Origin of the sequence: Enterobacter sp. 120016, from assembly GCF_018383635.1 — a bacterium.
GTDB lineage: Bacteria > Pseudomonadota > Gammaproteobacteria > Enterobacterales > Enterobacteriaceae > Enterobacter > Enterobacter asburiae_D.
Genome location: NZ_JAHAWC010000003.1, coordinates 1 through 114,123 on the forward strand (window position 1 = coordinate 1; position 114,123 = coordinate 114,123).

114 protein-coding genes and 2 tRNA genes (1 of these 116 only partly in view) are annotated in these 114,123 nt (G+C 56.0%); 47 read left to right on the forward strand and 69 right to left on the reverse strand.

The genetic code is table 11. The features are described from left to right. Positions 1–158: 158 nt before the first annotated feature. Entirely contained in the window at positions 159–650 is a 492-nt protein-coding gene (locus KIF87_RS06300; RefSeq protein ID WP_213328235.1) for an REP-associated tyrosine transposase, read from the reverse strand. A gap of 96 nt (positions 651–746) precedes the next feature. Then, the gene (gene pepT / locus KIF87_RS06305; protein WP_121425914.1) at positions 747–1,970 is read right to left on the reverse strand and encodes a peptidase T; all 1,224 of its coding nucleotides are present in this window, start codon (positions 1,968–1,970) and stop codon (positions 747–749) included. A gap of 237 nt (positions 1,971–2,207) precedes the next feature. Between pepT and potA the strand changes: the two genes are divergently transcribed. The 4 genes from potA to potD are packed head-to-tail and all read left to right on the forward strand — an operon-like array spanning position 2,208 to position 6,016. Continuing rightward, on the forward strand, positions 2,208–3,356 hold the full coding sequence (gene potA / locus KIF87_RS06310; RefSeq protein WP_201283091.1) for a spermidine/putrescine ABC transporter ATP-binding protein PotA: 1,149 nt from the start codon (positions 2,208–2,210) through the stop codon (positions 3,354–3,356). After that, on the forward strand, positions 3,340–4,197 hold the full coding sequence (gene potB, locus KIF87_RS06315; protein WP_213328236.1) for a spermidine/putrescine ABC transporter permease PotB: 858 nt from the start codon (positions 3,340–3,342) through the stop codon (positions 4,195–4,197). Before potA ends, potB begins: the two co-directional genes overlap by 17 nt. Next, entirely contained in the window at positions 4,194–4,985 is a 792-nt protein-coding gene (gene potC / locus KIF87_RS06320; RefSeq protein WP_213328237.1) for a spermidine/putrescine ABC transporter permease PotC, read from the forward strand. Before potB ends, potC begins: the two co-directional genes overlap by 4 nt. Beyond that, positions 4,982–6,016, forward strand: coding sequence for a spermidine/putrescine ABC transporter substrate-binding protein PotD (potD, locus tag KIF87_RS06325; RefSeq protein ID WP_213328238.1), 1,035 nt, complete (start codon positions 4,982–4,984; stop codon positions 6,014–6,016). The genes potC and potD overlap by 4 nt, the downstream gene beginning before the upstream one ends. A 47-nt stretch (positions 6,017–6,063) precedes the next feature. Here the strand turns inward: potD and KIF87_RS06330 are convergent, their stop codons facing one another. Next, entirely contained in the window at positions 6,064–7,293 is a 1,230-nt protein-coding gene (locus KIF87_RS06330) for an EAL and HDOD domain-containing protein (RefSeq protein WP_213328239.1), read from the reverse strand. A gap of 238 nt (positions 7,294–7,531) precedes the next feature. On the opposite strand from KIF87_RS06330, the gene KIF87_RS06335 reads away from it, so the two are divergent. Further along, complete coding sequence (locus KIF87_RS06335) at positions 7,532–9,463, forward strand: methyl-accepting chemotaxis protein (RefSeq protein ID WP_213328240.1); 1,932 nt, start codon at positions 7,532–7,534, stop codon at positions 9,461–9,463. Between the two features lie 45 nt (positions 9,464–9,508). On the opposite strand, the gene cobB is transcribed toward KIF87_RS06335, so the two are convergent. The 5 genes from cobB to lolC are packed head-to-tail and all read right to left on the reverse strand — an operon-like array spanning position 9,509 to position 14,449. Then, complete coding sequence (cobB, locus tag KIF87_RS06340) at positions 9,509–10,330, reverse strand: Sir2 family NAD+-dependent deacetylase (RefSeq protein ID WP_121425907.1); 822 nt, start codon at positions 10,328–10,330, stop codon at positions 9,509–9,511. 14 nt (positions 10,331–10,344) lie between these two features. Continuing rightward, the gene (gene nagK, locus KIF87_RS06345; RefSeq protein WP_213328241.1) at positions 10,345–11,256 is read right to left on the reverse strand and encodes an N-acetylglucosamine kinase; all 912 of its coding nucleotides are present in this window, start codon (positions 11,254–11,256) and stop codon (positions 10,345–10,347) included. Positions 11,257–11,311: 55 nt separating this feature from the next. Further along, positions 11,312–12,556, reverse strand: coding sequence for a lipoprotein-releasing ABC transporter permease subunit LolE (lolE, locus tag KIF87_RS06350; RefSeq protein WP_193939993.1), 1,245 nt, complete (start codon positions 12,554–12,556; stop codon positions 11,312–11,314). Beyond that, positions 12,556–13,257 (reverse strand): lipoprotein-releasing ABC transporter ATP-binding protein LolD, encoded by a 702-nt coding sequence (gene lolD / locus KIF87_RS06355; RefSeq protein WP_010429765.1) that lies wholly within the window; start codon positions 13,255–13,257, stop codon positions 12,556–12,558. Before lolD ends, lolE begins: the two co-directional genes overlap by 1 nt. Beyond that, entirely contained in the window at positions 13,250–14,449 is a 1,200-nt protein-coding gene (gene lolC, locus KIF87_RS06360) for a lipoprotein-releasing ABC transporter permease subunit LolC (protein WP_213328242.1), read from the reverse strand. The genes lolD and lolC overlap by 8 nt, the downstream gene beginning before the upstream one ends. 256 nt (positions 14,450–14,705) lie before the next feature. Here lolC and KIF87_RS06365 point away from each other — a divergent pair, with 256 nt between their 5' ends. From KIF87_RS06365 to ldtC, 3 genes are all read left to right on the forward strand, one after another. Further along, a complete protein-coding gene (locus tag KIF87_RS06365) occupies positions 14,706–15,779 on the forward strand; it encodes an acyltransferase family protein (protein ID WP_213328243.1) in 1,074 nt (357 codons plus the stop codon). Positions 15,780–15,928: 149 nt separating this feature from the next. Beyond that, the gene (gene mfd / locus KIF87_RS06370; protein ID WP_213328244.1) at positions 15,929–19,375 is read left to right on the forward strand and encodes a transcription-repair coupling factor; all 3,447 of its coding nucleotides are present in this window, start codon (positions 15,929–15,931) and stop codon (positions 19,373–19,375) included. Positions 19,376–19,523: 148 nt separating this feature from the next. Then, positions 19,524–20,489, forward strand: a complete 966-nt coding sequence (gene ldtC / locus KIF87_RS06375) for a L,D-transpeptidase LdtC (protein WP_202774403.1) — start codon at positions 19,524–19,526, stop codon at positions 20,487–20,489. A 75-nt stretch (positions 20,490–20,564) separates the two neighbouring features. Here the strand turns inward: ldtC and bhsA are convergent, their stop codons facing one another. Next, the gene (bhsA, locus tag KIF87_RS06380; RefSeq protein WP_008500777.1) at positions 20,565–20,822 is read right to left on the reverse strand and encodes a multiple stress resistance protein BhsA; all 258 of its coding nucleotides are present in this window, start codon (positions 20,820–20,822) and stop codon (positions 20,565–20,567) included. Between the two features lie 244 nt (positions 20,823–21,066). Between bhsA and KIF87_RS06385 the strand changes: the two genes are divergently transcribed. Further along, the gene (locus KIF87_RS06385; RefSeq protein WP_029739866.1) at positions 21,067–21,702 is read left to right on the forward strand and encodes a TetR/AcrR family transcriptional regulator; all 636 of its coding nucleotides are present in this window, start codon (positions 21,067–21,069) and stop codon (positions 21,700–21,702) included. A 59-nt stretch (positions 21,703–21,761) separates the two neighbouring features. Here KIF87_RS06385 and KIF87_RS06390 read toward each other — a convergent pair whose 3' ends face one another. The 8 genes from KIF87_RS06390 to hinT form a co-directional block, all read right to left on the reverse strand. Continuing rightward, positions 21,762–22,301 carry a glycine zipper 2TM domain-containing protein gene (locus KIF87_RS06390; RefSeq protein WP_008500779.1) on the reverse strand — a complete coding sequence of 180 codons (540 nt, stop codon included), beginning with the start codon at positions 22,299–22,301 and terminating at the stop codon, positions 21,762–21,764. 193 nt (positions 22,302–22,494) lie between these two features. Next, the gene (locus KIF87_RS06395; RefSeq protein WP_213328245.1) at positions 22,495–23,799 is read right to left on the reverse strand and encodes an NAD(P)/FAD-dependent oxidoreductase; all 1,305 of its coding nucleotides are present in this window, start codon (positions 23,797–23,799) and stop codon (positions 22,495–22,497) included. A gap of 238 nt (positions 23,800–24,037) precedes the next feature. Further along, positions 24,038–24,580, reverse strand: coding sequence for an alpha/beta hydrolase YcfP (gene ycfP, locus KIF87_RS06400; protein ID WP_047650880.1), 543 nt, complete (start codon positions 24,578–24,580; stop codon positions 24,038–24,040). A 34-nt stretch (positions 24,581–24,614) separates the two neighbouring features. Next, positions 24,615–25,640: a beta-N-acetylhexosaminidase gene (gene nagZ, locus KIF87_RS06405; RefSeq protein WP_213328422.1), complete on the reverse strand. Its 1,026-nt coding sequence runs from the start codon at positions 25,638–25,640 to the stop codon at positions 24,615–24,617. An 11-nt stretch (positions 25,641–25,651) separates the two neighbouring features. Further along, a complete protein-coding gene (gene thiK / locus KIF87_RS06410) occupies positions 25,652–26,476 on the reverse strand; it encodes a thiamine kinase (RefSeq protein ID WP_213328246.1) in 825 nt (274 codons plus the stop codon). After that, complete coding sequence (lpoB, locus tag KIF87_RS06415; protein ID WP_103791505.1) at positions 26,457–27,101, reverse strand: penicillin-binding protein activator LpoB; 645 nt, start codon at positions 27,099–27,101, stop codon at positions 26,457–26,459. Before lpoB ends, thiK begins: the two co-directional genes overlap by 20 nt. Before the next feature lie 13 nt (positions 27,102–27,114). After that, on the reverse strand, positions 27,115–27,489 hold the full coding sequence (locus KIF87_RS06420) for a YcfL family putative periplasmic lipoprotein (RefSeq protein ID WP_063144624.1): 375 nt from the start codon (positions 27,487–27,489) through the stop codon (positions 27,115–27,117). 1 nt (position 27,490) lies between these two features. Beyond that, positions 27,491–27,850, reverse strand: coding sequence for a purine nucleoside phosphoramidase (hinT, locus tag KIF87_RS06425; protein WP_006809243.1), 360 nt, complete (start codon positions 27,848–27,850; stop codon positions 27,491–27,493). A 350-nt stretch (positions 27,851–28,200) separates the two neighbouring features. Here hinT and fhuE point away from each other — a divergent pair, with 350 nt between their 5' ends. After that, positions 28,201–30,390: a ferric-rhodotorulic acid/ferric-coprogen receptor FhuE gene (fhuE, locus tag KIF87_RS06430; RefSeq protein WP_213328247.1), complete on the forward strand. Its 2,190-nt coding sequence runs from the start codon at positions 28,201–28,203 to the stop codon at positions 30,388–30,390. Positions 30,391–30,531: 141 nt separating this feature from the next. Here the strand turns inward: fhuE and ptsG are convergent, their stop codons facing one another. The 14 genes from ptsG to yceD all read right to left on the reverse strand — a co-directional run bounded on the left by ptsG (position 30,532) and on the right by yceD (position 42,857). After that, a complete protein-coding gene (ptsG, locus tag KIF87_RS06435; RefSeq protein ID WP_029739869.1) occupies positions 30,532–31,965 on the reverse strand; it encodes a PTS glucose transporter subunit IIBC in 1,434 nt (477 codons plus the stop codon). 297 nt (positions 31,966–32,262) lie between these two features. Next, positions 32,263–33,057, reverse strand: coding sequence for a metal-dependent hydrolase (locus KIF87_RS06440; RefSeq protein WP_029739870.1), 795 nt, complete (start codon positions 33,055–33,057; stop codon positions 32,263–32,265). 10 nt (positions 33,058–33,067) lie between these two features. Next, complete coding sequence (gene holB, locus KIF87_RS06445) at positions 33,068–34,072, reverse strand: DNA polymerase III subunit delta' (RefSeq protein ID WP_213328248.1); 1,005 nt, start codon at positions 34,070–34,072, stop codon at positions 33,068–33,070. Next, the gene (tmk, locus tag KIF87_RS06450) at positions 34,069–34,710 is read right to left on the reverse strand and encodes a dTMP kinase (RefSeq protein WP_213328249.1); all 642 of its coding nucleotides are present in this window, start codon (positions 34,708–34,710) and stop codon (positions 34,069–34,071) included. The genes holB and tmk overlap by 4 nt, the downstream gene beginning before the upstream one ends. Beyond that, positions 34,700–35,722 (reverse strand): cell division protein YceG, encoded by a 1,023-nt coding sequence (yceG, locus tag KIF87_RS06455; protein ID WP_213328250.1) that lies wholly within the window; start codon positions 35,720–35,722, stop codon positions 34,700–34,702. The genes tmk and yceG overlap by 11 nt, the downstream gene beginning before the upstream one ends. 2 nt (positions 35,723–35,724) lie before the next feature. Continuing rightward, entirely contained in the window at positions 35,725–36,534 is an 810-nt protein-coding gene (gene pabC, locus KIF87_RS06460) for an aminodeoxychorismate lyase (protein ID WP_213328251.1), read from the reverse strand. Between the two features lie 120 nt (positions 36,535–36,654). Beyond that, entirely contained in the window at positions 36,655–37,896 is a 1,242-nt protein-coding gene (fabF, locus tag KIF87_RS06465; protein ID WP_023335279.1) for a beta-ketoacyl-ACP synthase II, read from the reverse strand. Positions 37,897–37,987: 91 nt separating this feature from the next. Continuing rightward, positions 37,988–38,224 (reverse strand): acyl carrier protein, encoded by a 237-nt coding sequence (gene acpP, locus KIF87_RS06470; RefSeq protein WP_003857954.1) that lies wholly within the window; start codon positions 38,222–38,224, stop codon positions 37,988–37,990. Between the two features lie 154 nt (positions 38,225–38,378). After that, the gene (gene fabG / locus KIF87_RS06475; protein WP_008500795.1) at positions 38,379–39,113 is read right to left on the reverse strand and encodes a 3-oxoacyl-ACP reductase FabG; all 735 of its coding nucleotides are present in this window, start codon (positions 39,111–39,113) and stop codon (positions 38,379–38,381) included. A 12-nt stretch (positions 39,114–39,125) separates the two neighbouring features. Continuing rightward, positions 39,126–40,055, reverse strand: coding sequence for an ACP S-malonyltransferase (fabD, locus tag KIF87_RS06480; protein WP_213328252.1), 930 nt, complete (start codon positions 40,053–40,055; stop codon positions 39,126–39,128). 15 nt (positions 40,056–40,070) lie between these two features. Continuing rightward, positions 40,071–41,024 carry a beta-ketoacyl-ACP synthase III gene (locus KIF87_RS06485; protein WP_032658014.1) on the reverse strand — a complete coding sequence of 318 codons (954 nt, stop codon included), beginning with the start codon at positions 41,022–41,024 and terminating at the stop codon, positions 40,071–40,073. Between the two features lie 6 nt (positions 41,025–41,030). Further along, positions 41,031–42,065 carry a phosphate acyltransferase PlsX gene (gene plsX / locus KIF87_RS06490; RefSeq protein ID WP_213328253.1) on the reverse strand — a complete coding sequence of 345 codons (1,035 nt, stop codon included), beginning with the start codon at positions 42,063–42,065 and terminating at the stop codon, positions 41,031–41,033. Positions 42,066–42,145: 80 nt separating this feature from the next. Next, entirely contained in the window at positions 42,146–42,319 is a 174-nt protein-coding gene (rpmF, locus tag KIF87_RS06495) for a 50S ribosomal protein L32 (protein ID WP_003857964.1), read from the reverse strand. A gap of 16 nt (positions 42,320–42,335) precedes the next feature. Then, positions 42,336–42,857, reverse strand: coding sequence for a 23S rRNA accumulation protein YceD (yceD, locus tag KIF87_RS06500; RefSeq protein WP_014883375.1), 522 nt, complete (start codon positions 42,855–42,857; stop codon positions 42,336–42,338). Between the two features lie 140 nt (positions 42,858–42,997). On the opposite strand from yceD, the gene KIF87_RS06505 reads away from it, so the two are divergent. Continuing rightward, positions 42,998–43,582 (forward strand): Maf family protein, encoded by a 585-nt coding sequence (locus tag KIF87_RS06505; protein WP_193940001.1) that lies wholly within the window; start codon positions 42,998–43,000, stop codon positions 43,580–43,582. A gap of 66 nt (positions 43,583–43,648) precedes the next feature. Here KIF87_RS06505 and rluC read toward each other — a convergent pair whose 3' ends face one another. After that, positions 43,649–44,596 (reverse strand): 23S rRNA pseudouridine(955/2504/2580) synthase RluC, encoded by a 948-nt coding sequence (gene rluC / locus KIF87_RS06510; RefSeq protein WP_024909023.1) that lies wholly within the window; start codon positions 44,594–44,596, stop codon positions 43,649–43,651. 572 nt (positions 44,597–45,168) lie between these two features. On the opposite strand from rluC, the gene rne reads away from it, so the two are divergent. Continuing rightward, positions 45,169–48,297, forward strand: coding sequence for a ribonuclease E (gene rne / locus KIF87_RS06515; RefSeq protein ID WP_213328254.1), 3,129 nt, complete (start codon positions 45,169–45,171; stop codon positions 48,295–48,297). 41 nt (positions 48,298–48,338) lie between these two features. Here rne and KIF87_RS06520 read toward each other — a convergent pair whose 3' ends face one another. Continuing rightward, the gene (locus tag KIF87_RS06520; RefSeq protein ID WP_407601102.1) at positions 48,339–49,241 is read right to left on the reverse strand and encodes a LysR substrate-binding domain-containing protein; all 903 of its coding nucleotides are present in this window, start codon (positions 49,239–49,241) and stop codon (positions 48,339–48,341) included. A gap of 145 nt (positions 49,242–49,386) precedes the next feature. Between KIF87_RS06520 and KIF87_RS06525 the strand changes: the two genes are divergently transcribed. Continuing rightward, positions 49,387–50,601: an MFS transporter gene (locus KIF87_RS06525; protein ID WP_213328256.1), complete on the forward strand. Its 1,215-nt coding sequence runs from the start codon at positions 49,387–49,389 to the stop codon at positions 50,599–50,601. 75 nt (positions 50,602–50,676) lie between these two features. Here the strand turns inward: KIF87_RS06525 and flgL are convergent, their stop codons facing one another. From flgL to flgB, 11 genes are all read right to left on the reverse strand, one after another. After that, a complete protein-coding gene (flgL, locus tag KIF87_RS06530; RefSeq protein ID WP_213328257.1) occupies positions 50,677–51,630 on the reverse strand; it encodes a flagellar hook-associated protein FlgL in 954 nt (317 codons plus the stop codon). Positions 51,631–51,644: 14 nt separating this feature from the next. Then, entirely contained in the window at positions 51,645–53,285 is a 1,641-nt protein-coding gene (flgK, locus tag KIF87_RS06535; RefSeq protein ID WP_213328258.1) for a flagellar hook-associated protein FlgK, read from the reverse strand. Between the two features lie 75 nt (positions 53,286–53,360). Next, a complete protein-coding gene (flgJ, locus tag KIF87_RS06540; RefSeq protein ID WP_213328259.1) occupies positions 53,361–54,314 on the reverse strand; it encodes a flagellar assembly peptidoglycan hydrolase FlgJ in 954 nt (317 codons plus the stop codon). After that, complete coding sequence (locus KIF87_RS06545; RefSeq protein WP_148243241.1) at positions 54,314–55,411, reverse strand: flagellar basal body P-ring protein FlgI; 1,098 nt, start codon at positions 55,409–55,411, stop codon at positions 54,314–54,316. Before KIF87_RS06545 ends, flgJ begins: the two co-directional genes overlap by 1 nt. Before the next feature lie 12 nt (positions 55,412–55,423). Further along, the gene (flgH, locus tag KIF87_RS06550; RefSeq protein ID WP_024909015.1) at positions 55,424–56,122 is read right to left on the reverse strand and encodes a flagellar basal body L-ring protein FlgH; all 699 of its coding nucleotides are present in this window, start codon (positions 56,120–56,122) and stop codon (positions 55,424–55,426) included. A gap of 57 nt (positions 56,123–56,179) precedes the next feature. Next, a complete protein-coding gene (flgG, locus tag KIF87_RS06555) occupies positions 56,180–56,962 on the reverse strand; it encodes a flagellar basal-body rod protein FlgG (RefSeq protein ID WP_008500810.1) in 783 nt (260 codons plus the stop codon). 11 nt (positions 56,963–56,973) lie between these two features. Next, positions 56,974–57,729, reverse strand: coding sequence for a flagellar basal body rod protein FlgF (locus tag KIF87_RS06560; protein ID WP_029740347.1), 756 nt, complete (start codon positions 57,727–57,729; stop codon positions 56,974–56,976). A 20-nt stretch (positions 57,730–57,749) separates the two neighbouring features. Beyond that, positions 57,750–59,000 carry a flagellar hook protein FlgE gene (flgE, locus tag KIF87_RS06565; protein WP_029740348.1) on the reverse strand — a complete coding sequence of 417 codons (1,251 nt, stop codon included), beginning with the start codon at positions 58,998–59,000 and terminating at the stop codon, positions 57,750–57,752. A gap of 26 nt (positions 59,001–59,026) precedes the next feature. Next, positions 59,027–59,737 carry a flagellar hook assembly protein FlgD gene (gene flgD, locus KIF87_RS06570; RefSeq protein WP_213328260.1) on the reverse strand — a complete coding sequence of 237 codons (711 nt, stop codon included), beginning with the start codon at positions 59,735–59,737 and terminating at the stop codon, positions 59,027–59,029. A gap of 11 nt (positions 59,738–59,748) precedes the next feature. After that, on the reverse strand, positions 59,749–60,153 hold the full coding sequence (gene flgC / locus KIF87_RS06575; protein ID WP_008500814.1) for a flagellar basal body rod protein FlgC: 405 nt from the start codon (positions 60,151–60,153) through the stop codon (positions 59,749–59,751). A 3-nt stretch (positions 60,154–60,156) separates the two neighbouring features. Continuing rightward, positions 60,157–60,573: a flagellar basal body rod protein FlgB gene (flgB, locus tag KIF87_RS06580; RefSeq protein WP_023311135.1), complete on the reverse strand. Its 417-nt coding sequence runs from the start codon at positions 60,571–60,573 to the stop codon at positions 60,157–60,159. A 157-nt stretch (positions 60,574–60,730) separates the two neighbouring features. Between flgB and flgA the strand changes: the two genes are divergently transcribed. From flgA to flgN, 3 genes are all read left to right on the forward strand, one after another. Continuing rightward, positions 60,731–61,390 (forward strand): flagellar basal body P-ring formation chaperone FlgA, encoded by a 660-nt coding sequence (flgA, locus tag KIF87_RS06585; protein WP_213328261.1) that lies wholly within the window; start codon positions 60,731–60,733, stop codon positions 61,388–61,390. Between the two features lie 93 nt (positions 61,391–61,483). Continuing rightward, a complete protein-coding gene (gene flgM, locus KIF87_RS06590; protein WP_023335261.1) occupies positions 61,484–61,777 on the forward strand; it encodes a flagellar biosynthesis anti-sigma factor FlgM in 294 nt (97 codons plus the stop codon). Between the two features lie 4 nt (positions 61,778–61,781). Continuing rightward, positions 61,782–62,207, forward strand: a complete 426-nt coding sequence (gene flgN, locus KIF87_RS06595) for a flagella biosynthesis chaperone FlgN (protein WP_025755834.1) — start codon at positions 61,782–61,784, stop codon at positions 62,205–62,207. Positions 62,208–62,266: 59 nt separating this feature from the next. Here flgN and murJ read toward each other — a convergent pair whose 3' ends face one another. The 4 genes from murJ to rimJ all read right to left on the reverse strand — a co-directional run bounded on the left by murJ (position 62,267) and on the right by rimJ (position 66,108). Continuing rightward, positions 62,267–63,802 carry a murein biosynthesis integral membrane protein MurJ gene (murJ, locus tag KIF87_RS06600; RefSeq protein WP_213328262.1) on the reverse strand — a complete coding sequence of 512 codons (1,536 nt, stop codon included), beginning with the start codon at positions 63,800–63,802 and terminating at the stop codon, positions 62,267–62,269. Between the two features lie 129 nt (positions 63,803–63,931). Continuing rightward, the gene (locus KIF87_RS06605; protein WP_213328263.1) at positions 63,932–64,855 is read right to left on the reverse strand and encodes a Gfo/Idh/MocA family protein; all 924 of its coding nucleotides are present in this window, start codon (positions 64,853–64,855) and stop codon (positions 63,932–63,934) included. A 2-nt stretch (positions 64,856–64,857) separates the two neighbouring features. Further along, positions 64,858–65,514 carry a YceH family protein gene (locus KIF87_RS06610; RefSeq protein ID WP_213328264.1) on the reverse strand — a complete coding sequence of 219 codons (657 nt, stop codon included), beginning with the start codon at positions 65,512–65,514 and terminating at the stop codon, positions 64,858–64,860. Positions 65,515–65,523: 9 nt separating this feature from the next. Next, positions 65,524–66,108, reverse strand: coding sequence for a ribosomal protein S5-alanine N-acetyltransferase (gene rimJ / locus KIF87_RS06615; RefSeq protein WP_008500822.1), 585 nt, complete (start codon positions 66,106–66,108; stop codon positions 65,524–65,526). Between the two features lie 236 nt (positions 66,109–66,344). On the opposite strand from rimJ, the gene mdtH reads away from it, so the two are divergent. From mdtH to KIF87_RS06660, 9 genes are all read left to right on the forward strand, one after another. Continuing rightward, the gene (gene mdtH / locus KIF87_RS06620; protein ID WP_213328265.1) at positions 66,345–67,553 is read left to right on the forward strand and encodes a multidrug efflux MFS transporter MdtH; all 1,209 of its coding nucleotides are present in this window, start codon (positions 66,345–66,347) and stop codon (positions 67,551–67,553) included. A 123-nt stretch (positions 67,554–67,676) separates the two neighbouring features. Next, positions 67,677–68,237, forward strand: coding sequence for a lipoprotein (locus KIF87_RS06625; protein ID WP_023311126.1), 561 nt, complete (start codon positions 67,677–67,679; stop codon positions 68,235–68,237). Positions 68,238–68,363: 126 nt separating this feature from the next. Further along, positions 68,364–69,410 (forward strand): dihydroorotase, encoded by a 1,047-nt coding sequence (gene pyrC, locus KIF87_RS06630; RefSeq protein ID WP_213328266.1) that lies wholly within the window; start codon positions 68,364–68,366, stop codon positions 69,408–69,410. Positions 69,411–69,484: 74 nt separating this feature from the next. Then, the gene (dinI, locus tag KIF87_RS06635) at positions 69,485–69,730 is read left to right on the forward strand and encodes a DNA damage-inducible protein I (protein WP_008500826.1); all 246 of its coding nucleotides are present in this window, start codon (positions 69,485–69,487) and stop codon (positions 69,728–69,730) included. Between the two features lie 273 nt (positions 69,731–70,003). Beyond that, the gene (gene bssS / locus KIF87_RS06640) at positions 70,004–70,258 is read left to right on the forward strand and encodes a biofilm formation regulator BssS (protein WP_008500827.1); all 255 of its coding nucleotides are present in this window, start codon (positions 70,004–70,006) and stop codon (positions 70,256–70,258) included. Between the two features lie 116 nt (positions 70,259–70,374). Further along, entirely contained in the window at positions 70,375–71,493 is a 1,119-nt protein-coding gene (solA, locus tag KIF87_RS06645) for an N-methyl-L-tryptophan oxidase (protein WP_213328267.1), read from the forward strand. A 59-nt stretch (positions 71,494–71,552) separates the two neighbouring features. Beyond that, on the forward strand, positions 71,553–71,666 hold the full coding sequence (locus KIF87_RS06650) for a YceO family protein (protein ID WP_032638658.1): 114 nt from the start codon (positions 71,553–71,555) through the stop codon (positions 71,664–71,666). A 208-nt stretch (positions 71,667–71,874) separates the two neighbouring features. Further along, complete coding sequence (locus KIF87_RS06655) at positions 71,875–72,441, forward strand: cytochrome b (protein ID WP_063145757.1); 567 nt, start codon at positions 71,875–71,877, stop codon at positions 72,439–72,441. Between the two features lies 1 nt (position 72,442). After that, positions 72,443–73,021, forward strand: a complete 579-nt coding sequence (locus KIF87_RS06660; RefSeq protein ID WP_024909002.1) for a YceI family protein — start codon at positions 72,443–72,445, stop codon at positions 73,019–73,021. Between the two features lie 41 nt (positions 73,022–73,062). On the opposite strand, the gene trhO is transcribed toward KIF87_RS06660, so the two are convergent. After that, positions 73,063–74,112 (reverse strand): oxygen-dependent tRNA uridine(34) hydroxylase TrhO, encoded by a 1,050-nt coding sequence (gene trhO / locus KIF87_RS06665; RefSeq protein ID WP_213328268.1) that lies wholly within the window; start codon positions 74,110–74,112, stop codon positions 73,063–73,065. 221 nt (positions 74,113–74,333) lie between these two features. Between trhO and KIF87_RS06670 the strand changes: the two genes are divergently transcribed. The 3 genes from KIF87_RS06670 (at position 74,334) to KIF87_RS06680 (ending at position 77,090) form a co-directional block, all read left to right on the forward strand. Next, positions 74,334–75,260: a Kdo(2)-lipid IV(A) acyltransferase gene (locus KIF87_RS06670; protein WP_029740361.1), complete on the forward strand. Its 927-nt coding sequence runs from the start codon at positions 74,334–74,336 to the stop codon at positions 75,258–75,260. Positions 75,261–75,400: 140 nt separating this feature from the next. Continuing rightward, positions 75,401–76,618 (forward strand): multidrug efflux MFS transporter MdtG, encoded by a 1,218-nt coding sequence (gene mdtG, locus KIF87_RS06675; RefSeq protein WP_193940013.1) that lies wholly within the window; start codon positions 75,401–75,403, stop codon positions 76,616–76,618. Between the two features lie 97 nt (positions 76,619–76,715). Continuing rightward, on the forward strand, positions 76,716–77,090 hold the full coding sequence (locus KIF87_RS06680) for a MysB family protein (RefSeq protein ID WP_023311118.1): 375 nt from the start codon (positions 76,716–76,718) through the stop codon (positions 77,088–77,090). A 6-nt stretch (positions 77,091–77,096) separates the two neighbouring features. Here the strand turns inward: KIF87_RS06680 and KIF87_RS06685 are convergent, their stop codons facing one another. The 3 genes from KIF87_RS06685 to mdoG form a co-directional block, all read right to left on the reverse strand. Then, complete coding sequence (locus tag KIF87_RS06685) at positions 77,097–77,324, reverse strand: YceK/YidQ family lipoprotein (RefSeq protein ID WP_008500835.1); 228 nt, start codon at positions 77,322–77,324, stop codon at positions 77,097–77,099. 84 nt (positions 77,325–77,408) lie between these two features. Continuing rightward, positions 77,409–79,937 (reverse strand): glucans biosynthesis glucosyltransferase MdoH, encoded by a 2,529-nt coding sequence (gene mdoH / locus KIF87_RS06690; protein ID WP_213328269.1) that lies wholly within the window; start codon positions 79,935–79,937, stop codon positions 77,409–77,411. Beyond that, on the reverse strand, positions 79,930–81,483 hold the full coding sequence (mdoG, locus tag KIF87_RS06695; RefSeq protein WP_213328270.1) for a glucans biosynthesis protein MdoG: 1,554 nt from the start codon (positions 81,481–81,483) through the stop codon (positions 79,930–79,932). The genes mdoH and mdoG overlap by 8 nt, the downstream gene beginning before the upstream one ends. A 254-nt stretch (positions 81,484–81,737) precedes the next feature. On the opposite strand from mdoG, the gene mdoC reads away from it, so the two are divergent. Beyond that, positions 81,738–82,877, forward strand: a complete 1,140-nt coding sequence (mdoC, locus tag KIF87_RS06700; RefSeq protein WP_213328271.1) for a glucans biosynthesis protein MdoC — start codon at positions 81,738–81,740, stop codon at positions 82,875–82,877. A 33-nt stretch (positions 82,878–82,910) separates the two neighbouring features. Here mdoC and ymdB read toward each other — a convergent pair whose 3' ends face one another. From ymdB to csgB, 5 genes are all read right to left on the reverse strand, one after another. Continuing rightward, positions 82,911–83,453 (reverse strand): O-acetyl-ADP-ribose deacetylase, encoded by a 543-nt coding sequence (gene ymdB, locus KIF87_RS06705; RefSeq protein WP_213328272.1) that lies wholly within the window; start codon positions 83,451–83,453, stop codon positions 82,911–82,913. A 106-nt stretch (positions 83,454–83,559) separates the two neighbouring features. After that, positions 83,560–83,880 carry a YmdA family protein gene (locus KIF87_RS06710; RefSeq protein WP_121425867.1) on the reverse strand — a complete coding sequence of 107 codons (321 nt, stop codon included), beginning with the start codon at positions 83,878–83,880 and terminating at the stop codon, positions 83,560–83,562. Positions 83,881–84,044: 164 nt separating this feature from the next. Further along, the gene (csgC, locus tag KIF87_RS06715; protein WP_032658052.1) at positions 84,045–84,377 is read right to left on the reverse strand and encodes a curli assembly chaperone CsgC; all 333 of its coding nucleotides are present in this window, start codon (positions 84,375–84,377) and stop codon (positions 84,045–84,047) included. A 61-nt stretch (positions 84,378–84,438) separates the two neighbouring features. Further along, positions 84,439–84,891, reverse strand: coding sequence for a curli major subunit CsgA (gene csgA, locus KIF87_RS06720; protein WP_213328273.1), 453 nt, complete (start codon positions 84,889–84,891; stop codon positions 84,439–84,441). Between the two features lie 41 nt (positions 84,892–84,932). Continuing rightward, a complete protein-coding gene (gene csgB, locus KIF87_RS06725) occupies positions 84,933–85,388 on the reverse strand; it encodes a curli minor subunit CsgB (RefSeq protein WP_213328274.1) in 456 nt (151 codons plus the stop codon). Positions 85,389–86,131: 743 nt separating this feature from the next. Between csgB and csgD the strand changes: the two genes are divergently transcribed. The 4 genes from csgD to csgG are packed head-to-tail and all read left to right on the forward strand — an operon-like array spanning position 86,132 to position 88,473. Next, the gene (gene csgD, locus KIF87_RS06730; protein WP_021240790.1) at positions 86,132–86,782 is read left to right on the forward strand and encodes a biofilm master transcriptional regulator CsgD; all 651 of its coding nucleotides are present in this window, start codon (positions 86,132–86,134) and stop codon (positions 86,780–86,782) included. 4 nt (positions 86,783–86,786) lie between these two features. Continuing rightward, positions 86,787–87,176, forward strand: a complete 390-nt coding sequence (gene csgE / locus KIF87_RS06735; RefSeq protein ID WP_213328275.1) for a curli production assembly/transport protein CsgE — start codon at positions 86,787–86,789, stop codon at positions 87,174–87,176. A 23-nt stretch (positions 87,177–87,199) separates the two neighbouring features. Next, complete coding sequence (gene csgF, locus KIF87_RS06740; RefSeq protein ID WP_213328276.1) at positions 87,200–87,613, forward strand: curli production assembly/transport protein CsgF; 414 nt, start codon at positions 87,200–87,202, stop codon at positions 87,611–87,613. Between the two features lie 26 nt (positions 87,614–87,639). After that, positions 87,640–88,473 (forward strand): curli production assembly/transport protein CsgG, encoded by an 834-nt coding sequence (csgG, locus tag KIF87_RS06745; protein ID WP_148243268.1) that lies wholly within the window; start codon positions 87,640–87,642, stop codon positions 88,471–88,473. Positions 88,474–88,516: 43 nt separating this feature from the next. Here the strand turns inward: csgG and KIF87_RS06750 are convergent, their stop codons facing one another. The 4 genes from KIF87_RS06750 to ghrA all read right to left on the reverse strand — a co-directional run bounded on the left by KIF87_RS06750 (position 88,517) and on the right by ghrA (position 91,431). Continuing rightward, positions 88,517–88,999 carry a DUF1097 domain-containing protein gene (locus KIF87_RS06750; protein WP_073961616.1) on the reverse strand — a complete coding sequence of 161 codons (483 nt, stop codon included), beginning with the start codon at positions 88,997–88,999 and terminating at the stop codon, positions 88,517–88,519. 96 nt (positions 89,000–89,095) lie between these two features. Beyond that, on the reverse strand, positions 89,096–89,650 hold the full coding sequence (locus KIF87_RS06755) for a TorD/DmsD family molecular chaperone (RefSeq protein ID WP_213328277.1): 555 nt from the start codon (positions 89,648–89,650) through the stop codon (positions 89,096–89,098). A 20-nt stretch (positions 89,651–89,670) separates the two neighbouring features. Beyond that, positions 89,671–90,408: a phosphatase gene (locus KIF87_RS06760; RefSeq protein ID WP_213328278.1), complete on the reverse strand. Its 738-nt coding sequence runs from the start codon at positions 90,406–90,408 to the stop codon at positions 89,671–89,673. An 84-nt stretch (positions 90,409–90,492) separates the two neighbouring features. Next, complete coding sequence (ghrA, locus tag KIF87_RS06765) at positions 90,493–91,431, reverse strand: glyoxylate/hydroxypyruvate reductase GhrA (protein ID WP_213328279.1); 939 nt, start codon at positions 91,429–91,431, stop codon at positions 90,493–90,495. A 232-nt stretch (positions 91,432–91,663) separates the two neighbouring features. Between ghrA and KIF87_RS06770 the strand changes: the two genes are divergently transcribed. After that, a tRNA-Ser gene (locus KIF87_RS06770) sits at positions 91,664–91,751 on the forward strand. 241 nt (positions 91,752–91,992) lie between these two features. Here KIF87_RS06770 and KIF87_RS06775 read toward each other — a convergent pair. Further along, positions 91,993–92,898, reverse strand: a complete 906-nt coding sequence (locus KIF87_RS06775; protein ID WP_213328280.1) for a LysR family transcriptional regulator — start codon at positions 92,896–92,898, stop codon at positions 91,993–91,995. 109 nt (positions 92,899–93,007) lie between these two features. Between KIF87_RS06775 and KIF87_RS06780 the strand changes: the two genes are divergently transcribed. From KIF87_RS06780 to KIF87_RS06790, 3 genes are all read left to right on the forward strand, one after another. Further along, positions 93,008–93,868 carry a pirin family protein gene (locus KIF87_RS06780; protein ID WP_213328281.1) on the forward strand — a complete coding sequence of 287 codons (861 nt, stop codon included), beginning with the start codon at positions 93,008–93,010 and terminating at the stop codon, positions 93,866–93,868. A gap of 20 nt (positions 93,869–93,888) precedes the next feature. After that, positions 93,889–94,566, forward strand: a complete 678-nt coding sequence (locus KIF87_RS06785; RefSeq protein ID WP_032638688.1) for an isochorismatase family protein — start codon at positions 93,889–93,891, stop codon at positions 94,564–94,566. 137 nt (positions 94,567–94,703) lie between these two features. After that, positions 94,704–94,791, forward strand: a tRNA-Ser gene (locus tag KIF87_RS06790). A 294-nt stretch (positions 94,792–95,085) separates the two neighbouring features. Here the strand turns inward: KIF87_RS06790 and phoH are convergent. The 4 genes from phoH to efeU form a co-directional block, all read right to left on the reverse strand. Next, positions 95,086–95,874 carry a phosphate starvation-inducible protein PhoH gene (phoH, locus tag KIF87_RS06795; RefSeq protein ID WP_008503509.1) on the reverse strand — a complete coding sequence of 263 codons (789 nt, stop codon included), beginning with the start codon at positions 95,872–95,874 and terminating at the stop codon, positions 95,086–95,088. A gap of 500 nt (positions 95,875–96,374) precedes the next feature. Then, positions 96,375–97,658 carry an iron uptake transporter deferrochelatase/peroxidase subunit gene (gene efeB, locus KIF87_RS06800; protein WP_213328282.1) on the reverse strand — a complete coding sequence of 428 codons (1,284 nt, stop codon included), beginning with the start codon at positions 97,656–97,658 and terminating at the stop codon, positions 96,375–96,377. 5 nt (positions 97,659–97,663) lie between these two features. Next, complete coding sequence (efeO, locus tag KIF87_RS06805; RefSeq protein ID WP_213328283.1) at positions 97,664–98,791, reverse strand: iron uptake system protein EfeO; 1,128 nt, start codon at positions 98,789–98,791, stop codon at positions 97,664–97,666. 40 nt (positions 98,792–98,831) lie between these two features. Continuing rightward, a complete protein-coding gene (gene efeU / locus KIF87_RS06810; RefSeq protein WP_213328284.1) occupies positions 98,832–99,665 on the reverse strand; it encodes an iron uptake transporter permease EfeU in 834 nt (277 codons plus the stop codon). A gap of 251 nt (positions 99,666–99,916) precedes the next feature. Between efeU and KIF87_RS06815 the strand changes: the two genes are divergently transcribed. Continuing rightward, a complete protein-coding gene (locus KIF87_RS06815) occupies positions 99,917–101,101 on the forward strand; it encodes a NupC/NupG family nucleoside CNT transporter (protein WP_121425851.1) in 1,185 nt (394 codons plus the stop codon). Between the two features lie 81 nt (positions 101,102–101,182). Here the strand turns inward: KIF87_RS06815 and KIF87_RS06820 are convergent, their stop codons facing one another. Both KIF87_RS06820 and putP read right to left on the reverse strand, forming a co-directional pair. After that, positions 101,183–101,602: a DUF3574 domain-containing protein gene (locus KIF87_RS06820; RefSeq protein WP_213328285.1), complete on the reverse strand. Its 420-nt coding sequence runs from the start codon at positions 101,600–101,602 to the stop codon at positions 101,183–101,185. A gap of 116 nt (positions 101,603–101,718) precedes the next feature. Further along, the gene (putP, locus tag KIF87_RS06825) at positions 101,719–103,227 is read right to left on the reverse strand and encodes a sodium/proline symporter PutP (protein WP_213328286.1); all 1,509 of its coding nucleotides are present in this window, start codon (positions 103,225–103,227) and stop codon (positions 101,719–101,721) included. A 423-nt stretch (positions 103,228–103,650) separates the two neighbouring features. Here putP and putA point away from each other — a divergent pair, with 423 nt between their 5' ends. Both putA and KIF87_RS06835 read left to right on the forward strand, forming a co-directional pair. Next, entirely contained in the window at positions 103,651–107,613 is a 3,963-nt protein-coding gene (putA, locus tag KIF87_RS06830) for a trifunctional transcriptional regulator/proline dehydrogenase/L-glutamate gamma-semialdehyde dehydrogenase (RefSeq protein ID WP_213328287.1), read from the forward strand. 101 nt (positions 107,614–107,714) lie between these two features. After that, positions 107,715–108,110 (forward strand): lysozyme inhibitor LprI family protein, encoded by a 396-nt coding sequence (locus tag KIF87_RS06835; RefSeq protein ID WP_159515613.1) that lies wholly within the window; start codon positions 107,715–107,717, stop codon positions 108,108–108,110. On the opposite strand, the gene rutR is transcribed toward KIF87_RS06835, so the two are convergent. Further along, entirely contained in the window at positions 108,107–108,745 is a 639-nt protein-coding gene (rutR, locus tag KIF87_RS06840; RefSeq protein WP_213328288.1) for an HTH-type transcriptional regulator RutR, read from the reverse strand. The two genes, KIF87_RS06835 and rutR, sit on opposite strands and share 4 nt — an antisense overlap. Positions 108,746–108,990: 245 nt before the next feature. Here rutR and rutA point away from each other — a divergent pair, with 245 nt between their 5' ends. The 7 genes in view from rutA to rutG are tightly spaced (at most 21 nt apart) and all read left to right on the forward strand, a layout consistent with a single transcriptional unit that may run on beyond the window. Then, entirely contained in the window at positions 108,991–110,082 is a 1,092-nt protein-coding gene (gene rutA, locus KIF87_RS06845; protein WP_100167076.1) for a pyrimidine utilization protein A, read from the forward strand. Next, positions 110,082–110,771, forward strand: a complete 690-nt coding sequence (rutB, locus tag KIF87_RS06850) for a pyrimidine utilization protein B (protein WP_213328289.1) — start codon at positions 110,082–110,084, stop codon at positions 110,769–110,771. Before rutA ends, rutB begins: the two co-directional genes overlap by 1 nt. Positions 110,772–110,782: 11 nt before the next feature. Then, entirely contained in the window at positions 110,783–111,169 is a 387-nt protein-coding gene (gene rutC, locus KIF87_RS06855) for a pyrimidine utilization protein C (protein ID WP_010429508.1), read from the forward strand. A gap of 7 nt (positions 111,170–111,176) precedes the next feature. Beyond that, entirely contained in the window at positions 111,177–111,977 is an 801-nt protein-coding gene (rutD, locus tag KIF87_RS06860) for a pyrimidine utilization protein D (protein ID WP_213328290.1), read from the forward strand. A 9-nt stretch (positions 111,978–111,986) separates the two neighbouring features. After that, positions 111,987–112,577: a malonic semialdehyde reductase gene (locus KIF87_RS06865; RefSeq protein WP_213328291.1), complete on the forward strand. Its 591-nt coding sequence runs from the start codon at positions 111,987–111,989 to the stop codon at positions 112,575–112,577. 9 nt (positions 112,578–112,586) lie between these two features. Further along, positions 112,587–113,081 (forward strand): NADH-dependent FMN reductase RutF, encoded by a 495-nt coding sequence (rutF, locus tag KIF87_RS06870; RefSeq protein WP_213328292.1) that lies wholly within the window; start codon positions 112,587–112,589, stop codon positions 113,079–113,081. 21 nt (positions 113,082–113,102) lie between these two features. After that, on the forward strand, positions 113,103–114,123 hold the 5' portion of the coding sequence (gene rutG, locus KIF87_RS06875) for a pyrimidine utilization transport protein G (protein ID WP_213328293.1). The gene runs 302 nt beyond the window's last position; only the first 1,021 of its 1,323 coding nucleotides appear in the window; it begins with the start codon at positions 113,103–113,105; the stop codon falls past the right edge of the window.

Consider the following 114,123-nt stretch of genomic DNA (forward strand, 5'->3'; position numbering starts at 1 on the left):
CAGTCCAGGGCATAGCGAGTCTCCTCTTCTATGCCAGTTATAACTGTTACCCATGTATCCGGTCTAAAGTGTTACCCATGTTTCCGGTTCATACCCTTCGCTTACCGGGCCTACGATCCGAATGTAGGCCGGGTAAGGCGTAGCCGCCACCCGGCTTTTTACTTCCGCTCCCCCGCTGCAAAATCCTCGATCTCTCCCGCCCAATCCACCGGATACAACCCCTCCCGTACATCGCGATGAAACGTTGAATACGGCCAGTCGCTGACTTTGCTGACATAGCCATGCTTCACCGGATTGATGTAGACGTAATCCATATGCCGCCGGTAGTCCTCTTCGTTACGGACGGTGTGCTCCCAGAAGCGTGGCTGCCAGATATGGCGCATTTCGATGTTGCGGCTAAATGTCTTTTTGATGTCGCGCCAGCGGGCCGAAAAGTCACTGTCGCCTTCCAGTAAGGTCCAGATACAGTGCATATGTTCAGGAAGGATTACCCATGCGTTGATAGTAAATGGCTTTGCATGTTTAACCGTTGAGGTGGCAGCACGCAGGCTGTCGATATGACGGGTAAGCAAATCGCTCTGGCGGTTTTGCAGATTGACGGTGAAGAACCAGGTTCCACCCGGGACGTAGTGGCGACGATAATTTGACATGGGCATTCCTTGCCTTAATGCCGGGTGGCGGCTACGCCTTACCCGGCCTACGATCCGAATGTAGGCCCGGTAAGCGAAGCGCCACCGGGCGTTTTCTCAGCGTTTTGCCGTCAGTTCAGCTATCCGCACAATCACCTTCACCGCTTTTTCCATCCCTTCCAGCGTCACAAACTCATGCTTGCCATGATAGTTATAGCCACCGGTAAACAGGTTCGGGCACGGCAGCCCCATAAACGACAGCTGAGAACCGTCGGTGCCGCCGCGGATCGGCTTAAGCTGCGGTTCAATATCACAGTCGCGCATCGCCTGCTGGGCGATATCGAGAATGTGCGGATGCGCCATCACCTTCTCGCGCATGTTGTAATAGCTGTCCTCTATGATCAGCTCAATATAGCAATCAGGGTGTAACCCTTTACCGACCTTCTTGGCGATCTCCATCATCTTACGCTTGCGCGCCTCAAAGGCTTTGCGGTCGAAATCGCGGATGATGTAGTGCATCTGCGCGCTGTCCACGGTGCCTTTGATGCTGGTCAGGTGATAGAACCCTTCATACCCGTCGGTCTGTTCAGGGCTCTCTTCCGCCGGGACTTCCGCATGAATGCGTGACGCCAGCGACAGCGCGTTCACCATGACGCCTTTCGCCGAACCGGGGTGAACGTTGTTGCCGACAATTTTGATCGTGACGGACGCGGCGTTGAAGTTTTCATACTCCAGTTCACCGACGCCGCCGCCGTCAACGGTATAGGCCCACTGCGCGTTAAAGGCTTCCACGTCGAAGTGCTTCGCGCCCTTGCCGACCTCTTCGTCCGGCGTAAAGGCCACGCGGATATCCCCATGCGGGATATTTTTCTCTTTCAGCACCGCCAGCGCGGTCATGATCTCCGCAATGCCCGCCTTGTCATCCGCCCCCAGCAGCGTTTTGCCGTCGGTGGTGATCAGCGTCTGGCCCAGCAGCTGGTGCAGCACCGGGAACATCACGGGCGAGAGCACTTCGTCGCCAATACCCAGCGCAATGTCGCCGCCGCGGTAGTTTTCCACAATCTGCGGGTTCACATGTTTACCGCTAAAATCCGGAGAGGTGTCGACATGGGAGATAAAGCCAATCGCCGGAATATCACCCTGAACATTCGCCGGCAGCGTTCCCATCACAGTGCCTTTCTCGCTTAACGTGACGTTGACCAGCCCCATGGCGTCAAGCTGCTCTTTGAGCAGGTTTAACAACTTCCACTGGCCTTCGGTGCTCGGCACCTGGCGAACACCCGGCTTAGATTGGGTATCCAGCGAAACGTACTGTAAAAAACGCTCAAGTAATTTATCCATGCAGTCACCCTCACTTTTTGTGACAACATTATCAATAAGCATCAAAACGCAAATATTGCGTCAGGTCACTTTTATCCCGCAAACGAGAATATTTTCCGTTTATATCGTTATGCGTTAATAAATGTAGCTTATGAATCAGTGACAAGGATTGGCGATTGCGGGGGATTGCCGTAGAATGTCCGCCCTCATTACGAGTCACCAAGGTGGTTACACACAAACCCCGCTTCAGTCTGCTGCCTGAGGCGTCTATATGGGACAGCGCAAAAATTGAATACACAATCCCGTTCACGTTCACCGCTGGTGCAACTGGAACGAATTCGTAAAAGTTTTGATGGCAAAGATGTTATTTCCGACCTCACTCTCACCATCAATGACGGTGAGTTTCTGACGCTGCTTGGCCCCTCTGGCTGCGGCAAAACAACCGTACTGCGCCTTATCGCCGGGCTGGAAAGCGTCGATAACGGCCATATCCATCTTGAGAACCAGGACATCACCCGGGTTCCCGCCGAAGATCGCCACGTCAATACCGTCTTTCAGAGCTATGCCCTGTTCCCGCACATGACCGTGTTTGAAAACGTGGCGTTTGGTCTGCGGATGCAAAAAACCCCGGCGAGCGAGATCGAACCGCGCGTCACCGACGCCCTGCGCATGGTGCAGCTTGAGACGTTTGCCCAGCGTAAACCCCATCAGCTTTCCGGCGGCCAGCAGCAGCGCGTTGCCATCGCCCGCGCCGTCGTCAACAAGCCTCGCCTGCTCCTGCTGGATGAATCCCTCTCGGCGCTGGATTACAAGCTGCGCAAGCAGATGCAGAACGAGCTCAAAGCCCTGCAGCGCAAGCTCGGCATTACCTTTGTCTTCGTCACCCACGATCAGGAAGAGGCCCTGACCATGTCTGACCGCATCGTGGTGATGCGCGACGGCAAAATCGAGCAGGACGGCACGCCTCGCGAAATCTACGAAGAGCCGAAGAATCTGTTTGTTGCCAGCTTCATTGGCGAGATCAATATCTTCGACGCCACGGTGATTGAGCGTCTGGACGACCAGCGCGTGCGCGCCAGCGTCGAAGGACGCGAGTGCAACATCACGGTGACTTTCCCCGTCGAAAAGGGACAAAAGCTCAACGTTCTGCTGCGCCCGGAAGATCTGCGCGTCGATGAAATTCACGGCAATACCGAGGCCGAAGGGTTAATCGGCTATATCCGCGAGCGCAACTACAAAGGGATGACGCTGGAGTCCGTTGTCGAGTTGGAGAACGGCAAAATGGTGATGGTCAGCGAATTCTTTAACGAAGACGACCCTGACTTCGACCACTCTCTCGACCAGAAAATGGTTATCAACTGGGTAGAAAGCTGGGAGGTTGTGCTGGCTGATGAAGAACACAAGTAAATTCCAGAATGTGGTGATCGCCACGATCGTCGGTTGGCTTGTGCTGTTTGTCTTTTTACCCAACCTGATGATCGTTGCCACCAGCTTCCTGACCCGCGACGACGCTAGCTTCGTTTCGCTGGTCTTTACGCTGGACAACTACGCGCGCCTGCTCGATCCGCTCTATTTTGACGTGCTGCTGCACTCGCTCAATATGGCGCTGATTGCCACCCTTGCCTGTCTGGTGCTGGGTTATCCCTTCGCATGGTTCCTCGCGGGCCTGCCGCAAAAGGTGCGGCCTCTACTGCTGTTTTTACTGATCGTTCCCTTCTGGACGAACTCGCTCATCCGTATTTATGGCCTGAAGATCTTCCTCAGCACAAAGGGCTATCTCAATGAGTTTCTGCTGTGGCTGGGGGTGATTGATACGCCGATCCGCATCATGTTTACCCCGAGCGCGGTCATTATCGGCCTGGTCTACATCCTGCTGCCGTTTATGGTGATGCCGCTCTACTCCAGCATTGAGAAGCTGGATAAACCGCTGCTGGAAGCGGCAAAAGATCTGGGTGCCAACAGGCTGCAAACCTTTCTTCGCATCATTATTCCGCTGACGATGCCCGGCATTATCGCGGGCTGTCTGCTGGTGATGCTCCCGGCGATGGGCTTGTTCTATGTGTCGGATCTGATGGGCGGCGCGAAAAACCTGCTGATCGGTAACGTCATCAAGAGCCAGTTCCTCAACATCCGCGACTGGCCGTTCGGCTCGGCCACCAGCATTACGCTGACGGTGGTAATGGGCCTGATGCTGCTGGTCTACTGGCGCGCCTCACGCCTGCTGAACAAAAAGGTGGAACTCGAATGATCGGTCGACTGCTTCGCGGCGGTTTTATGACCGCCATCTATGCCTATCTCTATATCCCGATCGTTATTCTGATCGTGAACTCGTTTAACAGCTCGCGGTTCGGGATTAACTGGCAAGGGTTTACGACCAGCTGGTACAGCCTGCTGATGAACAATGACAGCCTGCTGCAGGCCGCTCAGCACTCGCTGACGATGGCGATCGTCTCCGCCACCTTCGCGACGCTCATTGGCTCGCTCACCGCCGTAGCGCTGTACCGCTATCGCTTTCGCGGCAAACCGTTCGTCAGCGGCATGCTGTTTGTGGTGATGATGTCACCGGACATCGTGATGGCCATTTCGCTGCTTGTGCTGTTTATGCTGCTGGGCGTACAGCTTGGCTTCTGGTCGCTGCTGTTTTCCCATATCACCTTTTGCCTGCCGTTTGTGGTGGTGACCGTCTTCGCGCGTCTAAAAGGGTTCGACGTGCGCATGCTGGAGGCGGCGAAAGATCTGGGCGCCAGCGAGATGACCATCCTGCGTAAAATTATCCTGCCGCTGGCGATGCCTGCCGTGGCGGCCGGATGGCTGCTTAGCTTCACCCTGTCGATGGATGACGTGGTCGTGTCCTCTTTCGTCACCGGTCCGAGCTATGAAATTCTGCCGTTGAAGATCTATTCAATGGTGAAAGTCGGCGTCTCACCGGAGGTGAACGCGCTGGCGACCATTCTGCTGGTATTGTCGCTGGTTCTGGTGATCGCCAGCCAGGTTATTGCTCGTGATAAAACAAAATCTCAGGGGACAATGAAATGAAAAAAATGCTCGCCGCTGCGGCGCTGGTGCTTGGCATGGGTGCCGCGCACGCTGATGACGGTAAAACGCTCTACTTCTACAACTGGACCGAATACGTGCCGCCGGGCCTGCTGGAACAGTTCACGAAGGAGACGGGCATCAAGGTGATCTACTCGACCTACGAGTCGAATGAAACCATGTACGCCAAGCTGAAAACCTACAAAGACGGCGCGTACGATCTGGTCGTTCCTTCCACCTACTTTGTCGACAAAATGCGCAAAGAGGGCATGATCCAGAAGATCGATAAAACGAAGCTGACCCATTTTTCAAACCTCGATCCGGAGATGCTCAACAAGCCGTTCGACCCGAATAACGACTACTCCATTCCGTATATCTGGGGTGCGACCGCGATTGGCGTTAACAGCGAGGCCGTCGATCCGAAAACGGTGACGAGCTGGGCCGACCTGTGGAAGCCGGAATACAAAGGAAGCCTGCTGTTAACCGACGACGCGCGTGAAGTGTTCCAGGTGGCGCTGCGCAAGCTGGGCTATTCGGGCAACACGACGGATCCGAAAGAGATTGAAGCCGCGTATAACGAGCTGAAAAAGCTGATGCCTAACGTGGCGGCGTTCAACTCTGATAACCCGGCTAACCCGTATATGGAAGGCGAAGTGAATCTGGGGATGGTGTGGAACGGCTCCGCGTACGTGGCCCGCCAGGCCGGTACGCCGCTTGAGGTGGTCTGGCCGAAAGAAGGCGGGATCTTCTGGATGGATAGTCTGTCGATTCCGGCCAACGCGAAAAACGTGGATGGCGCGCTTAAGCTGATTAACTTCCTGCTGCGCCCTGACGTGGCGAAACAGGTTGCCGAGACGATAGGCTACCCCACGCCAAACCTCGCCGCACGCAAGCTGCTGAAGCCTGAGGTAGCTAACGATAAATCGCTCTATCCGGATGCCGAAACCATCAGCAAGGGTGAATGGCAGAACGATGTCGGTGACGCCAGCCGCCTCTACGAAGAGTATTATCAGAAATTGAAAGCGGGCCGATAAACGGTATCGCGTTCTTCCTCGCGCCGCCCGTACGGCGTGAGGAAGGATTAACTGACCGCATTCTCCCCGGCCCAGACCGTCGCCTTTCTCATCGCCTCAACCACCTCCTCATCCGACAGACCCAGCGCCTGACGAACTCTGGTCGCCTCGTCCCACTGCTGCTGCTCATAGTAACGGCAAAGGCTCACCATATCGGCTAACCGTCCCTCCTGGTGGCACAGCGCGTTGCTCACGCTCTGCGGCACCGCAATTTGCTTCATCAACTCGGCCATCGGCAGCTCAAGGAGGGTATCGAGCAGAGAAAACAGGCCACACATGAAGGCATTCTCAGCCAGCGCCGGTTCTTTCATCGTCTCAGCTATCAGCTCACAGAACTTGCCGCGCATCATACTCAACGGGTAAAGCTCGCTGACGGTGTCATTGCCCGCACTGGCGAGGACCACGACCGCAACAAACCGCCTCAGCTGGTTTTCCCCGAGGTATCTGAGCACTTCGCTCAGGGTTAACTTACTGAAATTACAGGCCCCGATATGTTTAAATGCGGTGTGCTTCATGTAGCGCATGATTTTATAGGACAGCGTGAGGTCGGTTTTAATCAACGACTCGACGATCCGAAAATCAGGCTTATTGCGCCCAACCTCCATTTGCAGCCGAAAAATCGCCAGCTGATTTTGCGATAGCCGTTTATATTTAATGACCTCCGGACGGCAGAAAAAATAGCCCTGAAACAGCGAGAATCCCTCTTCCCTGTATTGGTTGAATTCCTCTTTAGTCTCAATTTTTTCAGCGAGATATTTAATATGCCCGGTCAGATGTTTACGCTCTTTCAGATACGCTTTAATTTGCGCTAAGGAATAATTCCTGACGTCGAATTTCAGTATAGAAATATAGGGTAAAAAAGCATCCCATTCAGGTGCAAGGGTGAAATCATCAAGCGCAAACTGATAGCCGTGCGCATTCATCTCCCTGACCGCCTGCAGCAGTTCAGCCCCTGGCACAGCATCTTCAAGGATCTCAATGACCACGCTCTCTTTATCCAGCGCTTCTCCGCTGCGGTCAATGACCATTCGCGAAGGGAAATTAATAAACGACGTATGCGCCCCGGCGATGCGCTGGGACGGCACGCATAAAAACTGATCTGATATCATTCTGGAGGTGGCATATTCCGCCGACACGTCCGGAAAACGGTTTGTCATCCCATCTCTGAAGAGCAGTTCATAGGCCACCGTATTCATTTCAGGGTTAAAAATGGGTTGTCGCGCAATAAATCCGTACATATCCCATCCTCCTCTACAACTTTATTATTTATTAGCATCCTCTTTCTACACGACGATAACGAGCATTATCGAGCACTATTTTGATTGAATGCACAAAATAAAAGCATCCACACTAATTAACGGGATTTATATGTTCAGGATTTAAATTAAATATACCTGGCGATCTACAGAAAGAGGAAAAAATATCCGATAAGGAATATGTGCCTGCCCGACATGCACAATATTACGGGAGAAGAGAATGAAAGACGCCATGGTCCGAAGACAAAAAATAAGAGTCAAGACGTTGATGCTATTGTCCATTTTCCTCACCGTGACGGTGGGCTTTACGGCAACAATCGGGTTTATGATGTGGCAGTGGATAGCGCAGCAGGAGGTTCTGGCCAAAAAACATATCCGCCAGATTGCCGAGGTGCAATCGTTGCAGGTCAGCAAACAGCTTGATTCTGCCCTGACTGCCGCCCGGGACATGGGCAACAGCGCCCTGGCGCTGCGCGAGGCGGGCGTATCCGATCGCCAGAGCCTGAACCAGCTGCTCATTCACTATCTGTCGGCTCATCCACAGTTTCTCTCTATGTCGATGGCCTTTGAGCCCAACGCGTTCGACGATAAAGATGCCGCCTGGGCCGGTCAGAGCGGTGAAGATCCTGCCGGGCGCTACGCCCGCTACGTTGACCGGGACGCCACCGGCAAACCGGCATTACACCTGCTGACGGACATCGAAACCCCCGGCAGCGGTGATTACTATCTGCTGCCGAAACAACGGCATAAAGATGTGATCATCGAGCCCTATATTTATCCCTACAACGGCGTGGACGTGATGCTCACCTCGATTGCCGCCCCCATCATGCGCGACGGTCAGTTTCTGGGATCGGTCACCTCTGACTTCTCCCTCGCCACGCTGCAATCGACCATTGGAGCGATTAAACCGTGGAACGGCACAGGCTACGCCCTGCTCCTCTCCGCGGGTAATAACGTAGTATCCAGCCCGGACAAGCGCGCGGCAGGCAAGCCTTACGCCGGTCAGATTACCGGTCATGACGTCACCCGGGTAAACGATCCGCTGCTGAAGGAGGACGTGTTTATCACCTGGCAGGACATCGCCGTCGGTAATAGCCAGACGCCGTGGAAACTCGCCATTATCACCCCGGTCAGCGAAGTGATGGCCGAAGCGCGCGCATTTTTACTGAAAGCCATCGTCCTGATGGTGTTAAGCATCGTGGCGGTTAGCCTGGTGATGGCGCAGATCTTTACCCGCAAAGTAGACCGTCCGGTGGGGGGTGAACCTTCGGAAGCCGCCGGGATCGCCCTGGCCGTTGCCCGGGGGGATCTGAACAACACCATCCCGGTGCGTTCCGGGGATACCCACAGCATTTTTTATGCCCTACACACCATGCAGATGCAGCTCAAGCGCATCGTCGACAATATCAGCGAAGCCAGCCATTCCGTGCACGGCGGCACCAGCGAAATTTCGGCGGGCAACCTTGACCTCGCCTCGCGAACCGAAGAACAGGCGGCTGCAATTGTTGAAACGGCAGCCAGCATGGAAGAGATTTCGGTCACGGTGAAAAATAACGCCGACAACGCCCATAAGGCGACAATGCTGACCGATCGCGCCGCGAGCCTCGCCGGGCATGGCGAAACGCTGGTAAACGACGTGGTCGTGGTGATTGGGGAGATTGACGAGAGCGCGCGTAAGATCGGTGAGATTAACAGCATTGTCGATGGCATCGCCTTCCAGACCAATATCCTGGCGCTGAATGCTGCCGTTGAAGCGGCGCGGGCTGGCGAACAGGGGCGCGGCTTCGCGGTTGTCGCAGGGGAAGTGCGCAATCTTGCCCAGCGAAGCGCCAACGCGGCAAAAGAGATCTCTCAGCTGATTGCCGAGTCCTCAGGCCGCGTAAGCAAAGGCGTTGAGCTGGTCAATGAAACCGGGGTGATGATGAAACAGGTGATTGAAGCGGTATCGCATGTGCATCTGGTCATTAACGATATCGTTCAGGCGCTGGACGAGCAGAATCGGGGAATTAGCCAGGTGAGCACTGCCGTTAACCAGATGGACAGTACAACCCAGCAGAACGCCTCTCTGGTTCAGCAGATCTCCGCGGCAGCACTCTCGCTGGATGAGCAGGCTAAATCGCTGGAGAAGACGCTGGCGTTCTTCCATTCATAACTAAACGGGCACCCGCTTGACGGGTGCCTGTTTTCTTTCTTACCGCTACAGCCCTTTCAGCAGCTTGTCGACAAACTCCGGGACGACCGTGCTTGCCAGGCCGTAGTGTTTCTCTTCAAACTCGCTGCCTACCTGGCTTGGCTCAAGGTTCAGTTCAACCGTATGCGCACCGTGCAGTCGCGCTTCGTGGACAAACCCCGCCGCCGGGTAAACATGACCGGATGTGCCGATGGCAATAAACACGTCTGCCATCGCCAGGGCGCTGTAGATCTCATCCATTCCCAGCGGCATTTCGCCGAACCAGACCACGTGCGGACGCAGGCGCGACGGGAACTGGCAGCAGTGACACTTATCCTCTGGCAGCACGTCTTCTTTCCAGTCCAGCACCTGGCCGCTCCAGGCGCAGCGAACCTTGAGCAGCTCGCCGTGCATGTGGATGATGTTCTTGTTACCGGCCCGCTCGTGCAGGTTGTCGATATTCTGCGTTACCAGCAGAAAACGATCGCCGAGCTCCTCTTCCAGCTTTGCCAGCGCCAGATGCGCCGCATTCGGCGCAACTTCAGGCTGCTGAAGCTGACGACGGCGGGCGTTGTAAAACGCCTGCACGAGATCCGGGTCGCGGGCAAAGCCTTCCGGCGTAGCCACATCCTCCACGCGGTGCTCTTCCCACAGCCCGTCCGCCGCGCGGAAGGTTCGAATTCCTGACTCGGCGGAGATCCCCGCCCCGGTCAGCACCACCACTCTGGGTTTATCCATCGCTTCTGGCATCATTCTGTCTCTGAAAAAGATCCGCTGGCGCAAGCGCTCACGTAAGCGGCGTTTGTTTTTGCGAAAACGGCTGAGTCGACCCTGGCGACGCGACAGCATAGAAACCTCGTAAACTAATCGGTGAGATGAAGGAATGCGGCTCCGCGCATGCCTCCTGCGTCCCCGTGTCGCGCGCGTTCAATACGCGGCACGCGGGCAACCGGCAATAAATGACGGGGCAAACGCCCGGACAACCGTTCCGTAATCGCGGTAAAGTTTGAAAGCCCTCCCCCGATCACCAGCAGATCCGGGTCGACGATGGTGAGAATATTTCCCAGACACACCGCCAGCAGATCCAGATAGCGCTCGACGTGCTCACTCGCCTGCGCATCCCCTTGCTCCCACAGGGTAATGATTTGAGGGGCCTCAAGTTTCTGATGATAGAAGTGTTCGTAAAGCCATGCAAATCCGCGCCCTGAGAGGTAGTTCTCAATACAGCCGTGCTGGCCGCAGCCGCAGCGGGTCAGCGGAAAATCACGCCCCACAACCGCCAGCGCGTCCACCGGCAGACGGATATGGCCAAACTCTCCGGTGATGTAGCTGCGCCCGGTAATGGGCTTACCGTTGATGACAATCCCCCCGCCGACGCCGGTACCGAGGATCAGCCCCATCACCAGCGGATAGTGGCGGAATTCATCATCCCAGGCTTCGGAGAGCGCAAAGCAGTTGGCATCGTTGTCTAAACGCACGTCGCGTTCAAGGAGGGCAGAGAGATCGGCGCGGAGAGGTTTACCGCTGGCGGCAGGCACGTTGGCTGCATACAGCGTGCCGTCGTCGGTTTCGGGCATCCCAGGAATGCCGATGCCGACGCTGCCTTTCACGCCAAAGCGTTCATCGGCTTGCGCCACCAGCGCGGCAATCGCGGTTAAAAATTCGTCGTAGCTTTCGCGCGGCGTGGGAACGCGGGTTTCACACTGCAGCTTGAGGTCTTTATCAAACACGCCGAGCGCAATCTTGGTGCCGCCAATATCAAATCCATAATACATAAACGCATTCCTCTTTCTGACATAGCGGCCTCAGGACCGCTACACCATGACGTAATTACTGGCCACTTAATACCCTCGCCGGATCAATTCGGCTTGCGCGACGCGCCGGATACCAGCTTGCCAGCAGACTCAGTAAAAGTGCTGTAACCAGCACATAAAAAACATCCAGCCAGTGCAGTTCAGACGGCAGGAAGTCAATAAAATAGATATCACCCGACAGGAACTGGTGGCCGATAAGCTTTTCGATCCCGTTGATAATTGGGGTCAGCTGCAGGGAAACCACCACGCCAATCACCACGCCGCACAGGCTGCCAAACAGCCCTGCCAGCAAACCGTACCAGACGAAGATGGCGCGAATAAGACCGTCTTTCGCCCCCAGCGTACGCAGCACGGCGATGTCGCCGCTCTTGTCCTTGACCGCCATCACCAGCGTCGAGACGATATTAAAGCACGCCACACCAATCACCAGCACCATCGCCAGATACATAATGGCGCGGATCATCTGGATATCACGGTACATATACCCGTAAGTGCCGATCCAGCTTTTGATGTAGACATAGTTATTGGTCACGCTGCCCGCGTCGCGGACCAGCCTGTTGGCGTTAAAGACGTCGTTCACCTTAATGGCAATACCCGTCACGCTGTCGCCCATATCGAGATACTGGCGCGCATCTTCCATCGGCACCATGGCGAAGCTGTGATCGAGCTGACCGCTCAGCTGAAGAATACCGGTGACGTGCAGGCGCACGCGCTTAGGCTGCTGCAGCTTGTGGTCGGCGCTGGCGTTCGGGATCATGATTGACACCCAGTCGCCCTGCTTCACCTTCAGGGCATCGGCAACGCCTTTACCCATGATGATCTGCTGCTCACCGGCCTTAAAGTTGGCCCACGCGCCGTTCTGCACATAGTTTGGCAGCGCGCTGAGACGCGCTTCCTGGACGGGGTTGACCCCTTTCACCTGAATGGCGCGCAGGTTTACCCCGCTCTCCACCAGCCCGGTAAAGTTGATGTAGGGCGCGGCCGCGGCAATGCCCGGCACTTTTTCAACTTTGTTGAGCGCATCGCTCCAGTTCGTCCACGGCTGGTTAACCGGCTCGATCTCCCCGTGCGGCACCACTGCCAGAATGCGGTTATTCAGCTCGCGTTCAAAGCCGTTCATGGCGCTTAAGCCCACAATCAGCACCGCCACGCCCAGCGCAATACCGATGGTCGAGATGACGGAGATCAGCGACACCATGCCGCCGCGACGGCGGCCGCGGCTAAAACGTAAACCGATGAGTAACGATAACGGTGACGCCATTACTCTGCTCCCATCAGGGTCAGTTCCGCGTTCAGATGGCCGTCGCGCATCTCAAGCTGACGCCCCATGCGTTTTGCCAGCTGCAGATCGTGGGTCACGACCAAAAACGCGGTACCCTGCGAAGCGTTCAGCTCGCCCAGAAGCTGGAAAATACTGTCCGCATTGCGGGCATCCAGGTTGCCGGTAGGCTCATCTGCCAGCACCAGACGCGGGTTGTTGACCAGCGCACGGGCAATCGCCACGCGCTGGCGCTCGCCGCCGGAAAGCTCAGAGGGACGATGGTTACCGCGATGGCCCAGCCCTACCGCTTTCAGCATGTCGCTGGCGCGAGCGTTAATTTCTGCCGGTTTCTTTTTGCCAATCAGCAGCGGCATCGCCACGTTTTCCAGCGCCGTGAAATCCGGCAGCAGGTGGTGGAACTGGTAGATAAAGCCCAGCTCGCGGTTGCGCAGCTCGGCCTTCGCCGCGGAGGACATTTTGCTCATCGGCTGGCCGGAGAAAATCACGTCGCCTTCGGTTGGCGTATCCAGCCCGCCCAGCAGATGCAGCAGCGTACTTTTGCCCGAGCCGGAGCTGCCGACAATCGCCATCATCTCGCCTTCACCCACGCTAAAGCTCACATTGTGCAGCACGTCGGTTTGCACAGTGCCTTCCTGATAGCGTTTGGACAGGTTGTCGCATTGCAACAGGATCTTATTCATAACGTAAAGCCTCAGCGGGTTGAGTGGCGGCGGCGCGCCAGGAAGGATAAAGCGTAGAAAGCAGCGCAATGGCCATCGCGACCAGCGCAATACCGACCACCTGCAGCGGCTCGATAGCCACCGGCAGCGCCGCGCCGTCAAGCAGCGCGCCGATGATCGGCATTAAGTTATTAAGCTGGCTGGCAAGCAATGCCCCCAGCACGGCACCGAGCAGCGCGCCGATGATACCGGCACTGGCCCCCTGCACCATAAACACCGCCATGATCTGGCGCGGCGTGAGCCCCTGGGTTTGCAGAATGGCGACTTCGCCCTGCTTCTCCATCACCATCAGGCCCAGCGAGGTAATGATGTTGAATGCGGCCACGGCCACGATCAGGCTCAGCAGCAGCCCCATCATGTTTTTTTCCATCCGCACGGCCTGGAACAATTCGCCTTTGCGCTCGCGCCAGTCCTGCCATTTGGTGCCGTCCGGCAGTTTTTGCTGGCTGAGGGTATCGACCTTCAGCGGCGCATCGAGCCACAGGCGCCAGCCGGTGATGTTCCCTGCCGGGTAGCGCATCAGGCGTGATGCATCCTGAATGTTAACCAGCATCTGGTAGCCATCGACTTCGCTGTTGGCGGCAAAGGTACCAATCACGTTGAACAGGCGCTGGCTTGGCAGGCGCCCCATCGGCGTAAACTGGCTGGCAGAAGGCACCATCACGCGCAGCTGGTCGCCACGGTTGACGCCAAGCTGGCCGGCAAGCTGCTCACCCAGAATCACGTTGTATTTTCCGGCTTCCAGATCGGTCTGCTTCACGTTAACCAGATACGGCGTCAGCGGATCGTTTTGCGCCGGGTCAATACCCAGCATCACGCCGACCGCCACGCTGCGGGCGCTTTGCAGCACCACGTCGCCGGTCGTCAACGGCGCAACGCGCGTGACGCCCTGTAACTTCGCCGCGCTTTCCGGCAGCTGTTGCGGGTTAACCGAACCGTTGGATGATGAGAGAACGGCCTGCGGCATCAGCCCCAGGATGTTGTTTTGCAGCTCGCGTTCGAAGCCATTCATGACGGAAAGCACCGTCACCAGTGCCATCACGCCAAGCGTAATGCCAATAGTCGAAAGCCAGGAGACAAAGCGACCGAAGCGGTCCGCGGCGCGCCCACGCATGTAACGTAAGCCTATGAAGAGTGCGACAGGTTGATACATGAAATCCGTCTGTTTGCTGATAGCAGACCCACGAGTATATAAGCGAATCCGTTAAGCGTAAATGACTGAAACAGTAAGCTTTGGTAATCATTTTTCCGAAAAATTCAGATAAATCAGGGTGCTATTGTCTGAATACTCACCTCGCAACCTCCACCTTTTCCGAAAAACCTCCTGATACAGACTGTTACCCATTACATCCTGGTTTCGTTTTACAACAATTGCTCGTTCGTTTATGGCAATAAGGTAGTGGCGAACAATGAAGCAAAAAGCATTATGGATTAACCAGATAAAAGGGCTGTGTATCTGCCTGGTGGTTATCTACCATTCGGTTATCACGTTTTATCCGCATCTGATTGGGCTGCAACACCCGCTCTCCGGCCTTCTCGCCAAATGCTGGGTCTATTTTAACCTCTATCTCGCACCGTTTCGTATGCCGGTCTTCTTCTTTATCTCCGGCTATCTGATCCGTCGTTATATTGACGAGGTGGACTGGCGAACCAGTCTCGACAAACGGATCTGGAGCATTGTCTGGGTTCTGGCGCTGTGGGGCGTTCTGCAATGGCAGGCGTTGACCCACCTGAACGCCTGGCTGGCACCCGAGCGTGAGCTTGCCACCTCGTCGAACGCGGCCTACGCCGACTCGTTCTCAGGCTTTGTGCTGGGGATGATCACCGCCAGCACCAGCCTGTGGTATCTGTATGCTCTGGTGGTCTACTTCACGCTGTGTAAACTGCTGAGCCGCTGGAAGCTGCCGGTACTGGCACTGCTGGCGCTGGCAAGCATCGCGATTAACTTCCTGCCGCTGCCGTGGTGGGGAATGAATAGCGTAGTACGCAACATGATCTACTACAGCCTCGGGGCGTGGTATGGCGCAGAGCTGATGGCGTGGATGAAAAGCGTCAACCTGCGCCGCATCTGGCTGGCAACCGGCGCTTTCGCCGCCGTCTCCGTGGTGCTGTGGTTTGCTAACGTTCCGCTGCTGCTCTCATTGCTGTCGATTGTGCTGATCATGAAGCTGTTCTACAGCCTCGAGCAGCGCTATGCCGTTCACCCGAACAATCTGCTGAATGTGATTGGCTCAAACACCATTGCGATTTATACCACCCACCGAATCCTGATTGAGGCCTTTAGCCTGTTCCTGATTGGCGAGATGAATGCCGCTTACTGGCCGGTCTGGGCAGAGCTGTGCTTAATTCTGGTCTACCCGTTTGTCAGCCTGCTTATCTGTACCCTTGCCGGGCTCGGGGTGCGTAAAATCTCTACCGCGCTGTTTGGGGACGTTTTCTTCTCTCCTCCGTCTACGCTGCCCCTGTCACCTTCAACGCGTTAATGCCCTCTCCGCCCCCGTTTCGGGGGCGTTTAGCCCTGCCGTGCGGTTACGATTTGCTTATGTAAAACGATCGAGGATAATAAAGACATTGCGTATCAGTGATATGCCCCAATACTGTTGGTATATCCATAAGAGACTCTGACATAGCCATGCCTGAACACTATCGTTATTCATTACCTGTCAAAGCGGGCGACCAGCGCCAGCTGGGTGAACTCACGGGCGCGGCGTGCGCCACGCTGGTGGCGGAAATCGCCGAGCGTCATCCAGGCCCGGTGATTCTGGTTGCCCCGGATATGCAAAACGCCCTGCGCCTGCACGATGAAATTCGCCAGTTCACCGATAGCCTGGTGTTCAGCCTGGCCGACTGGGAGACGCTGCCGTATGACAGCTTCTCTCCGCATCAGGAGATTATCTCATCGCGCCTGTCGACGCTCTATCAACTCCCGACCATGCAGCGCGGCGTGCTGATTGTGCCGGTAAATACCCTGATGCAGCGCGTCTGTCCGCACAGCTATCTGCACGGTCACGCGCTGGTGATGAAAAAAGGCCAGCGCCTGTCCCGTGATGCCCTGCGCGCGCAGCTTGACGGTGCCGGCTATCGTCACGTCGACCAGGTGATGGAGCACGGGGAATACGCCACCCGTGGCGCGCTGCTCGACCTTTATCCAATGGGCAGCGACCAGCCGTATCGTCTGGACTTTTTCGATGATGAAATCGACAGCCTGCGCGTGTTCGACGCCGACACGCAGCGCACGCTGGAAGAAGTGGAGTCCATCAACCTGCTGCCCGCGCATGAGTTCCCCACGGACAAAACCGCTATCGAACTGTTCCGCAGCCAGTGGCGCGATAAGTTCGAGGTGAAGCGCGACGCGGAACATATTTATCAGCAGGTCAGTAAAGGCACGCTTCCTGCCGGGATCGAATACTGGCAGCCGCTGTTCTTCAACGAGCCGCTGCCTGCCCTGTTCAGCTACTTCCCGGCGAACACGCTGATTGTTAACACCGGGGATATCGACGCCAGCGCCAGCCGCTTTGAAAGCGAAACCCGCGCCCGTTTTGAAAACCGTGGCGTTGACCCGATGCGTCCGCTGCTGCCGCCGGAAGCGCTGTGGCTGCGCACCGACGAGCTCAACGCCGAGCTGAAGCGCTGGCCGCGCATGCAGCTGAAAACCGATTCGCTTGCCGATAAGGCCGCCAACACCAACCTCGCCTTCCGGACGCTGCCGGACCTGGCCGTTCAGGCGCAGCAGAAATCCCCGCTGGATAATCTGCGCAAGTTCCTGGAGTCCTTTACCGGCCCGGTGGTGTTCTCCGTTGAGAGTGAAGGCCGCCGTGAAGCTTTAGGCGAGCTGCTGGGACGCATTAAGGTGGCGCCGAAGCGCATCCTGCGTCTGAGCGAAGCGACCGGAAACGGTCGTTACCTGATGATTGGCGCCGCCGAGCACGGGTTCATCGACACGCTCAACAACCTGGCGCTGATTTGCGAAAGCGACCTGCTGGGTGAGCGCGTCGCGCGTCGCCGTCAGGACAGCCGTCGGACCATCAACCCGGACACGCTGATCCGTAACCTGGCCGAGCTGCATCCTGGCCAGCCGATTGTCCACCTGGAACATGGCGTTGGGCGCTATCAGGGGATGACCACGCTGGAAGCGGGCGGCATCAAAGGTGAATACCTGATGCTGACCTACGCTAACGACGCCAAACTGTATGTCCCGGTATCGTCCCTGCATCTGATCAGCCGCTACGCGGGCGGTGCCGAAGACAATGCGCCGCTGCACAAGCTGGGCGGCGATGCCTGGGCGCGCGCGCGCCAGAAGGCGGCGGAAAAAGTGCGCGACGTGGCGGCCGAGCTGCTGGATATCTACGCCCAGCGCGCGGCCAAACAGGGCTTCGCCTTTAAGCATGATAAAGAACAGTACCAGCTGTTCTGCGACAGCTTCCCGTTTGAAACCACGCCGGATCAGGCCCAGGCCATCAACGCCGTGCTGAGCGACATGTGCCAGCCGCTGGCCATGGACCGCTTAGTCTGCGGCGACGTCGGCTTCGGTAAAACCGAAGTGGCGATGCGCGCCGCCTTCCTTGCGGTGGAAAACAACAAGCAGGTTGCGGTGCTGGTGCCGACTACCCTGCTCGCTCAGCAGCACTTCGACAACTTCCGCGACCGTTTCGCCAACTGGCCGGTACGTATCGAGATGCTCTCGCGTTTTCGCAGTACTAAAGAGCAGATCCAGATCCTCGAACAGGCCAGCGAAGGCAAAATCGATATTCTGATCGGCACCCACAAGCTGCTGCAAAGCGACGTGAAGTGGAAAGATCTGGGGCTGCTGATCGTCGACGAAGAGCACCGCTTCGGGGTGCGTCATAAAGAACGCATCAAAGCGATGCGCGCCGACGTCGATATCCTCACCCTAACCGCAACGCCAATCCCGCGAACCCTGAACATGGCGATGAGCGGCATGCGCGATCTGTCGATTATCGCCACGCCGCCGGCGCGCCGTCTGGCGGTGAAAACCTTTGTCCGCGAGTACGATAATCTGGTGGTGCGTGAGGCCATTCTGCGTGAAGTGCTTCGTGGGGGACAGGTCTACTACCTCTACAACGACGTGGAAAATATCCAGAAAGCGGCAGACAGGCTGGCGGAGCTGGTACCGGAAGCGCGCATTGCTATCGGTCACGGGCAGATGCGCGAGCGCGAGCTGGAACGGGTGATGAACGACTTCCACCACCAGCGCTTTAACGTGCTGGTGTGCACCACCATCATTGAGACCGGGATCGACATTCCAACGGCGAACACCATCATCATTGAACGTGCGGATCACTTTGGTCTGGCGCAGCTTCACCAGCTGCGCGGCCGCGTCGGGCGTTCGCACCATCAGGCGTACGCCTGGCTGCTGACGCCGCATCCGAAAGCGATGACCACCGACGCGCAAAAGCGCCTGGAAGCCATCGCCTCGCTGGAAGACCTCGGCGCAGGCTTTGCGCTGGCCACGCACGATCTTGAGATCCGCGGTGCCGGCGAGCTGCTGGGTGAAGACCAGAGCGGCTCCATGGAAACCATCGGCTTCTCGCTCTATATGGAACTGCTGGAGAACGCGGTCGATGCCCTGAAGGCCGGGCGCGAGCCGTCGCTGGAAGATCTCACCAGCCAGCAGACCGAGGTCGAGCTGCGTATGCCTTCCCTGCTGCCGGACGATTTCATTCCGGACGTGAATACCCGCCTCTCATTCTACAAACGCATCGCCAGCGCGAAGAAGGAGAACGAGCTGGAAGAGATCAAGGTTGAGCTGATCGATCGCTTTGGCCTGCTGCCCGATGCGGCGAGAAATTTGCTGGACATCGCGAGACTGCGCCAGCAGGCGCAAAAGCTGGGGATTCGCAAGCTCGAAGGCAATGAAAAAGGCGGCGTGATCGAATTCGCCGAGAAGAATCACGTCAACCCGATGTGGCTGATCGGCCTGCTGCAAAAACAGCCGCAGCATTTCCGTCTTGATGGCCCAACCCGTCTGAAATTTACCCAGGAGCTGACGGAGCGCAAAACCCGTATGGACTGGGTGCGTAACTTCATGCGCCAGCTGGAAGAGAACGCGATCGCATAACCTCCCTTCCCCCTGTTAGCCCAGCGCTACGGGGGGACAATTTACAAACTCTTTGCACTTCACCCGATCTTCCCGACACACCCATTCGCCATAATTATGTTTAACCCCTTACAAAACAATAACCTTATCATTTACATGGATTATGGTGATGATGACCTCTTCGCGTTTTACTCGCTGGATGACCCTGTTTGCGCTGGCAGCCACCATTGCGGTTGCGCTTCCCGCTCGGGCAAACACCTGGCCCCTTCCCCCTCCCGGCAGCAAGGTGGTGGGTGAAAACCGCTTTCATGTGGTTGAAAACAACGGTGGTTCTCTGGAAGCGATTGCCAAAAAATATAACGTCGGTTTTCTGGCCCTGCTGCAGGCGAACCCCGGCGTCGATCCGTATGTCCCGCGCGCGGGCAGCGTATTGACCATCCCGTTACAGACTATCCTGCCGGACGCCCCGCGCGAGGGTATGGTGATAAACCTCGCCGAGCTGCGCCTGTACTATTACCCGCCGGGTAAAAACGAAGTAACCGTCTACCCTATCGGTATTGGCCAGCTGGGCGGCGACACGCTGACGCCGACGATGGTCACCACCGTCTCGGATAAACGCGCGAATCCAACCTGGACCCCGACGGCCAACATTCGTGCCCGCTATAAGGCCCAGGGGATCGATCTTCCTGCCGTGGTGCCGGCAGGCCCGGATAACCCGATGGGGCACCACGCGATCCGCCTGGCAGCATACGGCGGTGTTTACCTGCTGCACGGAACGAATGCGGACTTTGGCATCGGTATGCGCGTCAGCTCCGGCTGTATTCGTCTGCGCGATGACGATATCAAAACGCTGTTTAACGTCGTTACGCCGGGAACCAAAGTAAATATTATCAATACGCCGATTAAAGTTTCAGAAGAGCCCGGCGGCGTGCGGCTGGTTGAGATTCATCAGCCGTTATCGAAAAACATTGGCGACGATCCGCAGACGCTGCCCATTAACCTGAATGCCGCGATGGTGAGCTTCAAAACGAATGCCAATACCAATAGCGTGGTGATGGAGCGCGCGATGGAAGCGCGGTCAGGCATGCCGACCGATGTCACCCGGCATCACGACGTCGTCCAGCAGTCGATGTAAATCAGAAATAAAAAAACGCCCTGCTGAGCAGGGCGTTTTTAATTGCAGTGGCATAAATGAGGGTTTATGCCCGGCTTATTTGTAGATGACAGCCGTGCCGTGCAGGGTGTTAGGACCGGTCACGGAGGTGATGCGGTAAGATTTTGCACCCATCTCTTGCGCTTTTTGTGCCAGCTGATCTTCCAGGGAACCCAGGTTAGTACCGGCAGAAGCAGAGATTGTCCCGACTTTATGCTGGTCAACAGGCGTAGATTGCACTTGTACAGCAGCAAAGCTTGCGAAAGAGAGTGAACTCAGGACAGCGGCAGCGATGAGGGTTTTTACGTTTTTCATGATGTTTACCTTTAGCAGATGAATTTGGAGGTCGCTAATCATTTAGTTAACGATCGATAGGTAAATCATAAATGTGATCCAGGTCACGCGTCAACATAATTTTATAACGAGCGTTAACTTAATTTTAAAATTGTTATTTTTCATACATATATGATTAATTTATTTTTAAGCATTCTGCACTGGTGGTGGGTTGCGTTTATTTTTATAATGGTCATTCACCAAACCAACAGAGGACCACCGGCAAATGACAACCGATGTCACGAGTTGTGCGAAGAAAAGCCGTGGCCGACCAAAAGTGTTTGACAGGGATGCAGCGCTTGATAAGGCCATGACTCTCTTCTGGCAACATGGGTATGAAGCAACCTCGCTTTCCGATCTGGTAGAAGCCACCGGAGCCAAAGCGCCGACGCTGTATGCCGAATTTACCAATAAAGAGGGGCTGTTCAGGGCGGTGCTGGACAGATACATTTCGCGCTTTGCGGCGAAACACGAAGCCCAGCTGTTCTGTGAAGAGAAAAGCGTTGAACAGGCGCTTCGCGACTATTTCACCGCCGTCGCGACCTGTTTCACCAGTAAAGAGACGCCTGCGGGCTGCTTTATGATTAACACCTCTGCCACCCTTGCGGCGTCCTCCAAAGAGATTGCCAATACGGTGAAATCGCGGCATGCGATGCAGGAGGAGACGCTCAGCGCATTTCTGGCTCAGCGCCAACAGCGCGGTGAAATCCCCGCGCAATGCAACCCTCAGCTACTGGCGCAATACCTGAGCTGTATTTTGCAGGGGATGTCGATCAGCGCCCGTGAAGGGGCCACGCTGGAAAAACTGCAGCATATTAGCGAAACCACACTGCGGCTGTGGCCTGAGCTACTGAAAATCTGACGTAAAAAAAAGCTCCTCAGCCTGAGCGCATGAGGAGCTAAATTCAGAGAACATCTTTTTTACACTTTGTTATTCAGAACCAGCTGGCCGTTTCCATCCAGTGGAATTTGCGTGCCCGGGTCTTTATCCATGCGGATTTTGCCCTGCTGATCGCCAATTTTGTACGTCACGTCATAGCCCAGCATTTTTTCCGACTTGTCATAGACGGTTTTGCAGCGTTGCTGAGTCGTGGTGTAGGTATCATTATCCTGCATCGCGCCCTGCACCTGGTTACCGGCATAGCCGCCACCCAGCGCGCCGACCACGGTCGCCACGTCTTTACCCCGGCCGCCGCCAAACTGGTGACCAATAACGCCACCCGCTACTGCACCCAGAACAGAACCGGCAATGCGGTTTTCATCCTGTACAGGACGACGGTGCGTCACGGAGACGTTGCGGCACTCCTGACGAGGGGTTTTCACGGTTTCTTTAATCGGTGTAGCAGAAACCACCTGTGCATACTGCGGGCCGCGATCTAATACGTTGAGACTGGCAACGGCAGCCACACCTAACGCAGCCGCGACGCCAATCCCTATACCCGCCAACATTGATTTATTCACGGGACTTCCTCCTTTGTTGCTATTGGTAACAATTTTGCAATGGAGGCGACGCTTCGCCAATAAGATAAAGGATCAAAAAAGGGGCGTTGAGAGGAGATATATTGTATTTAGGAGAACTCTTAAGCAGTCAAACTGTGATCCACAGCATGAAATGCTAAAAACTCCCTCCGGAGGGCCCGGAGGGAGTGGAAGATTAGTGCAGCTTCAGACGCGGACGGATCACGCGGTTGATTCTGCCCACCAGCATCATCAGCCCGGTTTTGAAGTAGCCGTGCAGCGCAATCTGGTGCATACGGTACAGGGAAATATACACGAAGCGGGCAATGCGCCCTTCTACCATCATTGAGCCGCGCATCAGGTTGCCCATCAGGCTGCCGACGGTAGAGAAGTTTGACAGCGACACCAGTGAACCGTGGTCTTTGTAGACATAGGCTTTCATTGGCTTGGCTTTGTACTGCGCCAGAATGTTGTGCAGCACCAGGCTTGCCATCTGGTGAGCGGCCTGCGCGCGCGGCGGCACGAATCCACCTTCAGGACGCGCGCAGGAGGCACAGTCACCGATAGCAAAGATTTCAGGGTCACGCGTGGTTTGCAGCGTTGGCTCGGTTACCAGCTGGTTAATGCGGTTCGTTTCCAGACCGCCGATCTCTTTCATAAAGTCAGGCGCTTTGATACCTGCCGCCCAGACCATCAGATCTGCTTTAATATACTCGCCGTCTTTGGTGTGCAGACCGCCTTCGTCGGCGCTGGTCACCATGGTTTGCGTCAGCACCCGCACGCCCAGCTTGGTGAGCTCATTGTGCGCCGCACCGGAAATTCGCGGAGGCAGCGCAGGCAGGATGCGTTCACCGGCTTCAACCAGCGTGACGTTCAGCGCTTCGTTAGTTAACCCTTTATAACCGTAGCTGTGCAGCTGTTTCACCGCATTGTGCAGCTCCGCAGACAGCTCAACGCCGGTCGCGCCGCCGCCGACAATGGCGATATTCACCTTACCGTTCGCACCCATATTGCTGGTGTACTTCAGGAACAGGTTCAGCATTTCCTGATGGAAACGGCGCGCCTGGTGCGGGTTATCGAGGAAGATACAGTGCTCTTTCACGCCCGGCGTGTTGAAATCGTTGGAGGTACTGCCCAGCGCCATGACCAGCGTGTCGTACGCCAGTTTACGCTCGGGAACCAGCAGCTCCCCTTTTTCATCGCGCAGCTCTGCCAGGGTGATGGTTTTGCTTTCACGGTTGATGTCCACCACCGAGCCCAGCTGGAACTGGAAATGATGGTTGCGCGCGTGCGCCAGATAGCTGAGCGCGTCCACGCCCTCATCCAGAGAGCCGGTCGCCACTTCGTGCAGCAGCGGTTTCCACAGGTGGCTGTGGTTACGATCCACCAGCGTAATTTTGGCTTTTTTACCGCGACCCAGCTTCTTGCCCAGCTGTGTAGCCAGCTCCAGCCCGCCAGCACCACCGCCTACAATCACTATCTTTTTCAATGGCGTAGTCAACGTGACCCCCTCAAATTATTAACCAATTGTTAATTAAAAGTTATAAAAATAACCCTTAATTAACAACAGGTTACAGCACTGAAACCATTCAGGTGCATTGAGAATAACACGTCAGGCGCATTGGTCATACCAAAATTGATATGCATCAAGTTTTGATGGCTTAAAAGTAGACAATTCTGGTCAAAAAGAAAGCCCGGAACGCTTTCGCGGCCGGGCTTTGATGCCTGTGGGTATAGAGTTAACCCAGCGTTTTAAACGCTTTGATACGCTGCAGATGCGGAGAGATGTTTTTGAACTTGTGGGTCTGTTCTTCGTCCCAGACGATCTCATAGTAATGATGCAGCAGTTCTGCTGCCCGATGGCTGTTGAGCGCTTCATCATTACGGGAAAGGATCGCCAGGCAGCGGTCGCGGTTTTTCTCACGAAAATTGCTGACGCACTTGGTCGCAATATCGACATACTCTTCCGGGCGGTCAATTTTGCCTTCCATGTTCTCGTTCGGGAACAGGTTAGGATTGAACACCACCTGGCGAATGTCGCACAGGAAGCCAATGCGCTCCGCCCAGTAGCCGCCCAGCCCCACGCCGCAGATCAACGGGCGATCGTCGACGTTGAGCTGCAACATCTTATCCACCTCTTTGAGAAGATGCTGCATATCATGCTTCGGATGGCGCGTGCTGTAGCTGATCAACCGTACATCCGGATCGATAAACTGCAGCTGCAGCACCTTCTCATGATTACCAGGACTGTTTGAGTCAAAACCGTGTAAATAGATGATCATCGTCTTCTCACCACGCTACGCCTTCCGGGAGGGTTTACAGGCTGGCTTTATGTGCCTGCCAGCGCTCATTCAGGTCTTCAAGCCGGGCGTTGACCGTCTTCCAGCGCGCCGAATCCATCAGCTCCTGACGGCTAAATGAACCTTTATGATACAATTGTGTAACACGCTCTGCATTGATCGGCGACAGGTTATCAAGCACGCTAACGGCACCTTTACGATTATTGCAGACCAGGATCATATCGCAACCTGCATCCAGCGATGCCTGACCGCGTTCAGCGTAGCTGCCCATAATCGCTGCCCCTTCCATCGATAAATCGTCAGAGAAAATCACGCCGTTGAAACCCAGCTCCTGACGCAGAACGGTTTTCAGCCAGTGCGGAGAACCGCTCGCCGGACGCGGGTCGACGTCGCTGTAAATGACGTGCGCGGGCATAATGGCATCCAGCTTGTTATCGGTGATAAGCGACTGGAAAACCGACATATCTTTGGCGCGGATCTCCGCTTCCGGGCGCGGATCGCGCGGGGTCTCTTTGTGAGAATCCGCCGTCACCGCCCCGTGCCCCGGGAAGTGTTTCCCGGTGGTTTTCATCCCGGCATCGTGCATGCCGTCGATGAACCGGGTCGCTACTGCCAGCGCAATACGCGGATCTTCATGGTATGAGCGCTCGCCAATGGCAGCGCTGATATGCCCTACATCCAGCACCGGGGCAAAGCTGATGTCGATATCCATGGCAATCATTTCGCTGGCCATCAGCCAGCCGGCCTCCTGCGCCAGTTTTCCACCCTCTTCCGTGCCCAGCAGCGCGGCAAAAGACTGGGCGGCGGGCAGGCGGGTAAACCCTTCGCGAAAACGCTGCACGCGTCCGCCTTCCTGATCGACGGCCACCACCAGATGATTGCGCGACGCGGCGCGGATCTGACGCACCAGCTCACGCAGCTGCGCCGGATCGTGATAGTTGCGGGTAAACAGGATCAGGCCACCCACCAGCGGATGCGCCAGAATTTCACGCTCCTCCGCATCCAGCTCAAACCCTTCTACATCCAACATGACTGGACCCACATCCACCTCTCTTATCCTTTAGTTTGTAACTGACGCCAGGCATCGTCTGCCAGCGCAATAAATTGTTTGTCTCTGGACTGCCGATAGCGCATTTCAAACCAGCCAGCCATTAGCATGACGACCCAGGGTCGCCAGCGCCTGACCTGACGCGTAAGCGCATCGGGGTCAATATGTGCCACCCGGGCGTACTCCCTGATGAGCGTCTGCCGCGCGGCGTCACTCTCCGTCCAGACTGCCGCCAGCTCCAGCGCCACATCGCCATCTCCGGCATACTCCCAGTCGATAAGCCTGATGCCCGCTGGCGTATGAACAATATTCCCGGCATGAACATCCATATGTAACGGCGCGAGCCGAATCGGCTGCGGCTCACCCGTTTTACGCAGCCGCTTGAGATGTGCCAGCCATACTGGTGTACGCCTGTCAGGCAGGGCTTGCTGCCAGTAATGTTCAAGCAGCGGGAATAACGTAATTCGCCATCCCAGACGTGGCTGCCGGTGCAGATGATACAATATTGCCGCAAGCTCTGGGGTGTCCGGCAGCGCGCTTTTAACGTCACCGTCCAGATAGTCGACGGCCATCCAGCCCTGTCTGAAAAAACGGGGTTCAGGTACGAGATCTGACGGAAGACGTCTCAGGGCACGAAACTGACGACGGAAATGGAAAGCAGGCGCGTAGGGATCGTGATTCTGCCGCAAGACCAGACGGTGTTCGCCCTGCTCTATAATGCAACTCGCGCCGCCAAGCCCGGAATGGGCCTGCGGCGCGATAAGGCGATACTGAGGAAAATAGCGCGTCAGAATCTCTTCACGCGTGCCGTCATTGTTGCGTAACCGCACCTTTACCTGACCAGATAATTTCGCCTGTCTGAACCAGCATCAGCTGCATCTGCAGGGCTGGGGTATTCACGTTACCGGTGGCGTTAGAGTAAAGCACATACTGCGCGCCAACGTTACGGGCGATGCCGATCGCCTTGCTGCGTGTGCCGAGGCTATCCTGCGGCGACAGGCCCAGCTGCTGTTTGGCTACCGCGAGCTGCTGAGCCGAGACCAGCGTAAACTTGCCGTTGTTAGCCAGAGCATTGCGCAGGGTTTCCGTCGCTTCACCCGCGTTCAGCGAACCGTTGGTACGGTTGTTGACGCTGTCGACCAGCAACACGCTGCCCGCCGTCACGCCCTGCGCCTGCAGCATTTTGCCTACCATCGGCTGCATTGCCCCGTTCCAGTCGTAATGGCGCACGCGCGGCGTGGGCTGTGACGTCTGGTCCGGATGCTCAATCGGGCCTGGCTGGGCCGGAATAGATGGTACAGACGGCACGGTTGGCTGCTGCTGCGTTGGCGGTGTCGGCTGTTCAGTACCCGGTTTAGCCTCTTCCACAGGCGCAGGCTGTTCAGTTCGGGTCACACACCCTGCGAGAAACAGAGCGAAAGCTGTCACGAGCGCATAGCGGCTCAAATTTTTAATCAAGGTTCACCCCTCAGAGATAAAGATAAAGTCTCACCTTATGTGCACCCAGATAGTTGGCGCTGCCATAGAGCGTTACCGACGACCTGGCCGGAATGGTGACGCTGCGCGGCGCCTCCAGCGGATGCATTTCAAGACCTCTTACGTCATACCAGAAAAAACGGTAGTGAACCGTCACTGGTTCATGTCTTTCATTAAAGAGCGTAGAGGAGGCAGATGAGTTGATTTCACTGATGGTCAACGCGGGCTGTTGCGCCGTGATGCCCGCGGCAAGCACGGAGGATTCCATGACCAGCGTCTGTTCATCATTCACGGGGATTGCCGGACGCGAGCTGCACCCCACAATCATCATCGTCATTACCAGCGCTGCAATACGCCCTTTAAGCATGTCAGAGACCTTTATGTGCCAGCATCGGCCCCAGAGGACGTCCACCCAGCAGATGCATGTGAATATGATAAACTTCCTGGCCACCATGACGGTTGCAGTTCATGATCAGACGGTAACCGTCTTCTGCAATCCCTTCCTGTTCAGCGATTTTCGCGGCCACCGTCAGCATACGACCTAACGCCACTTCATGCTCGGTTTTTACGTCGTTTACAGTCGGAATCAGAATATTGGGAATGATAAGGATGTGCGTCGGGGCCTGAGGGGAAATGTCCCGGAAAGCCGTCACCAGTTCATCCTGATAGACGATATCCGACGGAATTTCGCGGCGGATAATTTTACTGAAAATCGTTTCTTCAGCCATGACCTTTTCCTTTTTTGTTTAATCTGGCGCAATGCGTCCGCTGTAAACACACTCCGGGGATCGGTGTGTGACACAATTCAAGAGTATGAGCGAGTTTCTCCTGTCCTTTCAACCTCCTCCCTCGATTTCTTTCCTGAATGTTCATCAGCTGGGTGAAGAGTGACCGCTCGTATGCCTCAACGGGCTGAAACATTATTTCAATTCCGGTCGACACATTTGTTTACAGCATTAATAGCAATGCGTATATTTCGCATTTGCATTTTCATGCGCATTTTTAACATAGAAAACGACGCCAGCCCGTTTCTGCGGGACTGACGCATACCCTCTACACCGTTCATAAGGGTTTGATAATGTCTTTCATTAATCACACCAGGGATGGGCAACATCAGCCTGTCGCAACGCCTTCGTTGCTGGCAGTCTGCATTGCTATGGCATTGACGCCAGCCGCCGCTTTCGCTGCATCAACAGCCGAAGATACCGTCATCGTAGACGAAGGTTTTGACAATACACAGGATCCTTCCGCAAACCAGACTCAGGATTACAGCGTAAAAACCACCACCACCGGAACCAAACTGCTGCTGGTTCCCCGCGATATCCCGCAGTCCGTCAGCGTGATCAGCCAGCAGCGCATGGCCGATCAGAACCTGCAGTCCATCGGCCAGGTGTTAACTAACACCACGGGCGTTACCGCGCAGGTGCAGGACAGCGACCGTACCGTGTTTTACTCACGCGGGTTCTTCGTTAGCAACTACGCCTATGACGACCTGCCGACCTCCATCAGCGAGGTATGGAACTTTGGTGATACCGCCGCCGATACGGCGATCTATGACCGCATCGAAGTGGTCCGCGGCGCAACCGGCCTGATGTCCGGTACGGGCAACCCGGCGGCGTACGTTAATATGGTACGTAAGCATGCGGACAGTAATGAATTCAAAGGGAATGTCTCCGCCAGCTACGGCAGCTGGGACAAGCAGCGCTACGTGCTGGATTTGCAGGCGCCGCTGGTGGAGTCAGGCAAGGTGCGGGGCCGCCTGATTACGGGTTATCAGGATAACGACAGCTTCGTGGATAACTACCACTACCGGAAAAAATTCCTCTATGGCGTGATGGACGCTGACATCACCGACAGCACCGCCCTCTCTGTGGGATATGAATATCAGGAAAGCCATACCGCCGACCCAACCTGGGGCGGACTGCCGACCTGGTACAGCGACGGGAGTAAAACTGATTACAATCGTAGCCAGACCGTCGCGCCTGACTGGGCCTACTCGGACAAGGACAGCACCCGCATCTTCGCTAACCTGACCCAGCGTTTCGACAACGGCTGGGAAGCGCACATTAACGGCATGCATGCTGAAACCAACTTCGACTCTAAGCTGATGTATATGTCCGGTTATCCGGATAAAGAAACCGGCGCGGGCATGGTGGGCTACGGCGGCTGGAACCGCGGTGAACGTAAACAGGATGCGGTGGACGCTTTCCTGCGCGGCGATTTCGATCTCTTTGGCCGTCAGCACGAAATGATGTTCGGCGGCAGCTTCAGCCGTCAGCGTAACCATTACGACAACACCATGCCTGACGCGGTTTATGGCATGGTTGATGTGGGTAACTTTAAAAACTGGAACGGGAACATTGCCGATCCGCAGTGGACGCCGTGGAAGCTCTACAGCCAGGACGACATCCGCCAGTCCTCAGCGTATACCTCCGCCCGCTTCTCGCTGGCTGACCCGCTGCATCTGATCCTCGGCGCGCGTTATACCAACTATAATATTCGCTATAACCCAGCGGGCTCCCCGGACACCCGTCTGGAAAGCACTAAAGATGACGTTACGCCCTACGCGGGGCTGGTCTACGACATCAATGAAGACTGGTCGACCTACGTCAGCTATACCTCCATCTTCCAGCCGCAGGACAAGCGGAACGCCAGCGGACGCTATCTCGACCCCACCACGGGCAAAAGCTACGAAGCCGGTGTGAAAGCAGACTGGTTCAATACCCGTCTTACCACCTCGCTGGCGATTTTCCGCATTGAGCAGGATAACGTAGCAAGCAACACGTATACCTACATGCCGAGCGGTGAGTCGATCTATCAGTCGCTGGACGGCGTAGTGAGCAAAGGGATTGAGTTCGAGCTGAACGGCGCGTTGACCGATAGCTGGCAGTTGACCTTCGGCGCGACTCGTTACATTGCTGAAGATAAGAACGGCAACGCGGTCAGCGCCGATCAGCCGCGCACGACCATGAAACTGTTCACCCGTTATCAGCTGCCAATGCTGCCAGCGCTGACCGTAGGCGGTGGCGTAAACTGGCAAAACAAAGTGTGGACGGATGTGGATGGCGCTCCGGCTGGCCGCAACCGTGCGGAGCAAGGCAGCTACGGGCTGGTTAACCTCTTTAGCCGCTATCAGGTCACCAAAGATTTTGCCGTTCAGGCGAACGTCAACAACCTGTTCGACAAAGAGTATTACGATTACGTCGGCTCTTATGTGGTTTATGGCGCGCCGCTAAACGTCTCGGTGAGCGCGAGCTACGATTTCTGAGTGACAGAAGCCCGGTGGCGCGACGCTTGCCGGGCCTACCCATCACCCAGGCCGGGTAAGGCGCAGCCGCCACCCGGCACCATAAACCGCAGGAATAAAAAAGGCAGCCATTCGGCTGCCTTAGTCTCCCCAGGTCACAACTTAGTTGCTGCGGATGTACTCATCCATTTCGGTTTTCAGGTTATCGGATTTGGTACCGAAGATTGCCTGTACACCAGAACCTGCAACAACTACGCCTGCTGCGCCCAGTTTTTTCAGACCCGGCTGGTCTACTTTCGCTACGTCGGCAACGCTCACACGCAGACGAGTGATGCACGCGTCCAGGTTAGTGATGTTCTCTTTACCACCGAACGCTGCGACCAGTGCCGGAGCCATTTCGCTGGTAGCGCCTGCTTTGCTGTCTTCTGTCGCATCTTCACGGCCTGGGGTTTTCAGGTCCAGTGCTTTAATCAGCACGCGGAAGATGGTGTAGTACGCAACCGCATAGCACGCACCCACGATTGGGAACAGCCACAGTTTGCTGCTGTTACCGGACAGAACGATGAAGTCGATCAGGCCGTGAGAGAAGGACGTACCGTCACGCATACCCAGCAGAATACAGATTGGGAACGCCAGGCCCGCCAGAATCGCGTGGATAACGTACAGGATCGGCGCAACGAACATGAAGGAGAACTCGATCGGCTCGGTGATACCGGTCAGGAACGAGGTCAACGCTGCGGAGATCATGATACCGCCCACTTTTGCACGGTTCTCTGGCTTAGCAGAGTGCCAGATAGCAATCGCAGCGGCTGGCAGACCGTACATTTTGAACAGGAAGCCACCAGACAGTTTACCTGCAGTTGGGTCGCCCGCCATGTAACGTGGGATATCGCCGTGGAATACCTGACCTGCTGCGTTGGTGAATTCACCAATCTGCATCTGGAATGGAACGTTCCAGATGTGGTGCAGACCAAATGGCACCAGGCAACGCTCGATGAAGCCGTAGATACCAAACGCCACAACCGGGTTCTGGTAAGCAGCCCACTGAGAGAAGGTCTGGATAGCGGAGCCGATTGGTGGCCAGATGAAGGACAGGATCACGCCAGTGAAAATCGCTGCCAGACCAGAGATGATCGGAACGAAACGCTTGCCCGCGAAGAAGCCCAGATACTCAGGCAGCTTGATGCGATAGAAGCGGTTAAACATATACGCTGCAATCGCACCGGAGATGATACCGCCCAGAACACCGGTGTCCGCCAGGTGTTTCGCGGCGATCTCTTCTGCCGGTAAATGCAGAACCAGCGGCGCAACCACAGCCATGGTTTTCACCATGATGCCGTAGGCAACCACTGCAGCCAGCGCAGAAACGCCGTCGTTATTGGTGAAGCCCAGAGCCACACCGATCGCGAAGATCAGTGGCATGTTAGCAAAGACAGAACCGCCTGCTTCGGCCATCACGTGGGACACTACGGCTGGCAGCCAGCTGAAGTTAGCAGAACCGACACCCAGCAGGATACCTGCGATAGGCAGTACGGATACTGGCAGCATCAGCGATTTACCGACCTTTTGCAGGTTAGCAAATGCATTCTTAAACATAATTGAGAGTGCTCCTGAGTATTTGTGCTTTTTTTACGCTTTCACGCATTGGCCCGGGGGGAGTACCGTGCCGTGGACAGGACATCTAAGCGCCCTTTATTTATTACACAGAGTAAAATAATTCCCTCTGAGTTTGTTTGACGGCTATCACGTTTCAGCTTAAGGCGGTCGAAAAACTTTCAGTTATTTACAAAAAGCATGTCCGGATGTGTCTAAAAACACCCTCACCGCCCCAAATGAGGCGGTGAACTTTACTCGCTTTACTTATTAATTACGAGCCTAAAAAAAACAGGTGTATCAGACAGATTGCAGGCGGGCGGGGTCGATATGGAACAGCGTGGAGAAGTTTTCCGTCGTCACGCGGGCCAGCTCGTCGATGCTGACGCCCTTCAGAACGGCCATGTACTCAGCCACATCTCTCGTCATAGCGGGCTGGTTCTCTTTACCGCGATGCGGTACCGGTGCGAGATACGGAGAATCTGTCTCCACCAGAATGCGATCGAGCGGAACATAACGTGCAGCATCACGCAGCTGCTCAGCGTTACGGAACGTCACGATCCCCGAAAACGAGATATAAAACCCTAAATCAAGCAGCTTACCCGCCGTTTCTCTGTCTTCTGTGAAACAGTGTAGTACGCCACCGCAATCCGTCACGTTTTCTTCCCGGAGGATCGCCAGGGTATCCGCACGCGCGTCGCGGGTGTGGACGATAACCGGCTTGTTCAGCTCCCTGCCAATGCGAATATGGTTGCGGAAGGATTCCTGCTGACGCGGTTTGGTTTCCGGCGTGTAAAAATAGTCCAGCCCGGTCTCACCCATCGCCACCACGCCCTCTTCTGCCGCCAGTCGGCGCAGATCCTCAACGTCGTACGCCTCGTCCTGATTCAACGGATGCACGCCGCAGGAGAACACCACGTTATCGCGAACGCCCACCAGCTCACGCATGGAGCGGTAGCCCGGCAGCGTGGTTGCTACCGCAAGACAGAATTTCACATCGCGGGCAGCGGCTTTTGCCAGCACGTCATCCACGTTTTTATGCAGAGATTGATAATCCAGGCCATCAAGATGGCAGTGTGAGTCGACTAAAAACATAATGTCTCTCTCAGAGATGGGAAACTGGCGGTGTGACGCCGGGTTGCAGGTAATGTTCGATACGCAGTAACTGGTCGGTCAGTAAAAGCTCGCGATTAAGACCCGTCACGGTTAAAAGCTGTTCACGACTCTGGCAAATTTCATGGAGCATCGCGTGAAGAATCTTTCCTGAAAGGCGGTTCGCCAGCGTATTTACCAGCGGCCACGCATCCGGGTTGGTCAGAAGCGTTGCCCCTTGCTGGATTTTGAGCGCATCCAGCAGCAAGGAGGCCAGCCAGTGCAGACGCTCAACGGCCCGATCGCTGTTAAGCGCAGGCAGTAAACTTAGCCAGTCGTGACTGTTCAGTGAAGCGTCGACGGCCCGGCAGAGCGTTTCTCGCTCTGACCAGACGTCAGGCTGCAGTAATGCCAGTGCCGCAGCAGGCGCACCGCTGCTCAGACGCAAGGCGGTCAGCGCGCTCTCAGGTGACGTTGTCACCTCACGCTCAAGCCAGCTCAGCGCCCACGATTCCTGGGGCACCGCCAGGTGATGAAGACGACAACGGCTGCGCAACGTCGCCAGCAATCGTCCCGGGTCACGGCATGAGAGGAAAAACCACGTTTTTACCGGCGGCTCTTCCAGGGTTTTGAGCAGAGCGTTAGCGGCCGCCTCGGTGAGCAGCGTAGCGTCTTTAAGCCAGACCACTTTAGCGCCGCCCAGTCGCGCGTGTTCATACAATTTTTCACCGACTTCACGCACGGCATCAATACCGAGCGCGCTTTTGCCTTTTTCAGGCTCAAGGGTGTAGTAGTCAGGATGTGTTCCCGCCTGCATCAGCTGACAGCCACGGCATTTACCACAGCTCTTGTGTCCTTCCGGCTGCTGACACATCAGAAAACGGGTGATGGCATAAATCAGCGCATCATCACCCATCCCTGGCAATGCCTGAATCAGTAAAGCATGATGCCCCCGACCCGCCTGATAGCTGCCGATCAGCTGTTCAAAGTGTGGGCGCAACCATGGATACCATTTCATGCCTGCTGCCCCTGCACCCACTGAGTAATGGTATGCTGAATGTCACGCGTGACGTCGTCCAGGGACTGCGTCGCATCGATGGTACAAATTGAGCTGTCCTGTGCGGCCAGTTCAAGATAGCGCGCACGGGTGCGGTTAAAGAAATCAAATGACTCTTGTTCAATGCGGTCCAGCTCGCCGCGCGCGCGGGCACGCTTGAGGCCCACTTCCGGCGTCACATCCAGATAGAGCGTCAGGTCGGGGCGAAAATCACCCAATACGGCATTACGCAGCGTGGCCAGCATTGTCTGGTCGATACCGCGTCCTCCGCCCTGATACGCCTGAGTCGACAGATCGTGACGGTCGCCGATCACCCACTTACCCTCGGCCAGGGCAGGTTTGATAACCGTCTCAACCAGCTGAACGCGCGCCGCGTAGAACATCAGCACTTCGGCTTTGTCAGTGATAACTTCGTCGCCGACGGATTTGATATCCAGCACCAGGCTGCGCAGCTTTTCAGCCAGCTGCGTGCCGCCCGGCTCGCGGGTAAATACCATGACCGCCACGCCAAGCGTTTTGAGCGTATCCACCACCACGTTGCGGGCGGTGGTTTTACCCGCCCCTTCGAGTCCCTCAATGACAATGTATTTACTGCGCATTTTTTTCCTTAAGTGCCTTCAGATAGTCCTGAACAGAGCGATTGTGGCTGGCAAGGTTGGTGTTAAAGGTATGCCCCCCTTTTCCATCAGCCACAAAATAGAGATACGGAGTTTTAGCCGGATGCGCGGCGGCTTTGAGCGACGCTTCGCTTGGCGTGGCGATCGGGCCAGGCGGTAAACCGCTAATCACGTAGGTATTATACGCCGTTGGCGTCTCCAGATCTTTTCTTGAGATCTTGCCGGTATAGCTCTCGCCCATGCCGTAGATAACGGTAGGGTCGGTTTGCAGACGCATGCCGATGCGCAGACGGTTGATAAATACTGACGCTACCCGATCGCGCTCGGCGGCAACGGCTGTCTCTTTCTCGATAATCGAGGCCATGGTCACAAACTGATTCTGATCGCTGTAAGGCAACCCTTCCATTCGCCCTTCCCAGGCCGCATCCACGGCGGCGACCATTTTTTTGTGCGCCCGCTTCAGGATGGCCACATCGGTCGTGCCTGCCGTGTACATCCAGGTATCTGGCCAGAACCAGCCTTCCACCCATTCCGGGTGTTCAAACTTCAGCGCGTCAGCCACCGTCTGATAGCTATCGTCTTTTAACGTATGTTTGATATACGGCGCGTCACGCAGCTGTTTGAGGTAATCGCTCAGGCGCATCCCTTCTACAAACCGCAGGGGGAACTGGGCTTCTTTGCCGCTTTCCAGCAGCTGCAGCATCTCCCTGACGGTCATTCCCGGCGTAAAGCGATAGGTACCGGCTTTAAAATGTGACAGCTCAGGCTCCACGCGCAATAGCCACTGAAATACCCGTGGACGATTGATAATCTTGTCGCCATAGAGCTGTTCCCCCAGCGCCTGACGGCCGGTTCCCGCTTTCAGGGTAAAGATCGTTTCGTCTTTAACCAGGATTTTGCTGTCCGCCAGCTGGCGAACTTTCCATACGCCAGCTCCGCCAGCGACGCCCAGCGCAACGATGAGGATAAGGACAAAGCGCAACATTTTTTTCATGACTATCTGGTTTGCTCACATATCGGGGCTAAAAACTGAAACAGTTCGCGCGAAGACCAGCGTTGTTGGCCATACGCACGGACGGGTACAACAGGCATCAGCGCATTGCAGATGATGACTTCATCGGCAGTCTGTAGCGCGGCTTCTCCTGCGCTAACTTCGACAACGCGAAAGCCAGAGCGTGCCAGCTGTTGCAGACAAAACTGACGCATTAACCCATTTACGCCAGCGTGTTCCAGCGACGGAGTGAATACCTCTTCCCCCTGCCGCCAGAGTAAATTAGCCGCACAGCATTCCGTAATGAACCCTTCGCTGTCAAGAACCAGCGCCTCATCGGCGTCCGTCCGTTCAAGATGAGTACGAATGAGCACCTGCTCCAGGCGATTGAGATGCTTAAGCCCGGCCAGCATCGGGTTTCGTCCCAGCCGTACCGGGCTCAGCGTCAGCGTGACGCCGTCTTCTCGCCAGCGAGAGTAATGCGCGGGATAAGCAGAAACGGAGAGAATACGCGTTGGGTTGATACACGATGCGGCGCTGTAACCCCGGCCACCACTGCCGCGGCTGATGATGACTTTGAGTACGCCGCTGTGCTTAACTGATGCGAGCTGGCACATTTCCTGGCGAAGCATTTCCCAGTGCGTAAAGGGGATCATGAGCTTTTCACAGCCATGCTGCAGGCGTCGAATATGCGCCTCCAGCAGGCAGACATCGCCATCCAGAATGCGCGCCGTTGTAAAGCAACCATCACCGAACTGTATCGCCCTGTCGCTGGCAGGCAGCGTGTCCTGCTCAAGGCCATTGATTAAAAACATGGTGGCTCCTTATGCGTGGGCGTTTAGTCTGGCAGGATGTCATGCAGCCGACAAGAAGATTAGGCTTAATAAAAAAGGCCCGGCAAGCGGACCTTTTTAAACGCTATCGGGACGTCAGGATCAGATCTTTTTGAAGATCAGAGAGCCGTTGGTGCCGCCGAAGCCGAAGGAGTTACACAGGGTGTACTCCATACCGCTAACCTGACGCGCTTCGTGAGGAACGAAGTCCAGATCGCAACCTTCATCCGGGTTATCCAGGTTGATGGTTGGCGGTACAGCCTGATCGCGCAGCGCAAGGATGGAGTAGATTGACTCTACTGCACCCGCCGCACCCAGCAGGTGACCGGTCATGGACTTCGTGGAGCTCACCATTACGCGGCTGGCAGATTCGCCGAAGATAGACTTAACCGCCTGAGCTTCAGCTTTATCGCCTGCAGGCGTAGAGGTGCCGTGCGCGTTCACGTAGCCAATTTGTGCTGGGGTAATACCCGCATCACGAATCGCGTTTTCCATCGCCAGCGCAGCACCCGCGCCGTTCTCAGGAGGAGACGTCATGTGGTAAGCATCGCTGCTCATGCCGAAACCAACGATTTCAGCATAAATTTTCGCACCGCGTTTTTTCGCGTGTTCGTACTCTTCCAGTACGATCATGCCCGCCCCGTCGCCCAGCACAAAGCCGTCACGGTCTTTATCCCACGGACGGCTCGCCGCCTGCGGGTTATCATTACGGGTAGACAGCGCACGCGCCGCACCAAAACCGCCGACACCCAGTGGGGTACTGGCTTTTTCAGCACCGCCCGCAACCATAGCATCTGCATCGCCGTACGCGATAATGCGCGCGGCCTGGCCGATGTTATGTACGCCAGACGTACAGGCGGTCGCGATAGAAATGCTTGGCCCACGCAGGCCGAACATGATGGTCAGGTGACCCGCCACCATGTTAACAATCGTGGACGGAACGAAGAACGGGCTGATCTTACGCGGGCCGCCATTCATCAGAGATGTATGGTTTTCCTCGATCAGGCCAAGACCGCCAATCCCGGAGCCGATAGCGGCGCCGATACGGGTTGCGTTCTCTTCCGTAATCTCAAGGCCAGAATCCTGCATGGCCTGAACGCCAGCGACAATTCCATATTGAATGAAGGCATCCATCTTGCGCTGTTCTTTGCGCGAGATGATCTCTTCACAGTTAAAATCCTTTACTAAGCCAGCAAATTTCGTTGCATAGGCGCTAGTATCGAAATGGTCGATTAGGCTGATGCCGCTCTGACCGGCAAGGAGAGCTTTCCAGGTGGACTCTACGGTATTGCCGACAGGAGACAACATGCCAAGTCCGGTCACAACTACACGACGCTTAGACACGTTTGTCCTCCAGGGAGGGATAAAAAAAGAGATTCGTGGGACTAAAAAAGATAAAACTCAGGCGGTCGAATGACCGCCTGGAGATGTTCACTTACGCCTGGTGACCGTTGATGTAATCAATGGCAGCCTGAACGGTGGTGATCTTCTCAGCTTCTTCGTCCGGAATCTCAGTATCAAACTCTTCTTCCAGAGCCATTACCAGCTCAACGGTGTCAAGAGAATCTGCGCCCAGGTCTTCAACGAAGGAAGCGGAGTTCACAACTTCTTCCTGCTTAACGCCCAGCTGTTCGCCGATAATTTTCTTAACGCGTTCTTCGATAGTGCTCATACTCTTAAATTTCCTATCAAAACTCGCTTTCGCGATGGTTTTCGTAGTGTATAAAATGTTGAAAAATTTGCAACTAAATCCCGGCAGTTCTTACCACGATTTTACGTTATTTTGAGGCCATTCGCCCTAATAACGCAAATATTTTTCATCGTGGTTAAACCATATACATCCCGCCGTTGACGTGGAGGGTCTCACCAGTGATGTAACCCGCTTCGTCAGAGGCTAAAAATGCAACCGCACTGGCGATTTCTTTAGGGTCGCCAAGACGACCCGCCGGAACTGCCGCCAGCGTACCCGCACGCTGCTCATCAGTCAGCGCACGCGTCATGTCCGTTTCAATAAAGCCCGGAGCAACAACGTTTACCGTAATACCGCGGGACGCAACTTCACGCGCCAGCGACTTACTGAAACCAATCAGACCTGCTTTCGCCGCAGCGTAGTTAGCCTGACCAGCATTTCCCATGGTACCAACCACAGAACCGACAGTGATAATACGACCATGACGCTTTTTCATCATAGCGCGCATTACCGCTTTTGACAGACGGAATACAGATGACAGGTTGGTTTCGATGATATCGTTCCACTCGTCGTCTTTCATTCGCATTAACAGGTTATCGCGAGTGATCCCGGCATTGTTTACCAGAATATCCACTTCGCCAAACTCTGCGCGAATATTTTCCAGAACAGATTCGATAGATGCAGGTTCAGTCACATTCAGTACCAGACCTTTACCGTTTGCACCCAGATACTCGCTGATGGCCTGAGCGCCATTCTCGCTGGTTGCTGTACCAATCACCTTCGCGCCGCGCGCAACCAGTGTTTCAGCAATTGCACGCCCGATACCGCGGCTTGCGCCAGTGACCAGGGCGATTTTTCCTTCAAAACTCATGGTATTCCTCTTTTATTGCGAGAGTGCCGCTGACATTGCTTCCGGCTCGTTAATCGCCGAGGCTGTCAGGGTGTCAACAATACGTTTTGTCAGACCGGTGAGGACTTTACCTGGACCGACTTCATACAGATGCTCAACGCCCTCCGCTGCCATAAACTCAACGGTTTTGGTCCACTGTACCGGGCTGTAGAGCTGGCGAACCAGTGCGTCACGGATAGCTTCCGGCGTGGTTTCGCATTTCACATCGACGTTGTTCACAACAGAAATCGTCGGTGCGTTAAACGTAATTTTTTGGAGCTCAACCGCCAGTTTCTCGGCAGCAGGCTTCATCAGCGCACAGTGAGAAGGCACGCTGACCGGCAGCGGCAGCGCACGTTTCGCGCCAGCGGCTTTACAGGCAGCACCCGCACGTTCAACCGCTTCTTTATGACCGGCGATAACCACCTGGCCCGGCGAGTTGAAGTTTACCGGAGAGACAACCTGGCCTTCAGCAGATTCTTCACACGCTTTTGCAATTGCAGCGTCATCCAGACCGATGATGGCAGACATGCCGCCCGTGCCTTCCGGCACCGCTTCCTGCATGAATTTACCGCGCAGTTCAACCAGACGTACCGCGTCAGCAAACGCGATCACGCCGGCACACACCAGCGCAGAGTATTCACCCAGGCTGTGACCGGCGAGCAGCGCTGGCGCTTTACCGCCCTGCTGCTGCCAGACGCGCCACAGCGCAACGGACGCGGTCAGCAGCGCTGGCTGGGTCTGCCAGGTTTTGTTCAGTTCTTCGGCCGGACCCTGCTGGGTCAGCGCCCATAAATCATAACCCAGTGCATCAGAAGCTTCACGGAAAGTCTCTTCAATAACCGGATAGTGTGCTGCCATTTCAGACAACATCCCAACGGTTTGAGAGCCCTGGCCCGGGAACACAAAAGCAAATTGCGTCATTTTTTATTCCTTATCCTAGAAACGAACCAGCGCGGAACCCCAGGTGAACCCGCCACCGAAGGCTTCAAGCAAGACCAGCTGGCCCCGTTTGATTCGTCCATCGCGTACCGCTTCATCAAATGCGCACGGTACCGACGCCGCAGAGGTATTGCCGTGACGATCCAGCGTCACCACAACGTTATCCATCGACATGCCGAGCTTTTTCGCGGTCGCGCTGATGATACGCAGGTTCGCCTGATGCGGCACCAGCCAGTCAAGCGCGGAGCGCTCAAGGTTATTCGCTTCCAGCGTTTCATCAACGATGTGCGCAAGCTCAGTCACCGCCACCTTGAACACCTCGTTCCCTGCCATGGTCAGGAAAATCGAGTTGTCCGGATTAACGCGATCGGCGTTAGGCAGAGTCAACAGTTCGCCGTAGCTGCCATCAGCATGCAGATGCGTCGAGATGATACCCGGCTCTTCGGACTGCCCCAGCAGCACCGCGCCTGCACCATCACCAAAAATAATGATCGTTCCGCGATCGGTTGGATCGCAGGTGCGCGCCAGCACGTCAGCACCGATCACCAGCGCATATTTAACAGCACCGGATTTCACGTACTGATCGGCAACGCTCAGCGCATAGGTGAAGCCTGCGCACGCGGCAGCGACGTCAAACGCCGGGCAACCTTTGATGCCGAGCATGTTCTGCACCTGGCACGCCGCGCTTGGGAAAGCATGCGTGGCAGACGTCGTGGCGACCACGATCAAACCAATCTGTTCTTTATCAATGCCGGCCATTTCGATAGCACGCTGTGCGGCTTCGTAACCCATGGTCGACACGGTTTCGTCTGGCGCGGCAATACGACGTTCACGGATACCTGTGCGCGTGACAATCCACTCGTCAGACGTATCTACCATTTTTTCCAGATCGGCGTTGGTACGCACTTGTTTTGGCAGGTAGCTGCCGGTACCTAAAATCTTCGTATACATGTACGCTCAGTCACTTTTAGCTAATACAGATTCCAGGCGAGCGGCAATCCGCTGAGGGACTTGTCGCTGCACCGCCTGCACTGCCTGTTCAATCGCGACAGCAAATGCTCGCTGATTGGCGGCGCCATGACTCTTAATCACGATGCCGCGCAATCCTAACAGACAGGCGCCATTATACTGGTCGGGGTTGAGGTGACTGAATCGCCGCGTCAGGCTCTTTTGTAACCAACGCTTTAATAAAATTAGCCACCAGGCGCTTTTTTTGCCTTCTCCCTGAGATTTCAGCAGAGAAAGAAACATGCGCACGACCCCTTCCATGGTCTTCAACGTGACGTTTCCGGTGAAGCCATCGCACACCAGAACATCCGTTTTACCCGTCAACAACTCATTGGCTTCGAGATAACCAATATAGTTGATGGAGGGAACCTGTTTGAGCAATTCAGCCGCTTCGCGAATGCTGTCCAGGCCTTTGGTCTCTTCTTCACCAATGTTCAGTAACGCAACACGGGGAGTGTTGATCCCGACGACTTCTTCTGCCAGCACCGATCCCATCACGGCAAACTGAGCCAGCATAGTACTATCACAGTCGACGTTAGCGCCCAAATCGAGCACCACCGTCTTGCCCTTCTGCTGATGCGGTAACACCGTCACCAGCGCCGGACGCTCAATACCTTCAATAGGTTTGAGCAGTAATTTCGACAGCCCCATCAGCGCGCCGGTATTCCCCGCGCTAACGCAGGCCTGGGCTCGCCCTTCTTTCACCACCTCCAGCGCTATCCGCATAGAGCTGCCACGACTATTGCGAATAGCCTGCGAGGGTCGGGCATCACTGGCAATAACTGACTGCGCAGGAATAATCTGCAGACGCGAACGTTGTTCAAAGTCAGCTTTTGCGAGTAATGGCGTGATTGCGTCGGGATTGCCGACTAAAAGAAGTGTGAGTTGCGAATTAGAATTCAGTGCCTGCAATGCTGCAGGCACTGTCACGGAAGGGCCAAAATCTCCCCCCATGACATCTAACGCCAGGGTTAGACGTGTCAAGGTATCGTCGCAGCCTGGTTCGGTAAATTCCCCGTTTGCACGGGGAAATCCTCACTAAGCCTAATCACGCTTGCGCGTGATTACTTAGTGATAACCTTGCGGCCGCGGTAGAAACCGTCAGCGGTGATGTGGTGACGCAGGTGTTTCTCACCAGAAGTCTTGTCTACAGACAGGCTGGTAACTGCAGTCAGCGCGTCATGGGAACGACGCATGCCACGTTTGGAACGGGTTGGTTTATTCTGTTGTACGGCCATGGACCTTACTCCTCAATTACTTACGCTTTAAGCTGGCTAATACGGCAAATGGGTTTGGTTTTTGCGCTTCATCAGGCAGTTCCCCAAAGACCATGTCCGCCTCGGACACTTCACAGTGTTCAGAATCATGCACCGGAACCACTGGCAAGGTGAGGATGATTTCATCTTCAACCAGAGCCAGAAGATCGATTTCACCGAATTCGTTAACCTCAATCGGCTCATACGCTTCCGGGAGTGCTTCAGCCTGTTCGTCAGAACGAACCGGACTGAAACAATACGTTGTGTGAACATGCTGTACAAACGGTTTCCCGCAACGCTGACACTCGAGCGTTACCGTCACCTTTGCATCACCGGTTAAAACGGCGAGACGCTGGTTGTCGATAGCGAACGACATGGAGCATTCTACATCACTGTCCACACTGACTACGGATTCGGCAATACGCTCAGCCTGATCGGAAGTATAGATACCTTCGTAATCGAGGCGTTTTTGAGCCGTACGAACCGGATCAAGAGTCAGGGGTAATTTTACCTTTTGCATAGGGCGCGCATATTAACTTTGTAACGTCATAGAGTCAAAGAAAAAGGCAACCAGAGCTGCCTTTTGCCAATTATTCGCACACATTGCGGCCTGTAGTTTAAAATGGCTGGCATCGATACGCTATATCTGGTGATAAAAATATGCCAAATCTCGTCCTTGCCTCCACTTCTCCCTACCGCCGAACGCTGCTGGAAAAGCTCGGGATCCCGTTTGAATGCGCCGCGCCAGAGGTTGATGAGACGCCACAGCCGGGCGAGTCACCGCGTCATCTGGTGACGCGTCTTGCTAAGGAGAAAGCGCAGTCGCTGGCCGCACGCTATCCTTCGCATTTGATTATAGGCTCCGATCAGGTTTGCGTGCTGGACGGCGAAATCACCGGCAAGCCCCATACGGAAGAGAACGCCTGCCAGCAGCTTCTGCGTGCGCGAGGCACGATCGTGACCTTTTATACGGGCCTGGCGCTCTATAACTCCGCCACCGGTCATCTGCAAACGGAGTGCGAGCCGTTCGACGTACACTTCCGCCATCTCAGCGAGCAAGAGATCGTGGATTATGTTCGCCGTGAGCGACCGCTGAACTGTGCGGGGAGCTTTAAAAGTGAAGGATTGGGGATTGCGCTGTTCGACAAGCTGGACGGTCGCGATCCCAACACGCTGGTGGGGTTACCGCTGATTGCCCTGTGTCAGATGTTAAGACGAGAAGAGTGTAATCCGCTGACAATGTGACTGGGACGCTGCGGCCTGATGCCCTCACCCCGGCCCTCTCCCACAGGGAGAGGGAGGAAAGCAAAATCAGCCGCGCAGAACCTTAAGACAGCGTTTCAACTGCTCATCTAACGGCGCTTCAATACGGATGACTTCCCCCGTATTAGGATGGGTAAACTTCAGCGCTGCCGCATGCAGGAACAGACGCGACAGCCCCGTCCCCGCCAGCTGCTTATCAAACTCGCGGTCGCCATAGCGGTCATCAAAGGCGATAGGGTGTCCTGCAAACTGCGTGTGCACGCGGATCTGGTGGGTACGACCGGTCACCGGACTGCAGCGCACCAGCGTGGCAAACTCATAGCGCTCTTCAACTTTAAAGCGCGTCTCAGACGGTTTCCCTTCCTGGCTCACGCGGACAATGCGTTCACCGCTTTGCAGAATATTCTTCAGCAGCGGCGCCTGCACCACTTTTACGTGGGACTGCCACTGACCGCGAACCAGCGCCAGGTAGTCTTTCTGCATCCCTTTTTCTCGCAGCTGTTCGTGCAACGAACGCAGCGCAGAACGCTTTTTCGCCACCAGCAGTACGCCAGAGGTGTCGCGGTCAAGACGGTGCACCAGCTCAAGGAAGCGCGCTTCCGGGCGCAGGGCTCGCAGCCCTTCAATCACGCCGAAGCTCAGACCGCTACCGCCATGGACAGCCGTTCCTGACGGTTTATTGAGCACCAGAATGTGATCATCTTCGTAAAGGATCACATCGCTCAGGGCCGCCACTTTCTGTAGCTTCGGTGAAACGGTCTCTTCTTCACGTTCCGCAACGCGCACCGGCGGAATACGCACTTCATCGCCCGCCTCGAGTTTGTACTCGGGCTTCACGCGTTTTTTGTTAACCCGCACCTCGCCCTTACGCAGGATGCGGTAAATCATACTCTTTGGCACACCTTTCAACTGGGTGCGCAAAAAGTTATCGATACGTTGCCCCGCGTCATCTTCGGCGATGGCAACCATTTTTACGGCTGGAGTCTCTGTTTTCATGGTTGGCGATTCTAAATATCGTCAGCCATTAGCGCCACTCATTTTTCTATGCTTATATTTACTTTTATCCGGCCAGCTCCCCGTTTCGCGCAACCGATTTGGTGGTTATTAAACCAATCGCCATTCTGAAGTGAAGAAACTGTGAGTAACCGGGTGATAATTGGTAAAAGTCATCTTGCTATAACCCGGCGAGCAGTGGAATAATGAGGCTGTTTTCCGTGTTAAATCCTGGTTAAGTAAGGATGTTGACGGAATGACCAATTTTGTCTGACCGATCATCAACGCAGCAATGGCGTAAGACGTATTGATCTTTCAGGCAGTTAGCGGGCTGCGGGTTGCAGTACTTCCCGGTATAAGGATTGTTCTCTGGAGAGTTCTACCCAGGCAATTCCCCTGATAATTGCGCTGTGTTTCCGTATGAAACACAGGCAACCGACACTCTGCGCCTCTTAAGCGAGCGACAACCGTGAGGTTGGCGACGTGAACAGACACGAGGCCATCGGTTCATACCCCGGAAAGCGTCACCTTGCCCGCAGCTTTGTCGTCAATGTAAGAATAACGAGTAAGTTACGATGAAAAGAATGTTAATCAACGCAACTCAGCAAGAAGAGTTGCGTGTCGCCCTTGTGGATGGGCAGCGCCTGTACGATCTGGATATCGAAAGTCCTGGACACGAACAGAAAAAAGCGAACATTTACAAAGGTAAAATCACCCGCATTGAACCAAGCCTTGAAGCTGCATTTGTCGATTACGGTGCTGAGCGTCATGGTTTCCTCCCCCTGAAAGAAATCGCCCGCGAATATTTCCCTGCAAACTACAACGCCCATGGCCGCCCAAACATCAAAGATGTTCTGCGTGAAGGTCAGGAAGTTATCGTTCAGATTGATAAAGAAGAGCGTGGCAACAAAGGTGCCGCACTGACCACTTTTATCAGCCTGGCAGGGAGCTATCTGGTTCTGATGCCTAACAACCCGCGTGCGGGTGGCATCTCTCGCCGTATCGAAGGTGATGACCGTACCGAGCTGAAAGAAGCGCTGGCAAGCCTCGAACTGCCTGATGGCATGGGGCTTATCGTGCGTACCGCAGGCGTAGGCAAATCAGCCGAAGCGCTGCAATGGGACCTGAGCTTCCGTCTGAAGCACTGGGAAGCCATTCAGAAAGCAGCGGAAAGCCGCCCTGCTCCGTTCCTGATCCACCAGGAAAGTAACGTTATCGTGCGTGCCTTCCGTGATTACCTGCGTCAGGACATCGGTGAGATTCTTATCGATAACCCGAAAGTGCTTGAGCTGGCGCGCCAGCACATCGCCGCGCTGGGTCGTCCGGATTTCACCAGCAAAATTAAACTGTACACCGGTGAAATCCCGCTGTTCAGCCACTATCAGATCGAATCCCAGATTGAGTCGGCCTTCCAGCGTGAAGTGCGCCTGCCTTCCGGCGGTTCTATCGTTATCGATACCACTGAAGCGCTGACCGCTATCGACATCAACTCCGCACGTGCAACGCGCGGTGGCGATATCGAAGAGACCGCCTACAACACTAACCTCGAAGCCGCTGATGAAATCGCCCGCCAGCTCCGCCTGCGCGACCTGGGTGGTCTGATTGTTATCGACTTCATCGACATGACCCCTGTTCGCCATCAGCGTGCGGTTGAAAACCGTCTGCGCGAAGCAGTGCGTCAGGACAGGGCGCGTATCCAGATTAGCCATATCTCACGCTTTGGCCTACTGGAGATGTCCCGTCAGCGTCTGAGCCCGTCTCTCGGTGAGTCCAGTCATCACGTCTGTCCGCGCTGCTCCGGCACCGGTACCGTGCGTGATAACGAATCTCTGTCCCTCTCCATTCTGCGTCTGATTGAAGAAGAAGCGCTGAAAGAGAATACCAAAGAGGTTCACGCCATTGTGCCAGTGCCCGTTGCCTCTTACCTGCTGAACGAAAAACGTGCAGCGGTAAGTGCGATTGAAGCGCGTCAGGGCGGCGTTCGCTGCATCATCGTGCCAAACGACCAGATGCAGACCCCACACTATCACGTACTGCGTGTGCGTAAGGGCGAAGAGACAACCACCCTCAGCTACCTGCTGCCGAAGCTGCATGAAGAAGAGATGGCCCTGCCTTCCGATGAAGAGCCTGCCGAGCGCAAACTGCCAGAGCAGCCTGCGTTAGCGACCTTCATCATGCCAGAAGCGCCACCGGAAGCAGCTCTGGAAAAACCTGCTGCCAAACCTGAAGCGCAGAAACCAGAAGCAGCTGCAGCGAAAGCCCAGCCGGCACAGCCGGGTCTGCTGAGCCGCTTCTTTGGCGCGCTGAAGAAGATGTTTGCTGAAGAAGAAGTTCAGCCAGAGCAGCCGAAAGAAGAGCCTAAAGCGGCCAAACCAGAGCGTCAGCAGGATCGTCGCAAGCGTCAAAACAACCGCCGCGATCGTAACGACCGCAGCGATCGTAATGACCGTAATGACCGCAGCGAGCGTCGTGACAACCGCGACAATCGCTCTGAGAATGGCGAAGGCCGTGAGCAACGCGAAGACAACCGCCGCAACCGTCGCGAGAAACAACAGCCAAATGTTGAAGATCGTGAAATTCGCCAGCAGGCGGGCGATGAGTCTGAGAAGAGCAAACAGCGTGATGACCAGCAGCCGCGCCGTGAACGCAGCCGTCGTCGTAACGACGAGAAGCGTCAGGCACAGCAGGAAGTCAAAAACCTGAACCGCGAAGAGCCTGTTGAACAGCAGGACGGCGAGCAGGAAGAACGTACTCAGGTTATGCCGCGTCGTAAGCAGCGCCAGCTTGCTCAGAAAGTTCGCTTCGCCTCTGAAGTAACCGAAGAGTCAGCCGTTGTCGCGGTTGAAACCAGCGAGAGCACAACCGGTACGCAGCTGGCGAAAGTTGATCTCCCAGCGGTCGTTGAAAACAACGTTGAGCAGGATGATAACGGTGAAAACCGTGATAACGCCGGTATGCCGCGCCGTTCACGCCGTTCTCCACGTCATCTGCGCGTCAGCGGCCAGCGCCGTCGTCGCTATCGTGACGAGCGTTACCCAACTCAGTCGCCAATGCCGCTGACCATTGCCTGTGCTTCACCAGAAATGGCCTCCGGTAAAGTCTGGATCCGCTACCCGGTTGCTCGCCCGGAGCAGGTTGTTGAAGAACAGCCTGTAACCGAAGAGGTGATTGCACCCGCAGCAGCGGTAGAAGACGTCGTGACTGAAGCAGCAACCGTGGTTGAACCTCAGGTTGTTGAAACGGAAGCACCTCACGCAGTGGAAGTTGAAACCACCCATCCAGAAGTGATTGCCGCGCCGGTTGATGCCGCACCGCAGCTTATCGCCGAGGAAGATGCCGTGGTGGCTGAGGAAGTCGCTGAAGAGGCCGAACCTGTAGCCGCAGTGGAAGACACCGCTGAAACCCTCGTTGAAACCACCACTGAAGAAGTCGTTCAGGACGTTGAGATTCAGGTTGAACCGGTTGTCGAAGAAGCGAAAGCGCCTGAGGTGAAACCTGAGCCGGTTGTCTCTGCGCCAGCCGCTGCCCACGTGGCGACGGCACCAATGACGCGCGCCCCGGCGCCGGATTACGTGCCAGAAGCCCCGCGTCACAGTGACTGGGTACGCCCGGCGTTCAGCTTTGACGGTAAAGGCGCTGCAGGCGGCCACAGTGCAACGCATCAGGCGACTGCACCGGCAACGCGTCCGCAGTCTGTCGAATAACGACGCTGAAAGTAAAAAGCCGACCTTAGGGTCGGCTTTTTTTATGGCTGCTGCACGGGCTTTCTCATCCCGGTGACCTCCGGCATGACCTGCCGCATCAACTCCAGAAAACGCCGCAAGCGTGCCGGATAATAACGGGACCAGGGATAAACCAGATGCACCGGTAGCGCCGCTGGCTGCCACTCTGGCAGCAAATGCACCAGCCGCCCTTCCCGAATATCATCCTGTACCGTCCAGCTGGATACCACCGCCACGCCAAGGCCGGTGAGCGCCGTATTGCGTGCGACATACAGGCTATCGGTGCTGAGGCGTGGGGTAATCGCCACTCGCGCGGTGGCAGGTGATGCATCGTGAAAAAGCTCTACATGGCGCTGGTAGAAAGAGCTAATCGCTATCCAGGGAAACTGCTGCAAATCCTCCGGCGTGGTAACCGTTGGAAAACGGGCCAGCAGCGCCGGTGAAGCCACCACCGAGCGCGGCACTTCGGCCAGCAGCACGGATACGGTCGCCGGATCGACCTCCACGCCCACCCGAATAGCACAGTCAAGGTTGTCGCCGAGGAAGTCCGCCGACCGATCGTTAAGCATCCACTCAATCGAAAGCTGTGGATAGCGTTGCAAAAATTCGGTTACGGGTTTCAGAAGCTGGTCCTGACCAAACGCGTGGGGTGCCCGCACCCGCAGCACGCCTACGGGCTCATCTTCCGTCTGCCCCACCTCATCTTCCAGCGCCAGCCAGCTGTCAATCACCCGACGGGCGTGTTGATAGCAGCGCTCGCCGTCATCCGTCAGCCGCGTCGTATGGGTAGTGCGCAGTATCAGGCGCACCCCCAGCATGGTCTCCAGCGACTGTAACCGTCTGCTCACCGTGGCCTGAGTGGTGGCCAGCTGCCGCGCCGCCGCAGAGAGGGAACCCGCCTCCACAATGCGGACAAACGTCCGCATTAACTCGACCCTGTCTATACGCTCAGCTCTTTTCATCGCATTTTCACTTATACGTTCAACGTATAAGCGTTTTACCACCGGGCCCGCTACCGTCGCAAGACGTACTGATAAAAAATAGCCTCACACGACGAATGAGGAACATCTTATGAACACAACAACCGCCGCCCATGCCGTGAGCCGCTGGGTAATCTTAATGCTGGCGATAGGTGCAGGTTTCAGCGTGGCATCTATCTATTATGCTCAGCCTCTGCTGCCGCTGATGGGCGCAGACCTTCACCTGAGTATCGAAGGAATGGGCCTGGTCCCGACGCTCACCCAGGCGGGATATGCCCTGGGGATCCTGTTCCTGCTACCGCTCGGCGATCGCCACGACCGCAGGACGTTAATCCTGATAAAGAGTGCGGCGCTGGCGCTGTTTCTTCTCGGCTGTAGCCTGACCGGGCAGATCCATTCTCTGCTGCTGGCAAGCCTGCTCATCGGCATGGCCGCCACCATGGCACAGGATATCGTCCCTGCCGCGGCCATTCTTGCGCCGGAAGGTAAACAGGGGAAAACCGTAGGCACGGTAATGACCGGGCTGCTGATGGGCATCTTATTATCAAGAACCGTGAGCGGCGTGGTGGGCGAAGCGTTTGGCTGGCGCGTCATGTACCAGCTGGCGGCGGCGAGCATTGCGTTCATCGGGGTTATGATGTGGTTTGTGCTTCCGCGTTTTGCCATTCACTCCACGCTGAGCTACCCGGCGCTGATGCGCTCAATGGAACATCTGTGGCGTCGCTATCCGGCGCTGCGCCGTGCGGCGCTGGCCCAGGGTTTTCTGTCGGTTGCCTTTAGCGCCTTCTGGTCTACGCTTGCGGTCATGCTGCTGGAACGCTATCACCTGGGTAGTGCCGTCGCGGGGGGCTTTGGTATTGTTGGTGCCGCCGGTGCGTTAGCTGCCCCGCTGGCAGGAGGTCTGGCGGACAAACTCGGCGCGGGAAAAGTCACGCAGCTTGGTGCAGTTCTTGTGACCGTCTCATTCGCCCTGATGTTCCTGATGCCCGCGTTGGGCGTTCATGGACAGCTGATGCTTATCGCCGTCTCCGCCGTCGGGTTCGACCTGGGCCTGCAGTCCAGCCTGGTCGCTCACCAGAACCTGGTATACAGCCTTGAACCGCAGGCGCGGGGTCGTCTCAATGCCCTGCTCTTTACGGTGGTCTTTATCGGGATGGCGCTGGGTTCCGCGTTAGGCAGCAATATCTACTCGCTGGCTGGCTGGACGGGCGTGGTCGCGCTGGCGACAGTCTGTGGCGTCATTGCGCTGGCAATCCGTCTGATAGAAAGCGCACGAGTCGCCTCCGCACCGGCGGAAGTTGCATAAAAAAAATGCCCAATCCAGACGGATTGGGCAGTAAAACATGCCCAGTTTCAAGACATGTTCTAAGAGGTCAAGATGTTATTTGTTCAGCTGGAACAGAGACATGCCCTGCATATCGCTAAACGCTTTATAAGACGCCTGCAGGGCCGCCTGCTGCATGGTGTAAGAGGAAATCGCTTCGTTCCAGTCAACATCCACCAGGTCACTCATCTGCTTGGTCTGACCCAGGGCGCGGTCATCACCCAGTGTATCGAGTTTTTCCAGCTCGTTCATCTTGGTTCCCACATCCGCAACGACCGTCAGGACGTTGTTCTGGGAGTTTTTGATGCCGATTTGCGCATTGGCAATCACCTGGTTTTGCGCCGTTGCGGCAGCCGGATCGTTCTCAATCGGTGTCTTCAGCGACGCAATGGCAGAATCCAGGATTTTGAACATGTTGGTCTGGCCATATCCACCGCCCGGCAGCTGTTCCGCATTACTGGTAATGCTTTCGAAAATTTGCTGTCCGGTATGGCTGATGGTCATATTTCGCGCCGTATCAACCTGCTGGGTGATGGCCTCTGCGCCGCCGTTGTAATCCCCGGTCGCGGCATCAAACGGTGCGCTCTCGGTTTTGTATCCCGCAAAGATAAAGCGACCATTACCATCCGTCGTGTTGGCCAGGTTCATCAGCTGATCGCGGATCCCCTGAATATCGGTCGCCAGAGAAAGACGGTCGTCATCGCTTAATGTGCCGTTCGACGCGTAGACTAACTTCTCGCGCACGCTTGAGATTGCGGTGTTCACCTGGGTTAGCACGTTATCTTCCAGCGAGACCTTCTGAGTTGCAAAGGTACGCGCGAGTGCAAACTGGCTGTTTTGCGACTGAGATTGCGACAGAACGATGGCCTGCGACGCGGCGATAGGATCGTCCGAAGGACGATTGACGCGCTTACCGGAGGACATCTGCTCACCGTAGCTCAGCCATCTGCTCTGGGAATCGGTGATCCCACGCATGTTCTGCTCATACATCATCTGGGTGCTAATACGCATTGTTCACCTCAACCTTAACGAATGTTGATAATTGCATCGAAGAGCGTACTGGCAGTTTGTAACACCTGGGCATTGGCCAGGTAATACTGCTGATAACGCTGCAAATTGCCATACTCTTCGTCGAGGTTTACCCCAGAGATGGTCTGCTGCTGCTTGATTAGCTGTGTTTCCACATTGGCTTTCGTCTGGCTACTCACCTTCAGTGACGCCGTTGAGCTACCGACGGTACTGACGAGAGAGGCATACGCATCGTTGAAGGTTTTGTTGCCCCCCACCACTTTAGCGTTTTGCAGATCGAGCAGTTTTTGGCCGTTACGGTTGTCACTTTCGCCGCCGTTCTGCACCGATGCCATCGCCAGTTTGGATTCGTCGCTGATCGCGAGATCCATGTTCATGATAACGTTGGAAACGGGCTCCACGGTGAAACTGTCTTTGGTATTTGCCGTGCCGCTAACGTTGACGTTAAGACCATCAAACGACAGATTACCGCTGGCATCCGGGCTCATCGTAAAGCTGGTTTTGTCTGACGTGCGGGTGACCGTCCAGTCAGTACCGTTAAACTGCAGCTTATAGTCTGTCGCCTGGACCTGTTTACTGTCCGCCACGGAGGCCGTGACAACGGCCGAGCCGCCGTTCTTGCTGTTGGACAGCACCGCCGGAGAACCAAAGTTGAACAGCTTACCGCCCGCATCACCGTTCGCATCAAAACCGGCTTCATGCTGCGTGTTCATCGCATCGGCGAAGGCCAACGCCATCTGGTTCAGGCTGTTACGCGCTTTATCCAGATCTTCCGTGCGGAAGGTCAGTAAACCGCCCAAAGAACCGGTGGTGATAAATTTCTCGGGGATCTCAATATTGCCCGCCACGTCATCGACGTAGGCGATGGTCGTACGAGCCGGATCGGCGCTGGACTTCACGGCCGCCAGCTGGCTGGCTTTGCTGCCCTGCACCAGGCTGTAACCGTTGCCGAGAGAGATATTAAACGTGCCGCTATCCTGCACGGAGACTTCCACGCCCACGATTTTGTTCAGTTCAGTCACGAGCTGATCCCGCTGGTCCAGCAGGTCGTTAGGCGAAGCGCCCGCACCGACGCCGGTCAGACGGGAAATCTGATCGTTCAGGTTCGCAATCTGTGTCGCGTAGTTGTTGATCTGAGACACGCTGCTTGAGATGGCGGTATTGACCTGCGTATCCTGGTCACGAAGATACTGATCGTTGGTTTTGAACTGATTGACCAGACCACCCGCTTTACCCAGCACCGTCTGACGTGCAGCCGGGTCTTCCGCGTTGCTCACCAGCGTTTGCAGGCTTTTGAAGAAATCCTGCAGGGTGGTGGAGAGCGAGTTGGTGGTATCGGAGAGCACATCGTCAATTTTTGACATCTGCTGATAGCGCGTCGTCAGACCGCTGCTCTGCGTCTGCGCGGCGCGCAGCTGGTTAGTGATGAAGGCGTCATACTCACGCTGGACACCGGAGACATAAACCCCGTTACCCACCCAGCCACCGCCGGTCAGCGTGCTGTTAGATGCGGCCAGCACCGTGCTCTGGCGGGTGTAACCTGCCACGTTATAGCTTGAAATATTATTACTGACGGTATTGAGTGCCGACTGCGCGGCACTGAGGCCACTCATGGCGCTGTTAATCAAACTGGACATGGGGGTTCCTTTTATACGTTCAGACACGAGTCCTGATGAAGGTTATCGGCAACCTCCACCGGGACTTGAGAACTTTCAGAACAGATTTTCAATATCTGTGCTATAGGCTTTGCTGACCTTCTCGCCCATGGATTTCAGCTGCTGGATCATGCTGGTGAGCTTGCGTGCATAGTTCGGGTCAGTCGCGTAGCCCGCGTTTTGCAGCGCCTGAGCACCCTGCTCCGCCGTCGCCGCCTGCGTAACGGCGGTATAACGCGGATTTCGGCTCAGCAGGCCGACATAATCGGACAATGCTTCCAGATAAGAGCTGTAGACGCGGAATTTTGCTTTGACCTTCACCGCCGCACCGTTCTCGTATTCGGTGGTGGTGATCTCCGTTGTCGGCCCCTTCCAGCTGGAGGTGGCCTTCACGCCGAAGATGTTGAAGCTCGGCTCGCCGTTTTCCTTGCGGATCTGGCGCTGACCCCAGCCCGACTCCAGCGCGGCCTGCGCCAGAATCAGGTGATGCGGCACGCCGCTCTGTTCGCTGGCAAGACGCGCAGGCAGAGAAAGCTGCGCCAGGAAGTCTTTGCTGTCACCGGAGAGCGGCTCATCGCCGCTGCCCGTCGCTTTAGGTATGGCTTTACGCACCATTTGCGTCAGGGCCTGGTTCTGGTAACTGGTCACCGTTTCCAGGTCGAACTTCATCGGCACCTGCTGCGGCTGCTCCTGAGGCTGAATGCCCTGCGCGGCTTCGGTCTGTTTCACAATCATGTCAGCCAGACCGAGGCCTTTCCCGGCGGTCATCTGCTGCGCAATCTGCTGGTCATACATGCTGGTGTAGAGACGCGTTGAATCACTGCTGAACATCCCGTCTTTCGGCAGGGTTTCACGCATGCTTTTCAGCATCATCTGTACAAACATCCCTTCCACCTGGCGGGCGACCGGGCGGATGCTCGCCGCCGGGTCTTTGCCTGCTTTGGTTTTCAGTTCGTTGAGCGACTGGGCGTCCCAGGCTGCACTGGTCAACAGTTTGCTATCGGTCAGCATTAGATGATTTCCAGTTTGGCGCGCAGGCAGCCCGCGCTTTGCATGGATTGCAGGATAGACATCAGGTCCATCGGCGTTGCGCCCAACGCGTTCAGGGCACGCACCACGCTGTTCAGGTTGGCGCTGGAGCGAACGCTCTGCAGTGACCCGCCGCTCTGGCGCATATCAATCTGCGTTTGCGGCGTCACCACCGTCTGACCGCCACCAAATGGCGTATTCGGCTGGCTCACGTTCGCGGAGCGGTTTACCGTCACGGAGAGGTTCCCCTGCGCCACGGCACAGCTGTCCAGCGACACTTCCCGGTTCATCACCACCGAGCCGGTACGGGAGTTGATGATCACCTTGGCATCCTGTACCGGAACGTTCACTTCCATATTCTGGATATCCGCCAGCATGCGCACCTGGTTGCTGCTGCCGGTGGAGGTACGGATCTGCACGGTGCGCGCATCGAGTGCCGTTGCATTACCGTAGCCGCGGCTGCGGTTGATGGTATCGGCAATTTGCTGCGCCATCGTGAAGTCTTCATTATTGAGCTGCAGGTTGATGGTGTTGCCCGCGCCAAACTGGGTCGGCAGTTCACGCTCAATGATCGCACCGTTGGTGATACGTCCACCGTTCAGCTGGTTCACCTGCACGCTGCTTCCACCTGCGGATGCACCCGCACCGCCAACCAGAATGTTCCCCTGCGCCAGCGCATACACCTGGCTGTCAACGCCTTTCAGCGGAGTCATCAGCAGCGTACCGCCGCGCAGGCTTTTGGCGTTACCCATTGAGGAGACCACCACATCAATGGTCTGCCCCTGACGCGCAAATGCCGGGAAGGAGGCGGTGACCATTACCGCGGCCACGTTTTTCAGCTGCATATTGGTTCCCGCCGGCACGGTAATGCCGAGCTGGGAAAGCATGTTGTTCAGGCTTTGGGTGGTGAACGGCGTCTGGGTCGTCTGGTCACCGGTACCATCCAGACCCACCACCAGGCCGTAGCCAATCAGGGAGTTTTCACGTACGCCCTGAACGCTGGTGAGGTCGCGAATACGGTCAGCCTGGGCAAATGTTGCCACCAGCGCGAGCGCCACGGCGAAGATCGATTTAAACATGGGTCACCTCGCTTACATCGGCGATAAATTAAGGAAGAAGCGCTGCAGCCAACCCATATTTTGCGCTTCATTGATATAGCCGTTACCGACGTACTCAATGCGCGCATCCGCCACCTGGGTGGACGGAACGGTGTTGGTGCCGCTGATGGTGCGAGGGTTAACCACGCCCGAGAAGCGAATGAATTCAGTGCCCTGGTTGATGGCGATCTGTTTTTCACCCACAACGTGTAAGTTGCCGTTAACCAGTACCTGGTCAACCGTGACCGTCAGCGTACCGCTGAAGGTGTTGCTGGCGTTCGCGCCGCCTTTGCCGTTAAAGGTATTGCCGCCGGACGCGTTCACATCAGCACGCGCGTTGCCGAACAGCCCTTCGAGATAGCGTGGCACGGTATCGAAGCCAAAATTGGTTTTGCCATCGCGGCTGGCGTTCGCCGACGAGCTCTTGCTCGCGCTGACGTTTTCCTGCAGCACAATGGTCAATGTATCGCCGACGTTACGCGGGCGGCGATCTTCAAACAGCGGCTGATAGCCGTAATTAATCGGCTGCGCGGTCTGGAAAATGGAGCCGTTTACCACTGGCGCAGGGCCAGGAACGGGTTGGGCAGTCGTCGCACCCTGGACCAATGGTTTAGACGGGATCAAAGCACACCCGCTGAGGGTGACAGCCAGAACAGTCAGTATCGGATAACGAAACGCCGCGTTTTTTTGCATTGCCTTCATCTTCGAAAACAGGGAGCCGGTGCGGCGTTTACCGCACCGGGCTACACCTTAGAGTTGCGTCAGTTTCTGCAGCATCTGGTCGGTCGTCGACACTGCTTTACTGTTAATTTCATACGCGCGCTGAACCTGGATCATATTCACCAGCTCTTCCGCCACGTTCACGTTAGACGTTTCAACATAACCCTGGTACAGCAGGCCCGCACCGTTCAGGCCCGGGGTGCTCTCATTGGGCGTACCGGAGGATTGCGTTTCGGTGTAGAGGTTCTCACCAATGCTTTCCAGACCGGTATCGTTCATGAAGGTGGTCAGGTTAAGCTGCCCAACCTGAACCGGCGCGGCCTGTCCCTGCTGGGTCACGCTGACCACACCGTCACGTCCGATGGTGATGCTCAGGGCGTTCGCCGGGATGGTAATCGCAGGCTGAACCTGGAAACCGCCCGCCGTCACCAGCTGGCCGTTCTGATCGACCTGGAACGAACCGTCGCGGGTATAGGCAGAGGTACCGTCAGGCAGCTGCACCTGGAAGAAACCCTGGCCTTTGATCGCCACGTCTTTACTGTTGTTGGTCTGTGACAGGTTGCCCTGGCTGTGCAGACGCTCGGTGGCCACCGGACGAACGCCGGTACCGATCTGCAGGCCCGACGGCAGCGTCGTCTGTTCAGAAGACTGCGCGCCCGGCTGGCGGATGGTTTGATAAAGCAAATCTTCGAAAACGGCACGCTGACGCTTGAAACCATTGGTGCTCACGTTTGCCAGGTTGTTGGCAATCACGTCCATATTGGTTTGCTGGGCGTCCAGGCCAGTTTTCGCGATCCATAAAGAACTGATCATAAGGAGTCCTGTTAACTCATAGCCAGAAGTTGGTTAGCTTTGCCCGCGTTTTCATCCACGCTGCTGATGATCTTCATCTGCATTTCAAAACGACGGGCGCTGGCAATCATGTCGCTCATGGCGGCTACCGGCTTGACGTTGCTGCCTTCCAGAACGCCGGACATCACGCGGATGCTCGGGTCGGCCTGTAACGTGGCACCACGCGTCGCCTGCGCCGCCTGGGTCAGACGGAACATGCCGTCGTCGCCACGCTGCACGTCTTTGCCTTCCGCCTTAACCAGCTTCAGACGTCCGACGGGCGCAACGGTGTTGGCCGGGTCGCCCGGGTTCAGCGCCGAAATGGTGCCGTCCGCGGCGATAGTCAGCTCAGAGCCTTCCGGCACGGTCAGCGGACCCGCTTCACCCATCACCGGATGACCCTGAATCGTCAGCTGGCCCGTCGCGCTCACCTGGATATTGCCGTTACGGGTATAGCCTTCGCTGCCGTCCGCCGTTTGCACCGCCAGCCAGCCGTCCTGCTGCAGGGCAACGTCCAGCGGGCGTGAGGTGTAGTCCATCTGCCCTGGCGTCATGTCTGCGCCAGGGGTTGATGCCGTCACCAGCGTACGGGTTGGCAGGGAAAGCCCTTCAACCGGCACCGCGCGCAGCGCATTAAGCTGCGCGCGAAAGCCCGGCGTTGAGGCGTTTGCCAGGTTGCTGGCGGTAACGGCCTGCTGGTTGAGCGTCTGGCTTGCCGCGCCCATCGCGGTATATATTGCGTGATCCATTGCGCTTTCCTGTTAGCCGCTTAACGCAGGTTAACCAGCGTGTTGAGGATCTGATCCTGGGTTTTGATGGTCTGCGCGTTCGACTGATAGTTACGCTGCGCGACAATCATGTTCACCAGTTCTTTACTCATATCCACGTTGGAGGCTTCCAGCGCGCCGTTGGTCAGCTTGCCGAAGTTACCGGTGCCTGCGGTACCCAGCAGCGCCACCCCGGAGGACTGGGAGGCAGACCAGACGTTGTCGCCTTCCGATTTCAGGCCTTCGTTGTTGGCGAAGTTTGCCAGCACGATCTGCCCCAGAACCTGAGACTGTTCGTTAGAGTAGCTTCCCACCACGGTGCCATCGTCGTTGATCTGGTAGCTCACCAGATCGCCAGGCTTGTAGCCGTTCTGATTGGTTGCCACAACGCTGTTCGCTCCAGTGTTCTGCTGCATGGAGTTCTGGAAGCTCAGGGAGAAGGTCGCAGCCGTCGCACCGCTGACAGAACCCGTGGTAATGTTAATTGCCGGCGTGGCGTTTGGCGTTGCGCTCAGTACACCCGCAGCGTCGTAGTTATAGACACCCGCCAGGTTACCGTTCGCATCAAAGTTCATCTGCGCCGCTTTGGCCGCAGTAGAACCCGCAACGCTGCCGTCCTGAGTGTAAAGATCCCATTTATTGTCGGCCGTCTTAACGTAGTAGACATACATGTTATGGGCGTTACCCTGGCTGTCGAATACGGTCACGGTCCCTTTTTTGTTATAGGTATCCGGGTTTGTCGCATCGAAGGGGGCTGTTTGAACAGGATCGGTTGAGTTCAGGTTGATCTGCTGCGTCGCGGTGGTGGTCGATTTCGCCGCCATCAGGGTATTCGGGATAGTAATCGCCTGAGGGTTCGCACCGGTCTGAACGGTTGGTGGCGTACCCGCTACCGGGTAGCCCGTCAGCTGCATGCCCTGCATGTTAACCAGCGTACGGTTTTCGTCCAGCTTGAACTGACCGTTACGGCTGTAGAACACAGAGCCGTTGGAATCGACCATACGGAAGAAACCGTTCTGGCTGATGGCAACGTCCAGACCACGACCGGTGTTGGTGGTGGTGCCGTCGGTAAAGTCCTGAGTGATGCCCGCAACTTTCACGCCCAGGCCGACTTTGGAACCGGCAAACATGTCTGCAAATGAAGCAGAACCGGATTTAAAACCGTAGGTCGCGGAGTTGGCGATGTTGTTGCCAATGACGTCCAGGTTGGTGGCCGCAGCATTCAGGCCGCTGACCGCTTGAGAAAAGGCCATGACTTACTCCTGATAAGTGTTAAGGCTTAGATAATCTGCCGAACTTCGTCGAGTGTGGTGGAACCAGAGGTTCCCAAATCCAGTTTGTTGCCGTCGCTTCCTTTAATCACGCCCTGGACCAGCGCGAACTGCAGCGGCTGCGCCACCAGCTGGGTCGTGCCGTTGCTGGCGCTGATCGCTACTTTGTAGGAACCGTTTGGTGCTTTAGTGCCGTCGGTCAGGCTGCCATCCCAGGTAAAGGTGTGAACGCCCGCCTTCAGCTCGCCGATATCAATGGTGCGAACCACCACGTTATTGGCATCCGTGATCGTTGCAGTCACCTTGTCAGCCGGCTGCTGGAGCTCAACGCCAAACGGCGTTGTGGTCGTTGTGGTGTTGCCTTCGGTAGTGCTGGTGCCAGCAAGAATCGTGGTTCCCGGGATCATCACCCCGTGACCAATCAGACTTGCCGCCTGCAGAGACTGGGCACTGTTAATCTGCCCAGAGACGGAGCCGAGGGTGGTGTTGAGTTTCTCAATGCCGCTCACGGTGCTGATCTGCGCAAGCTGCGTGGTCAGTTCGTTGTTCTGCATTGGGTTGGTGGGATCCTGGTTCTTAAGCTGCGCCACCAGCAGCGTCAGAAAGCTGCCCTGAAGATCGGAGGCATTGCTCCCGGTGAGGGAGTTAGAACCTGTCGTACTCTTCGTGTTATTAACACCCGAGTTCGTAGGATCATTCACATTTACGGCGATGGACATGCATGTCTCCTTTACTGGCCGAGAGTGAGCGTTTTGAGCATCATGCTCTTCACGGTATTAAGCACTTCGACGTTGGCCTGGTAGCTACGGGAAGCCGACATGGAGTTCACCATCTCACCCACCACATCCACGTTTGGCATTTTCACGTATCCGCTGGCATCCGCGAGCGGGTTACCCGGTTCATACACCAGCCTGTCCGGCGCCTGGCTCTCTACCACATCAGACACCTTCACGCCGCCCGTCGCCGCGCCAGGCGCAGCATCGACCTGAAAGACAACCTGTTTGGCCCGATACGGCTGGCCGTCTGGTCCGGTTACGCTGTCGGCGTTTGCCAGGTTACTGGCAGCCACGTTCAGGCGTTTGGACTGCGCGGTTAACGCCGAACCGGCAATATCAAAAATATTCAACAAGGCCATCTATCAGTTCCCCCCCTGCAGGACGTTCATCATGCCTTTGATTTGTCCGCCGAGTACGGTCAGCCCCGTCTGGTATTTCAGGCTGTTATCGGCAAACTGGGTACGCTCCCGGTCCATATCCACGGTGTTACCGTCGAGTGAGGGCTGATCGGGAATGCGGTAAAGTAAATCGGTCGCTGGTGCGGTCATCGCCTGAGCAGGTATATGGCGAGAGGATGTCATGGCAAGTGCAACACCCGTTCCTTCGGCACGTCCACGCTCCATCACCTTTTTGAGTTCACTGGAAAAATCAATATCGCGCGCCTGAAACCCTGGGGTATCGGCGTTAGCGATGTTGGCGGCTAAAATCTCCTGCCGCTGGGCGCGTAAATTGAGCGCTTCCTGCTGAAAACGTAACGCGGCGTCGAGTTTATCGAGCATGTCTCCTCCGCTGATGGCAAAATTTCAGTTCACAGCTTAAATCTCACCCGGTCTCCCCTATCGACGGAATAAGCGCAAAATGCGTCGCTATTTATTGCGTTGATGCAAAACCACTGCAGGTAGAATTCATTCAACTCTGGAAACGGTGGAACTTGCGATGCAAACGTTAAAACGTGCCCTGATGGCAACTTTCTTGCTGTTTAGCCCTCTGGTGCAGGCTGAAGGCTTACAGGATCGGCTGACGGCTTTTTTTGCTGAAAAGCTGGCAGGCTTTAGCGATGAGGTTAACGTGACCGTGCGCACCCCACCGAATCTGTACCCTACCTGTGACCAACCGTCATTCAGCGTGTCGGGGACCACCAGGCTGTGGGGTAATGTGAACGTGCTGGCACGCTGCGCCAACGAAAAACGCTATTTACAGGTTGCAGTTCAGGCGACGGGCAATTATGTTGTCGCCGCCGTGCCGATTGCGCGCGGCAGCGTGCTGCAGACGAACAGCGTGACGTTGAAGCGCGGCCGTCTGGATCAGCTGCCTCCACGTACCATGCTGGAAATGAATCAGGCACAGGACGCCGTCAGCCTGCGCGATGTCGCCCCCGGCCAGCCGATACAGCTCTCAATGCTGCGTCAGTCATGGCGGGTAAAAGCGGGTCAACAGGTGATGGTGGTGGCCAACGGAGATGGCTTTAGCATCAACAGTGAAGGGAAAGCGTTAAACAATGCCGCGGTGGCGCAAAACGCCCGCGTCAGAATGTCCTCAGGCCAGGTGGTGAGCGGAACCGTCGATTCTGATGGGAATATTCTGATTAACCTATAATCTTTTTAAAGATTTCGCGGCGCGTGCCGATAAATATTCCACTAATGATGATGTCAGGCGCAAACGCCGCGAACCCTCGATGAGGACAACACTATGAGCATTGATCGTACATCAGCCCTGAAGCCGGTAAGCGCTGTACAACCTCGCGAAACGAATGACGCGACGACGCAGAAAACGCGTCTGGAAAAACCGTCAACGTCCAACAGCACCAGCGTAACCCTGAGCGACGCGCAGGCAAAACTGATGCAGCCAGGCAGCAACGATATCAATATGGAACGTGTTGAAGCGCTGAAAACGGCTATTCGTAACGGTGAGCTGAAAATGGATACCAGCAAGATTGCTGATGCCCTGATTCAGGAAGCACAGAGTTTCTTACAGAGTAACTAACCGTATGAGTCGACTGTCAGAAATACTGGATCAAATGACGGTTGTCCTGAACGACCTGAAAACGGTAATGGACGCTGAGCAGCAGCATCTCTCTTCCGGTCACATCAACGGCAGCGCGCTGCAGCGTATTACTGAAGACAAAAGTTCGCTTCTGGCAACGCTGGATTATCTGGAGCAACAGCGCCGCGCTGAGCAGGATCCTAAGCGCAGCGCCAATGACGATATTGTTGAGCGCTGGCAAACCATTACCGAAAAAACCCAGCACCTGCGCGACCTTAACCAGCACAACGGCTGGCTACTGGAAGGTCAGATTGAGCGTAATCAGCAGGCGCTTGAGGTCTTGAAACCGCATAAAGAAACCGGACTGTACGGTGCGGATGGTCAGACGGCGACTGCGCGTATTGCGGGAGTTAAAAAGATTTCGATTTGACGCCTGGGCGACAAATCATGCAGCGGGGAGCACCATAAGGTGAACTCCCCTTTTGGCGTTTATGCCGTACGGCGGGCAAACTCTTTCACTTTGAAGCCCAGCACCGCGAGCGTGGCAAAGTAAGCCACCACCCCGACGCCTACCACGGCCATCAGCCGCATCAGACGGTAAGGCATGGTGCCCTGAGACCACTCCGGCATCACGTACATCATGCCGAGCAGCGCGGCAGACATCACCAGTACCGCCACAACCAAACGCACGAGGAAACTTGCCCAGCCCGGCTGCGGCGTAAAGATATCCTGCTTGCGCAGCTGCCAGTACAGCAGCCCGGCATTCAGACAGGCCGCCAGACCAATCGATAATGACAGGCCTGCATGCTTCAGCGGACCAATAAACGCCAGGTTCATCAGCTGGGTCATAATCAGCGTCACAATGGCAATTTTCACCGGCGTTTTGATGTCCTGACGCGAGTAGAACCCGGGCGCCAGCACCTTGACGACGATCAGCCCCATCAATCCGACCGAGTAGGCAATCAGCGCGCGCTGGGTCATGGCGGCATCAAAGGCGGTGAACTTCCCGTACTGGAAGAGCGACACCGTCAGCGGTTTAGCCAGGATACCCAGCGCCACCGCGCTTGGCAGGGCCAGCAGGAAGCAGAGACGTAACCCCCAGTCCATCAGGCGGCAATATTCATCATGGTTGCCGCTGGCAAAACTTTTCGACAGCGACGGCAGCAGGATGGTCCCCAGCGCCACGCCCAGCACCCCGGACGGGAACTCCATCAGACGGTCGGCGTAGTACATCCAGGAAACCGAGCCGGACACGAGGAAAGAGGCAAAGATGGTGTTAATGATAAGCGAGATCTGGCTGACGGAGACGCCGAGAATAGCGGGCCCCATCTGCTTGATCACGCGCATCGCCCCGGCATCTTTGAGATTGATGCGCGGCAGCACCAGCATGCCGATTTTTTTCAGATGCGGCAGCTGATACGCCAGCTGCAGCACGCCGCCGACGGTGACCGCCCAGGCCAGCGCCAGCACCGGCGGGTTAAAATGCGGCGCGGCGAACAGGGCAAAACCGATCATGCTGACGTTGAGAAACGTCGGCGCAAACGCCGGAACAGAGAAGCGGTTCCAGGTATTCAGGATCGCCCCCACCAGCGAGGCCAGCGAGATGAGCAGAATATAGGGGAAAGTAATGCGCAGCAGCTGCGAGGTCAGCGCAAATTTGTCAGCCGTATCGGCAAAACCGGGCGCGGTCACCATAATCACCCACGGCGCGGCCAGCATCCCGAGTACGGTCACCACCGCCAAAGCCAGCGTCAGCAGACCGGAGACATAAGAAACAAAGACGCGCGTGGCGTCTTCACCCTGCTTGCTTTTATATTCCGCCAGAATAGGCACGAATGCCTGAGAAAACGCCCCTTCCGCAAAAATACGACGCAGCAGGTTCGGCAGTTTGAACGCGACGAAAAAGGCGTCCGTGGCCATCCCTGCACCAAATACCCTTGCCACAATGGCGTCGCGCGCAAAACCCAGCACCCGGGAAAACATGGTCATCGAGCTGACGGCCGCCAGCGATTTTAATAAGTTCATTAACGTGAATTTCCAGAACCATACGGAATTGTAGGCCGGGTGAGACTAAGCGCCACCCGGCAAAGCCAACAAGCGGCGCTTAGTCTAACCGGATTTCAACGAATTACTATCCGCAGATGTTACAGCGAGTTATTCGCTCATGGCTTCGCGCCAGAGCCTTTCCACAATGCGCTGCGCCAGAATGGCCTGCTCGCCGGACGTTTCAGGAACCGTCTGATTTTGCACGCAGGTGATAAAGTGGCGGGCGCATCCTGCGAAACCGCGCTGCTCCAGGGTGCTCTGCCAGCCTGGCGCCGGGAGCGTCACCACGCCGTTGCCCTTCTCTTCCCGCCACTCGCGCATGTCCGTAATGTCATACAGCGCGCCGTCGGTCACCGCCTGCACGGATTCACGCTGGCTTCCCGCCCGACGGTGCATGCTGGTAGTAATCTGAAGATGCTCAACGGCGAAGTGGTGTTCCGCGTAGACCATCTGCCCCTGGTCATTCGTCAACAGGGTACCGCTTTTCAGCAGCGCTTCGCCGTTGCTCAGCCACAGCGCCGTATCCACAACGTGCAGATAATCATCCAGAAGGGTGAAGCGCAGATCGTTAGGCCCAATGCTGTCGGTGCGGTGCTTATCCATCCGCAGCGAGGCGAGCGTGCCCGACTGCGCCTTCAGCTGTTGATAAAGCGGCGCGAAACGACGGTTGAAGCCCACCATCAGCGTCAGCTTTTTGCGCGCGGCCAGCTCAATCAGCCGCTCGGCATCCTGAACATTTTCAGCCAGCGGCTTATCCACGCAGACGTGAACCCCCAAATTGAGCAGCTCGCTCACAACCTGATAGTGGGTTGCCGTTGAGGTATGCACAAAGACCGCATCACACTCGCGGGCCAGATCCTGCAGGGAGGCAGCATACGGAATGCGCCAGGTTTCGCAAATACGTTCTGCCTTTTCGCGGGTGGGCGACCATGCCCCTTGCAGCGTCCAGTCCGTCGCCGCACCTAAAACAGGCAGCCAGGCTTTTTGCGCGATGCCGCCCAGCCCCACCACGCCTACGCGTAATTTTTTCACCGTCAGTCTCCCAAATGTGCCAGCAACGCATCCAGACGCTGTTTCAGCCCAGCGACCTCTTCTTCCAGCGCCTCTACCCGCGCGGCAAGAGTGTCATTACTTGCTGAGGATCCCGCGTCGCTCTCCACGGTAGCGGTAGCGACATCGACGTCGCCGCTGAACAGATGCATATAGCGGCTTTCACGTTTGCCCGGTTCGCGCGCCAGTCGCACCACGTACGGGCCGTCTTCACGAGAAGCCAGCCCTTCCAGGGTCTGCTCGACCTCCTGCATATCGCTGAACTCATGCATACGGGAAGCGCGCGTGCGCAGCTCCCCCGGCGTCTGCGCCCCGCGCAGCAGCAGCGTGGTGATGACCGCCACTTCCGCGCTGCTCAGCTTCAGGTCACCGAATTCGGAGTTACAAAAGCGCTGTTCGTATTTGGTCACGCGGTTGCCGAAGCCGCTGACGGTGCGCAGATAGTGGCGTTTTACCAGCGCATCCAGCACGTCCTGAACGTCATGCTCGCTGAGGTTCATCACCGGCTCGCGGTTGGTCTTCTGGTTGCAGGCCATGGTCACGGCGTTGACGGAGAGCGGATACTGCTCCGGCGTGGTGACCTGTTTTTCGAGTAAGCACCCAATCACGCGCGCTTCTGTACCGTTTAGCTGATACTTCATCTTTTCTCCTTAACGACCTGCGGTCCAGTCCCGGGTGGTTAACGCCGTCAGAACGTGGTCGCGCCACTCTCCGTCTATCAGAAGATAGTCTTTGGCGTAACCCTCTTTCTCGAACCCTAAACGCGCCAGCAAATTGCCGCTGCGCTGATTATGCGGCATATAGTTCGCCATGATGCGATGGATATGCTGCGTGCGCTGCATATAGCGGATCGCCACCGTTAACGCCTCGTACATCAGCCCCTGCCCCTGCCATTTCTGGCCGATGGAGTAGCCAAGATAGCAGGCGTGAAACGATCCCCGCACCACGTTTGAAAAATTGGCGATCCCGATAATCTCTTTCTCTTCAGGATCCAGCAGCGCGAAATAAAACGCGCTGCCCTGCTTGTGAAATTCCGTAATCATGCTGAGGCGCGCCTGCCAGCCGGAAGGGTAACAGTGGCTCTCATCCCGAACGGGTTCCCAGGGTTTTAAAAACTGGCGATTCTCGGCGTAATAATCCGCCAGACGCCAGGCATCACGCTCATGCACCAGACGAACGACCAGCCTGTCCGTTGTCAGACGCACTTTTGGCACATTACTGCGATAGCCAAACATCGATACCACTCCTTCCCGTCACTTCTGCTTACCCATTAGCTTTACTATACCTGCGCCTGCGCCGTCTGTGAAAACAGTGACATACCATTTTGCCCTCTTTTCATTATTTTCGATGAGAACTCTCTATCAAAGCACCCTTTTGATAAAAAAATATTGTCACGCCCAGGGGTGGGAAAAAACGCGGCGACACCGCAGAATGTTAGCGTGCTCACCTTCTTATTTTCCCTGGAGGGAAAATGTCCCGCGTATCACAGGCCAGGAGCCTGGGTAAATATTTCCTGCTCGTCGATAACATGCTGGTCGTGCTCGGCTTTTTTGTCGTTTTTCCATTGATATCGATCCGCTTTGTCGATCAGATGGGCTGGGCGGCATTAATGGTTGGCATTGCCCTGGGGTTACGCCAGTTTGTCCAGCAGGGTCTGGGCGTCTTTGGGGGGGCCATTGCCGACCGCTTTGGCGCTAAACCGATGATCGTTACCGGCATGCTGCTGCGCGCGGCAGGCTTTGCCACAATGGCGGTCGCCCAGGAGCCCTGGCTGCTCTGGTTCTCCTGTTTCCTCTCCGGTATCGGTGGCACGCTGTTCGATCCGCCACGCACCGCGCTGGTGGTGAAGCTTATTCGCCCTCAGCACCGCGGCCGTTTCTTCTCGATCCTGATGATGCAGGACAGTGCCGGGGCGGTTATCGGCGCCCTGCTGGGAAGCTGGCTGCTGCAGTATGACTTCCGACTGGTCTGCGCGGCGGGCGCGGTGCTCTTTATTCTGTGCGCGCTGTTTAATGGCCTGTTCCTGCCCGCCTGGAAACTGTCGACGGTCAAAGCGCCGGTCCGGGAAGGGCTTGGCCGCGTCCTGCGCGACAAACGTTTTGTCACCTATGTGCTGACCCTGACGGGATACTACATGCTGGCTGTGCAGGTCATGCTGATGCTGCCGATCATGGTTAACGACATTGCGGGCACGCCTGCTGCCGTTAAATGGATGTACGCCATTGAAGCCGCACTTTCCCTGACGCTGCTCTATCCGATTGCCCGCTGGAGCGAGCGGCGTTTTCGTCTGGAACATCGCCTGATGGCCGGGCTGTTCCTGATGACGCTGAGCATGATGCCGATCGGCCTGGTGAACTCTCTCCAGCAGCTGTTTACCCTGATTTGCACGTTCTACATAGGGTCGATCATCGCCGAGCCTGCCCGTGAAACGCTGAGCGCCTCCCTCGCGGATTCGCGTGCGCGCGGCAGCTATATGGGCTTCAGCCGGCTGGGGCTGGCGCTTGGCGGCGCATTAGGCTACGCCGGCGGCGGCTGGTTGTTTGATGCCGGCAAAGCGTTAAACCAGCCCGAACTCCCGTGGATGATGCTCGGCGCGGTGGGCTTTATGACGCTCCTTGCCCTGTGGTGGCAGTTCAGCCAGAAACGCAGCGCGAGCGGGATGCTCGAGCCTGGCGCGTAGCCTTTCCCTCGGGCGGGAGCCGCTCCCGCCCCACTTCTCAGTTTTTTCTGCTGGTTTCTGCCAATTCACACTGACATACTGACGTAACAGGACAGAAGCGCCGATTTTTCGTTGAGGAACACTATGAAGAAAATTGTCTTTGCCGCTGCATTAGTTGTCAGCGGTCTGCTGGTTGGCTGTAACCAGCTCACGCAATATACCGTCAGTGAACAGGAAATTAATCAGGCGCTGGAAAAACATAACAATTTTTCTAAAGACATTGGCGTGCCGGGGCTGGCGGACGCGCATATCGTGCTCACGAATCTGACCAGCCAGATCGGACGTGAAGAGCCGAACAAAGTCACCCTGGCCGGTGACGCGGATCTCGATATGTCATCCCTCTTTGGCAATCAGAAAGCCAACATCAAGCTCAAGCTGAAGGCACTCCCCGTTTTCAACAAAGAGAAAGGGGCGATTTTCCTCCAGGAGATGGAAGTCGTCGATGCGCAGGTTTCGCCGGACAAGATGGCACCGGTTCTGCAAACCCTGATGCCCTATCTCAACCAGTCGCTGCGTAATTATTTCAACCAGCAGCCCGCGTACGTCTTAAGCGAAGACAAAAGCAAGGGCGAAGCTTTGGCGAAAAAATATGCAAAAGGGATAGAGGTGAAACCGGGAGAAATTATCATTCCTTTCACCGATTAACCTGAAGGGCGCTGCGGCGCCCTTTTTTTTACGGAAAAGTGTGCAAACGAAAACGTTTCCGCTTATGATTTGTGTCCGGCAAAAACAGCCATCCTTATGACTGATTCCTGACAAGCCGGAGCTTCCATGACTGCACAACCCCAGGTTCTTAAAATCCGCCGCCCTGACGACTGGCATATCCATCTGCGTGATGGCGATATGCTGAAAACCGTCGTGCCTTATACCAGCGAAATTTATGGCCGCGCGATTGTCATGCCTAACCTGGTTCCACCAGTCACCACCGTCGATGCCGCGATGGCCTATCGCCAGCGCATCCTGGATGCCGTCCCTGCGGGACACGATTTTACCCCGCTGATGACCTGCTATCTGACCGACTCGCTGGACCCGAACGAAGTGGAGCGTGGGTTTAACGAAGGCGTATTTACGGCGGCGAAGCTCTACCCGGCGAATGCCACCACCAACTCCAGCCACGGCGTCACCAGCATTGATGCCATCATGCCGGTTCTGGAACGCATGCAGAAACTGGGCATGCCGCTGCTGGTCCATGGTGAAGTCACCCATGCCGAGATTGACATCTTCGACCGTGAAGCCCGCTTTATCGAGACCGTGATGGAGCCTCTGCGCCAGCGCCTGCCCGCGCTTAAAGTGGTCTTTGAGCATATCACCACCAAAGACGCGGCAGAGTATGTGCGTGACGGCAACGATCTTATCGCCGCCACCATTACGCCACAGCACCTGATGTTTAACCGTAACCACATGCTGGTGGGCGGGGTGCGCCCTCACCTTTACTGCCTGCCGATTCTCAAGCGCAACATCCACCAGCAGGCGCTACGCGAGCTGGTTGCCAGCGGCTTCTCCCGCGCGTTCCTCGGCACCGATTCCGCGCCTCACGCACGCCACCGTAAAGAGGCGAGCTGCGGCTGCGCAGGCTGCTTCAACGCCCCAACGGCGCTTGCCAGCTACGCGACCGTATTTGAAGAGATGAACGCGCTGGAACATTTCGAAGCGTTCTGCTCCCTTAACGGCCCGCGCTTCTACGGCCTGTCGGTCAATGACACCTTCATCGAACTGGAGCGTAAAGCGAGCCACGTTGAGGAATCCATTGCGCTGACGGATGACACGCTGATCCCCTTCCTGGCGGGCGAAACCGTCAACTGGACGGTAAAACGTTAAAAAATCAGTGCCCCTTGTTGTCAAACCGATAATATACCTGTATAAATAAACAGTATATTACACAGGGGGCATTTATGCGTATTGAAGTCACCATAGCCAAAACAACCGTTCTGCCTGCCGGCGCGCTTGATGCACTGGCAGGCGAATTATCCCGCCGTATTAACAACACCTTTCCCGACAACGCCGGTGCCGTAACGGTGCGTTACGCCGCGGCGAACAACCTCTCCGTCATTGGTGCTGCGAAAGAAGATAAAGATCGCATCAGCGAAATCCTGCAGGAAACGTGGGAAAGCGCAGACGACTGGTTTATCACTGATTAACACTGCTCCCTCATTGTGTTTTTTGCCGGGTCGCCCCGGCTTTTTTTTGTTTAAAAATACGGTAAGTTCAAATTAATTCGGCATCTTCTTTAAGAATCGTGAACAAGATGGTGTTTTATTGTTCGAACAATCCTAAAAAGCAGAAAAATGTGTTGCCACCTGTTTATTTTTCCCGTCGGAACCCTTATTACTTGGTATACTGAAGTTGCTTTCAGAAAAACATGCATTGAACCTCAGAGCCGTTGTCTTCTAACACGCATTAAGGGGGTTATAATGGAAAAGAATAGTGAAGTGATCCAGACCCATCCACTCGTTGGCTGGGATATCAGTACCGTAGATAGCTACGATGCGCTGATGCTGCGTTTGCACTACCAGACCCCGAATCAACTCAACCGTGAAGAAGCGGAAGTTGGACAGACGCTGTGGCTAACAACAGACGTCGCCCGTCAGTTTATTTCTATTTTAGAGGCAGGTATTGCAAAAATAGAATCTGGCGACTATCAGGAAAATGAGTATAAACGGCACTAAGCTTATGCCCACTTTTCTCTCTACAGGCACCCTCGCGGTGCCTTATTTATTTCTCCCTTGTCTAACCCCGCGTTGTTAATTACTCTGCTAACAAAACGTCAGTTTACGAGATGCATATGAGATACGACTTAATCATTATTGGTAGCGGCTCCGTGGGTTCCGCCGCCGGTTATTACGCAACGCAGGCAGGTCTGAAGGTCCTGATGATCGATGCCCATCTTCCTCCCCATGCGGAGGGTAGCCATCATGGCGATACCCGCCTCATGCGCCATGCGTATGGAGAAGGCGAGCGCTATGTACCGCTGGTGCTTCGCGCCCAGACGCTGTGGGACGAGCTGGCGAAACAGACCGAAGAGCGTATTTTCGAGCGTACCGGCGTTATCAACCTTGGCCCTGCCCACTCTGATTTTCTCGCCAGCGTCGAGCGCAGCGCGAAAGCCTTTAATCTCGATGTTGAGAAGCTGGACGCCACGGGCATTACCGCGCGCTGGCCTGAAATTACCGTCCCCGACGATTACATTGGCCTCTTTGAAGCCCACTCCGGCGTGCTGCATTGTGAAACGGCGATCAAAACCTGGATCGATCTTGCCGCGAAAGCCGGCTGTGCGCAGCTGTTTAACTGTCCGGTGGAGGCCATCACCCATGACGAGAATGGCGTCACGGTAACGACTATCGACGGCGACTATTCAGCGTCCCGCCTGCTCGTCAGCGCAGGAACCTGGGTCACTCGCCTGCTGCCGGAACTGCCGATCCAGCCGGTGCGCAAGGTCTTCTCCTGGTTCCAGTCGGATGGTCGCTACAGCGCGCAGAATAAATTCCCGGCCTTCACCGGCGAACTGCCGAATGGCGATCAGTTCTACGGTTTCCCTTCCGAGAAGGACGCGCTGAAAATCGGTAAACACAACGGCGGCCAGGCTATCACCTCCCCTGAAGAGCGTAAGCCCTTCGGCGCCTTCCCACAGGATGGATCGGAAGCCTTCTCGTTCCTGCGAACTATTCTTCCGGGCGTCGGTGGCTTGCTGTATGGCGCGGCCTGTACCTACGACAACACGCCGGATGAAGACTTCATCATCGATACGCTGCCCGGGCATGACAACACTCTGCTTATCACCGGGCTGAGCGGCCACGGCTTTAAGTTCGCTTCCGTGCTGGGTGAAATCGCCGCGCAGTTTGCCCAGGGTATCACGCCGCAGTTTGATCTGACGCCCTTCTCACTCTCGCGTTTTAACGGATAATCCGCACGGGCTCCGGACGTTCCGGGGCCCGTGTCATTCACACTGCATTACGGGGCGTTATGCGCAGGATCGTTAGCTTTCTTATGAATAATATTCGCGAGCACTTTATGCTCTATATCTTATTGTGGGCGCTGCTGGCTATTATTGATTTTGTTTACATTGTATTTTATTGAAAGTCCCGATTGACAATAATTGACATTTATTTAGCTTTGTTGAAAATCTCAATTCCATCTTGCACGAAGACATTGAATTACCTTTATCAATCCTGTTCAAAAGCGCTGAAATAAATAAAATAAAAATCAATAGACAATTTTTTCAGTTGCAATATCACATCTTCCCGTTCATTTTTACCCTTCGGTTAATTTGAAAATGGACATTCTGATGCAATTGCGTAACTCCTCCCGGCGCTACGGAATAATATCCATAGGTTTGCACTGGATATTTGCTATTGCCGTCTACGGTATGTTTGGACTTGGGCTCTGGATGGTCACGCTCAGCTATTACGATGGCTGGTATCACCAGGCACCGGAGTTACATAAAAGCATTGGCGTCCTCCTGATGCTGGGGCTGGTTTTTCGCGTAATCTGGCGGCATGTTTCCCCGCCGCCCGCCGCGCCGAAGACCCATGGCAAAATGACCCGCCTGAGTGCAGTTGCCGCGCATATTGCGCTCTATGCGCTGCTTTTCGCCATTCTTATCAGCGGCTACCTTATCTCGACGGCGGACGGTAAGCCGATTAGCGTCTTTGGCCTTTTTGACGTCCCGGCAACGCTCAGCGATGCGGGCGCTCAGGCTGACACTGCAGGGGTCGTTCACCTCTGGCTTGCGTGGAGCGTCGTGATCCTGTCGGTACTGCACGGGCTTGCCGCCCTCAAACACCATTTTATTGATAAAGACGATACGCTAAAGCGCATGCTTGGCCGCTCGTCAGTTGACTCTGGAGCATAAAATGAAAAAACACCTGCTGGGTATCGCATTGGGTTCTCTGTTATTCACTGCCGGTTCCGCCGTGGCGGCCGATTATAAAATTGATAAAGAGGGCCAGCACGCTTTCGTCAATTTCCGTATTCAGCACCTGGGATACAGCTGGCTGTACGGTACCTTTAAGGATTTTGACGGCACATTCACCTTTGACGAGAAAAATCCTGCCGCCGACAAGGTCAATGTGACCATTAATACCAACAGCGTGGATACCAATCATGCTGAACGTGATAAACATCTGCGCAGTGGCGAATTCCTCAATGTCGGGAAATACCCACAGGCTACTTTCACCTCCACGGAAGTGAAAAAAGACGGTGATAAGCTGAATATTACCGGCAACCTGACGCTTAACGGCGTAACAAAACCGGTCACGCTTGATGCTAAATTACTGGGTCAGGGTGACGATCCGTGGGGCGGTAAACGCGCAGGATTTGAAGCGGCGGGTAAAATTCACCTGAAAGATTTTAATATCACAACGGATTTAGGCCCGGCGTCTCAGGACGTTGAGCTGATTATTTCCGTTGAAGGTGTGCAGCAGAAATCATAATAGATTCGCCCGGCAGGCTTTTGCCCTGCCGGGCGTTATTATCATTCCGGGTCGGGGATACCCAGCCTGGTATTCAGACGGCCGCGTGATTTATTGAAAATCTTGTTGCCGTTTTCACGTCCTGCGCGGCGGCGACGCTGCTCTTCTTCCGGCAGGATGCTCTCTTCGCTGCACAGCTCGCTACAGCAGCCGTTAAACTTCTCGGCACAGGCCGGGCACTGAATAAACAGCAGATGGCACCCGTCGTTTTTGCAGTTGGTATGGGTATCGCACGGTGCGCCGCACTGGTGGCACTGGGCAATAACGTCTTCCGAAATACGCTCCCCCATACGCTCGTCAAAGACAAAGTTTTTCCCGATAAAGCGTACCGGTAAACCCTGTTCACGGGCACGGCGGGCGTACTCGATAATGCCGCCTTCAATATGCCAGACCTTATTAAAGCCGTTGTGCTTCATCCACGCGCTGGCTTTCTCACAGCGGATACCGCCGGTGCAGTACATAACGATCTTTTTATCTTTATGTTCCTGCATCATCTCAACCGCTTTGGGCAGCTGCTCGCGGAAGGTGTCGGCCGGAATTTCCATCGCGTTCTCGAAATGCCCCACTTCGTACTCATAGTGGTTACGCATATCAATGAACACGGCATCCGGATCGTCCAGCATTGCATTCACTTCCGCAGCCTTCAGATATTCACCGACATCCGCCGCGTTAAACGCAGGATCGTCAATACCGTCCGCCACGATGCGCTCACGCACCTTCATGCGCAGCACCCAGAAGGATTTCCCGTCATCGTCCAGAGCAATGTTCAGGCGTAAGCCGTCAAGGGCCGGATCGAAGTGATAAAGAGCGTCACGGAAAGCGCTGACTTTGCTTTCCGGTACGCTAATTTGCGCGTTGATGCCTTCACGGGCAAGGTAGACGCGGCCGAAGACGTTCAGCGCCGTGAACGCCTGATAAAGCGCATCGCGGGTCGCCTGTGGATCGTTGATGGTGAAATATTTGTAGAAAGAGATGGTTGTGCGCGGTTCGGTTTCAGCCAACATGCGCGCTTTTAACATCTCATTCGACACGCGGTTGTGTAACACTGGCATGGTGTACAGTCCTGGAATCGTTAGAGAGAATGAAAAATCGGTCGGCATCATATAGCAAATAAAACCAATTTACATCCACACAATTTACGCTACATTTCACACACCCTGATTAATCAGGATTAACAATTGCTGTATTCGTGCACGCTTCGAAAGCAGATATTTTGGCTACGTCTCAAAAAATGAGACACTAGCAAAACAGGACGTTTGAAAACAGGAATGACATGACCCAGTTACCAAAATTTACTGCCGCCCTTTTGCATCCCCGTTATTGGTTGACCTGGCTTGGCATCGGCTTTTTATGGCTTCTGGTACAGCTTCCCTACCCTGTTATTTTTCGGTTGGGTAAATTTCTGGGCCGTTTCGCGCAACTGTTTATGAAGCGTCGCGCCAGAATTGCGTACCGTAATCTTGAGCTGTGTTTTCCGCAGATGAGCGAGTCAGAGCGTCACGATATGGTCTCGAAGAATTTCGAATCCGTCGGGATGGGGCTCATGGAAACCGGTATGGCGTGGTTCTGGCCGGACAAACGCATGGCCCGCTGGAGCGAGGTGACGGGGACCGGCATGGAGCCGGTGCATACGCTTCAGGCCAATCAGACGGGCGTTCTGCTGATCGGCGTCCATTTCCTGACGCTGGAAATCGGGGCGCGCATGTTCGGCATGCAGGCGCCCGGCATTGGCGTTTATCGTCCTAACGATAACCCGGTCATCGATTTAATCCAGACCAACGGCCGCATGCGCTCCAACAAAAGCATGATCGACCGTAAAGATCTGAAGGGGATGATCCGCGCGCTGAAATCCGGTGAAGTGGTCTGGTATGCCCCCGACCACGACTATGGCCCACAGGCCAGCGTATTTGTCCCCTTCTTCGCCGTTGAAGAGGCCGCCACAACGACCGGTACCTGGATGCTGGCGCGCATGTCCAAAGCCGCCATCGTGCCTTTTGTTCCCCGCCGTAAGCCGGATGGTTCAGGCTACGAGCTGATGATGCTGGAGCCGGAACTCGCGCCGCCGCTTGACGATGCAGAAACCACCGCGCGCTGGATGAACAGCGTTGTGGAGAAGTGCATCATGCTGGCGCCTGAGCAGTACATGTGGCTGCACCGCCGTTTTAAAACGCGCCCACAAGGCACGCCGTCCCGCTATTAATCCTCATGCGGTCCTCAGGGCCGCATGCCGTTTTAGCTTTAAAAGCTCCTCCTCATTGCGGCAATCATAACCCAGGCGCATAATTAGCAGGCTTATTACTTTATGCTTCAGGTGCTTTGCACCTCATTATGCGGATAGTTATGTCACCCTCAGATGCCCCCATAAACTGGAAGCGTAACCTCACGGTTGCGTGGCTTGGCTGTTTTCTTACCGGCGCGGCGTTTAGCCTGGTCATGCCCTTCCTGCCGCTCTACGTCGAACAGCTTGGCGTGACGGGCCACAGCGCGCTCAATATGTGGTCTGGCCTGGTATTCAGCATCACGTTTCTCTTTTCCGCGATAGCCTCGCCCTTCTGGGGCGGCCTGGCCGATCGCAAGGGACGTAAAATCATGCTGCTGCGCTCGGCGCTGGGGATGGCCATTATCATGGCGCTGATGGGCGTGGCGCAGAACGTCTGGCAGTTTCTGATCCTGCGCGCGCTGCTGGGCCTGCTGGGAGGATTTATTCCCAACGCGAACGCCCTGATAGCCACGCAAATCCCCCGCCATAAGAGCGGCTGGGCGCTAGGAACGCTCTCCACCGGCGGCGTGAGCGGTGCTCTGCTGGGACCGCTGGCCGGCGGATTACTGGCGGATAACTACGGCCTGCGTCCGGTTTTTTTCATCACTGCCAGCGTGTTGTTCCTGTGCTTTATCGTCACCCTGCTCTGTATTCGTGAAAACTTCACGCCTGTCGCCAAAAAAGAGATGCTTCACGCCAGGGAGGTGCTGACCTCGCTTAAAAATCCCAGACTGGTGCTAAGCCTGTTCGTGACGACAATGATTATCCAGGTCGCTACCGGGTCGATTGCCCCTATTCTGACGCTGTACGTTCGCGATCTGGCGGGTAACGTCAGCAATATTGCGTTCATCAGCGGGCTGATTGCCTCCGTACCCGGCGTGGCGGCGCTGCTGAGCGCCCCGAGGCTGGGAAAACTGGGGGACCGGGTGGGTCCGGAAAAAATCCTGATCTGCGCGCTGGTGATTTCCGTCCTGCTGCTTATTCCGATGTCGATGGTGCAAACGCCATGGCAGCTGGGCGTCCTGCGCTTTTTGCTGGGCGCCGCCGACGGCGCGCTGCTGCCCGCCGTACAGACCCTGCTGGTCTACAACTCCACGAACCAGATCGCCGGGCGTATTTTCAGCTATAACCAGTCATTCCGGGATATCGGTAACGTCACCGGACCGCTGCTCGGGGCCGGGATCTCCGCCAGCTTCGGTTTTCGCGCCGTCTTTATCGTGACGGCGGGCGTCGTGTTGTTCAATGCCATTTATTCATGGTTCAGTTTATCCCGTGCGCTACGGCCCGTGACGGAATAAGACGAACGCCTGAAGGCTTATTTTCGCATTCATACTTGCAGAATCTTATATTCAGCTATTCTTTCCCTGAAACCTTCTGGAAAACAGGGAGACACCAATGACCATGTACGCCACGCTGGAAGAAGCTATTGATGCCGCTCGTGAAGAGTTCCTCGCCGACAACCCCGGCGTTGAAGAAGAAGATGCTGACGTGCAACAGCTTAATATCCAAAAATACGTTCTGCAGGACGGGGATATTATGTGGCAGGCCGAATTCTTTGCCGATGAAGGTGAAGAAGGGGAATGTTTGCCGATATTAAGCGGTGAAGGTGCGCAGGCCGTCTTTGATGGCGACTATGACGAAATCGAACTTCGGCAGGAATGGCTGGAGGAGAACACCCTGCACGAGTGGGATGAGGGTGAGTTTCAGCTCGAGCCGCCGCTGGATACGGAAGAAGGTCAAACCGCTGCCGATGAGTGGGACGAGCGTTAATTTACGCTATTCGTAAGGGCCGTGGCTGGCATCGATCGGCAGCAACAGCGTGTCGAAAATCAGCGAGAACGGCAGATCGAGCACGGTCAGATAGCGCCATGCGGAATCACGGAGATCCCATTTCACGCCCGGGTAATACTGATTGCCGTGGCCCTGCCCTGGAATGGTGCGACTGATGATACTGCCGCAGCCGCTGAGCAGGCATGCCATCAGAACGACGATGATTATTCTCATCTCTAGCCTCTAAAAAAATACCGGCCTCACAGCCGGTATTTTATCTGGCGGGTGGCGCTTCGCCTACCCGCCCTGCTTAACAACTTACTTCGCCTTCAGTGCAAGCGGATTCAGCTTCACGTCCTTATAGTAGTTCACCCACGAAGAGTATTTCTCCGGAGCGGACCACACGCGGTAGTGAAGACGCGCCATTGTCACCGGGTCGCTCAACAGCACCAGTCGACGGTCGCGGTTGAGTTTTTCCGGGGTCTCGTTAAGCGCCTGCTCAACGTGACGATCGCGAGCAATCTCCAGCACCAGGCTGGCACGGTGACGCGCCGTCGCCATTGCCGTTGCCAGGGCGTTGAATGACGGGTTAAACACGGCGTGCATGAAGCCGTCATCCAGCGAGCGACTGCGGTTCTGTTCCAGATAACGATCGGTATCCACCAGCACCTGCGGCGGGGAATACTCTTCCGGGATCAGGAACAGTTTCCAGCGTTTGGTTCGCAGCCCCACCGTTGAACGACTGGAAATCACGGACACAAACGGCGACAGGATCAGCGAGAAGACAATCGGCGCCAGCCAGAACAGGAAGCGCAGATCCAGCCAGGCCATACCGGCCGCCCACACCAGACCCAGCAGCAGCTGAGAACCGTGGCGCATAAAGGCTTCACTCCACGGCGTAGAGTCGTCATCACGCTGCGGCGAGTTCCAGACCACTTCCCAGCCCAGGAACGCACTGACCACGAACACGGTGTGGAACAGCATACGTACCGGCGCCAGCAGCACGGAGAACAGCACTTCCAGCAGCAGTGAAAGGGTCACGCGGAAGAAACCGCCGTACTCTTTCGAGCCTTTGCACCAGATCAGGATGATGCTGAGCAGCTTAGGCAGGAACAGCAGCACCATGGTGGAGGCAAACAGCGCAATCGCCAGCTCCGGACGCCACTGCGGCCACACCGGGAACAGCTGGCGCGGTTGCAGGAAGTATTGCGGCTCCGTCAGGGCATGGACGACCTGCAGCGCAGTGGAGAGCGCGAGGAACATAAACCACAGCGGTGCGGAGAGATAAGACATCACGCCCGTCAGGAACACCGCACGGTGAACCGGGTGCATCCCTTTTACCAGGAACAGGCGGAAGTTCATCAGGTTACCATGACACCAGCGGCGGTCACGCTTGAGCTCGTCAAGCAGGTTTGGCGGCAGCTCTTCGTACGATCCCGGCAGGTCGTAGGCAATCCAGACGCCCCAGCCAGCACGACGCATCAGCGCCGCTTCTACGAAGTCATGCGACAGAATAGAGCCGGCAAACGAACCCTCACCCGGCAGCGGCGCCAGCGCACAGTGCTCAATGAACGGCTTCACGCGGATAATGGCGTTGTGACCCCAGTAGTGCGACTCACCCAGCTGCCAGAAGTGCAGACCCGCCGTAAACAGCGGCCCGTAAACACGAGTGGCGAACTGCTGGCAGCGCGCGTAAAGGGTGTCCATGCCGGACGCTTTTGGCGAGGACTGAATGATACCCGCGTTAGGGTTGGCTTCCATCAGACGCACCAGACCGCTCAGGCAGTCTCCGCTCATGACGGAGTCAGCATCCAGCACCACCATGTAGCTGTACTGGTTACCCCAGCGACGGCAGAAGTCATCGATGTTACCGCTTTTACGCTTCACACGACGGCGGCGGCGGCGGTAGAAGATCTGGCCTTCGCCCTGCACTTCTGCAATCAGCTCCATCCACGCTTTTTGTTCTGCAACGCAGATATCCGGGTTGTAGCTGTCGCTCAGGATGTAAACGTCAAAATGCTCCGCGTTGCCGGTCGCCTTTACGGACTCCCAGGTCGCACGCAGGCCCGCAAATACGCGGTCAACGTCTTCGTTACAGATAGGCATAATCAGCGCAGTACGGTGCTCGGGATTGAGGGGTTCATCCCCGACCGTTGACGCCGAAATGCTGTATTTGTCACGCCCCATCAGCAGCTGCAGGAAGCCCATCAGCGCGGTCCAGAAACCGGCAGAGACCCAGCAGAAGAGGACCGCGAACAGCAGGAGAATGCCGCTCTGCAGGATATACGGCAGCAGCTGCATGAAGGAGACCCAGAGATCCTGGCCCATCATGTCCGTCGGGTTGATAAACGCCCAGCCCTGGTAAGGCAGGATGGTTTTCATATACCAGGTCGCGACGACGGTCTGCGCCAGCGTCAGAAGCAGCAGGATATAGCGACGGATTGTCCCCACGGTACGCCATTTCTGTTCGGACGCCTGCTCTTCTTTCGTCAGGCGCGACAGATAGCGCGGCGTAACATCACGCCCGCGCAGGCGATCCCAGAAACGGCCCACCGGGTTGGTGCGCCAGGGGTCGGGGAACATAGAGGAACGCGTGGCCTTCGGCATCGCCTGAAGCTGATCGCGTCCTTCATCGTCTTTAATCAACTGCCCTTCCGCCAGCGAGTCCGGCCAGGCCTGCTCCAGACGCGCCTTGACTGACCCGAGCGGCGTATCATCATCACGAGAAAACGTATGATGTTCACCATCCAGCGCGGTGTGAACCGCGCGGATGTCGCTCTTAGGCAGTGCCGCTTTTTCGATATCGGTCAGCGGCATGGCATCAATATATTCAGATGTATTATTCATTGGCAGGTAGCTGATAGCTCCAGGTTTCACTCAGCGGCTGATCGTTACTGACCAGCGCAGCACGCATTTCAGTGGTCTGTTTCGGATCTTTCACTTTCACGCGCAGGGTCAGACGCCAGCCTTTGGTTACCGGGTTGTAACGCACGGTATTCTCAACGATTTCACCGTTATCACCGATGCTGGCCTGAGCGGCAACGGCGGTGTCCGGTGACAGTTTCTTCATATCCTGGCCCGTGAAGTCCACGACGAACGCCACGGTACCGTCAGGCTGACGGATAAGATTTGACTGCTTCACATCACCCGTTGAGCGGCGAGTCTGCATCACATACGCGTTATCCGGCGCATGCAGCTTATCTTCGTCGCGGCTGAAGGTAATGGTGTACTTGAAGTTCATCTCTTTACCTGCTTCCGGCAGCTGATCCGGTGTCCAGTAAGCGACGATGTTATCGTTGGTTTCGTCGTTGGTTGGAATTTCTACCAGCTCGACCTTACCTTTACCCCAGCCACCGTTTGGCGTGACCCAGGCGCTTGGACGCTGGTCATAGCGATCGTCCAAATCTTCAAAGCGGGAGAACTGACGACCACGCTGCAGCAGGCCGAAACCTTGCGGGTTTTCCATTGCGAAGCTGCTAACCGCCAGATGTTTCGGGTTATTCAGCGGACGCCAGATCCACTCACCGTTACCGGCATGAATAGACAGACCGTTGGAGTCATGCAGTTCCGGGCGGAAGTTGGTTGCCGGAGACGGCTGGTTCGGCCCAAACAGGAACATGCTGGTCAATGGTGCTACACCCAGTTTGCCCACTTTATCACGCAGGTAAACCTTAGACTGCACGTCAACTACCGTGTCACGACCCGGCATAATCACAAAGCGATAAGCACCGGTTGCACGCGGGGAATCCAGCAGCGCATAAATGGTCAGACGTTTATCCGTTGGTTTTGGACGTTCAATCCAGAACTCACGGAAACGCGGGAACTCTTCACCTGATGGCAGCGCGGTATCAATAGCCAGACCACGCGCAGAAAGCCCGTATACCTGCCCCGCGCCAATGACGCGGAAATAGCTGGCACCCAGCATGCTGACGATTTCGTCGTTTTTATCTTTGCTGTTGATCGGGTAAAGCACCTTAAAGCCTGCGAAGCCCAGGTCTTTCACCGTATCTTTGTCGTGTTGCACATTGCCAAAGTTGAAGTAATCCGGGCTGTACTTAATCTTACGAACCGCAGTCGCTGTCACTTCATTGATGGCAACAGGCGTGTCGAAGTACATACCCTGATGATAAAATTCAAGCTTGAACGGGGTTTTAATATTGCTCCAGTACGCTTTATCGTGATTAAACTGGATCTGCTGATAGTCCGCATACTTCATGTCGCGGAAAACGGAGGGCAAGTTACTTTTCGGCGCTTCGTAGCTCTTGCCTGCCATCGATTTTGCCTGTTTTGCGACATCGTCGATGTTAAAGGCCAGTGCCGATGAGGTATACAGTGACAACACCACTGCAGCACCTAACCAACGCATTTTCATCATCTGTGGTTTATGTTTCATAATAAGTAAGCACTTCCCCCTTTGTGTGCTTATATCGATCCGATCCATTTTAATGGAAACTCAGGCAATCCGACAACATTATCACTGCTTTGTTCAGCTGCTGGCTCATGGATTAAGCAAATGAAAGAACCCGCTATTCACTTTGCGTGCTTATCCTGGAGACAGGGTGTCGGTCTTGGTGTAGGGTTGGCTTCGAATGTAACCATTATGAGTCTTAGGGATAAGGCGAAAAGTCTGAGAATGCACAACGTTATATGAGCACAACACCAATACAACGGGAATATTTCCTCGACTCGATCCGGGCATGGCTGATGCTATTGGGGATCCCCTTTCACATTTCACTGATTTACTCCAGCCACACCTGGCACGTCAATAGCCAGATGCCCTCCTGGTGGCTAACGCTGTTTAATGACTTTATTCACGCCTTCCGTATGCAGGTGTTTTTTGTCATATCCGGCTATTTCTCTTACATGCTGTTTCTGCGATACCCGCTCAAGCGCTGGTGGAAAGTGCGCGTAGAGCGCGTGGGGATCCCCATGCTGACCGCAATTCCGCTGCTGACGCTGCCTCAGTTCATTATGTTGCAGTACGTGAAGGGCAAGGCGGAGAACTGGCCGAATCTGACACTGTATGAAAAGTACAATACGCTGGTCTGGGAGCTGGTGTCCCACCTGTGGTTCCTGCTGGTCCTGGTGGTGCTCACGACGGTGAGTCTGTTGATTTTCAGCCGCCTGCGCCGCCATCTGAGTACGAAAGCCGACACCTTTTTCGCCAACGTGACGATGGGCAAACTGTCAGTGCTCTTCTTGCTGTTGGGGATTGCCTATGCCACCGTGCGACGGACCCTGCTTATCGTCTACCCGCCGATTTTGAGCGACGGGTTATTTAATTTTGTGGTGATGCAGTCGCTGTTCTACATTCCGTTCTTTTTAATCGGGGCGCTGGCCTTTATTCATCCGAAGCTTAAATCGCTGTTTGTCACCCCGTCACCGTGGTGCGCGCTGGGAGCCACGCTCTCGTTCGCGGCCTATCTGCTGAATCAGCGTTACGGCAGCGGCGACGCCTGGATGTATGAAACGGAAAGCGTGATCACTATGCTGCTGGGCCTGTGGATGGTGAACGTGGTATTCGCGCTGGGCCACCGTTTGCTGAACTTTAAGTCCAGCCGCGTGACCTATTTCGTTAATGCTTCGCTGTTTATCTATCTGGTGCATCACCCGCTGACGCTTTTCTTCGGGGCTTACATCACACCGCACATCGCCTCCAACACGCTGGGCTTCTTTACCGGGCTGGTGTTTGTGGTGGGGGTGGCGATCGTGCTCTACGAGATCCATCTGCGGATCCCGCTCCTGCGTTTCCTCTTTTCAGGAAAACCACCGGCGAAAGCCTCATAAACCGCGCGGCGCACCCGATGCGCCGCGTTTGTTTCAGCTTTCCAGCTCTTGTCTGCGCTGAGTCAGAAGCCGCTGATACAGATGCAGGGTGTCCTCGTCAAAACAGACAAAAGTCACTTTCTCCGGCAGCGGTTTTAACGACAGATAGCGATAAACGGTTTCTACGGCGATCGTTGCGGCGGCGGCCTTAGGGTAACCATACACGCCGGTACTGATGGCCGGAAACGCCATCGTTTTATAGCCGTTGTCGGCGGCCAGCCGCAGACAGTTCCGGTAAGCCTCTTCCAGAATACTCGCTTCGTGCTGGTCCCCGCCATGCCAGACGGGCCCTACGGCATGAATAACCGCTCTGGCAGGCAGATTGCCCGCAAGCGTAATCACCGCGTGACCGGGAGGACATCCGCCCTGCTGTTGCCGCACGGTTTTACAGGCTTCCAGCAGCTGCGGTCCGGCAGCCCGGTGGATTGCCCCGTCCACGCCGCCTCCCCCCATCAGGGATGGATTGGCCGCATTGACGATAACGTCGACGTGCATTGTCGTAATATCGCCATGAATAATGTCAATTTGCGGTTTCATAAAGCCCCTCTGCAACCCGCCATTTTCTTAAGTGTATCGCAGAGGAGACCGGGAGAAAAAACTATCAGAAAAAATCCTCTTCCACCGCAGGGCGGAAGAACGCGCACTAGCGATACTGGATTTCGACAACCGCGAGCGTTTTTTCAGGATTAAGGTATTTCATATTGAGCGTCGCCAGGCTTGAGTCGCTCACTTTACCGTTAAGCGCCTCTTCGTAGCTGACCATACGCGTTTGCATACGGTTATTGTTTGGACATGACATTGCAAACTGTTGCTTCTGGGGAGTGACTTCACAGGGGTCTGCGACAATGGCACCGCGGAAATGAATGACACCACCGTCAACAACCGTGGCCGAATAAGCCGGGATACTCAAAGCAGAAACGACCAGACCCAGACCTGCCGCGAGTCGAGCAAAATAGTTGTTCATTATAGGTACTCCTCAATGAAAATCGTCCATGAGGGGTAAACGCGCTTCATTTATTACGGCAAACGAAGTTTCACGTTACGGAACATAACGACCTGGTCCCTGATATCAGCATAGCTCAACGGCACAGACCCGCCACATTCGCAACATATTGATTTCATGAATGTTTAGAGCGAGCGTTCCGCTGGCGACCACTGTTGTGATAAATGCAGCGATTTACCGTCTGAAACGGTGACAACGATTTTTACCGTGTCCCCCGCGCTAATATTTAAACTCAGGCGCATTAAATCAATCGTCTGATTAGCGGGTATAAAAAGTGTGTTTTGCTGTCGGGAAGAACTTTGCCCCCCCTGCCCTTCTCGCAGAGAAACAATCTGAACCTGACAATCACACGATTGCGCCAGAGTGACCTGCGGAATAATGGTGGTCATATTTTCCTGCTGTGACGTTTTGAAGGTTATCTGGCTGGAAAGCGCGGCGAGGAGAATTAAGGTATTCATGATGAACTCCCGAAAAAAAACAGGGCTGATGCCCTGTTTTTTTGTAGCACAGATTTCAGTATCAGTACTGATGAGCTGTCGCGTGGTTACCAAAACCGATCTGGGTAACGTTAACAGTTGAGTTGGACGCAGTCTGGTCTACGAGGGCACCGTTAAAGCCGCCGGACTGGCTAACATTCATGACGGATTTTTTACTGTTCCACTGATCAAGTGTCGCACTGTTACCAAATCCTTTCTGGGTCAGGTTGATTTTACTGTCATCAGAACCCTGACCAACGTCAGCACCGTTACCGCCACCTGTCTGGCTAATATTCAGCACGGAATTTCTGGCGTCTGTCTGCAGGGCAACCGCGGAGTTACCGCCACCGTTCTGATAAATATTCAGGGTTGAATTTGGGCCACCGTATCCGCCATGACCATGCCCATGACCCCAGCCATCCTGATTAATCAGACCAGCCATAGCACTACCAGAAACTACGATTGCTGCAAGCGCTGCCACTTTGATAAATTTCATGGTAAACCCCCGTCGGATTGATTAAAGTCGTCGCGAAAGCACTAATGTTGAATAACGTTAATCGCCATTTGCGACTGTTTCTGCACTACAACTGCGTTTTTCTGCGTACCGTACTGCGTAATGTTTGCTCTATTACCCGACCCTTGTTGGATAATTTTCGCACTATTACCGTATCCATCTTGCGTAATACCTGCATCATTCGCGTTACCGCTCTGATCGATCCAGGCTATATTGTAACTCCCTGATTGATCGACTCTCGCTCTGTTGCCTACCCCATCCTGGGAAACAATGGATAAGAGTTTTGAACCTTCCTGGCGAACCTGAGCATCATTGAAAACGCCCCGTTGACCAATAATGGCTGCCTGATTTAATGATGAAAGACTTAATTCGTTAGCCGCAAAGTTATATTCAGAATTTGCCAAATCTGAATTCGCTGCGGCTACAAATCCAGGCGCACCCAGTAATGTAAACATCACAATTAACGATGTGGTTTTCATGTTGTCACCCTGGACCTGGCTATTTAATTACTCCATATTTAAACGGCTCGTATGGTGTTAACGCGTCGTTACGGTGAAGAGTATGTCCGCTGAAACATTTTAAATATCTCACCCGCGCGGCTTATTTTTATTTATCGGATCACCACAAAGTCGTAATTTATGTCAAAAATCACTGTAATCAGGCCAGCTTATATTTTTTATTAAAGGTGTGCTGCGAAAGGGTTGTACAACGAGAGAAAGGCTGTCCACGCTTCCTCCCGGGTTGTTTAAACGTAACGGCAGGAGAACATTTTTCTCATCGCGTGACACGGAGCCTCTTTTCTTAAGCCAGACAGTCACTCATTCGTGGGCTTAGAAATTATCTGAAACTCATACTTAATTATCGCTTTATGAAAATAATAAATAACCTTAAAAATCAATTCATTAAAAATATTTGTATGATTTTTAAAAACTGTGCACCTCTATTTACGTGTACAACTTTCTCATCATTTATTGCCATTCCAAACAATCGAATTTCACAAATTAATATTGATTTTTACATCCTGTTACATGTTTAACACTTGCTTTAAACTTCGTAAAAGCTAGATTGAAATTAGATGTACGAAATTGGTTTTATATTTACCTCCCTGTGGAGGTTATGGTCTGATTCTACACACAGCAGTGCAACATCTGTCAGTACTTCTGGTGTCCTCTTTTAAACAGGAGGACAGCTGCCAGGTGCCAAAAAAAAGTGGGGTTTCATCATGTATAATGAAGTCCATAGTTTACATGGTCATACATTACTGTTGATCACAAAACCTTCTTTGCAAGCGACAGCGTTATTACAACATTTAAAGCAATCTTTATCACTGAACGGGAAATTGCATAATATTCAACGTTCTTTTGATGATATTGCACCTGGCAGCATCATTCTTTTCGATATGATGGAAGCTGATAAAAAGCTTATCCATTACTGGCAGGATATTTTAAGCAGGAAAAACAATAATATCCGCGTGCTATTGTTGAATACGCCTGATGAATATCCTTTCAGAGATATTGAAAGCTGGCCGCATATCAATGGCGTGTTCTACGTCACGGAAGAAGAAGACCGGGTGGTAGAGGGGCTGCAAGGTATATTGCGCGGAGAGTGTTATTTTTCGCAAAAGCTTGCCAGCTATCTCATCACGCACTCCGGAAATTATCGCTATAACAGTTCAGAGTCAGCACTGCTCACGCACCGTGAGAAAGAGATCCTGAATAAGTTACGCATTGGTGCTTCAAATATTGAAATCGCCCGTTCGTTATTTATCAGCGAAAATACGGTAAAGACGCACCTTTATAATCTTTTCAAGAAGATAGCTGTGAAAAACCGAACTCAGGCGGTTTCGTGGGCAAACGATAACCTCAGGCGTTAATCACATGAAGCGCACGTTGAGTTGGATCGCCGCAGCGAGTTTCCTGCTCGCTGCTGGGAATCTGAAGGCCGTCGAGGTCGAAGTTCCCGGATTGTTAACAGACCATACTGTCTCATCGGTCGGGCACAGTTTTTACCGTGCCTTCAGTGACAAATGGGAAAGTACATACACGGGTAATATAACAATCAACGAGCGGCCCAGTGCACGATGGGGAAGTTGGATAACAATAACGGCTAATCAGTACGTTATTTATCAAACGTTTTTATTCCCGACCAAAATGGACTTCGATAAAAACGTAGTCTTAGCACTGGCACAATCAGAAGACGCTATTAATCGCCTGCAAATAGATAAAGCCCTATTAAGCACCAGCGATTTAGCAAAAGACGAGTTCTAGCGAACCGATATGCGGAGGCTGTCATGCGTATTGCATATGCAGTTGTTTCGATAATGCTGATAACACCCATCAGCTGGGCCGGAAACATGACGTTTCAGTTCCGTAACCCTAACTTTGGCGGTAACCCTAACAACGGCGCGTTCCTGCTGAATGAAGCTCAGGCGCAAAACTCCTATAAAGACCCCAGCTTAAAGAATTTTAGCGTTGATACCCCGTCGGCACTGGATAACTTCACGCAGGCCATCCAGTCGCAGATTTTAGGTGGGTTATTAACCAACATTAATACCGGTAAACCCGGGCGGATGGTGACCAACGACTTTATCGTTGATATCGCCAACACGGATGGACAGCTTCAGTTGAACGTGACCGATCGTAAAACCGGAAGAATCTCCACCATTCAGGTTTCCGGTCTACAAAACGATTCAACTAACTTCTAAACAACAACGAAATAAGGACAACAATCATGCAGCGCTTCCTGATATTTGTTGCAGTGTGCTTATTGAGCGGTTGTTTAACTGCTCCACCTAAAGAAGCTGCAAAACCAACATTAATGCCTCGGGCCCAAAGTTATCGTGATTTAACGCATTTACCTTCACCTACGGGGAAAATATTTGTCTCCGTATACAACATTCAGGATGAAACCGGGCAATTCAAACCTTACCCGGCAAGTAACTTCTCCACGGCCGTGCCGCAAAGCGCCACCGCCATGCTGGTTACCGCGCTCAAGGATTCGCACTGGTTTATTCCGCTGGAACGTCAGGGGCTACAGAACCTGTTGAATGAACGCAAAATCATTCGTGCCGCCCAGGAAAATGGCACCGTTGCGGACAATAACCGGACACCACTGCAATCTCTGGCGGCAGCGAACGTAATGATTGAAGGATCGATTATCGGCTACGAAAGTAACGTTAAATCGGGTGGTGCGGGAGCACGTTACTTCGGTATCGGTGCGGATACCCAGTATCAGCTCGACCAAATCGCCGTTAACCTGCGTGTGGTTAACGTCAGTACAGGCGAAGTGCTCTCTTCGGTGAACACCAGCAAAACCATTCTGTCTTATGAAGTTCAGGCTGGGGTATTCCGCTTCATCGATTACCAGCGTTTGCTGGAAGGTGAAATCGGCTACACCTCTAACGAGCCGGTCATGATGTGTCTGATGTCAGCCATTGAAACCGGCGTGATCTACTTAATTAACGACGGTATAGACCGCGGGCTGTGGGATCTGCAAAACAAAGCAGACGTGCAGAACCCGATACTGGTGAAATACCGCGATATGTCAGTCCCTCCGGAATCCTGACAGGAAGCGCATAAAAAAGGCGAGATGATTATCTCGCCTTTTTTTATTCGCTCACTGCCGTGATGTTTTGCGCTTTTTCCCGCCGCGATGCCAGCCACAGTCCGCTGTTTTTCATGGCATAGCCAAACAGCAGCCCCAGCGCCAGCGAGGGGACCACCAGCTTCCAGTCACCCTGCCCTGCAAAGGTCGCGCACGCCCCCATAAAGGTTCCCGGCACAAATGAAAGCAGCAGATGCTTAGCCTGGATGCACATTAAAAAGGCGACGACACCCGTCATGACGTATCCCAGGATTTCCAGATGCGGCGCCAGCGCGCTGCCTTTCATGATCACCAGCGCCCAGATAACACCGCTCATCAGCGTGCAGCCTGAGATAAAGAGCCCTTTGACTCCCCCCTGCGGACAGGCGAAATAGGCGGTACAGCCGAGGAACCCGGCCCAGCTGAGCAATCCGAGAGACACGGCCACCCATCCCCAGAGCCCGGAGAGAATACCTGTCGTAATTGCGATACAAAGTAATATGTTCATGGCGCGCATCTTAGCAGAAGCGCACCATAGAAATGAGATCGGCAGCACATTACGTGCAAATTGGAATGTTGAGTTGCAGAATTTATGTGACCTAAATCACTCTTCGTTCTCTTCTTCCAGCTCATCCCACATTGCCGCGATAGCGTCGCGGGTCAGCGGTGCCAGCGTTCTCCAGAATGGCGAGGTGGCATGCGCTTCAACTTTACCCAGGAATGTCCCGACCCACGGCAGCAGGTACGTTTCGAACAAGGTTCCGATGGCTTCGTTCTCATCATCACCGGCGTTGTCTTCGATCCAGGACGCCGCCAGCAGCAGCGTACCGATATGATCGGCTGGCGTATCGCTCAGCGGCATACCGCGCGTGGAGAGGAACGCACGGACTTCCGCTTCCGTTGCCCCGTCCTGCCAGGCTGAACGGTATGGCGAAACGCGGCACTCATCGCCGACGAACAGCGCATTGTAATCTGTCGCAATCTGCTGCATGTCGCAGCTTTTTTGCAGACGCTCCAGTAAATCATCCTGTTCCAGCGGCCAGTTCTGCGCCAGCTTACCTTCACGAATTAACGTAAAGAGCGGCACCAGCAGCGGGTCTTGCGGCTGGCGATAATAGAGCGTACCCAGCACGCGACAAAGGATGGAGAACTCATTCATTTTTTTATTCCATTACACAATTAAAGATCGGCAAATTCGGCAATCGGCTCCATTCCGCGCGACTCGAGGAAATCGAGCATGCGGCGTGGGGTCACGTTCAGGATTTGCGCTTCCGGGAAGTTAACATCATTCAGCACTTTCAGGCATTCGCTGAAATCACCCAGCGTAAACGCGGTATGAGAGTCCGAGCCCAACGCCACCATGCCACCCGCATCACGCACGGCGGCCGCCACGGCGCGACAGTTGTCTTCGCTGCCCTTACGCGAGTGAACAAAGGAGGAGTTATTAATCTCCAGCGCCACGCGGTGTTTCGCTGCCGCCTGCGCGACAGCCTGAATATCAATCGGGTACCTCGGGTTGCCGGGGTGGCTGATAATGTGCACATTGCCGCTGGCAATGGTGGCAATCATCGCCGCGGTGTTGGTCTCTTTATCCTGAGGCGGGAAAACCGGCTCATGGAAACCGGCGAGAATAAGATCAAGTGAGGTCAGCATCGGGCCGGTGCAGTCGATCTCACCGTCGATATTTTTGATGTTCGCCTCAATGCCGCGCAGTATCCCAATGCCGTCCACCAGACGTGGCCAGATCCGCATATTCACAAAATGCCAGTAGTGCGGCGCATCCGCCATGTCCGGGCCATGATCGGTGATCGCGAACAGCTTAATACCTTTAAGCTTCGCCTGGGCGATATAATCATGGAGGTTGCTGTACGCGTGGGTGCTGGCGACGGTGTGCATATGCAGGTCAACGGGATACATCTCTTTCTCCTCTGCGGTTTTTCCAAAGGATAGCAGTTATCAGCGGCGAATATTAGCAAAAACCCGGCGAACGCCGGGTTTCTCTCAGTAGCCGCGCTGTCTGTCGACCTGTCCGGTGACCGCGTGACCCTTTTCCATTTCGCTGATGGTGTGGGAGATATACGCCACCGCTTCTGCCGGACGCGTTACGGCAGCCACGTGCGGGGTCATCGCCACGCGCGGGTGCGCCCACAGCGGGCTTTCCGCGGGCAGCGGCTCACGGCTATAGACATCCAGCATGGCGCCTTTTAGCTTTCCGCTGTCCAGCGCCTTCAGCAGATCGCCTTCCACGACATGGACCCCACGCGCCAGGTTCATTAAATAGCTCTGCTCGGCTAACTGGTTCAGGAGAGCGCTATTGATAATGCCCACCGTTTCAGCGGTATTCGGCAGCAGGTTGATAAGCACGCGTGTTCCTTTCAGGAATGCAGAAAGCTCATCCGTTCCGGCAAAGCTCTCAACGCCCGGATAGTCCTTGCGGGTGCGGCTCCAGCAGCGCAGAGGGAAGCCCCACGGGGCGAGCGCTTCTGCCACTTTTGAGCCGAGCACACCCGCGCCGAGGATCCCGACGGTAAAATCTTCATGTCGATAATCCGGCAGCGGCTCCCAGTGGGCCTGCTGTTTAAAGGCCTGATAGTCGTCGAAGCGGCGGAACCAGTGCAGCACCTGGCTCACAGCATATTCCTGCATTTGCTGGCCCATTCCGGTATCTTCCAGGCGGAACAGGGGGATCTCTTCCGGCAGCATTTCTGGATGCGCTTTCAGTTTACTGAGAATGGAATCAACGCCCGCGCCCAGGGCGAAAACCGCCTTCAGTTTACGCCCCTGGAGCATTTCTACCGGAGGATGCCAGACCAGCGCATAGTCGGCATGTTCATTATCGCCACGCTTCCACTCGCGAACGCGTGCGCCGGGCAGCGCCGCCGAAAGTGCATCAATCCAGTAAGCGGTATCAAATGTAGGGTGATAGAAGAGAATATCCATGGTCATTCCTGCCTTTTATTGCGCTGTTTTGTTTTCGTTTTCAAGTGGATTGCCAGCATAACAAATTTATCAGGAAACCGCGTTGCTGATAAAAGAGGCGCTTTGTGCACATTTAGGCGTCAGGTTGCTTGAAGTTTGTCTAAACGCGCTAAATTACTGAAAAAGTGAGTTGACGGCAGTTCGGCTTTTCCTTACATTAGCGCCCGTCCCGGCAACAACGGGATGACAATATGGTGAGGTGTCCGAGTGGCTGAAGGAGCACGCCTGGAAAGTGTGTATACGGCAACGTATCGGGGGTTCGAATCCCCCCCTCACCGCCATATTTAAAGAAGAGCTCGCATGAAAATGCGGGCTTTTTTTTTGCATGTTGCACACCTCTGGGGGGGTGAGAATCCCCGACCGGGGTTCGACAACTGGCGACAGCCAGTTGGACAGACTGAGAGCGAAGCGAACAGGCTGCCCGCAGGGCGAGCGAAGCGAGTCAATCCCCCCGGTGCTATATGCAGCTCGGTGCGGCCTGAGCCCCTCACCCTGCCCCTCTCCCCAGGGGAGAGGGAAGTGTTACTCTTCCACCATCCGCGCATACTCTTCGGTAAGAAAATCCACCAGCGTCCTGACCGACGGCAGCATGCCGCGCCGTGAAGGATAAACCGCGTGAATCACCTCCCGTCGGGGTTCCCACGCGTCCAGCACCCGTACCAGTTCCCCTGACGCAAGCTGATCCTTCACCATCAATATCGGCAGCTGCACAACGCCCACGCCCGCCATCGCCGCTTCCCGCAGTGCCAGCATGTCGGTGGTAATAAAGCGCGGTGCGTAGTGGATCTCCGCTTTCGCCCCCGCTGGACCGCTGAGTTCCCATTTATGCACCTGTTTACCGGCCCCCATACTTAAGCCAGGCCATTCACTGAGCTCAGAAGGCATTCGAGGTTTCCCCATACGTTCAATCAACTGCGGACTCGCCACCAGGCAGTGCCCCCTGTCAGCCAGCACCCTTAAGACCAGATCGCTGTCATCAAACGGATGCGGACGCACGCGGATCGCCACATCAATGCCTTCGCCAACAAGATCGACCCGACGATTGGTGGCCTCAAGCTGGAGATTAATCCCGGGGTAGCGCGCCATAAACCGCGCCAGCATCGGTCCCACGTGGACGTGCAGTAACGTGACGGGACAGGTGATCCTGACTACGCCGCGCGGCTCAGCCTGCAGCGCAGCAACGGCCTCTTCTGCCGCCTCTGCTTCTATCAGCATTGCCTTACAGTGCTGATAGAAAGTCTGCCCCACTTCCGTCACCGTAAACTGCCGCGTAGTGCGCTGTATCAACCGTACGCCAAGCCGCTCCTCCAGCTGCGCGATCCTGCGGCTCAGTTTGGACTTGGGTTGGTCAAGTGCCCTTCCCGCCGCCGCAAACCCCCCGTAGTCCACCACCTTCACAAACCAGACGAAGTCATTGAGATCCTGCATAAATCCTCATCGTTCTATTTTCAGAACAGTGAATGCCATTTTCACTATCTACCGGGATATTAACTCTGAATATAAGCTAATTACATCAACAGAACATCAGGAGTTAATCATGAAAAACGTAACAGGCGTTTATACCGCTCCTCGTCAGCACTGGGTTGGCGATGGTTTCCCGGTTCGTTCGATGTTTTCTTACCAAACCCACGGCGAGCCGCTGAGTCCGTTCCTGCTGCTGGACTACGCGGGCCCGTACACCTTTCCGGCAGATGGGGCAAAACGCGGCGTAGGCCAACACCCTCACCGGGGTTTTGAAACGGTCACCATCGTCTATTCCGGTGAAGTGGAGCATCGCGACTCCACGGGCAAAGGCGGCGTTATTGGCCCCGGCGACGTGCAGTGGATGACTGCTGGCGCAGGCATTTTGCATGAGGAGTTCCACTCCAGCGCGTTCTCGCAGAAAGGCGGAGAGCTGAAAATGATGCAGCTCTGGGTCAACCTTCCGGCGAAAGACAAAATGGCGGCACCGGGCTACCAGAGCATCACCAAAAGCGATATCCCGGTTGTGACGCTACCGGATAACAGCGGCACCCTGCGGGTGATTGCCGGTCGCTACGACGAGGTTACCGGACCGGCGCACACCTTTTCACCGCTGAACGTCTGGGACATCGCGCTGAACCAGGGAAGCCATCTGACGCTCAATCAGCCCGAAGGCTGGAGCACCGCGCTGGTCGTGCTTGAAGGCAACATCACGGTGAACGGCACAGCGCAGGCAGGTGAAGCCCAGCTGGTCGTACTGAGTCAGGAAGGCGACAAACTGCACCTGGAGGCGAACAGCGATGCAAAAGTGCTGCTGATGGCCGGCGAGCCGCTGAATGAACCCATCGTGGGCTATGGCCCGTTTGTGATGAACAGTAAAAGCGAAATCAACGAAGCCATTCGTGATTTCAACTCCGGCCGCTTCGGCCAGATCTGAACGTAATAAAGGAGAAGAACATGTCTACACCTGCGAATTTTAACGGCACTCGTCCGGTTATTGATGTGAACGATGCGGTGATGTTGCTTATCGATCACCAGAGCGGCCTGTTCCAGACCGTTGGAGATATGCCAATGCCTGAACTGCGTGCCCGTGCGGCTGCGCTGGCAAAAATCGCGACCCTGGCGAAGATCCCGGTGATCACCACCGCGTCCGTCCCACAGGGACCGAACGGACCGCTTATCCCGGAGATCCACGCCAACGCGCCGCATGCGCAATATGTTGCCCGTAAAGGTGAGATCAACGCCTGGGATAACCCGGAGTTCGTGGCTGCTGTGAAAGCGACCGGACGCAAGACGTTGATTATCGCGGGCACGATCACCAGCGTCTGCATGGCCTTCCCGTCAATCAGCGCGGTGGCGGACGGGTATAAAGTGTTTGCGGTGATTGATGCCTCCGGCACCTACAGCAAGATGGCGCAGGAGATCACCCTGGCGCGCGTGGTGCAGGCCGGTGTGGTTCCGATGGATACGGCAGCGGTGGCCTCTGAGATCCAGCGAACCTGGAACCGTGAGGACGCGGCCGAGTGGGCTGAGGTTTACACCCACATCTTCCCGGCATATCAGCTGTTGATCGAAAGCTACGGCAAAGCACAGGAAGTGGTTAAAAACAGCGAAGTGCTCGATTCACAGCGTTAATAACCCGTGCTTCGGCAAGAGCTGATTAAGGCTTAACCGAACGAGCACGAATACAGAAAATCTGCTTGACCGTTTTAGCGCAACTCCCTATAGTAGCGCCCCGTTGCCCCCCAAGCGGTCAGGCAGCAAAACAATATGGTGAGGTGTCCGAGTGGCTGAAGGAGCACGCCTGGAAAGTGTGTATACGGCAACGTATCGGGGGTTCGAATCCCCCCCTCACCGCCATATTTAAAGAAGAGCTCGCATGAAAATGCGGGCTTTTTTTTTGCATGTTGCACACCTCTGGGGGGATGAGAATCCCCGACCGGGGTTCGACAACTGGCGACAGCCAGTTGGACAGACTGAGAGCGAAGCGAACAGGCTGCCCGCAGGGCGAGCGAAGCGAGTCAATCCCCCCCGGTGCTATATGCAACTCAATGCGGCCTGAGCCCCTCACCCTAACCCTCTCCCCAAGGGAGAGGGAATAAAATGCACAAAAAACAAAGCCCGGTTTCCCGGGCCTTGAACACAACAGCAAACTCAATAATACGCTTGCAGCGTGCGCTGGCAGAGCGCGGAGCGCACGCAGTCATCTTTGGTGAAGCGTACCACCCCAATCATCTCATCTTCCTCAAAACGTGACATGGCGTCGCTCAGCCCGGATTTCACGCCGGATGGCAGGTCACACTGGGTAATATCGCCGTTAACGATAACCGTCACGTTCTCCCCGAGGCGCGTTAAAAACATCTTCATTTGCGCAGCGGTCACGTTCTGAGCCTCGTCAAGAATGACGACCGCATTTTCAAATGTACGTCCGCGCATATAGGCGAACGGCGCGATTTCCACCTTGCCAATCTCTGGTCGCAGGCAGTACTGCATGAAGGATGCACCCAGTCGCTTCACCAGCACGTCATAGACGGGCCTGAAGTACGGGGCAAACTTCTCCGAAATATCTCCGGGCAAGAAGCCGAGATCTTCATCAGCCTGCAGTACCGGACGGGTAACAATAATTCTCTCCACGTCCTTATGGATCAATGCTTCCGCCGCTTTGGCTGCACTAATCCAGGTTTTCCCGCATCCGGCTTCACCGGTTGCAAAGATGAGCTGTTTACTCTCGATAGCATTCAGGTAGTGCGCCTGAGCCTCATTGCGCGCCACAATTGGAGAATTATCACGGCTGTCTCGGGCCATGCCAATTGCTTCTACGCCACTCATCTGCACAAGCGAGGTGACCGATTCTTCTTCACGCTGTTTATGGCTACGTGAATCCCGTCTCAGCACACGTTTTGCTTCGCGACGAGCTTTGATCACTGCTTTTTGTCTTCCCATGGATAGCACCTTGAGTTGTTGGTATTCATCACACGCGCCAGCTTCGGCACGATTATGCGCACGAACATCAGAGGGTTGGCTTCCTTGTAAGCCATTGCTTGCTTTATCGGATGACGATACGGAACAGCTACGCGCACCGTTCTGCACGTCGGTCGAATCAGATTCTTGAGGAAGGGGGGAGAATTTAGTGGTGAGGAAATCGCTGCCGGAGTCTGAGCCTCCGCGCCGGGTGCTGCGGTTGTTATGTTTACCTTGTCCAGTACAGGACGCAACCATTCGCGATCTCCATAGTGATTCAGCATCACTGCCGGGAACTACCGCTGTCTTATCTTAAGTACATCAGGAGTTATCATAAATGCAACATTTATTTTACCTGAATGCAACTTTTAAGATTGTCCCTACAGGTGGAATCAGTCTCATATAGAAATATTACAGAAATATAACAGGAAGATAGTCATATGAAAAAATAATGTCCCCGCGAACTGTTGCGGGGACAATTATCAGGCCTCAATAAGACCTTGTGCGAGGTACGCGTTGCTGTCGCGCACGCCCGGCAGGGCAAAGAAATAGCCGCCCCCGATAGGTTTTATATACTCTTCCAGCGCTTCGCCGTTGAGCCGCTTCTGTACGGTCAGGAAGCCTTTTTCCAGATCGTGCTGATAGCAGACGAACAGCAGCCCCATATCGAGCTGGCCGGAGTTGGTCACGCCCAGCGAATAGCTGTAGCCCCGACGCATCATCAGGCTGGACTGCGTCTCTTTGGTGCGCGGATTGGCCAGACGAATGTGGCTGTCCAGCGCGATGGTATCGCCATTGGGATCGCTGGCGTAGTCAGGCACGTCGTGCTCGTTCTTCATGCCGAGCGGTGCCCCGCTTTGCTTATCCCGACCAAAGATCGTCTGCTGCTCTTTCAGCGGCGTGCGGTCCCAGAACTCCACGTGGAACTGGATAATGCGCACCGCCTGATAGCTGCCGCCCACCGCCCACGCCGGTTCGCCCTGATCTGCCGTCACCCATACCACGTCTTTCATCAACGCCGCATCGCTGCTGTCCGGGTTGGCCGTACCGTCCTTAAAGCCCAGCAGGTTAACCGGGGTCTCTTTGCCTTTGCTGCGGGCGGCGTGGTCCGAGATAAACCCTTCCCGCTTCCAGCGCACGCTCAGCAGATCCGGCGTGTGCTTGATAATATCGCGCAGGGCGTGGATCACCGTGTCCTGGGTATTGGCACAAATTTGCAGAAGCAGGTCGCCGTGGCACAGCGCCGCGTCGAGGGAGTCATTCGGGAAACGCGTCATTTTCTGCAGCGCTTTCGGCTTCTGTTTTGCCAGCCCGTAGCGCGCGTCAAACAACGACTCACCGAGCGAAACGGTAATGGTCAGGTTATCCGGGGCGATAAACGGCCCCAGAATGCCGGAGTCCATTGGCGGCAGGCGCGGGTTCGGCGTATCGGGCGCCGGTCCGCCCGCGGTAAGAAACGCGATGCGCGTCGTCAGCAGGCGGAACAGACGCGCCAAATCGGCTTTATCGCTGGCCAGCGAATCAAAGGCCACCAGCATCATGGACGCCTGCTGCGGCGTCAGGATGCCCGACTGATGCTCGCCATAAAACGGCTGCGTCTCCATGCGGGCATTGGGTGACAGCATGCCGGGCGCGCTTTGCGGTTTCGCCGCATGCGCTACCGGACAGCCCCCGGCCAGCGCAAGGGCGCCCCCCAGCGCCCCTACCCCTTTTAACAACCGACGACGTGAAGGCTCAACCACGTCGTTCTCGCTATGCTTATTCATCGTGCTTAGTCCAGACCCAGTACGCCACGCAGCAGAGAGAGATCTTCCGCCAGGGCGGTAATCGGGCCTTTCAGCGCGTTACGGTCGGCATCGGTCAGCTTGTCGTAGGTTTCAAACCCGTCTTTGGTACGGTACTTCGCCAGAATGGTGTCGACTTTTTTGAAGTTGGCATCCACTTTGGCCAGCAGTTCGCCGTTATCTTTCTGCAGCTGAGGTCGCAGCAGCTCGACAATTTTCTGCGCGCCGTCGACGTTGGCCTGGAAGTCCCACAGATCGGTATGGCTGTAGCGATCCTCTTCGCCGCTGATTTTACTCGCGGCGACTTCTTCAATCAGACCGGCCGCGCCGCCCACCACTTTTGACGGCGGGAAGGCCAGCTCGCTGATGCGCTTTTGCAGCTCCAGCACGTCGCCGTTCAGCTGCTCGGCGTATTTCTCCATCCCTTTGGTGGAGTTGTCGCCAAACAGGGCTTTCTCCAGACGGTGGAAACCGGTGAATTTCGGATCGGCAGCTTTCTGCTCGAAATCGTCTTCGCGGGCATCAATGCTGCCATCCAGGTCAGAGAACAGCTCGGCAATCGGCTCGATACGCTCGTAGTGCTGACGGGTTGGCGCATAGAGGGATTTCGCTTTTTCGATGTCACCGGCTTTCACCGCATCGGTAAAGGCTTTGGTTGCCGTCGCCAGGTCCGCCGTCTCTTTCGTCACATAGGCTTTATACGCGGTGATCGCGTCACCCAGGCTCAGCACCGCAGCGCCTTTCGCCGCATCGGCCGTCGCTTCACCTTTGACGATCAGCTTCCCTTTAGGGTTGGTCAGCAGGCCGCAGGTCATCTCATACTCGCCCGGCTGCAGGTTGGCGGTCATCTTCTGGCTGAAGCCAGGGGCGATATTTTCACGCTCCTCCACCACCAGAACCCCTTTCAGGATCTCCCACTCCAGCGCCTTCTGGCTGTGGTTCTGAATAATGAACTGGGTTTTGCCGCTGTTCACCGTGAGGGTCATCGGCTCGCACTGCTTATCGTTGACGGTGACTTTAACCTGAGGAACATCCGCGCCCCAGGCGGAGAATGCAGAAGCGAACAGCGCGGCAATGCCTGCGCATAACGCACTACGACGGAACTGAATTGCCATGACTCTTCCCTTTAAAAGTATGTTGTAACTAAAACAAAAATTATGGCGTAACGCGCGACGCCTGCGAGCCGGTACGCGGCGGCATTGCGAACAGCACCAGCGCCGGAACCAGATAAATAAAGTACATCGCCACTTCGCTGACGCTCGGCGCTTCCTGATAGCCGAAGATGCCTTCAAGCAGAGTGCCGGTCAGAGAATGGGTGGAGAGCACGTTGCTGAGATCGAACGCCACATCCTGGAAATGGTTCCACAGGCCCGCCTCGTGGAAGGCGCGTATCGCCCCTGCCGCCAGCCCTGCCGCCACCAGCAGAATAAACAGGCTGGTCCATTTGAAGAACGCGCCCAGGTTCAGGCGAATACCGCCCCAGTAGAGCAGGAAACCGAGCACCACGGCCGTGGCAAGACCCAGCACGGCCCCCAGCGGTGGCCAGATCCCCACGTCCTGCTGAAACGCCGCCAGCAGGAAGAAAACAGACTCCAGGCCTTCACGCGCGACGGCGAAAAAGACCATCATAATGAGCGCCCAGCCGTGGTTGTTGCCCTTTTGCAGGGCGTTATCCACCGCCTGCTCCAGCTGCACCTTCACGTTGCGGGAGACTTTACGCATCCAGAACACCATCCAGGTAAGGATCGCTACCGCAATCACGGCGACGATCCCTTCGAACAGCTCCTGCTCTTTCTGCGGGAACTCCCCGGTGGTTTCGTTGATGAGGATACCGAGGCCCAGACAGAGCGCCGCGGCAAGGAATACCCCGACCCACATGACGCCAATCCAGCGTCCGCGCTGGGTTCGCTTCAGATAACTGGCGATGAGGCTCACGATGAGGGCAGCTTCGAGCCCTTCACGTAACATAATGAGAAATGGAACAAACATGCCGACACCTTAAATGTTTATCGCGGTCAACTGATGCAAAGAAAGGTAAATTCTTGTGATAGTGATTATCATTACGGCGAAAAGAAACACAAGCGAAATGTGCGGTGTTTTGATGACGAGTTGTAAACGCAAAGCCTGTTAATAGTTGCCGACGTTACCGTTAAGTTTATAAGTTATAATAAAATTGCCCATTTACGGTTAACCAGCGCTGTGGCTAAATATCCTCCTCAAAAACCAACTGAAAATAAACCATGTTTAAGATTGTCCATTTCCTGCTGGCGCTGGTGATTATTCTTGCGCTTGCCTGGCTGGTGAGTTTCGACCGCCGAAAAATTCGCATTCGTTATGTTTTACAGCTTATTGTCATTGAAATTGCCCTGGCGTTCTTTTTCCTGCACGCTGAAAGCGGGTTATTCCTGATTAAATATGTCTCGGGATTTTTTGAGTCACTGCTTAAATTTGCCGGTGAAGGCACCAATTTCGTCTTTGGCGGAATGGGGGAAAAAGGGCTGGCGTTCATTTTCCTCGGCGTGCTTTGCCCAATTATTTTTATTTCCGCGCTGATTGGTATTCTTCAGCACTGGCGGATCCTGCCGATTTTTATTCGGGTAATCGGTACGCTGCTGTCAAAGCTGAACGGTATGGGCAAGCTGGAATCCTTTAACGCGGTGAGTTCGCTGATCCTCGGCCAGTCGGAAAACTTCATTGCCTACAAGGGCGTGCTGGGCGATCTCTCCTCTCGTCGTCTCTTCACCATGGCGGCCACGGCAATGTCGACGGTCTCCCTGTCGATTGTCGGCGCCTATATGACCATGCTCGACGCCAAATTTGTCGTCGCGGCGCTGATTCTGAACATGTTCAGCACCTTTATTATTCTCTCGGTCATCAACCCGGCGCGCCCGGAAGCGGAGCCGGATATCAGGCTGGAAAAACTGCACGAATCGCAGAGCTTCTTCGAAATGCTCGGCGAGTATATTCTGGCCGGTTTTAAAGTGGCGATGATTATTCTGGCCATGCTGATTGGCTTTATCGCCCTTATTAGCGCCGTTAACGCCCTCTTCTCCAGCGTATTTGGCATGAGCTTCCAGCAGATTTTGGGCTATGTGTTTTATCCGCTGGCATGGCTTATCGGTATTCCGCTGAGTGACGCCCTGAACGCGGGCAGTATTATGGCGACCAAGCTGGTGGCGAATGAATTTGTGGCGATGATTGAGCTGCAAAAAATCGCGCATCAGATGTCCCCGCGCGGGCTGGGCATTTTGTCCGTCTTCCTGGTATCCTTCGCGAACTTCGCCTCCATCGGCATTGTGGCCGGGGCGATTAAGGGCCTGAACGAGCAGCAGGGGAACGTGGTATCGCGGTTTGGTCTGCGTCTGGTGTACGGCGCGACGCTGGTGAGCCTGCTGTCGGCGAGCTTTGCGGGGTTGGTGTTGTAAGTTTTGTGCCGTTTGTGCCCGGCGGCGCTTCGCTTGCACGGGCCTACGATACAATAACGGCGGGTTATCCCGCCGTTTTTATTAAAACTGCACGCACACCGGCTGGTCGACACGCATCACCGACTCCTGCGCGAAGCGTGATTTATAAATCCCGCGCAACGCTTCGATGTTCTTCTCGCTCTGCGCATCTTTACCGTGGATCAGCATCAGCGCTTTGCTCGGCTCATGCGCCACTTTTCCGTCGTTCCCCAGCCACTGCCCGCGCGCGTCAAATACCGTTAAGCCATCGCGAAAACGCGGCGTCACGTCCTGGTCAACAAACTGCTGCCACTCGTTGCCGGTGATCTGCGCCCCGGCAGGTCGATTTAAGCCGAAATAGAGCGTGGTTTGCTGCATCTGGTTATCCGCTTTGCAGGTCTCTACCGCTGCGTGTTGCGATGGCGCGTTGCAGCCAGCCAGCATCAATAATGCCGCCGCCATTAACCCTGTTTTGATTGTCATGCTTCGCTATCCTCATTGTTATAAGCACATGGATATCACAGGAAAATACGGATTTTGGCAAGAAAAAAGCCGGGTAGCGCTAGCGCTTACCCGGCCTACGGTGTTACGTGGGAAAATTATTCCGGCTGCAGCTTAGACGGCGGCGCGGAGTGGTAATGCGCGTCGGCTTCAGCAAAGCGTTTCTGCATAGAGGCAGACGGCGCTTTACCCAGCAGGCTGAACACCACGATGCCGATGCTGCCGAAGAGGAAGCCTGGAATGATTTCGTACAGGCCCAGCCACGCGAACTGTTTCCAGACGATAACGGTCAGCGCACCGATAATCATTCCCGCCAGCGCGCCGTTACGGGTCATACGTGACCACATGACGGAGAACAGCACCACCGGACCAAACGCCGCACCAAAGCCCGCCCACGCGTAGCTCACCAGGCCCAGCACGCGGTTTTCCGGGTTGGCCGCCAGCGCGATGGCAATCAGCGCCACCACCAGCACCATAAAGCGCCCTACCCACACCAGCTCTTTCTGGCTCGCGTTTTTACGCAGGAAGGCTTTGTAGAGGTCTTCGGTGATCGCACTTGAGCAGACCAGCAGCTGGCAGCTCAGGGTCGACATCACCGCCGCCAGGATCGCGGAGAGCAGAATACCGGCAATCCACGGGTTAAACAGAATTTGCGCCAGCTCGATGAACACGCGCTCGGCGTTCTGGTTTACCGCGCCCGCCTGCGCCGGGTTGTTGTTGAAGTACGCGATACCGAAGAAGCCGACCGCACACGCCCCCGCCAGACACAGGATCATCCACGTCATACTGATGCGACGAGCGTGAACGATGGTGTGGTGAGAATCCGCCGCCATAAAGCGCGCCAGGATATGCGGCTGACCGAAGTAGCCCAGGCCCCAGCCCATCAGCGACACGATGGCCACGAAGTTCAGCCCTTTCAGCATGTCGACGTTTTCAATGCTCTTCTGCTTGATCACTTCCAGCGAATCGGCAAAGCCGCCAACGGTGAAAATCACAATCACCGGGGTCAGGATCAGGGCGAAGATCATCAGGCTCGCCTGCACGGTGTCGGTCCAGCTCACGGCCAGGAAGCCGCCCACGAAGGTATAGAGGATGGTCGCCGCAGCACCGGCCCACAGGGCGGTTTCGTAGCTCATGCCGAAGGTGCTTTCGAACAGACGCGCGCCGGCCACAATGCCGGAGGCACAGTAGATGGTGAAGAACAGCAGAATAACCACCGCGGAGATAATGCGCAGGATGCGGCTGTTGTCTTCAAAGCGTCCGGTGAAGTAGTCCGGCAGCGTCAGGGCGTTGTTGTTAGCCTCGGTATGCACGCGCAGACGGCCTGCCACCAGCTTCCAGTTGATCCACGCGCCGACGGTCAGGCCGATGGCGATCCAGCTTTCCGAAATACCAGAGATGAAAATCGCGCCCGGCAGCCCCATCAGCAGCCAGCCGCTCATGTCGGATGCGCCCGCAGAGAGTGCGGTCACCATCGGGCCTAAACTGCGTCCGCCCAGAATGTAGTCGTCAAAGTTCTTCGTTGACCGCCACGCCAAAAACCCTATCAGGATCATGCCAAAAATATAAACGAGAAATGTCACCAGCATCGGTGTGCTAATAGCCATTCAAATTCTCCAAAAATGTCGAGCGACAGCCGTCCGGGCTGCCTTGTTATATGATCACCGGAACGAGGTGAATGTATCTTGTGTTTCGGTTGGGCGCGCTATCCTGCCGTATGCGCCTTCCGCTGACAAACGATTTAACACTGCATTTACATCAATTTCATCCCCGGTTTGATACAAGTTTCCTGTAGGTTGCACTCGCTCACGCTTTTGCGGGTTGCACCTTTGAAAAGTGTTAACTCCCGCATAAAAACAGGCTTCACGTAAAGCAGCCAGCACGTTTTTCCAGCTAACCATTCGTTAACAATCCATTCATTTTCCGGGTTGCAAACCAGGTCACATTTAACACGGTTGCACAAAGTTGCAACATGGGGGATATTTCACGCTATCTACAGAACGCTATTACAGAACAACAGGAGCTTTGGCATGGGTATGACCACCATGGGGGTTAAGCTGGATGACGCCACCCGCGAACGGATTAAGACCGCGGCAACCCGCATTGACCGCACGCCGCACTGGTTAATTAAGCAGGCGATTTTTAACTATCTCGAAAGACTCGAGAGCGATGAGGGCCTGCCGGAGCTGCCTGCCCTGCTGGCCGGTGCAGCGAACGAAAGCGAGGAGGCGCCCGCCGCTGGCGACGAGAACCATCAGCCGTTCCTTGAGTTTGCCGAGCAGATCCTGCCGCAGTCCGTCAGCCGTGCCGCCATTACCGGCGCCTACCGCCGTGCCGAAACCGACGCCGTGCCGATGCTGCTGGAGCAGGCTCGCCTGCCGGAAGCCATTGCCGCACAGGCGCACAGCCTGGCGTATCAGTTAGCCGACAAGCTGCGCAACCAGAAAACCGCCACCGGCCGCGCCGGGATGGTTCAGGGTCTGCTGCAGGAGTTTTCCCTCTCGTCTCAGGAAGGCGTGGCGCTAATGTGCCTCGCGGAAGCGCTGCTGCGTATTCCGGATAAAGCCACCCGCGACGCGCTGATCCGCGACAAGATCAGCAACGGCAACTGGCATTCCCACATTGGCCGCAGCCCGTCGCTGTTCGTCAACGCGGCCACCTGGGGCCTGCTGTTTACCGGCAAACTGGTTTCCACCCATAACGAAGCCAACCTCTCCCGCTCCCTGAACCGCATCATCGGTAAGAGCGGCGAGCCGCTGATCCGCAAGGGCGTGGACATGGCGATGCGCCTGATGGGCGAGCAGTTCGTTACCGGGGAAACCATTGCCGAGGCGCTGGCGAACGCCCGCAAGCTGGAAGATAAAGGTTTCCGCTACTCGTACGACATGCTGGGCGAAGCGGCCCTGACCGCCGCCGACGCGCAGGCCTACATGGTCTCTTACCAGCAGGCGATCCACGCCATCGGTAAAGCGTCCAACGGTCGCGGTATTTATGAAGGCCCGGGCATCTCCATCAAGCTCTCCGCCCTGCACCCGCGCTACAGCCGCGCGCAGTACGACCGGGTGATGGAAGAGCTCTACCCGCGCCTGAAGTCCCTGACCCTGCTGGCGCGCCAGTATGACATCGGCATCAACATTGACGCCGAAGAGGCCGACCGTCTGGAGATCTCCCTCGATCTGCTGGAAAAACTGTGCTTCGAGCCGGAGCTGGCAGGCTGGAACGGCATCGGCTTCGTTATCCAGGCCTACCAGAAGCGCTGCCCGTTCGTCATTGATTACCTGATTGACCTGGCAAGCCGCAGCCGTCGTCGCCTGATGATCCGTCTGGTGAAAGGTGCTTACTGGGACAGCGAAATCAAACGCGCCCAGATGGACGGGCTGGAAGGCTATCCGGTGTATACCCGCAAGGTTTACACCGACGTCTCTTACCTCGCCTGTGCGAAAAAGCTGCTCGGCGTGCCGAACCTGATCTATCCGCAGTTCGCTACCCATAACGCCCACACCCTGGCGGCGATCTACAGCCTGGCCGGGCAGAACTACTACCCTGGCCAGTACGAGTTCCAGTGCCTGCACGGCATGGGTGAACCGCTGTACGAGCAGGTCACCGGTAAAGTGGCTGACGGCAAGCTGAACCGCCCGTGCCGTATCTATGCTCCGGTGGGTACCCACGAAACCCTGCTGGCGTACCTGGTGCGTCGTCTGCTGGAAAACGGCGCGAACACCTCCTTCGTTAACCGCATCGCCGACACCACCCTGCCGCTCGACGAGCTGGTGGCCGACCCGGTGCAGGCCGTTGAGAAGATGGCGGCGCAGGAAGGCCAGATTGGCCTGCCGCATCCGAAGATTGCCCTGCCGCGCGAGCTGTACGGCAAAGGCCGCGTCAACTCGGCAGGTCTGGATCTCGCTAACGAACACCGTCTGGCATCGCTCTCCTCTGCCCTGCTCAACAGCGCGCTGCAGAAGTGGCAGGCCAAACCGATTCTGGAACAGTCCGCTGCTGACGGCGACATGCAGCCGGTCATTAACCCGGCAGAGCCAAAAGATATCGTCGGCTACGTGCGTGAAGCCACCGAAGCGGAAGTGGACCAGGCGCTGGACAGCGCGGTGAATAACGCCCCTATCTGGTTCGCCACCCCGCCGCAGGAGCGCGCCGCGATTCTGGAACGCGCCGCGGTGCTGATGGAAGATCAGATGCAACAGCTCATCGGCATTCTGGTGCGCGAGGCGGGTAAAACCTTCAGCAACGCCATTGCCGAAGTGCGCGAGGCCGTCGATTTCCTGCACTACTACGCGGGCCAGGTGCGCAATGATTTCGATAACGAAACCCACCGTCCGCTCGGTCCGGTCGTCTGTATCAGCCCGTGGAACTTCCCGCTGGCGATCTTCACCGGCCAGATTGCCGCCGCCCTGGCCGCAGGCAACAGCGTGCTGGCAAAACCGGCAGAGCAGACCCCGCTGATTGCCGCGCAGGGCATCAACATTCTTCTGGAAGCGGGCGTGCCTGCGGGCGTGGTTCAGCTGCTGCCGGGCCGCGGTGAAACCGTCGGCGCCAAACTGACTTCCGACAACCGCGTGCGCGGCGTGATGTTTACCGGTTCGACCGAAGTGGCGTCCCTACTGCAGCGCAACATTGCCACCCGTCTGGATGCGCAGGGCCGTCCTACTCCGCTCATCGCGGAAACCGGCGGGATGAACGCCATGATCGTTGACTCCTCTGCCCTTACCGAGCAGGTGGTGGTCGACGTGCTGGCCTCCGCGTTCGACAGCGCCGGTCAGCGCTGCTCCGCCCTGCGCGTGCTGTGCCTGCAGGACGACGTGGCGGACCACACGCTGAAGATGCTGTGCGGCGCGATGGCCGAATGCCGCATGGGCAACCCGGGCCGTCTCACCACCGACATCGGACCGGTGATCGACGCGGAAGCCAAAGCCAACATCGAAAACCACATTCAGGCCATGCGCGCGAAAGGCCGTCCGGTGTTCCAGGCGGTGCGTGAGAACAGCGAAGATACCCGCGAGTGGCGGACCGGCACCTTTGTGCCGCCAACGCTGATTGAGCTGGCAAGCTTCGACGAGCTGAAAAAAGAGGTCTTCGGCCCGGTGCTTCACGTGGTGCGCTACAACCGTAACAACCTGAACGAGCTCGTTGAGCAGATCAACGCCTCCGGCTATGGACTGACGCTCGGCGTGCATACCCGTATCGACGAGACTATCGCGCAGGTGACCGGCAGCGCCAAAGTGGGCAACCTGTACGTCAACCGCAACATGGTCGGCGCGGTCGTGGGCGTACAGCCGTTTGGCGGCGAAGGCCTCTCCGGCACCGGTCCGAAAGCGGGCGGTCCGCTTTACCTGTACCGTCTGCTGGCGAATCGTCCGGAGAACGCCCTGGGCGTCACCCTGGCACGCCAGGATGCGGACTATCCGGTGGATGCGCAGCTGAAAGCCGTGCTGACGCAGCCGCTGGAGGCGCTGATCGCGTGGGCGGAAAAACGTCCTGAACTGCGTGCCGTTGCCCGGCAGTACGGCGAGCTGGCCCAGGCGGGCACGCAGCGTCTGCTGCCGGGGCCAACCGGCGAGCGCAACACCTGGACGCTGATGCCGCGCGAGCGCGTGCTGTGCGTGGCCGATAACGAGCAGGACGCGCTGGTGCAGCTGGCCGCCGCCATGGCAACCGGGTGTGAAGTGCTGTGGCCGGAAGATGCGCTGCATCGCGATCTCGCCAAACAGCTGCCGAAAGCGGTCTCGTCCCGCATTCACTTCGCGAAGGCCGATGCGCTGCTGACGCAGCCGTTTGATGCCGTAATTTACCACGGTGATTCCGACCAGCTGCGCGAACTGTGCGAGCAGGTCGCAGCCCGCAGCGGAGCGATTGTGTCGGTACAGGGCTTCGCCCGCGGTGAAACCAACCTGCTGCTGGAGCGTCTGTACGTGGAGCACTCGCTCAGCGTCAACACGGCGGCGGCAGGCGGTAACGCCAGCCTGATGACCATCGGTTAATCGTGTAAACTCTCCCCGGTGACGCTACGCTTACCGGGGCTACAAAATCACCCCAGGCCGGATAAGCGCAGCGCATCCGGCTTTTTTACACGGAGGGAATGATGAAAAGAGTATTTCTCGCAGGCGCAGCGCTGCTGCTGAGCGCCAGCGCGCTGGCCGACGAGTGCGACAAAGCGACCACCCAGCTTGAGCTGAATACCTGTAGCGCGCAGCAGTACCAGGCTGCCGATAAAAAACTCAACCAGACCTATCAGGCCGCCATCAAACGCGCGGCGGCCCCCCAGCGCGACCTGCTGAAAAAAGCGCAGCAGGCGTGGATTACCCTGCGCGACGCGGACTGCGCGTTTATCGGTTCGGGGACGGAAGGCGGGAGCGTCCAGCCAATGATTGTTAACCAGTGCCTGGCGGAAAAAACCGTGGAGCGCGAAGCGTTTCTGGCCTCGCTGATGCAGTGTGAAGAGGGCGACTTAAGCTGCCCTCTCCCGCCGGGAAACTAGCGCAGGCGGATCCCTTCGATAATCATCCGCTGCACGTTTTCCAGCGTGCTGTGGAAAAACGCCTCGTCCTGGAGCGTTTTACCGGTCACCGCTTCAACCTGGGCCGCAAAGTCAGCGTAATGCTGGGTGGAGGCCCAAATCATAAAGATCAGGTGATGCGGGTCGACCGGGGCCAGCTTTCCGCTGGCGACCCATCCGGCAATAATGGCCGACTTATCGTCCACCAGCTGTTTTAAATCTCCGGTGAGTTCCGCCTGCAACAGCGGCGCGCCCTGCAGCATCTCAAGACAAAACAGCCTTGATGCCTGCGGATAATCGCGCGACACCTCCAGCTTCAGGCGAATGTACTCTTTGATCGCCACCAGCGGGGCCAGTTCTTCGCGGAACGCCTTGAGGGGCGCCAGCCAGATATCGAGGATCTGCTGCATCACCGCGATATAGAGCGCCTCTTTAGACGGGTAGTAGTAGAGCAGATTGGTTTTGGATACCCCGGACTGCTCCGCCACCTGCTCCAGCCGCGTGCCGTGAATACCAAACTGCGAAAAGGTCTCCAGCGCCGCGCTGAGGATCGCCTGTTTCTTAGCGCTCACCGCCTGCGAACGTTTACCTGGTGTTTTCACTGCGCCTTGTGCCATTCCCGCTCTCCTTATTCTGCGTTGCCCTCAGCATAGCAAAACCCCCGTCTCGCCACGACATCCTGCACTCCGATCGCGCATGAATGCCTGTTTTCTGTGCAATGTTTTTGACCATTTAGTCCACATTTAGCCACATCAATCCACCAACTTCTGGTTAACACATTAATAACACTGCCATTTTCAAAACTGGCACTGCCTTTGCAAAAACACCGTTACACCTGCGACGTAATGAAGAGAGGTTCGTGATGAAAATTGGCGTATTTGTACCCATCGGCAACAACGGCTGGCTTATCTCGACCACTGCACCGCAATACATGCCGACCTTTGAGCTGAATAAAGCCATTGTGCAGAAAGCGGAGCACTACCATTTCGACTTTGCGCTTTCGATGATCAAGCTGCGCGGCTTTGGCGGCAAAACCGAATTCTGGGATCACAACCTGGAGTCCTTTACCCTGATGGCCGGGCTGGCCGCGGTCACCTCGCGTATTCAGATTTACGCCACCGCCGCCACCCTCACCCTGCCCCCGGCGATCGTGGCGCGCATGGCCTCCACCATCGACTCCATCTCCGGCGGGCGCTTTGGCGTTAACCTGGTCACCGGCTGGCAAAAACCCGAGTACGAGCAGATGGGGCTCTGGCCGGGTGACGACTACTTCTCGCGTCGCTACGACTACCTGACCGAATACGTGCAGGTCCTGCGCGACCTGTGGGGCACCGGCAAAAGCGACTTTAAAGGCGACTTCTTCACCATGAACGACTGCCGCGTCAGCCCGCAGCCGTCGGTGCCGATGAAGGTGATCTGCGCCGGGCAGAGCGACGCGGGGATGGAATTCTCCGCCAAATACGCCGACTTCAACTTCTGCTTCGGTAAAGGCGTGAACACGCCTGCCGCCTTCGCCCCGACCGCCGCGCGGATGAAAGAGGCCGCCGACAGGACCGGACGCGACGTGGGCTCCTACGTGCTGTTTATGGTCATTGCCGACGAAACCGACGACGCCGCGCGCGCCAAATGGGAGCGCTATAAGGACGGCGCCGACGAGGAGGCCCTGAGCTGGCTCACCGAGCAGAGCCAGAAGGATACCCGCTCCGGCGCGGATACCAACGTTCGCCAGATGGCTGACCCGACCTCTGCGGTCAATATCAACATGGGCACCCTGGTCGGCTCTTATGCCAGCGTCGCCAGAATGCTCGACGAAGTGGCGGCCGTCCCCGGGGCGGAAGGCGTCCTGCTGACCTTCGATGATTTCCTCACCGGCGTGGAGACCTTCGGCGAGCGCATCCAGCCGCTGATGCAGTGCCGCGCCCACATCCCTGCCGTCACGAAGGAGGTGGCGTAATGACAACCCTTAACGCACGCCCGGAAGCCATTACCTTCACGCCAGAGCAGAGCGCGCTGATCGTGGTGGACATGCAAAACGCCTACGCCAGCCAGGGCGGCTATCTGGATCTGGCGGGGTTCGACGTCTCCACCACCCAGCCGGTGATTGCGAACATCAAAACCGCCGTCGCCGCCGCGCGCGCTGCGGGAATGCTCATCATCTGGTTCCAGAACGGCTGGGATGACCAGTACGTCGAGGCCGGCGGCCCCGGCTCGCCCAATTTCCACAAGTCGAACGCCCTGAAAACCATGCGTAAGCGGCCCGAACTGCAGGGCAAGCTGCTGGCGAAAGGCGGCTGGGACTATCAGCTGGTGGATGAGCTGGTACCGCAGGCGGGCGATATCGTCCTGCCCAAACCGCGCTACAGCGGCTTTTTCAACACGCCGCTCGACAGCCTGCTGCGCAGCCGGGGCATTCGCCATCTGGTGTTCACCGGCATCGCCACCAACGTCTGCGTGGAGTCGACCCTGCGCGACGGCTTTTTCCTCGAGTATTTTGGCGTGGTGCTGGAAGACGCGACCCACCAGGCCGGGCCGGAATTCGCCCAGAAGGCGGCCCTGTTCAATATCGAAACCTTTTTTGGCTGGGTCAGTAACGTTGCAGATTTCTGCGACGCCCTGAATCCCCCGCTCGCCCGTATCGCCTGAGGAGACACCTGATGCCAAAATCCGTGATTATTCCGCCGGGCACCAGCACGCCCATCGCCCCGTTTGTTCCCGGCACCCTCGCCGACGGCGTGGTGTATGTCTCCGGCACGCTGCCTTTTGATAAAGACAACAACGTGGTGTTTATCAACGACCCAAAGGCGCAAACCCGCCACGTGCTGGAGACGATCAAAACCGTGATCGAAACGGCGGGTGGCACGATGGAGGATGTGACCTTCAACAGCATCTTTATCACCGACTGGAAAAACTACGCCGCGATTAACGAGATCTACGCCGAGTTCTTCCCCGGCGATAAACCGGCGCGGTTCTGCATTCAGTGCGGGCTGGTGAAGCCAGAGGCGCTGGTTGAAATCGCCACCGTTGCGCACATCGCGAAGTGAGGCAGGTATGAAACTCTCCGTCTCGCCGCCCCCGTATGAGGGCGCGCCCGTGGTGGTCTTTATTTCCGGTCTCGGCGGCAGCGGCAGCTACTGGCTGCCCCAGCTGGCCGCGCTGGAGCCGGAGTATCAGGTGGTGTGCTATGACCAGCGGGGAACGGGCAATAACCCTGACACCCTGCCGGAAGGGTACAGCCTTGCGCAGATGGCGGACGAACTGGCCCAGGCGCTGGCTGATGCCGGGATTGCCCGCTACAGCGTCGTGGGTCACGCGCTGGGGGCGCTGGTCGGCCTGCAGCTGGCCCTCGACAGGCCCGACGCCCTCACCGCGCTGGTGTGCGTCAACGGCTGGCTGACCCTCAACGCCCACACCCGCCGCTGCTTTCAGATCCGCGAGCGCCTGCTGCATTACGGCGGCGCGCAGGCGTGGGTCGAGGCGCAGCCGCTGTTTCTCTACCCGGCGGACTGGATGGCCGCCCGCGCTCCCCGTCTGGAGGCAGAAGAAGCGCTTGCGCTGGTCCATTTCCAGGGCAAAACCAACCTGCTGCACAGGCTCAACGCCCTGAAAAAGGCCGACTTCAGCCGCCATGCCGCGCGCATACGCTGTCCGGTACAGATTATCTGTTCCGCCGACGACATGCTGGTGCCCTCCGTCTGCTCGTCGGAACTGCAGGCCGCGATCCCGCACAGCCGCAGCGCGGTGATGCGCCAGGGCGGGCATGCCTGCAACGTCACCGAGCCGGATACCTTTAACACCCTGCTGCTGAACGGGCTTGCCAGCCTGCTGCACAGCCCGGAACCCGCTTTATAAGGAGCTTTAATGAGCGAAGCCATTACCCCCGCCGCGCTGGAAACGCTTTTCACCGGCGCCCGCACCCATAACGGCTGGCAGGATATGCCCCTCAGCGACGAAACGCTGCGCGAAATCTACAGCCTGATGAAATGGGGTCCAACGTCCGCCAACTGCTCCCCGGCGCGGATTGTGTTTGTGCGAAGCGCAGAGGGGAAAGAGAAGCTGCGCCCGGCGCTCTCCAGCGGCAACCTCGAGAAAACGCTCACCGCCCCGGTCACGGCCATTGTCGCCTGGGACGGTGAGTTCTACGAGCGCCTGCCCGAGCTGTTCCCGCACGGCGATGCAAAGAGCTGGTTTACCACCAGCCCCGCGCATGCGGAAGAGACCGCCTTTCGCAACAGCTCAATGCAGGCCGCCTACCTGATTTTCGCCTGTCGCGCCCTGGGGCTGGACACCGGCCCGATGTCGGGCTTTGACCGCCAAAAGGTCGACGAGGCCTTTTTCACCGGCACCACGCTTAAAAGCAATCTGCTGATCAACATTGGCTACGGCGATACCAGCAAACTTTACGGGCGCCTGCCGCGTCTGGACTTAGACGATGCCTGCGGGCTGGCGTAAGGAGCGATTATGACGACACCGGATAAACAAACCTTCCGCGACGCCATGGCCTGCGTTGGCGCGGCGGTCAATATCATCACCACCGACGGCCCTGCGGGGCTGGCAGGCTTCACCGCCAGCGCGGTGTGCAGCGTCACGGATTCACCGCCCACCCTGCTGGTGTGCCTGAACCGCGGCGCGTCCGTATGGCCAACGTTTAGCGAAAACCGAACCCTTTGCGTGAATACCCTGAGCGCCGGACAGGAGCCTTTATCTAACCTGTTTGGCGGGAAAACGCCGATGGAGGAACGCTTTGCCGCCGCCCGCTGGCAGACGGGCGACACGGGCTGCCCGCGCCTGGAGGATGCGCTGGCCTCGTTTGACTGCCGCATCAGCCAGGTGGTGAGCGTCGGCACCCATGACATTCTGTTTTGCGACATTGTTTCGATTATCCGCCACCCCGTGCCGCAAGGGCTGGTGTGGTTTGACCGCGGCTACCACGCGCTTATGCGCCCCGCCTGTTAACCCGCTCTAAGGAGACAGACCATGTTCGGATTTCCCCACTGGCAGTTGAAATCGACCTCCACAGACGCAGGCGTGGTCGCGCCGGATGAACGTCTCCCGCTCGGGCAGACGATGGTGATGGGCGTTCAGCACGCGGTCGCCATGTTTGGCGCCACGGTGCTGATGCCAATGCTGATGGGACTCGATCCCAACCTCTCCATTCTGATGTCGGGGATCGGCACGCTGCTGTTCTTTTTCGTCACCGGCGGGCGCGTGCCCAGCTATCTCGGATCCAGCGCCGCCTTTGTCGGAGTGGTCATCGCCACCACCGGGTTTAACGGCCAGGGGATCAACCCCAACCTGAGCGTGGCCCTCGGCGGCATCATCGCCTGCGGTCTGGTGTACACCCTGATTGGTCTGGTGGTGATGAAAATCGGCACGCGCTGGATAGAGCGAATGATGCCCCCGGTCGTGACGGGCGCCGTGGTGATGGCGATTGGCCTGAACCTCGCCCCGATTGCGGTCAGGAGCGTCTCCGCCTCGCCGTTTGAAAGCTGGATGGCAGTGATCACCGTGCTGTGCATCGGCCTGGTGGCGGTGTTCACGCGGGGCATGATCCAGCGGCTGCTGATCCTGGTCGGGCTGATTGTCGCCTGTCTGGTCTACGCCCTGCTGGCCAACGTTTTCGGTCTGGGCAAGCCGGTTGATTTTACCCTGCTGCATCAGGCCGCCTGGTTCGGCCTGCCGAAGGTCACCTCGCCCACCTTTAACGCTCAGGCGATGATGCTTATCGCACCGGTGGCGGTGATCCTGGTGGCGGAAAACCTGGGCCACCTGAAGGCGGTGGCGGGGATGACCGGGCGCAGCATGGATCCGTACATGGGCCGCGCGTTCGTCGGTGACGGGCTGGCGACCATGCTTTCCGGCTCCGTGGGCGGCAGCGGCGTCACCACCTATGCCGAAAATATTGGCGTGATGGCGGTGACCAAGGTCTACTCGACGCTGGTCTTCGTGGCGGCGGCGGTGATGGCGATGCTGCTCGGCTTCTCGCCGAAGTTCGGCG

Bases quoted from the DNA above. Each gene is read 5' to 3' on its own strand.
- KIF87_RS06300 (WP_213328235.1), bottom strand. From the start codon at position 650: ATGTCAAATTATCGTCGCCACTACGTCCCGGGTGGAACCTGGTTCTTC.
- pepT (WP_121425914.1), bottom strand. From the start codon at position 1,970: ATGGATAAATTACTTGAGCGTTTTTTACAGTACGTTTCGCTGGATACC.
- potB (WP_213328236.1), top strand. From the start codon at position 3,340: ATGAAGAACACAAGTAAATTCCAGAATGTGGTGATCGCCACGATCGTC.
- potC (WP_213328237.1), top strand. From the start codon at position 4,194: ATGATCGGTCGACTGCTTCGCGGCGGTTTTATGACCGCCATCTATGCC.
- potD (WP_213328238.1), top strand. From the start codon at position 4,982: ATGAAAAAAATGCTCGCCGCTGCGGCGCTGGTGCTTGGCATGGGTGCC.
- KIF87_RS06330 (WP_213328239.1), bottom strand. From the start codon at position 7,293: ATGTACGGATTTATTGCGCGACAACCCATTTTTAACCCTGAAATGAAT.
- KIF87_RS06335 (WP_213328240.1), top strand. From the start codon at position 7,532: ATGAAAGACGCCATGGTCCGAAGACAAAAAATAAGAGTCAAGACGTTG.
- cobB (WP_121425907.1), bottom strand. From the start codon at position 10,330: ATGCTGTCGCGTCGCCAGGGTCGACTCAGCCGTTTTCGCAAAAACAAA.
- nagK (WP_213328241.1), bottom strand. From the start codon at position 11,256: ATGTATTATGGATTTGATATTGGCGGCACCAAGATTGCGCTCGGCGTG.
- lolE (WP_193939993.1), bottom strand. From the start codon at position 12,556: ATGGCGTCACCGTTATCGTTACTCATCGGTTTACGTTTTAGCCGCGGC.
- lolD (WP_010429765.1), bottom strand. From the start codon at position 13,257: ATGAATAAGATCCTGTTGCAATGCGACAACCTGTCCAAACGCTATCAG.
- lolC (WP_213328242.1), bottom strand. From the start codon at position 14,449: ATGTATCAACCTGTCGCACTCTTCATAGGCTTACGTTACATGCGTGGG.
- KIF87_RS06365 (WP_213328243.1), top strand. From the start codon at position 14,706: ATGAAGCAAAAAGCATTATGGATTAACCAGATAAAAGGGCTGTGTATC.
- mfd (WP_213328244.1), top strand. From the start codon at position 15,929: ATGCCTGAACACTATCGTTATTCATTACCTGTCAAAGCGGGCGACCAG.
- ldtC (WP_202774403.1), top strand. From the start codon at position 19,524: ATGATGACCTCTTCGCGTTTTACTCGCTGGATGACCCTGTTTGCGCTG.
- bhsA (WP_008500777.1), bottom strand. From the start codon at position 20,822: ATGAAAAACGTAAAAACCCTCATCGCTGCCGCTGTCCTGAGTTCACTC.
- KIF87_RS06385 (WP_029739866.1), top strand. From the start codon at position 21,067: ATGACAACCGATGTCACGAGTTGTGCGAAGAAAAGCCGTGGCCGACCA.
- ycfP (WP_047650880.1), bottom strand. From the start codon at position 24,580: ATGATCATCTATTTACACGGTTTTGACTCAAACAGTCCTGGTAATCAT.
- KIF87_RS06420 (WP_063144624.1), bottom strand. From the start codon at position 27,489: ATGCTTAAAGGGCGTATTGCAGCGCTGGTAATGACGATGATGATTGTG.
- hinT (WP_006809243.1), bottom strand. From the start codon at position 27,850: ATGGCTGAAGAAACGATTTTCAGTAAAATTATCCGCCGCGAAATTCCG.
- fhuE (WP_213328247.1), top strand. From the start codon at position 28,201: ATGTCTTTCATTAATCACACCAGGGATGGGCAACATCAGCCTGTCGCA.
- ptsG (WP_029739869.1), bottom strand. From the start codon at position 31,965: ATGTTTAAGAATGCATTTGCTAACCTGCAAAAGGTCGGTAAATCGCTG.
- KIF87_RS06440 (WP_029739870.1), bottom strand. From the start codon at position 33,057: ATGTTTTTAGTCGACTCACACTGCCATCTTGATGGCCTGGATTATCAA.
- holB (WP_213328248.1), bottom strand. From the start codon at position 34,072: ATGAAATGGTATCCATGGTTGCGCCCACACTTTGAACAGCTGATCGGC.
- tmk (WP_213328249.1), bottom strand. From the start codon at position 34,710: ATGCGCAGTAAATACATTGTCATTGAGGGACTCGAAGGGGCGGGTAAA.
- yceG (WP_213328250.1), bottom strand. From the start codon at position 35,722: ATGAAAAAAATGTTGCGCTTTGTCCTTATCCTCATCGTTGCGCTGGGC.
- pabC (WP_213328251.1), bottom strand. From the start codon at position 36,534: ATGTTTTTAATCAATGGCCTTGAGCAGGACACGCTGCCTGCCAGCGAC.
- acpP (WP_003857954.1), bottom strand. From the start codon at position 38,224: ATGAGCACTATCGAAGAACGCGTTAAGAAAATTATCGGCGAACAGCTG.
- fabG (WP_008500795.1), bottom strand. From the start codon at position 39,113: ATGAGTTTTGAAGGAAAAATCGCCCTGGTCACTGGCGCAAGCCGCGGT.
- fabD (WP_213328252.1), bottom strand. From the start codon at position 40,055: ATGACGCAATTTGCTTTTGTGTTCCCGGGCCAGGGCTCTCAAACCGTT.
- KIF87_RS06485 (WP_032658014.1), bottom strand. From the start codon at position 41,024: ATGTATACGAAGATTTTAGGTACCGGCAGCTACCTGCCAAAACAAGTG.
- rpmF (WP_003857964.1), bottom strand. From the start codon at position 42,319: ATGGCCGTACAACAGAATAAACCAACCCGTTCCAAACGTGGCATGCGT.
- yceD (WP_014883375.1), bottom strand. From the start codon at position 42,857: ATGCAAAAGGTAAAATTACCCCTGACTCTTGATCCGGTTCGTACGGCT.
- KIF87_RS06505 (WP_193940001.1), top strand. From the start codon at position 42,998: ATGCCAAATCTCGTCCTTGCCTCCACTTCTCCCTACCGCCGAACGCTG.
- rluC (WP_024909023.1), bottom strand. From the start codon at position 44,596: ATGAAAACAGAGACTCCAGCCGTAAAAATGGTTGCCATCGCCGAAGAT.
- rne (WP_213328254.1), top strand. From the start codon at position 45,169: ATGAAAAGAATGTTAATCAACGCAACTCAGCAAGAAGAGTTGCGTGTC.
- KIF87_RS06520 (WP_407601102.1), bottom strand. From the start codon at position 49,241: ATGCGGACGTTTGTCCGCATTGTGGAGGCGGGTTCCCTCTCTGCGGCG.
- KIF87_RS06525 (WP_213328256.1), top strand. From the start codon at position 49,387: ATGAACACAACAACCGCCGCCCATGCCGTGAGCCGCTGGGTAATCTTA.
- flgL (WP_213328257.1), bottom strand. From the start codon at position 51,630: ATGCGTATTAGCACCCAGATGATGTATGAGCAGAACATGCGTGGGATC.
- flgK (WP_213328258.1), bottom strand. From the start codon at position 53,285: ATGTCCAGTTTGATTAACAGCGCCATGAGTGGCCTCAGTGCCGCGCAG.
- flgJ (WP_213328259.1), bottom strand. From the start codon at position 54,314: ATGCTGACCGATAGCAAACTGTTGACCAGTGCAGCCTGGGACGCCCAG.
- KIF87_RS06545 (WP_148243241.1), bottom strand. From the start codon at position 55,411: ATGTTTAAATCGATCTTCGCCGTGGCGCTCGCGCTGGTGGCAACATTT.
- flgH (WP_024909015.1), bottom strand. From the start codon at position 56,122: ATGCAAAAAAACGCGGCGTTTCGTTATCCGATACTGACTGTTCTGGCT.
- flgG (WP_008500810.1), bottom strand. From the start codon at position 56,962: ATGATCAGTTCTTTATGGATCGCGAAAACTGGCCTGGACGCCCAGCAA.
- KIF87_RS06560 (WP_029740347.1), bottom strand. From the start codon at position 57,729: ATGGATCACGCAATATATACCGCGATGGGCGCGGCAAGCCAGACGCTC.
- flgE (WP_029740348.1), bottom strand. From the start codon at position 59,000: ATGGCCTTTTCTCAAGCGGTCAGCGGCCTGAATGCTGCGGCCACCAAC.
- flgD (WP_213328260.1), bottom strand. From the start codon at position 59,737: ATGTCCATCGCCGTAAATGTGAATGATCCTACGAACTCGGGTGTTAAT.
- flgC (WP_008500814.1), bottom strand. From the start codon at position 60,153: ATGGCCTTGTTGAATATTTTTGATATTGCCGGTTCGGCGTTAACCGCG.
- flgB (WP_023311135.1), bottom strand. From the start codon at position 60,573: ATGCTCGATAAACTCGACGCCGCGTTACGTTTTCAGCAGGAAGCGCTC.
- flgA (WP_213328261.1), top strand. From the start codon at position 60,731: ATGCAAACGTTAAAACGTGCCCTGATGGCAACTTTCTTGCTGTTTAGC.
- flgM (WP_023335261.1), top strand. From the start codon at position 61,484: ATGAGCATTGATCGTACATCAGCCCTGAAGCCGGTAAGCGCTGTACAA.
- flgN (WP_025755834.1), top strand. From the start codon at position 61,782: ATGAGTCGACTGTCAGAAATACTGGATCAAATGACGGTTGTCCTGAAC.
- murJ (WP_213328262.1), bottom strand. From the start codon at position 63,802: ATGAACTTATTAAAATCGCTGGCGGCCGTCAGCTCGATGACCATGTTT.
- KIF87_RS06610 (WP_213328264.1), bottom strand. From the start codon at position 65,514: ATGAAGTATCAGCTAAACGGTACAGAAGCGCGCGTGATTGGGTGCTTA.
- rimJ (WP_008500822.1), bottom strand. From the start codon at position 66,108: ATGTTTGGCTATCGCAGTAATGTGCCAAAAGTGCGTCTGACAACGGAC.
- mdtH (WP_213328265.1), top strand. From the start codon at position 66,345: ATGTCCCGCGTATCACAGGCCAGGAGCCTGGGTAAATATTTCCTGCTC.
- KIF87_RS06625 (WP_023311126.1), top strand. From the start codon at position 67,677: ATGAAGAAAATTGTCTTTGCCGCTGCATTAGTTGTCAGCGGTCTGCTG.
- pyrC (WP_213328266.1), top strand. From the start codon at position 68,364: ATGACTGCACAACCCCAGGTTCTTAAAATCCGCCGCCCTGACGACTGG.
- dinI (WP_008500826.1), top strand. From the start codon at position 69,485: ATGCGTATTGAAGTCACCATAGCCAAAACAACCGTTCTGCCTGCCGGC.
- bssS (WP_008500827.1), top strand. From the start codon at position 70,004: ATGGAAAAGAATAGTGAAGTGATCCAGACCCATCCACTCGTTGGCTGG.
- solA (WP_213328267.1), top strand. From the start codon at position 70,375: ATGAGATACGACTTAATCATTATTGGTAGCGGCTCCGTGGGTTCCGCC.
- KIF87_RS06650 (WP_032638658.1), top strand. From the start codon at position 71,553: ATGCGCAGGATCGTTAGCTTTCTTATGAATAATATTCGCGAGCACTTT.
- KIF87_RS06655 (WP_063145757.1), top strand. From the start codon at position 71,875: ATGCAATTGCGTAACTCCTCCCGGCGCTACGGAATAATATCCATAGGT.
- KIF87_RS06660 (WP_024909002.1), top strand. From the start codon at position 72,443: ATGAAAAAACACCTGCTGGGTATCGCATTGGGTTCTCTGTTATTCACT.
- trhO (WP_213328268.1), bottom strand. From the start codon at position 74,112: ATGCCAGTGTTACACAACCGCGTGTCGAATGAGATGTTAAAAGCGCGC.
- KIF87_RS06670 (WP_029740361.1), top strand. From the start codon at position 74,334: ATGACCCAGTTACCAAAATTTACTGCCGCCCTTTTGCATCCCCGTTAT.
- mdtG (WP_193940013.1), top strand. From the start codon at position 75,401: ATGTCACCCTCAGATGCCCCCATAAACTGGAAGCGTAACCTCACGGTT.
- KIF87_RS06680 (WP_023311118.1), top strand. From the start codon at position 76,716: ATGACCATGTACGCCACGCTGGAAGAAGCTATTGATGCCGCTCGTGAA.
- KIF87_RS06685 (WP_008500835.1), bottom strand. From the start codon at position 77,324: ATGAGAATAATCATCGTCGTTCTGATGGCATGCCTGCTCAGCGGCTGC.
- mdoH (WP_213328269.1), bottom strand. From the start codon at position 79,937: ATGAATAATACATCTGAATATATTGATGCCATGCCGCTGACCGATATC.
- mdoG (WP_213328270.1), bottom strand. From the start codon at position 81,483: ATGAAACATAAACCACAGATGATGAAAATGCGTTGGTTAGGTGCTGCA.
- mdoC (WP_213328271.1), top strand. From the start codon at position 81,738: ATGAGCACAACACCAATACAACGGGAATATTTCCTCGACTCGATCCGG.
- ymdB (WP_213328272.1), bottom strand. From the start codon at position 83,453: ATGAAACCGCAAATTGACATTATTCATGGCGATATTACGACAATGCAC.
- KIF87_RS06710 (WP_121425867.1), bottom strand. From the start codon at position 83,880: ATGAACAACTATTTTGCTCGACTCGCGGCAGGTCTGGGTCTGGTCGTT.
- csgC (WP_032658052.1), bottom strand. From the start codon at position 84,377: ATGAATACCTTAATTCTCCTCGCCGCGCTTTCCAGCCAGATAACCTTC.
- csgA (WP_213328273.1), bottom strand. From the start codon at position 84,891: ATGAAATTTATCAAAGTGGCAGCGCTTGCAGCAATCGTAGTTTCTGGT.
- csgB (WP_213328274.1), bottom strand. From the start codon at position 85,388: ATGAAAACCACATCGTTAATTGTGATGTTTACATTACTGGGTGCGCCT.
- csgD (WP_021240790.1), top strand. From the start codon at position 86,132: ATGTATAATGAAGTCCATAGTTTACATGGTCATACATTACTGTTGATC.
- csgE (WP_213328275.1), top strand. From the start codon at position 86,787: ATGAAGCGCACGTTGAGTTGGATCGCCGCAGCGAGTTTCCTGCTCGCT.
- csgF (WP_213328276.1), top strand. From the start codon at position 87,200: ATGCGTATTGCATATGCAGTTGTTTCGATAATGCTGATAACACCCATC.
- csgG (WP_148243268.1), top strand. From the start codon at position 87,640: ATGCAGCGCTTCCTGATATTTGTTGCAGTGTGCTTATTGAGCGGTTGT.
- KIF87_RS06750 (WP_073961616.1), bottom strand. From the start codon at position 88,999: ATGAACATATTACTTTGTATCGCAATTACGACAGGTATTCTCTCCGGG.
- KIF87_RS06755 (WP_213328277.1), bottom strand. From the start codon at position 89,650: ATGAATGAGTTCTCCATCCTTTGTCGCGTGCTGGGTACGCTCTATTAT.
- KIF87_RS06760 (WP_213328278.1), bottom strand. From the start codon at position 90,408: ATGTATCCCGTTGACCTGCATATGCACACCGTCGCCAGCACCCACGCG.
- ghrA (WP_213328279.1), bottom strand. From the start codon at position 91,431: ATGGATATTCTCTTCTATCACCCTACATTTGATACCGCTTACTGGATT.
- KIF87_RS06775 (WP_213328280.1), bottom strand. From the start codon at position 92,898: ATGCAGGATCTCAATGACTTCGTCTGGTTTGTGAAGGTGGTGGACTAC.
- KIF87_RS06780 (WP_213328281.1), top strand. From the start codon at position 93,008: ATGAAAAACGTAACAGGCGTTTATACCGCTCCTCGTCAGCACTGGGTT.
- KIF87_RS06785 (WP_032638688.1), top strand. From the start codon at position 93,889: ATGTCTACACCTGCGAATTTTAACGGCACTCGTCCGGTTATTGATGTG.
- phoH (WP_008503509.1), bottom strand. From the start codon at position 95,874: ATGGGAAGACAAAAAGCAGTGATCAAAGCTCGTCGCGAAGCAAAACGT.
- efeB (WP_213328282.1), bottom strand. From the start codon at position 97,658: ATGAATAAGCATAGCGAGAACGACGTGGTTGAGCCTTCACGTCGTCGG.
- efeO (WP_213328283.1), bottom strand. From the start codon at position 98,791: ATGGCAATTCAGTTCCGTCGTAGTGCGTTATGCGCAGGCATTGCCGCG.
- efeU (WP_213328284.1), bottom strand. From the start codon at position 99,665: ATGTTTGTTCCATTTCTCATTATGTTACGTGAAGGGCTCGAAGCTGCC.
- KIF87_RS06815 (WP_121425851.1), top strand. From the start codon at position 99,917: ATGTTTAAGATTGTCCATTTCCTGCTGGCGCTGGTGATTATTCTTGCG.
- KIF87_RS06820 (WP_213328285.1), bottom strand. From the start codon at position 101,602: ATGACAATCAAAACAGGGTTAATGGCGGCGGCATTATTGATGCTGGCT.
- putP (WP_213328286.1), bottom strand. From the start codon at position 103,227: ATGGCTATTAGCACACCGATGCTGGTGACATTTCTCGTTTATATTTTT.
- putA (WP_213328287.1), top strand. From the start codon at position 103,651: ATGGGTATGACCACCATGGGGGTTAAGCTGGATGACGCCACCCGCGAA.
- KIF87_RS06835 (WP_159515613.1), top strand. From the start codon at position 107,715: ATGAAAAGAGTATTTCTCGCAGGCGCAGCGCTGCTGCTGAGCGCCAGC.
- rutR (WP_213328288.1), bottom strand. From the start codon at position 108,745: ATGGCACAAGGCGCAGTGAAAACACCAGGTAAACGTTCGCAGGCGGTG.
- rutA (WP_100167076.1), top strand. From the start codon at position 108,991: ATGAAAATTGGCGTATTTGTACCCATCGGCAACAACGGCTGGCTTATC.
- rutB (WP_213328289.1), top strand. From the start codon at position 110,082: ATGACAACCCTTAACGCACGCCCGGAAGCCATTACCTTCACGCCAGAG.
- rutC (WP_010429508.1), top strand. From the start codon at position 110,783: ATGCCAAAATCCGTGATTATTCCGCCGGGCACCAGCACGCCCATCGCC.
- rutD (WP_213328290.1), top strand. From the start codon at position 111,177: ATGAAACTCTCCGTCTCGCCGCCCCCGTATGAGGGCGCGCCCGTGGTG.
- KIF87_RS06865 (WP_213328291.1), top strand. From the start codon at position 111,987: ATGAGCGAAGCCATTACCCCCGCCGCGCTGGAAACGCTTTTCACCGGC.
- rutF (WP_213328292.1), top strand. From the start codon at position 112,587: ATGACGACACCGGATAAACAAACCTTCCGCGACGCCATGGCCTGCGTT.